Annotated in this window: 83 protein-coding genes, 1 tRNA gene and 1 pseudogene; 39 read left to right on the top strand and 46 right to left on the bottom strand. The window is 54.6% G+C overall.

Going from position 1 to position 94,799, the window contains the following annotated elements; all coding sequences use genetic code 11:
- Window positions 1–198: 198 nt before the first annotated feature.
- Together msrQ and msrP are read right to left on the bottom strand one after the other, a co-directional pair.
- Window positions 199–813, bottom strand: a complete 615-nt coding sequence (gene msrQ / locus GS630_RS21150) for a protein-methionine-sulfoxide reductase heme-binding subunit MsrQ (RefSeq protein ID WP_171181893.1) — start codon at window positions 811–813, stop codon at window positions 199–201.
- Between the two features lie 4 nt (window positions 814–817).
- Entirely contained in the window at window positions 818–1,720 is a 903-nt protein-coding gene (gene msrP, locus GS630_RS21145; protein WP_171181896.1) for a protein-methionine-sulfoxide reductase catalytic subunit MsrP, read from the bottom strand.
- A gap of 300 nt (window positions 1,721–2,020) precedes the next feature.
- Between msrP and GS630_RS21140 the strand changes: the two genes are divergently transcribed.
- Entirely contained in the window at window positions 2,021–2,836 is an 816-nt protein-coding gene (locus GS630_RS21140; protein ID WP_171181897.1) for a cyclase family protein, read from the top strand.
- 129 nt (window positions 2,837–2,965) lie between these two features.
- Window positions 2,966–3,613 (top strand): NAD(P)H-dependent oxidoreductase, encoded by a 648-nt coding sequence (locus GS630_RS21135; protein WP_171237857.1) that lies wholly within the window; start codon window positions 2,966–2,968, stop codon window positions 3,611–3,613.
- Window positions 3,614–3,672: 59 nt separating this feature from the next.
- Here the strand turns inward: GS630_RS21135 and clpB are convergent, their stop codons facing one another.
- Together clpB and GS630_RS21125 are read right to left on the bottom strand one after the other, a co-directional pair.
- The gene (clpB, locus tag GS630_RS21130) at window positions 3,673–6,291 is read right to left on the bottom strand and encodes an ATP-dependent chaperone ClpB (protein ID WP_171181901.1); all 2,619 of its coding nucleotides are present in this window, start codon (window positions 6,289–6,291) and stop codon (window positions 3,673–3,675) included.
- A 126-nt stretch (window positions 6,292–6,417) separates the two neighbouring features.
- Window positions 6,418–6,735: a hypothetical protein gene (locus GS630_RS21125; protein ID WP_171181903.1), complete on the bottom strand. Its 318-nt coding sequence runs from the start codon at window positions 6,733–6,735 to the stop codon at window positions 6,418–6,420.
- Window positions 6,736–6,875: 140 nt separating this feature from the next.
- Here GS630_RS21125 and pyrF point away from each other — a divergent pair, with 140 nt between their 5' ends.
- Both pyrF and GS630_RS21115 read left to right on the top strand, forming a co-directional pair.
- Window positions 6,876–7,580 carry an orotidine-5'-phosphate decarboxylase gene (gene pyrF / locus GS630_RS21120; RefSeq protein WP_171181905.1) on the top strand — a complete coding sequence of 235 codons (705 nt, stop codon included), beginning with the start codon at window positions 6,876–6,878 and terminating at the stop codon, window positions 7,578–7,580.
- A gap of 336 nt (window positions 7,581–7,916) precedes the next feature.
- Window positions 7,917–9,170 (top strand): DNA polymerase IV, encoded by a 1,254-nt coding sequence (locus GS630_RS21115; protein ID WP_171237859.1) that lies wholly within the window; start codon window positions 7,917–7,919, stop codon window positions 9,168–9,170.
- A gap of 2 nt (window positions 9,171–9,172) precedes the next feature.
- Here the strand turns inward: GS630_RS21115 and GS630_RS21110 are convergent, their stop codons facing one another.
- A complete protein-coding gene (locus tag GS630_RS21110; RefSeq protein ID WP_171181907.1) occupies window positions 9,173–10,033 on the bottom strand; it encodes an N-formylglutamate amidohydrolase in 861 nt (286 codons plus the stop codon).
- Between the two features lie 148 nt (window positions 10,034–10,181).
- Here GS630_RS21110 and GS630_RS21105 point away from each other — a divergent pair.
- The 5 genes from GS630_RS21105 (at window position 10,182) to GS630_RS21085 (ending at window position 12,904) form a co-directional block, all read left to right on the top strand.
- Window positions 10,182–10,256, top strand: a tRNA-Val gene (locus tag GS630_RS21105).
- Window positions 10,257–10,346: 90 nt separating this feature from the next.
- The gene (gene ykgO, locus GS630_RS21100) at window positions 10,347–10,472 is read left to right on the top strand and encodes a type B 50S ribosomal protein L36 (RefSeq protein ID WP_008755722.1); all 126 of its coding nucleotides are present in this window, start codon (window positions 10,347–10,349) and stop codon (window positions 10,470–10,472) included.
- Window positions 10,473–10,698: 226 nt separating this feature from the next.
- On the top strand, window positions 10,699–11,715 hold the full coding sequence (locus tag GS630_RS21095; RefSeq protein WP_171181909.1) for a Fe(3+) ABC transporter substrate-binding protein: 1,017 nt from the start codon (window positions 10,699–10,701) through the stop codon (window positions 11,713–11,715).
- Window positions 11,716–11,831: 116 nt separating this feature from the next.
- Window positions 11,832–12,386: a helix-turn-helix domain-containing protein gene (locus GS630_RS21090; RefSeq protein ID WP_171181911.1), complete on the top strand. Its 555-nt coding sequence runs from the start codon at window positions 11,832–11,834 to the stop codon at window positions 12,384–12,386.
- On the top strand, window positions 12,383–12,904 hold the full coding sequence (locus GS630_RS21085; RefSeq protein WP_171181913.1) for a GNAT family N-acetyltransferase: 522 nt from the start codon (window positions 12,383–12,385) through the stop codon (window positions 12,902–12,904). The genes GS630_RS21090 and GS630_RS21085 overlap by 4 nt, the downstream gene beginning before the upstream one ends.
- Window positions 12,905–12,919: 15 nt before the next feature.
- On the opposite strand, the gene GS630_RS21080 is transcribed toward GS630_RS21085, so the two are convergent.
- Entirely contained in the window at window positions 12,920–13,744 is an 825-nt protein-coding gene (locus tag GS630_RS21080; RefSeq protein ID WP_256368709.1) for a phenylalanine 4-monooxygenase, read from the bottom strand.
- A gap of 95 nt (window positions 13,745–13,839) precedes the next feature.
- On the opposite strand from GS630_RS21080, the gene GS630_RS21075 reads away from it, so the two are divergent.
- Window positions 13,840–14,298, top strand: a complete 459-nt coding sequence (locus GS630_RS21075) for an Lrp/AsnC family transcriptional regulator (protein ID WP_171096703.1) — start codon at window positions 13,840–13,842, stop codon at window positions 14,296–14,298.
- Between the two features lie 107 nt (window positions 14,299–14,405).
- Here the strand turns inward: GS630_RS21075 and GS630_RS21070 are convergent, their stop codons facing one another.
- Together GS630_RS21070 and GS630_RS21065 are read right to left on the bottom strand one after the other, a co-directional pair.
- On the bottom strand, window positions 14,406–17,195 hold the full coding sequence (locus GS630_RS21070; RefSeq protein WP_171621187.1) for a bifunctional aconitate hydratase 2/2-methylisocitrate dehydratase: 2,790 nt from the start codon (window positions 17,193–17,195) through the stop codon (window positions 14,406–14,408).
- A 179-nt stretch (window positions 17,196–17,374) separates the two neighbouring features.
- A complete protein-coding gene (locus GS630_RS21065) occupies window positions 17,375–18,721 on the bottom strand; it encodes a serine hydrolase (protein WP_171621188.1) in 1,347 nt (448 codons plus the stop codon).
- Window positions 18,722–18,979: 258 nt separating this feature from the next.
- Here GS630_RS21065 and GS630_RS21060 point away from each other — a divergent pair, with 258 nt between their 5' ends.
- A complete protein-coding gene (locus tag GS630_RS21060; RefSeq protein WP_171181922.1) occupies window positions 18,980–19,966 on the top strand; it encodes a DMT family transporter in 987 nt (328 codons plus the stop codon).
- Between the two features lie 59 nt (window positions 19,967–20,025).
- Here the strand turns inward: GS630_RS21060 and GS630_RS21055 are convergent, their stop codons facing one another.
- A complete protein-coding gene (locus tag GS630_RS21055; RefSeq protein WP_371809116.1) occupies window positions 20,026–20,583 on the bottom strand; it encodes a CHAP domain-containing protein in 558 nt (185 codons plus the stop codon).
- A gap of 571 nt (window positions 20,584–21,154) precedes the next feature.
- Between GS630_RS21055 and GS630_RS21050 the strand changes: the two genes are divergently transcribed.
- The 5 genes from GS630_RS21050 to GS630_RS21030 all read left to right on the top strand — a co-directional run bounded on the left by GS630_RS21050 (window position 21,155) and on the right by GS630_RS21030 (window position 30,968).
- A complete protein-coding gene (locus GS630_RS21050; RefSeq protein WP_171621189.1) occupies window positions 21,155–21,712 on the top strand; it encodes a hypothetical protein in 558 nt (185 codons plus the stop codon).
- Window positions 21,699–22,919 carry a sodium/glutamate symporter gene (gltS, locus tag GS630_RS21045; RefSeq protein ID WP_171181927.1) on the top strand — a complete coding sequence of 407 codons (1,221 nt, stop codon included), beginning with the start codon at window positions 21,699–21,701 and terminating at the stop codon, window positions 22,917–22,919. The genes GS630_RS21050 and gltS overlap by 14 nt, the downstream gene beginning before the upstream one ends.
- 233 nt (window positions 22,920–23,152) lie before the next feature.
- A complete protein-coding gene (locus GS630_RS21040; protein WP_171712229.1) occupies window positions 23,153–29,605 on the top strand; it encodes a GAF domain-containing protein in 6,453 nt (2,150 codons plus the stop codon).
- Between the two features lie 3 nt (window positions 29,606–29,608).
- On the top strand, window positions 29,609–29,950 hold the full coding sequence (locus GS630_RS21035; protein WP_171712227.1) for an Hpt domain-containing protein: 342 nt from the start codon (window positions 29,609–29,611) through the stop codon (window positions 29,948–29,950).
- A complete protein-coding gene (locus tag GS630_RS21030; protein WP_171621192.1) occupies window positions 29,943–30,968 on the top strand; it encodes an adenylate/guanylate cyclase domain-containing response regulator in 1,026 nt (341 codons plus the stop codon). Before GS630_RS21035 ends, GS630_RS21030 begins: the two co-directional genes overlap by 8 nt.
- 160 nt (window positions 30,969–31,128) lie before the next feature.
- Here GS630_RS21030 and GS630_RS21025 read toward each other — a convergent pair whose 3' ends face one another.
- The 3 genes from GS630_RS21025 to GS630_RS21015 all read right to left on the bottom strand — a co-directional run bounded on the left by GS630_RS21025 (window position 31,129) and on the right by GS630_RS21015 (window position 35,512).
- Window positions 31,129–33,630: a cation:proton antiporter gene (locus GS630_RS21025; protein WP_171712226.1), complete on the bottom strand. Its 2,502-nt coding sequence runs from the start codon at window positions 33,628–33,630 to the stop codon at window positions 31,129–31,131.
- A complete protein-coding gene (locus GS630_RS21020) occupies window positions 33,630–33,908 on the bottom strand; it encodes a cupin (protein ID WP_171181937.1) in 279 nt (92 codons plus the stop codon). Before GS630_RS21020 ends, GS630_RS21025 begins: the two co-directional genes overlap by 1 nt.
- A 71-nt stretch (window positions 33,909–33,979) precedes the next feature.
- A complete protein-coding gene (locus GS630_RS21015) occupies window positions 33,980–35,512 on the bottom strand; it encodes a phospholipase D family protein (protein ID WP_171621193.1) in 1,533 nt (510 codons plus the stop codon).
- A 367-nt stretch (window positions 35,513–35,879) separates the two neighbouring features.
- Here GS630_RS21015 and GS630_RS21010 point away from each other — a divergent pair, with 367 nt between their 5' ends.
- Window positions 35,880–36,029 (top strand): hypothetical protein, encoded by a 150-nt coding sequence (locus GS630_RS21010; RefSeq protein ID WP_171181941.1) that lies wholly within the window; start codon window positions 35,880–35,882, stop codon window positions 36,027–36,029.
- A gap of 393 nt (window positions 36,030–36,422) precedes the next feature.
- Here the strand turns inward: GS630_RS21010 and GS630_RS21005 are convergent, their stop codons facing one another.
- The gene (locus tag GS630_RS21005) at window positions 36,423–38,051 is read right to left on the bottom strand and encodes a N,N-dimethylformamidase beta subunit family domain-containing protein (protein WP_171181943.1); all 1,629 of its coding nucleotides are present in this window, start codon (window positions 38,049–38,051) and stop codon (window positions 36,423–36,425) included.
- Between the two features lie 9 nt (window positions 38,052–38,060).
- Window positions 38,061–40,535: a CoA transferase gene (locus tag GS630_RS21000; RefSeq protein WP_171621194.1), complete on the bottom strand. Its 2,475-nt coding sequence runs from the start codon at window positions 40,533–40,535 to the stop codon at window positions 38,061–38,063.
- Window positions 40,536–40,640: 105 nt separating this feature from the next.
- Here GS630_RS21000 and GS630_RS20995 point away from each other — a divergent pair, with 105 nt between their 5' ends.
- The gene (locus GS630_RS20995; protein ID WP_171621195.1) at window positions 40,641–41,669 is read left to right on the top strand and encodes a GlxA family transcriptional regulator; all 1,029 of its coding nucleotides are present in this window, start codon (window positions 40,641–40,643) and stop codon (window positions 41,667–41,669) included.
- Window positions 41,670–41,793: 124 nt separating this feature from the next.
- On the opposite strand, the gene GS630_RS20990 is transcribed toward GS630_RS20995, so the two are convergent.
- From GS630_RS20990 to GS630_RS20980, 3 genes are all read right to left on the bottom strand, one after another.
- The gene (locus GS630_RS20990; protein WP_253286413.1) at window positions 41,794–42,294 is read right to left on the bottom strand and encodes a CIA30 family protein; all 501 of its coding nucleotides are present in this window, start codon (window positions 42,292–42,294) and stop codon (window positions 41,794–41,796) included.
- 65 nt (window positions 42,295–42,359) lie between these two features.
- On the bottom strand, window positions 42,360–42,812 hold the full coding sequence (locus GS630_RS20985; protein WP_171181952.1) for a TspO/MBR family protein: 453 nt from the start codon (window positions 42,810–42,812) through the stop codon (window positions 42,360–42,362).
- A 13-nt stretch (window positions 42,813–42,825) separates the two neighbouring features.
- Window positions 42,826–43,329: an aggregation factor core gene (locus tag GS630_RS20980; protein ID WP_171181954.1), complete on the bottom strand. Its 504-nt coding sequence runs from the start codon at window positions 43,327–43,329 to the stop codon at window positions 42,826–42,828.
- Window positions 43,330–43,631: 302 nt separating this feature from the next.
- Between GS630_RS20980 and GS630_RS20975 the strand changes: the two genes are divergently transcribed.
- A complete protein-coding gene (locus tag GS630_RS20975) occupies window positions 43,632–44,219 on the top strand; it encodes a substrate binding domain-containing protein (protein ID WP_245223324.1) in 588 nt (195 codons plus the stop codon).
- Window positions 44,220–44,417: 198 nt separating this feature from the next.
- On the opposite strand, the gene GS630_RS20970 is transcribed toward GS630_RS20975, so the two are convergent.
- The 7 genes from GS630_RS20970 to GS630_RS20940 form a co-directional block, all read right to left on the bottom strand.
- Entirely contained in the window at window positions 44,418–45,323 is a 906-nt protein-coding gene (locus GS630_RS20970) for a haloalkane dehalogenase (RefSeq protein WP_171621196.1), read from the bottom strand.
- Window positions 45,324–45,579: 256 nt separating this feature from the next.
- On the bottom strand, window positions 45,580–47,469 hold the full coding sequence (locus GS630_RS20965) for an SLC13 family permease (protein WP_171621197.1): 1,890 nt from the start codon (window positions 47,467–47,469) through the stop codon (window positions 45,580–45,582).
- Window positions 47,470–48,066: 597 nt separating this feature from the next.
- Complete coding sequence (locus GS630_RS22690) at window positions 48,067–48,327, bottom strand: YdeI/OmpD-associated family protein (RefSeq protein ID WP_171712224.1); 261 nt, start codon at window positions 48,325–48,327, stop codon at window positions 48,067–48,069.
- 306 nt (window positions 48,328–48,633) lie between these two features.
- Complete coding sequence (locus GS630_RS20955; RefSeq protein WP_171621198.1) at window positions 48,634–50,127, bottom strand: cryptochrome/photolyase family protein; 1,494 nt, start codon at window positions 50,125–50,127, stop codon at window positions 48,634–48,636.
- Between the two features lie 3 nt (window positions 50,128–50,130).
- Entirely contained in the window at window positions 50,131–51,375 is a 1,245-nt protein-coding gene (locus tag GS630_RS20950) for an FAD-binding domain-containing protein (protein ID WP_171621199.1), read from the bottom strand.
- Complete coding sequence (locus GS630_RS20945; RefSeq protein WP_371811588.1) at window positions 51,372–51,503, bottom strand: DUF2256 domain-containing protein; 132 nt, start codon at window positions 51,501–51,503, stop codon at window positions 51,372–51,374. Before GS630_RS20945 ends, GS630_RS20950 begins: the two co-directional genes overlap by 4 nt.
- 5 nt (window positions 51,504–51,508) lie before the next feature.
- The gene (locus tag GS630_RS20940) at window positions 51,509–53,020 is read right to left on the bottom strand and encodes an FAD-binding domain-containing protein (RefSeq protein ID WP_371809119.1); all 1,512 of its coding nucleotides are present in this window, start codon (window positions 53,018–53,020) and stop codon (window positions 51,509–51,511) included.
- A gap of 534 nt (window positions 53,021–53,554) precedes the next feature.
- On the opposite strand from GS630_RS20940, the gene GS630_RS20935 reads away from it, so the two are divergent.
- Entirely contained in the window at window positions 53,555–54,034 is a 480-nt protein-coding gene (locus tag GS630_RS20935; RefSeq protein WP_371810083.1) for a thiol-disulfide oxidoreductase DCC family protein, read from the top strand.
- Window positions 54,035–54,208: 174 nt separating this feature from the next.
- Here the strand turns inward: GS630_RS20935 and GS630_RS20930 are convergent, their stop codons facing one another.
- The 3 genes from GS630_RS20930 to GS630_RS20920 all read right to left on the bottom strand — a co-directional run bounded on the left by GS630_RS20930 (window position 54,209) and on the right by GS630_RS20920 (window position 57,315).
- Window positions 54,209–55,528: an AarF/ABC1/UbiB kinase family protein gene (locus GS630_RS20930; RefSeq protein ID WP_171621201.1), complete on the bottom strand. Its 1,320-nt coding sequence runs from the start codon at window positions 55,526–55,528 to the stop codon at window positions 54,209–54,211.
- A 6-nt stretch (window positions 55,529–55,534) separates the two neighbouring features.
- Window positions 55,535–56,008: a DUF427 domain-containing protein gene (locus GS630_RS20925; RefSeq protein ID WP_171621202.1), complete on the bottom strand. Its 474-nt coding sequence runs from the start codon at window positions 56,006–56,008 to the stop codon at window positions 55,535–55,537.
- Window positions 56,009–56,196: 188 nt separating this feature from the next.
- Window positions 56,197–57,315: a pyridoxal phosphate-dependent aminotransferase gene (locus GS630_RS20920; protein ID WP_171181823.1), complete on the bottom strand. Its 1,119-nt coding sequence runs from the start codon at window positions 57,313–57,315 to the stop codon at window positions 56,197–56,199.
- Between the two features lie 41 nt (window positions 57,316–57,356).
- Between GS630_RS20920 and GS630_RS20915 the strand changes: the two genes are divergently transcribed.
- Window positions 57,357–58,112: an MBL fold metallo-hydrolase gene (locus tag GS630_RS20915; RefSeq protein WP_171621203.1), complete on the top strand. Its 756-nt coding sequence runs from the start codon at window positions 57,357–57,359 to the stop codon at window positions 58,110–58,112.
- A 48-nt stretch (window positions 58,113–58,160) separates the two neighbouring features.
- On the opposite strand, the gene GS630_RS20910 is transcribed toward GS630_RS20915, so the two are convergent.
- Entirely contained in the window at window positions 58,161–58,889 is a 729-nt protein-coding gene (locus GS630_RS20910) for an SDR family NAD(P)-dependent oxidoreductase (protein WP_171712222.1), read from the bottom strand.
- 722 nt (window positions 58,890–59,611) lie between these two features.
- Here GS630_RS20910 and GS630_RS20905 point away from each other — a divergent pair.
- Window positions 59,612–60,418, top strand: coding sequence for an MBL fold metallo-hydrolase (locus GS630_RS20905; RefSeq protein WP_245223326.1), 807 nt, complete (start codon window positions 59,612–59,614; stop codon window positions 60,416–60,418).
- Between the two features lie 2 nt (window positions 60,419–60,420).
- On the top strand, window positions 60,421–61,362 hold the full coding sequence (locus GS630_RS20900; protein WP_171621204.1) for an MBL fold metallo-hydrolase: 942 nt from the start codon (window positions 60,421–60,423) through the stop codon (window positions 61,360–61,362).
- A 1-nt stretch (window position 61,363) separates the two neighbouring features.
- On the opposite strand, the gene GS630_RS20895 is transcribed toward GS630_RS20900, so the two are convergent.
- The 14 genes from GS630_RS20895 to GS630_RS20830 form a co-directional block, all read right to left on the bottom strand.
- Window positions 61,364–62,422 carry a YeeE/YedE family protein gene (locus GS630_RS20895; protein WP_371809122.1) on the bottom strand — a complete coding sequence of 353 codons (1,059 nt, stop codon included), beginning with the start codon at window positions 62,420–62,422 and terminating at the stop codon, window positions 61,364–61,366.
- Between the two features lie 58 nt (window positions 62,423–62,480).
- Window positions 62,481–63,704 (bottom strand): 5-aminolevulinate synthase, encoded by a 1,224-nt coding sequence (gene hemA / locus GS630_RS20890; RefSeq protein WP_171621206.1) that lies wholly within the window; start codon window positions 63,702–63,704, stop codon window positions 62,481–62,483.
- A 1-nt stretch (window position 63,705) separates the two neighbouring features.
- On the bottom strand, window positions 63,706–64,140 hold the full coding sequence (locus GS630_RS20885; protein WP_171181837.1) for a DUF302 domain-containing protein: 435 nt from the start codon (window positions 64,138–64,140) through the stop codon (window positions 63,706–63,708).
- An 80-nt stretch (window positions 64,141–64,220) separates the two neighbouring features.
- Complete coding sequence (locus tag GS630_RS20880) at window positions 64,221–65,483, bottom strand: NAD(P)/FAD-dependent oxidoreductase (RefSeq protein WP_171621207.1); 1,263 nt, start codon at window positions 65,481–65,483, stop codon at window positions 64,221–64,223.
- 24 nt (window positions 65,484–65,507) lie between these two features.
- A complete protein-coding gene (locus tag GS630_RS20875; RefSeq protein ID WP_171181841.1) occupies window positions 65,508–66,215 on the bottom strand; it encodes a c-type cytochrome in 708 nt (235 codons plus the stop codon).
- Between the two features lie 2 nt (window positions 66,216–66,217).
- Window positions 66,218–67,543 carry a c-type cytochrome gene (locus GS630_RS20870; RefSeq protein ID WP_171181843.1) on the bottom strand — a complete coding sequence of 442 codons (1,326 nt, stop codon included), beginning with the start codon at window positions 67,541–67,543 and terminating at the stop codon, window positions 66,218–66,220.
- The gene (gene soxC / locus GS630_RS20865) at window positions 67,527–68,789 is read right to left on the bottom strand and encodes a sulfite dehydrogenase (protein ID WP_171181845.1); all 1,263 of its coding nucleotides are present in this window, start codon (window positions 68,787–68,789) and stop codon (window positions 67,527–67,529) included. The genes GS630_RS20870 and soxC overlap by 17 nt, the downstream gene beginning before the upstream one ends.
- 24 nt (window positions 68,790–68,813) lie before the next feature.
- On the bottom strand, window positions 68,814–70,511 hold the full coding sequence (gene soxB / locus GS630_RS20860; RefSeq protein ID WP_171181847.1) for a thiosulfohydrolase SoxB: 1,698 nt from the start codon (window positions 70,509–70,511) through the stop codon (window positions 68,814–68,816).
- A gap of 87 nt (window positions 70,512–70,598) precedes the next feature.
- Window positions 70,599–71,444, bottom strand: coding sequence for a sulfur oxidation c-type cytochrome SoxA (soxA, locus tag GS630_RS20855; protein WP_171181849.1), 846 nt, complete (start codon window positions 71,442–71,444; stop codon window positions 70,599–70,601).
- A gap of 70 nt (window positions 71,445–71,514) precedes the next feature.
- Window positions 71,515–71,844 carry a thiosulfate oxidation carrier complex protein SoxZ gene (soxZ, locus tag GS630_RS20850; RefSeq protein WP_170380046.1) on the bottom strand — a complete coding sequence of 110 codons (330 nt, stop codon included), beginning with the start codon at window positions 71,842–71,844 and terminating at the stop codon, window positions 71,515–71,517.
- A 36-nt stretch (window positions 71,845–71,880) separates the two neighbouring features.
- Entirely contained in the window at window positions 71,881–72,297 is a 417-nt protein-coding gene (soxY, locus tag GS630_RS20845) for a thiosulfate oxidation carrier protein SoxY (protein ID WP_058275041.1), read from the bottom strand.
- A gap of 46 nt (window positions 72,298–72,343) precedes the next feature.
- Complete coding sequence (gene soxX, locus GS630_RS20840; RefSeq protein ID WP_171181851.1) at window positions 72,344–72,820, bottom strand: sulfur oxidation c-type cytochrome SoxX; 477 nt, start codon at window positions 72,818–72,820, stop codon at window positions 72,344–72,346.
- 130 nt (window positions 72,821–72,950) lie between these two features.
- Window positions 72,951–73,529 (bottom strand): thioredoxin family protein, encoded by a 579-nt coding sequence (locus GS630_RS20835; RefSeq protein WP_171181886.1) that lies wholly within the window; start codon window positions 73,527–73,529, stop codon window positions 72,951–72,953.
- A gap of 14 nt (window positions 73,530–73,543) precedes the next feature.
- Window positions 73,544–74,284 (bottom strand): cytochrome c biogenesis CcdA family protein, encoded by a 741-nt coding sequence (locus GS630_RS20830; RefSeq protein ID WP_171181853.1) that lies wholly within the window; start codon window positions 74,282–74,284, stop codon window positions 73,544–73,546.
- 80 nt (window positions 74,285–74,364) lie between these two features.
- Here GS630_RS20830 and GS630_RS20825 point away from each other — a divergent pair, with 80 nt between their 5' ends.
- The 4 genes from GS630_RS20825 (at window position 74,365) to mgrA (ending at window position 77,509) form a co-directional block, all read left to right on the top strand.
- Window positions 74,365–74,739 carry a hypothetical protein gene (locus GS630_RS20825; protein WP_171181856.1) on the top strand — a complete coding sequence of 125 codons (375 nt, stop codon included), beginning with the start codon at window positions 74,365–74,367 and terminating at the stop codon, window positions 74,737–74,739.
- Between the two features lie 100 nt (window positions 74,740–74,839).
- Window positions 74,840–75,148 (top strand): metalloregulator ArsR/SmtB family transcription factor, encoded by a 309-nt coding sequence (locus tag GS630_RS20820; RefSeq protein ID WP_170514663.1) that lies wholly within the window; start codon window positions 74,840–74,842, stop codon window positions 75,146–75,148.
- Window positions 75,149–75,189: 41 nt separating this feature from the next.
- Entirely contained in the window at window positions 75,190–76,251 is a 1,062-nt protein-coding gene (locus GS630_RS20815; protein ID WP_171181858.1) for a YeeE/YedE family protein, read from the top strand.
- Between the two features lie 226 nt (window positions 76,252–76,477).
- Complete coding sequence (gene mgrA / locus GS630_RS20810; protein WP_371809127.1) at window positions 76,478–77,509, top strand: L-glyceraldehyde 3-phosphate reductase; 1,032 nt, start codon at window positions 76,478–76,480, stop codon at window positions 77,507–77,509.
- Between the two features lie 499 nt (window positions 77,510–78,008).
- On the opposite strand, the pseudogene GS630_RS20805 reads toward mgrA, so the two are convergent.
- Window positions 78,009–78,384, bottom strand: a pseudogene (locus GS630_RS20805) (transposase); the annotation flags it as partial.
- Between the two features lie 327 nt (window positions 78,385–78,711).
- On the opposite strand from GS630_RS20805, the gene GS630_RS20800 reads away from it, so the two are divergent.
- From GS630_RS20800 to GS630_RS20750, 11 genes are all read left to right on the top strand, one after another.
- Window positions 78,712–78,885: a Flp family type IVb pilin gene (locus tag GS630_RS20800; protein ID WP_171180515.1), complete on the top strand. Its 174-nt coding sequence runs from the start codon at window positions 78,712–78,714 to the stop codon at window positions 78,883–78,885.
- Between the two features lie 134 nt (window positions 78,886–79,019).
- A complete protein-coding gene (gene cpaB, locus GS630_RS20795) occupies window positions 79,020–79,835 on the top strand; it encodes a Flp pilus assembly protein CpaB (RefSeq protein ID WP_171235430.1) in 816 nt (271 codons plus the stop codon).
- Between the two features lie 23 nt (window positions 79,836–79,858).
- Window positions 79,859–81,427 carry a Tad domain-containing protein gene (locus GS630_RS20790; protein ID WP_171621209.1) on the top strand — a complete coding sequence of 523 codons (1,569 nt, stop codon included), beginning with the start codon at window positions 79,859–79,861 and terminating at the stop codon, window positions 81,425–81,427.
- Between the two features lie 5 nt (window positions 81,428–81,432).
- Complete coding sequence (locus GS630_RS20785; RefSeq protein WP_171180509.1) at window positions 81,433–81,939, top strand: TadE/TadG family type IV pilus assembly protein; 507 nt, start codon at window positions 81,433–81,435, stop codon at window positions 81,937–81,939.
- A 29-nt stretch (window positions 81,940–81,968) separates the two neighbouring features.
- Window positions 81,969–82,631 (top strand): TadE/TadG family type IV pilus assembly protein, encoded by a 663-nt coding sequence (locus GS630_RS20780; RefSeq protein WP_171180507.1) that lies wholly within the window; start codon window positions 81,969–81,971, stop codon window positions 82,629–82,631.
- Window positions 82,632–82,655: 24 nt separating this feature from the next.
- Window positions 82,656–83,864 carry an AAA family ATPase gene (locus GS630_RS20775; RefSeq protein ID WP_171235429.1) on the top strand — a complete coding sequence of 403 codons (1,209 nt, stop codon included), beginning with the start codon at window positions 82,656–82,658 and terminating at the stop codon, window positions 83,862–83,864.
- A gap of 14 nt (window positions 83,865–83,878) precedes the next feature.
- Complete coding sequence (locus GS630_RS20770) at window positions 83,879–85,267, top strand: CpaF family protein (protein ID WP_171621210.1); 1,389 nt, start codon at window positions 83,879–83,881, stop codon at window positions 85,265–85,267.
- 3 nt (window positions 85,268–85,270) lie between these two features.
- Window positions 85,271–86,242, top strand: a complete 972-nt coding sequence (locus tag GS630_RS20765) for a type II secretion system F family protein (protein WP_171180501.1) — start codon at window positions 85,271–85,273, stop codon at window positions 86,240–86,242.
- 10 nt (window positions 86,243–86,252) lie between these two features.
- Complete coding sequence (locus tag GS630_RS20760) at window positions 86,253–87,254, top strand: type II secretion system F family protein (protein ID WP_171621211.1); 1,002 nt, start codon at window positions 86,253–86,255, stop codon at window positions 87,252–87,254.
- 225 nt (window positions 87,255–87,479) lie between these two features.
- Entirely contained in the window at window positions 87,480–88,334 is an 855-nt protein-coding gene (locus GS630_RS20755) for a LuxR family transcriptional regulator (RefSeq protein WP_171621212.1), read from the top strand.
- Complete coding sequence (locus GS630_RS20750) at window positions 88,324–88,809, top strand: prepilin peptidase (RefSeq protein WP_171180488.1); 486 nt, start codon at window positions 88,324–88,326, stop codon at window positions 88,807–88,809. The genes GS630_RS20755 and GS630_RS20750 overlap by 11 nt, the downstream gene beginning before the upstream one ends.
- A gap of 2,000 nt (window positions 88,810–90,809) precedes the next feature.
- On the opposite strand, the gene GS630_RS20745 is transcribed toward GS630_RS20750, so the two are convergent.
- Together GS630_RS20745 and GS630_RS20740 are read right to left on the bottom strand one after the other, a co-directional pair.
- On the bottom strand, window positions 90,810–92,354 hold the full coding sequence (locus tag GS630_RS20745) for a ShlB/FhaC/HecB family hemolysin secretion/activation protein (protein WP_171712220.1): 1,545 nt from the start codon (window positions 92,352–92,354) through the stop codon (window positions 90,810–90,812).
- 219 nt (window positions 92,355–92,573) lie between these two features.
- Window positions 92,574–93,506, bottom strand: coding sequence for an SdiA-regulated domain-containing protein (locus GS630_RS20740; protein ID WP_171712218.1), 933 nt, complete (start codon window positions 93,504–93,506; stop codon window positions 92,574–92,576).
- A 182-nt stretch (window positions 93,507–93,688) separates the two neighbouring features.
- Between GS630_RS20740 and GS630_RS20735 the strand changes: the two genes are divergently transcribed.
- Window positions 93,689–94,447: a hypothetical protein gene (locus GS630_RS20735; protein WP_171712216.1), complete on the top strand. Its 759-nt coding sequence runs from the start codon at window positions 93,689–93,691 to the stop codon at window positions 94,445–94,447.
- Here the strand turns inward: GS630_RS20735 and GS630_RS22295 are convergent.
- Window positions 94,448–94,799 (bottom strand): hypothetical protein (locus GS630_RS22295; RefSeq protein ID WP_216604516.1); only part of this gene is annotated, 352 nt, incomplete at its 5' end.

Raw genomic sequence — 94,799 nt, 5'->3', positions numbered from 1 at the left:
CTAAGGTTTACTCCCAAAACCCGCAACCCAAAAAAACAAAAAATCAAAAGTTTTTCTCTGATGCAGATTTTTATACTTAAAATCAATTAGATATGATGGAATTCTCTCGCCCAAAACCGCCTAAACCAGCCAAGAACACTCGAAACTTCAGAGCCCTGCCCCCTTATGCACACGGTTACCCACAGACTCGGCGTCGATTCAGGCGGAGTCTGCAGTTTTGCTTCCGGAAACGAGTCTTGGAGTCGGCAAACGCAAGGCAAGAAGTGTGAGAATGATCGTCAGATAGACAAGCGGCTCGATCTGGAACCCTTTGGCCAGCATCACGAAGTGTAAGGCACCCAACAGAGCGACTGGGTACACCAAACGGTGGAGCTTGCGCCAACGCGTCCCTAACCTGCGCACCGACCAATTGTTGGAAGTCACCGCCAGCGGCACCATAAGAAGGAAGGCCGCCATGCCGACCGTGATATAAGGACGCTTGAGAATATCCGCCCAAATCTGACTGGGAAGCTGTACATCCAAGATCAGCCAAACAAGAAGATGCAGACTGACATATGAAAATGTCAGCACTCCAATCGCGCGCCGGAACTTCATCAGGTTCAGACCCGCAATCCGGCGCAGGGGCGTGATTGCCAGACCAGCGATCAAAAGTTGCAGGGCCAGTTCGCCATAGCGATGCTCCAGCGCTTCGATCGGGTCGATACCCAGCCCCCCGGACAGGCCGAGGTAAAACAGCCAGGGCGCAGGTAGCGCGCCAAGCAGGTAAATGGCCCATACCGGAATACGGCGGAATATCTGGTTCACGGCCTGCATGGGCTTAGTAGTTTTTGGCCAGATCCAAGCCTTCATACAGGCTGGCGACCTCTTCCTCGTAGCCGTTGAACATGAGAGTGGGGATTCGTTTGGCAAACAGACCGCCGCCAATGCGACGCTCGGACGCCTGAGACCAACGCGGATGATCAACCTTCGGATTCACATTGCTGTAAAACCCGTATTCGCGGGGGTTCGACATGTTCCAGCTTGTGGGCGGCTCTACATCGGTCAGCGTGATGCGCACGATCGATTTGATCGACTTGAACCCGTATTTCCACGGAACCACCAAACGCAAAGGCGCGCCATTCTGGTTCGGAATCGTTTTCCCGTAAATTCCGGTGGCTATGAACGTCAGAGGGTGCATCGCCTCATCCAGACGCAAGCCTTCACGATACGGCCATTCAAGAATGGGGAAGCGTGTTCCGGGCATCTCATCCGGGCGGTACGCGGTTTCAAAGGCCACATATTTCGCACTCTCCTGAACTCCGGCCATATTCAGCAGGTCGGCGAGTTCGAAACCGTTCCACGGAATGACCATTGACCACGCTTCAACACAACGGAAACGATAGATCCGCTCTTCGATGGTCATCTCAGACAGAATATCCTTAAAGTCATACTCACCCGGGCGATCCACCAAGCCGTCGATCTTGACGCTCCAGGGTTCGGTCACAAGAGAACCGGCATACTTAGCAGGGTCATCTTTTCCGGTCCCGAACTCATAATAGTTGTTGTAGCTCGTGATCTCTTCCCATGTATTCGGTTCCAACGCGTCTTGCGCTGCAGCCGGGCGCGCCATCGCGGTTAGCCCAACACCTGCCAGACCGGCCATCACCTGCCGCCGGTTCAGGAACGCCGCCTTTGGCGTGACGTCGGCTTGTGTCAAAGTATTGGTCCAGCGATGCGCCATGTATGTCTCCGTCGTGTCCACGTGTCAGTCTTGACTTAATGCGCTGATAGCACAGCGCCAGCGAAACAGGCGTAACGATTGAGCGAAGTGACTGTAACGTTCTCAAATCGGACGCCTCGAAAAGACCGGAGCATTCTGCCTGTTCAGCTCTTCTTTTCGACTGCTTTGGCCGAGCTATTTATCGGAAACCTTTACAAAAGCGCCTACCGGACTGCACTCTGTCACGCAGGCATCGCACGCGTTCCTGCGCGTTGCTTGTCTGTTATTGTAGCCGTTTCGCCGCAAAAGGGAGGAAGAACTATGTGTGACATCTGTGTAATGAATGCCGTCAAGGACAGGATGCTGTCTCGGCGCGGGTTCTTCAAAGCTGCAGCTGCGACAGGCGTTGCCGCCGTCGCAACCGGTGGTACGGCCCCCGCATCGCTGGCCGCAGGACATGGCGGCATCGAGGATATGACCCACACGCTCAGCCCGGAATTTCCGACATGGGGCGGTGACCCTGGCATTTCGGCAGAACAGGCTTTCAACTTTGCAGATCACGGTTTCAACCTGTTCAATTTGTCGATCAATGAACACACAGGCACCCATATCGACGCCCCGCTGCACTTTTCCGCGGATGGCACATCGGTCGATGAGATCCCGGTCAACGACCTGGTCGCGCCATTATGTGTAGTCGATATCGCCGCCCGCGCGGCTGAGGACGCAGACACACGAGTCACGCCAGACGATCTGAAGGCATGGATATCGGCGAACGGAGACATCCCTGACGGTGCCTGCGTGGCGATGCATTCCGGCTGGGGCGGAAAAACAGCCACAGATGAATTCCGCAACTTCGATGGCGAAGCGCAGCACTATCCCGGCTTTCATGTCGAAGCGGCGCAGATGCTGATGGAAGATACCGGCGCGCGGTCGATTGCTGTGGATACGCTGTCGCTGGATCACGGCATGTCGGCAGATTTTGCCACCCATTATGCGTGGCTGCCTTCAGGCCGGTTTGGGATTGAATGCCTGGCCAATCTGGATCGGGTGCCGCCATCCGGCGCGACGCTGGTCATAGGCGCGCCAAAACACGCAGGCGGTACTGGCGGCCCAGCGCGGATTTTTGCGCTAGTGTAAAAAACTGCACAAAATAAAATTAAGGCTCACCCTGATGGTGAGCCTGTTTTGAACTGATCCCCAGCTGTCAGGATGTTCTGCTTGACCTAAAGGTACCTTGAGCAATCAAGGTGCCTCGGGAAAGCCAGATTGAATCAGAAAGTCCCGATCATGCACATCCTGACCGTCCTTGACCATCCAGACCCAAACTCATTTACCGCCGCCGCAGCGCGGATGTTCATGGATGGTGCGAAGGCAGCCGGTCACACGACAGAATTTGCTGACTTGCATGCCGAGGAATTCGATCCGCGTTGGACTGTGGCGGACATAGAGGGGGATTCGGCGTCCGCACCACTTGCAGACATACGATACGAGCAAGAACGTATCTCTCGCTCGGATGCTATCTGTCTCGCGTTTCCGCTTTTCTGGTGGGGAATGCCGTCAATGATGAAAGGTTGGGTTGACCGCGTCTGGTCATGGGGTTGGGCATATGATCAGTTGGATGATCGCGAAAAATCGCTGCAACGGCCCAGATCCGGGGTCTTGCTGATACCCGCTGGCGCGCGATCCGACGAAATGGAGGACGCCGGATATCTGAATGCAATGGAAACCCTCTGGACACAGGGCACATTCGGATATTTTGGGTTCTCGCCCCGCAAGCTGGAAATCCTCTGTGGATCCACAGGGTCAGAAGAACGTCGCGAAGCCCTTCTGGAGCAAAGCTACAACGCAGGTCTGACCATACCGCCACCTCGGCAGCCCAGAGGTTTATGGGCGCAATGGAACATCAGGCATTGATATATGGTAGATGCTGAAAAAAGACCCGCTGAAACAGCGGGTCTCTCTTTCCGTTTTGATCAATGCACCACGGCATCATCCGGGCGAGGTCGGTCTGACGTGCCCAAACGGTCGCCTATGATCAGACCATCGGTTCCGGCGGTCACCGGAACGGTCTCTCCATCCTTGATCTCGCCGGCCAGCAGCGCTTCGGCCAGCGGGTTCTGCAAGGCGCGCTGAATCACACGCTTCAAGGGACGCGCGCCAAAGACCGGATCATAGCCTTCATTGGCCAGCCACTCCTTGGCACCGTCGTCCAGCACCAGCTCGATCTTGCGAGCAGCCAGTCGTTTCTGCAGACGCGCCATCTGGATATCAACGATGCCATCCATATCGGCCCGCTTGAGCCGGTCAAAGATGATGGTCTCGTCCAGACGGTTCAGGAACTCGGGCCGGAAATGCGCCCGGACCGCATCCATCACGTCACGCCGCGCTTGCGCGCTGTCCGCACCTTCGGGCAACTGGCTCAGCGCCTGAGAGCCGAGGTTCGAGGTCAGGATGATCAGCGTCTGCTTGAAGTCCACGGTGCGGCCCTGACCATCGGTCAGAACGCCATCATCCAGAACCTGCAACAGCACGTTGAACACATCAGGGTGCGCTTTTTCGACCTCGTCAAACAACACAACCTGATAGGGCCTGCGCCGTACGGCTTCGGTCAGCACACCGCCTTCGTCATAGCCGACATAGCCCGGAGGGGCACCTATCAGACGGGCAACCGCATGTTTTTCCATGAACTCGGACATATCGATGCGGACCATCGCATTGTCGTCGTCGAACAGGAAATTCGCCACGGCTTTGGTCAGCTCTGTCTTACCCACACCGGTCGGGCCAAGGAACAAGAACGAGCCCAGCGGACGACCTTCGTCGTTCAGCCCCGCACGCGCACGACGTACGGCGTTGGCGACAGCGGTCACCGCTGCATCCTGACCGATCACGCGAGAATGCAGATCATCTTCCATCCGCAGCAACTTCTCGCGCTCACCTTCCAGCATTTTCGAGGTCGGAATACCCGTCCAGCGTTCGACCACAGCAGCGATCTGCGTCGGGCGCACCGTTTCCTCGGCCATCATGGCGTTGCTTTCGGCGTTTTCGGCCTCGGTCAGCTTTTTCTCAAGCTCTGGGATGACGCCATAGGACAGCTCACCGGCCTTGGCCAGGTTACCTTCGCGCTTGGCGATTTCCAGATCAGCCCGCGCTTTGTCGAGCTGCTCTTTCAGATCACGGGCACCAGCCAGCTTGTCGCGTTCGGCCTGCCATTGGGCCGTCATCTCGGCAGATTTCTCCTGCAGGTCGGCCAGATCCTTTTGCAAGGTTTCCAGACGGTCCTTCGAGGCCGCGTCGTCTTCAAGCTTCAGCGCCTCTTCCTCGATCTGCATCTGCAGGATCTGGCGATCCAGCTGGTCGAGCTCTTCCGGCTTACTATCCACCTCCATCCGCAGGCGCGACGCTGCCTCATCAACAAGGTCGATGGCTTTATCTGGCAGGAACCTGTCAGTGATATAGCGATGCGAGAGCGTCGCCGCCGACACCAATGCCGAATCCGAGATGCGCACGCCATGGTGCAGCTCGTACTTTTCCTTGATGCCCCGCAGGATGCTGATCGTATCCTCGACGGTTGGCTCGGTCACCATCACGGGCTGGAACCGGCGCGCAAGGGCCGCGTCTTTTTCAACATATTTACGGTACTCATCCAGCGTGGTCGCGCCGATACAATGCAGCTCACCCCGGGCAAGCGCGGGCTTGATCAGGTTGGCGGCGTCCATCGCGCCGTCGGACTTCCCGGCCCCAACCAGCGTATGCATCTCATCGATGAACAGAATGATCTCACCAGCGGCCTCGGTCACTTCGGTCAGAACGGCCTTCAGTCGTTCTTCGAACTCACCACGGTACTTCGCACCAGCAATCAGCGCGCCCATGTCGAGCGCGAGCAGCTTCTTGTCCTTCAGCGATTCCGGCACGTCGCCGTTGACGATGCGCAGGGCCATTCCCTCGGCAATCGCGGTTTTACCCACGCCAGGTTCCCCGATCAGAACCGGGTTGTTCTTGGTGCGGCGCGACAGAACCTGCATCGAGCGGCGGATTTCCTCATCCCGCCCGATGATCGGGTCAATCTTACCTTCAGCCGCAGCTTCAGTCAGATCGCGCGCATATTTCTTGAGCGCGTCATAGCCCTCTTCCGCCGATGCGGTATCAGCGGTGCGACCCTTGCGGATGTCATTGATCGCCTCATTGAGTTTCTGGGCAGACACCGCACCAGCCTCCAAAGCGTCCTTAGCTTTGGATTTCACCATGCACAGCGCCATCAGCACCCGTTCAACCGGCACAAAGCTATCGCCCGCTTTGGTGGCGATCTTCTCAGCCTCGTCCAGAACTTTGGCGGTCTGTCCGTCCATGTAAATCTGGCTCGCGTCGCCGCTGACCTTCGGGATTTTGCCCATCGCGACGTCCAGCGCCTCGACCACGCGGTTGGGCGCGCCGCCAGCACGTGTGATCAGGTTGCTCGCCAGCCCCTGATCGTCATCCATCAATGCTTTGAGTATATGTGTTGGCTCCAGCCTCTGGTGCCCCTCGCGCAGCGCAATGGTCTGCGCAGCCTGCACGAATCCCCGTGCCCGCTCGGTGAACTTGTTCAAGTCCATGATATTCTCCTTTTCCAAGCGCCCCGTTTTGACATGCCCGCTTGGCGGCACATATCGGTCGAAGCCTCACATTCAATCTGGGAAATATCTTTGCCGGTTCAAGAGGCTAAGACGCAGAAATCGCCGTTATTCGCGCTGTATGGTGTAGACGGTGTAACCTCCGGTCTCGGCGACCTGAACCGCACCCAGATCATCCACGAGGGACTGTGCCGCCGCGCTTCCTGTCGGGCATGACACCAGATCAGCCGTATGGTCCAGGAATTCCACGGTAAAACCCGTTTCGCCCGTAAGCTGGCACCAATCATCCTCGGACCTGTAGCCACCCACAAGACGCAGATCATCATTTGTGGGTGCAGGAGCAGCCCCGGTTTCCGGTGTTTCGGGCGGGGTTTCGTCACATGCAGCCAGCGCAACCAATACGCCCAGCACAACCAGCTTTTTCATTTTCTGTCCCTTGCTGTGAAATCAAATACTCAATACCCGGCACGATAGCACAAAATGAACGTGCCCGCGCCCGGCTTCGAAGATGGACAGAACCGCCCGAACCCGCTAGGAGGCAGACGTTTGCCAAAAAGGAGCGCCCCATGTCCGATGATCGCCTTATCGTCGCCCTCGATGTCCCTAACGCCCTGCAGGGTCTGGCCATGGCTGAACGGCTGGGCGACAGCGTGTCCTTCTACAAGATCGGCTTGGGCATGTTGACGGGTGGCGGGCTGGCTTTGGCCAATGAGCTGAAACAGGACCACGACAAACGTATCTTTCTGGACATGAAACTGTTCGACATTGGCAATACGGTTGAAAACGCAGTGCGGGGGCTGGCGCAGTTCGATCTGGATTTCCTGACTGTACATGGCGACCCACATGTTGTGCGCGCCGCCAAAGAAGGTGCATCGGGCAAGGATTTGAAAATCCTTGCTGTGACCATCCTGACTTCGCTGAACCGCGACGATCTGGACGCCAGCCTGATCAAAGCTGGCGACGTGCAGGACTTGGTGGTCGAACGCGCAGCCAAAGCGCTGGAGGCCGGGGCTGATGGCGTTATCGCCAGCCCGCAGGAGGCTGCCCTGATCCGCGCACTGCCTCAGGCCGACGGTCGCCTGATTGTCACCCCCGGTGTGCGTCCAGCAGGTGCAGCACTTGGTGATCAGAAACGAGTAGCAACACCGGCCAACGCGATTCGGAATGGTGCGGATCACATCGTCGTGGGCCGTCCGATTTATCAGGCAGAAGATCCAAAAACCGCCGCCGAGGCTGTTCTGGCCGAGTTAAATTCTCTGAAAGTGCACTGACCATTTCAAGTGTTTCGGACGGTTTTCGTGTTCGAGTTTCACCGCAACAAGTTGACGTTGCGTCAATTTTTTGCAGAACCGCGCCAAATCGTCCCTGTGCCAGAAAACACACATTCAAAAGGTGAGTTTTGGCGACACGGCCTTCCACCTATCGAAAACCGAAAAACTTAGCGATTCTTTGGGGAAGTTACTCCCCAACGGACCATTTCTTCCTGAGGTTCGTTACTTCCCCCCGCCACATTGCGGGGGGTTTTCTTTTCCTCAATGACCTATGATCGAAGTTGAGGAATGTTCTAGAGAAACCCCAAGCCAACTGCGGAGCGCATGAGGACGCAGATGCCCGGTCTTTGCCGAGATTGCCTGACACCTTCAAGGAACGAACGTCGCTGTGCAGCCTGCGGCAGCCCAAGGGTCAAGTCGCACCCTGAACTGTTTGACCTGTCCATCGCGCATATGGATTGCGACGCCTTCTACGCATCAGTGGAAAAGCGTGACAATCCCGAGCTTGCGGACAAGCCCGTCATCATAGGTGGCGGGAAGCGGGGAGTTGTATCGACGGCGTGTTATGTGGCGCGCATACGCGGCGTCCGATCGGCGATGCCCATGTTCAAGGCTATCCAACTCTGCCCCGAAGCCGTCGTGATCAAACCACGCATGTCTGTGTATGCCGAAGTATCGCGCGAGATACGCGCCATGATGGATGAATTGACGCCGGTCGTGGAACCGCTGTCTCTGGACGAGGCATTCATGGATCTTTCCGGCACCGAGCGATTGCACGGGGTACCCCCCGCGATCATGCTGGCGCGGCTGGTCAAACGAATGAAGGAAGAGTTGGGCGTGACCGGCTCTATCGGGCTGAGCCACAACAAATTCCTCGCCAAGGTCGCGTCTGATCTCGACAAGCCGCGCGGCTTCTCTGTGATCGGCAAAGCCGAGACGGCAGATTTTCTGAACGACAAACCTGTGCGGCTGATCTGGGGTATTGGCCCCGCAGCGCAAGAGTCGCTGGAACGGGCCGGGATTCGAAGCTTCAACGATTTGCTGCGGTGGGATCAGGAGGCGCTCACCGCGCGCTTTGGAGCGATGGGGTATCGCCTGTGGCATCTGGCCCGGGGACAGGACAAACGGCGTGTCTCGGCCCATGAGCCTATGAAATCCATCAGCAACGAGACCACATTTTTCGAAGACACAGCTAACCCTGAAATTTTAGACGGACATCTGTGGCGCATGGCCCTGAAAGTCTCGGACCGGGCCAAGGCCAAGGATCTTGCAGGGCGGGTTGTCACGCTCAAGCTCAAGAAGGCCAATCACAAAACCCTGACAAGACGCGTGTCCCTTCGGGATGCGACGCAGATTGCCGACCGGATCTATCGCACGGCAAAGGGGCTGTTCGATCAGGTGGGTGATCAGGGACCCTATCGGCTTTTGGGATGCGGCCTGTCTGATCTGTGCCCGGCTGATCAAGCTGATATGTCGGGTGATCTGCTTGATCCTGGTGCATCCCGCAGATCGCAGGCTGAACGTGCAACTGACGAGATCCGCCAAAGGTTCGGCTCAGACGCCATTGTGAAAGGTCGCGCGCTGCGCTGAGGTTATTCGGCCGCCAGACGAACCGAGTCCGCTCCGATGTTGGCAATCTCGCGCACCACCTGCCGCAGAAGTTTCGCAAACGCCATGAAATTGGAGTTTGGTGCGATCCTCTCTTCGTCCATATAGAGTGCGCGGTCGATCTCGATCTGGATTGCATGCTGATGGCGACCGGGACGTCCGTAAGTCTGAGTGACATAAGCCCCGGCAAACGGTGCATTGCGCGCCACGTTCAGACCTGCCGAAACAAAGGCCGATTCAACCAGATCCACAATTTCCGAAGACGCCGACGCGCCAAACCGATCCCCCAGCACGATTTCGGGCCGCTTGCTGCGGGCTGTACCGGCCATCGAAACCGCCTCATGCGGCATAGAATGGCAATCCACCAAAATCGCCTGACCGAACTTTTCATGCGATTCGTTCAGCAAAGACTTCAATCTCGCGTGATAAGGGCGCCAGTAGGTGTCGATACGCAGCCGCGCCTCATCCATGGTCAGCTTTCCGCTGTAGATCGCCCGACCATTGGCCACGACGCGGGGAATCACCCCCAGCCCCGAAGCGACCCGCGGATTATGTCCATGCCGGCGCGCGCCGCTGATCAGGGCGGGGTCAAGTTCATCCAGGCTGCGATTCAAATCCAGATATGCGCGGGGCATGGCCGCTTTGATCAATGGCGCACCGCATTCAGCAGCAGGCGCAAATAGTTGATCCACAAAGGCATCTTCGGATGAACGAATCACGTTTTGATTCAGAACCGAACGCTTCAGAAAGGCCGCCGGATACTCTCGCCCGCTATGAGGGGACGAAAAAACCACGCATGAACTGCGGTTTTCGGGCATATCCAATACAAAGGCTGCGTTCTGCATGATTTCTCCATGTTCGTAATCAACATAGACTGGAAAATTGTTCTTCCAAACCCCTTGAACCCCTGAACGACTCCTTTTATAGACCCCGCTACCGGCGCGGTGATCCGCGCCCCATTTCGTTATGGGGCTGGGCACGCAAAGGGAAAGTGGGCGGTTAGCTCAGCGGTAGAGCACTTCGTTGACATCGAAGGGGTCACAAGTTCGATCCTTGTACCGCCCACCATCGTTTCACTGTTCCGGGTTTCCGGGGCACCCGCTAACCCAGGCGCTGGCCACGTCCTTGATGAAGGCGCCGCAGATTGGAGACAGACCCATGAAGGTCAAGAACTCGCTCCGCTCGCTCAAGAACCGGCACCGTGACTGCCGTATTGTGCGTCGCAAAGGCCGCGTCTACGTGATCAACAAGACGCAGCGCAAGTTCAAAGCCCGCCAAGGCTAAGAACTGCGAAAAATCGTTTTCAGAAACCGCGCCTTCGAGCGCGGTTTTTTTTGTTTTTTTGGCACCTTTATCGTGAAAAGAATCCTGAAAATTAGAGAAAAGCAGACTTGCGACCATTTTGACCAAGTAAAACTGTCGGAATTTCTTGCATCCAATGTGAAATAGTATAATTGAGCAAAACAGTCGGGTTAATCTCCGACACGAAATTCAATTGTTGGAGTACACTATGCTGAAATCCACAACCTGCCTGGCTGCCGCCCTGTCGGCATTGGTTGCCACCACCGCTGTCGCTGAAGGTGAACTGAACCTGTATTCATCGCGCCACTATGACACTGACGAGCGCCTCTACACCGATTTCGAAGAGGCCACTGGCATCACCATCAACCGAATCGAAGGCAAGGCCGACGAGCTGATCGCGCGGATGGAAGCAGAAGGCGCCAACTCGCCCGCAGACGTCATGCTGACCGTTGACACCTCACGTCTGGCGCGCGCCAAGGACGCTGGTATCCTGCAGTCGATCGAAAGCGCAACTCTGGAAGAGCGTATTCCTGGTAACCTGCAAGACAGTGACAATCAGTGGTTCGGCTTTTCGCAGCGTGGTCGGATTATTTTCTACAACAAGGAAAACGTCACCAACCCACCGGCCACCTATGCCGATCTGGCCAAGCCGGAATACAAGGGTCTGATCTGCATCCGGTCTTCGACCAACACGTACAACCAAACCCTGTTGGCATCGATCATTACCCATGAAGGCGCGGATGCGGCCAAAGCCTGGGCAGAAGGTATCGTCGCCAACATGGCACGTGATCCACAGGGGGGTGACACCGACCAGCTACGCGGCATCGTTTCGGGTGAATGTGACATCGCTGTATCGAACACGTATTACTTTGCGCGCGCGGTCCGCAAAGATGTCAAAGGTCTTTCGGCGGATCGCGACATGATCGGCTGGGCTTTCCCCAACCAGGACAGCTATGGCGCGCACATGAACCTGTCGGGCGGCGGCGTTGCGGCGCATGCACCGAACAAGGAAAACGCGGTCCTGTTCCTTGAATATTTGGCAAGCGATCAGGCGCAGCAGTACTTCTCTGCGGGGAACGATGAATACCCGGCCGTTTCAAGCGTCGAATTGGCCGAGTCTGTTGCCACCCTTGGTGAGTTCAAGGCTGACGAAGTGAACCTGTCCGAGGTTGCCAAGAACATCCCCGAAGCGCAAAAGATCTTTAACGAGGTTGGCTGGAAGTAACCCCCCAAATCGTTAATACCCATGAAGGGCGCGAGATTCTCGCGCTCTTTTTTGTTTACTTTTTGTTTATTTCGTATAACTTTTCTCTTATATGAGAAATTTTCTACTAGAAGCCTATGCTCGACACCCTTTCAAATCGCCTTGCCAATCGACTGAATGAGCTGCGTCGCGGGCGCGGGTGGTCTCTGGACCAGTTGTCTGAACACAGCGGCATAAGCCGCGCCACCCTATCTCGTATGGAAAAAGGTGATGTAAGCCCAACGGCAGAAAACCTTGGCCGTCTCTGCGCGGCTTACGACTTGCCGATGTCACGTCTGCTTATGATGGTCGAGGACAGTTTTGACCCCAAGATCCCGTTTGAACGCCAAGCCGAATGGAGCGACCCTGAAACAGGCTACACCCGCCGTGCAGTGTCCCCCCCCGCGAATGGTCTGAACGCCGAAGTGGTGGAAGGCCACCTGCCTCGGAACACGGTCATCACCTATGATACGCCCCCCAAATCCGGGCAAGAGCATCACCTCATTCTGGTCGACGGCGCGCTTACGCTGACGGTCGACGGAACACCACACACCCTGAACGCAGGGGATTGTATGCGTTATCACCTGTCTGGCCCGACCCGGTTCGAAACAGGCACAACGCGGGGCGCCCGGTATCTTCTGGTGCTGGTATGATCACACGTTTAACCGGATCCGAATTTGATGCGGCACTGGATGACCTGACCGAGATTCTGCACACCTGTGTTCATGACGGGGCCAGTATTGGCTTTATCCTGCCGTTCACCCAAGAAGACGCGCGCTACTATTGGCAACAAAACGTGCGGCCCGGCGTGAACGCAGGTGCATTGGAAATCTTTGCAGCGTATGACGGTCCACGCGTTGTGGGCACCGCGCAATTGATACCAGCGGCAATGCCCAACCAACCCCACCGTGCCGATGTGGCCAAGCTTTTGGTTCATCCGAACGCCAGGCGCCGCGGATATGGCCGCGCTTTGATGGAGACCCTATTTCAACGCGCGCGCGACTTGCACCGCTCGACTTTGGTGCTGGACACACGCAGCACCGATCCCTCTCGGTTGCTGTACGAAAGCCTTGGGTTTCAGATTGTGGGGGAAATACCAAAATATTGCCAAAACCCGTTCGAACCCAGGTTGGAGCCGACGACATACATGTACAAAGACCTGTCCGCCTGACGGTGGACTGCGTGATTACTCGGCTGCCGCGACCTTTGCGGGAAACTTGTTGGGCAGCAGCCCCAAACCACGCGCGTTCCGAATATCGGCCAGAAGGTCGCGCTCGGCCGCTTCGAACAAATCCTCGGGATCATCCAGAATAAAATAGCCCATCTGATGCATGTCGATACGGTACGGTGTTCGCAAGATGGTTAGGATATCGAACGGGTCCCGATCTGGAATGTCACTGCTCACGGCATAAACCAGCTCGGTCGGAGAAGACGCTAAGCCCGATCCCAGTGCTTTGATCTGGCCATCCTGGCGGCGTAAACCAAACTCGATGGAAAACCAGTACAACCTGATCAGCCAAGCGTAATCCGCATCTGTCGCCTGCTGGCCTGCCTGCCCGATGGCGTGGCTAAACGCGGCAAAACGCGGGTCGCTCAGCAATGGGGTGTGACCGAAGATCTCGTGAAAGATATCCGGTTCTTCGATATAGTCGAAATCCTCGCGCGACCGGATAAACGAAGCTGCGGGAAAAACGCGATCCGCCAGCATACCGAAAAAAGTCTTGAAACCGATCAGCGCCGGTACTGGCTGCACCCGCCACCCCGTCAGGTCCAGCAACCGATCCGAGATATCCGCGCAGCACGGCACCTTGGTTTTGGGCAAGTCCAGCCGGGCAAGCCCGTCCAGGTATTCGCGCGCCATATAGCGCTGCACATTATCCGCCTGCGCTGCGTAAAGATCGGCCCAGACAGCGTTTTCTTCGTCGGTATAGGCTATGCGGCCGCGCGCGTCAGCGACCTTGGCAACGTACTTGGTCGATTTGGGCATCCGTTTCCTCCTGCTTAAATACAGGATACCGCGCCCGGCGCGGTGGATTTGTTTTGATAACTGAATTTATTTCACTAAAATGAAACAATTAATCCGGTTGGTGACAATAAGTGAAACAAATGCTTCATCCTGCTGATATAGATATTCTCCGAGAGCTTCAGATCAGTGGACGTCTGTCGATGCAGGAACTGGCAGATCGGACTGGTTTGTCAGCCTCGCAATGCTGGCGACGAGTACGCGATCTTGAAGCAAGCGGAGTGGTCACGGGTTATCGCGCGCAGGTACCAGCTAAGGCCGTTGGCCTGAATGCCATCGCCTATGTCCATGTCGCGCTCAAAGATCACCAGGAAAAGAGCATCGCGGATTTTCTGCGTCTGGTCGAAACAGAGCCGCAGATCGTCGAATGCGCCTCGATCACCGGGGATCATGATTTCATCCTAAAGGTCTACGCCAAGACGCCCGAGGATCTGGAGGTGTTTATCATGCAACGTTTGTTGAAATCTGGTCTTGTTCGCGACACCCGAAGCAACTTTGTTCTTCGGCAAACCAAGACCCGAGGACCCTTACCGATACTATAGGGGCGACGGGCGTCCGTTTGAAATCGGTCATGGCCGTCACTACAAAAAACGCCCGGTCACCTGAAGTGGCGCCCGGGCGATCCATGCTAGGTTTCAAAAAACCGTGTTTAGAAGTGCGCCGACTTCGTGCCAGCTGGTTTTTCAACCGAAGGCGCGAACTTAGTCAGGTCGATGCCTTCAACAGCGGTCTTGTATTCGTCGATATTGGGCGTCCGACCCAAAATGGCAGACAACACCACAACCGGGGTCGAGGCCAGCAGGCTTTCGCCTTTCTTGTCGGGTGCATCGGCCACGACGCGGCCCTGGAACAGACGGGTCGAGGTGGCCAGAACAGTGTCACCCTTGGCGGCTTTTTCCTGGTTGCCCATGCAAAGGTTACAGCCGGGGCGTTCGAGATACAGGATATTCTCGTACTCGGTGCGCGCCTTCTGTTTTGGGAACAGGTCGTCAAACTCGAAGCCCGAGTATTTTTCAAGCACTTCCCAGTCGCCTTCTTCCTTCAGCTCATCGATGATGTTGTAAGTCGGGGCCGCGACCACCAGCGGTGCCTTGAATTCGACTTTACCGGTTTCCTTTTCTAGGTTCTTCAACATCTGGGCAACGATCTTGATGTCACCCTTATGCACCATGCAAGAGCCGACAAAGCCCAGATCCACATGCTTTTCAGCGTTGTAGTATGAAATCGGGCGGATCGTATCGTGGGTGTACCGCTTAGAGACATCGGCGTTATTCACGTCGGGGTCAGCGATCATTGGTTCGTTGATCTGGTCCAGATCCACAACAACCTCGGCAAAGTATTTTGCGTTATCATCGGGTTGCAGCGCCGGTTTTTCACCAGACTTGATCTGAGCAATACGCGCATCAGCAATGTTGATCAGCTTTTGCAGCATGCCGTTTTCATGCTCCATGCCTTTGTCGATCATGATCTGGATGCGTGACTTGGCCAATTCCAGCGAACCGATCAGGGTCTCGTCATTCGAGATACAGACCGAAGCCTTGGCCTTCATCTCGGCCGTCCAGTCGGTGAAGGTGAACGCTTGGTCCGCCAACAGCGTACCGATATGAACCTCGATCACTCGGCCCTGGAAGACGTTATCTCCGTGCTGTTCTAACATCTGCGCCTGTGTGGCGTGAACCACGTCGCGGAAATCCATGTGATCCGCCATTTGGCCCTTGAAGGTCACCTTGACCGATTCTGGGACTGGCATCGATGCTTCACCCGTTGCCAGTGCCAGCGCCACGGTGCCCGAGTCGGCCCCAAAGGCCACACCTTTGGACATACGCGTGTGGCTGTCACCGCCGATAATGACCGACCAGTCGTCCACGGTGATGTCGTTCAGCACCTTGTGGATCACGTCGGTCATCGAATGATAGACGCCTTTCGGATCACGACCGGTGACAAGGCCGAAGTCATTCATGAACTTCATCAGACGCGGCGTGTTGGCTTGCGCCTTGGCGTCCCAGACCGACGCAGTGTGGCAGCCGGACTGATAAGCCCCATCAACAATCGGTGACACCACGGTGGCGGCCATCGCCTCAAGTTCTTGCATGGTCATCAGGCCAGTGGTGTCCTGCGACCCAACGATGTTGACCTTCACGCGCACGTCCGATCCGGCGTGCAGGGTCTTGCCCGGCGTTGTGCCGACCGCGTTCTTGTTAAAGATCTTCTCGACAGCGGTCAGGCCCTGACCTTCATGGCTGATTTCTTTGGACGGAGCAAAGACCAAAGGTGCTTCGACGCCCAGCGTTTCGGCCGCAAATGTTTGCAGCTTCTTTCCAAAAACAATGGCGTAAGAGCCACCAGCCTTCATGAATTCCACTTTTTGCGGGGTAAAGGACGAGGACACGTCAACCAGCTCATCGCCATCCTCGCTCAGCAGCTTGTGGTTTTTGGTGTTGATCTTCAGAACTGTGCCTGTGGCAACCGAGTACTTTTCTTCCAGAATCGGGTTGCCGTCGTTGTTCAGGATCGCATTGCCGTCTTCGTCCACCTTCTTGACCCAGTTTTTCAGGTCAAGACCGATACCGCCGGTCACACCGACGGTGGTCAGGAAGATCGGAGAGATGCCGTTTGTACCCGCAACAATTGGGGCAAAATTGACAAAGGGCACATATGGGCTGGCCTGCTTACCCGTCCACAACGCCACATTGTTCACGCCGGACATACGCGAAGAACCAACGCCCATGGTCCCCTTTTCAGCGATCAGCATGACACGTTTACCGGGGTGCTGAAGCTTTAGATCCTGGATTTCCTGCTGCGCCTTTTCCGAGATCAGGCACTTGCCGTGCAGTTCGCGGTCAGCACGCGAATGCGCCTGGTTGCCTGGTGACAGAAGGTCCGTAGAAATGTCACCCTCGGCAGCCACATATGTGACGATTTCAATTTCTTCGTCGATGTCAGGCAGCTTGGTAAAAAACTCAGCCTTGGCGTAGCTTTCCAGAATGTCCCGCGCGATTGTGTTGCCGGCCTCAAGCGCGGCCTTCAGACGGTTTGTGTCCGCATCATAAAGGAAGACCTGCGTTTTCAATACCTCGGCTGCCTTGCCTGCGATTGCAGCATCATCACCCAGCGCAAGATCCAGAAGAACCTCGACCGAGGGGCCACCTTTCATGTGCGACAGCAGTTCGAACGCAAAGTCCTGCGAGATTTCTTCGACGTCAGCTTGGCCCAGAATGATCTCTTTCAGAAAGCTAGCCTTTTCGCCGGCCGCGCTGGTTGTGCCGGGCAGCGTGTTGTAGATGAAATAGTTCAGCGAGTCTGCGCGATGGTCGTTCTGGGGATCACGGATCTGATCAATGATTTCCTTCGCCAAAGCCCCGTCATCGATGGGTTTAGGGCTCAGGCCCTGCTCTTTGCGGGTTTCGATTTCATTCAGGTAATCAGTATAGAGGCTCATGACGGGTCCGACCATTTAGCTGGGTGTACCGGCAGTCAAAAGGCCGGTACTTTCAATTTGTATGCGGCGGTATACTAAAACTGCGCCACATGCAAGCCCCAGACCTGCGACCCGGTGTCCTGAGCCGGTTGCAGCCTGCCAAGGTCGTTACCATCGCAAGCGCGGGATGAAGAGGTCTGTTAAGACGAATCGTCCCCAAAGGCTGTAGTCAACGCCTGCGCCAACGGCAAGGAAGAGTAGCCAAACCGGGATGGCGTCAGCCCCATCCGTAGAACAACCATGTCATGCGACGGGAAAACGCCGATGAACTGACCATCGTGCCCCTGCAGCCAATAGGCATCTTCGAACGGTGGAAAATCTCCGGGGGCTTCCAACCAAAGGTGCCCTTTGGCATAGCGCCCGTCCGAGGCATCAACAGGCTCGACCATCCAGTCCACAAAACCTTCGGGCAAGATCCGGGCGCCGTCCCAAACTCCCTTTTGCAACAAAAGCTGACCAAACCGGGCCCAGTCACGGGCCGTGGCATACATATAGCTGGACCCGATAAACGTATCGTTGGCATCTGTCTCAAGGATCGCCGAGGCCATACCCAGTGGCGCAAACAGAGCCGTTTGCGGATATGTCAGCCCACCGTCAGGCAGCTTATCTTGCCACACCCGCGAAAGAACCGTGGTTGTTCCCGAGGAATAATTGAAGTCTGTGCCGGGTTTGGCTTCGGGCACTCGTTCCGCTGCAAAGGCAGCCATATCATTACCGAGATACAGCATCCGCGTGACGTCCGAAACGTCGCCATATTCCTCGTCCCATTGCAAGCCGCCAGTCATGGACAACATATCGGCCACAGTAATGCCCCGGCGCGAATCCTCGGCCCAATCCGGAAAACTGTCGACCAGATTGTCCGCAAGGCTCATCCGACCGGTTTCAACTAAAGTGCCGATCAATCCAGCCGTTATCGTTTTGGTCATGGACCAACCCAGCAGTGGGGTTTGCGCATCGAACCCATCGGCATACGCCTCGGTCACAATGCGCCCATTTCGAACTACCACGACAGCGCGGTATCCTTCGCCAAGCAAAGCCTCATCAGACATGATGCTTTGAATCTGCGGGTCCTGCGACAGCGCAACTTCATCGCCTGCTGGCCAAAGGCCTTGTGCGGGGCGATTGGGGGGAACCAACGACTGATCACTCAGGGCCGCATCATGAACATTGGTGCAGCCCAGCCCTTCGCGGAACTGCGATGTCGCCGGGGCAAAGAACCGAAACAGCCGCGCTTGCACCGATTGCGCCTCTTGATCAACGTCGATCGAGACCTGCTTGAGCAGCGGATGCCCCGGTGCCTGCACATCAACGGCCAGCACCTCATCAGGGTCTCGTCCGGCAATGAAAACGTTCGAACAGACGATTTTGGCAGAGTAATTTGTGCCAACCTTCAACAGATCCGGTGGCGCGACAAGCAGGTACCCAATCAAGCCTGCTCCACCCACAAACGTCAAAACGCCAAGTGTTTTCACTATTTTCCCGAACATCCGACAGTGCCGCCCATATTGTCTTCCTGCCACGCGACGTTAGAGGCAACCGAGCAACGGTTTCTAGACTTCCGTTACGTATAAACCTGATGTCATCGGGCCAGGCTTGAAACGAAATACCTGTTTTGATCTGGCGCACTCTCCCAAACCCAAACTGGCACCAACACTGCATGGAATGCGAGCTACGACCACAGAGGGTCGCAAAGTGACGTGACCCGTTAGATGGCCCGTGTTAGTGGCCATTTGAAAGGACGCTCCATGACCGAAGGCCAAAAGTTGCAAAACCCGACAGCTGGTATTGTTTTCATTCTGATCGGAATTTTGGCAATTTCTGTCAACGACATGGTGATCAAGTTTCTGTCGGGTGGTTACCCTTTGCATCAAATGGTCTTCACGAGATCGCTGATCGGAATCGGGTTCAGTTTGGCCCTGGTGCAGATGGAAGGCGGTTGGAAAATCTTGAAAACAGATCAGCCGGGGCTCCACCTTTTGCGAGGAGCGCTCATCGTCGTTGCCAATCTGACGTTCTTTACAGCCTTGGCTGTTATGCCTCTGGCCGAAGCGACTGCGGTGTTCTTTGTCGCGCCCTTGATGATAACGCTGCTCAGCATCCCATTACTCGGGGAAAAAGTTGGCCCCATGCGAATTGGTGCCGTAATTGTAGGTTTCGTAGGCGTTATAATAATGACTCGCCCGTGGGAGGCCGGTGGCACACGTGACGTTGGCCTGGTGATGTACGCCCTTCCGGTTGTCGCGGCTTTTACCTACGCGCTTAACAACGTGCTTACCCGCTTACTTGGCGCAAAATCCAAAGCCTCGGCTATGGCTGTCTACATTCAAACGTGTTTCATCGTCGTCAGCTTGTTATTCTGGTCGGTGGCGGGAGATGGACGTTTCGCCTCAGCGTTCGAGAACGAAAGCCTGGTTTTTCTACTTCGAGCCTGGGTCTGGCCAGAAGGTACCGATCGGTGGTTGTTTGTCGGGCTTGGGTTTAATTCCGCGATCATCGGCTATTGCCTGGGCCAGGCTTACCGTTTGGCAGATGCTGCCACGGTGGCTCCATTTGAATATGTCGGCCTTCCAATGGCGATTTTTTGGGGATGGGCAATCTGGGGCGAATTGCCAAACCTGCCGGTCGCAATTGGTATCACGCTGATCTTGGGATCGGGATTGTTTGTCTTCTTGCGTGAGCGCCAAAAGAAAAGAAACGTGGTTTCACAAAAGCGCGTGCACCGCCGCTATTAACGGCCCAAGCTGGTTGATCGGCCGGGTCGCACATGGCCGCGACGCGAAATCGGATTGGCTTACTCGGCCCCGCCAGGATAAATAAACCCATTCACCGGGTAGAAACTACCGTACTGGCCCGGCTGGCTTTCGACCCGGACCATCGTCCAGTCGTTGTTTTTTGACACATCCCTGACGCCCATTTTCAAGGATACCTTGTTACGGTGCCAATTGGCGTGATTCACGATGACTTCCCGTTCGGTGACAATGTCAGACACCACGGCCACATGGCCAAGTGGCATACCGCGCGTTGCTCGAAAGGACATAACCGCACCAACAACCGGCTCATTGCCTCGTGCAAAACTATTGCGTGCTTTCCCCCACCAATCCTTTGCATTACCTCGGATTTCGATTCCGCTCAGGGTACGTGCGTAGGGCACACACCAAACTCTTTGCCCCCGAGCGTGTTTTTTCGAGACCTCTTGAAGCGCCACTAGCTGACGTTCCGGATCGAGATCCGCGTCGCTCGGGCTTTGCGCGCAGGCCGAGACAAACGTAAACAACCCCATCGCAATCACAGCGCGGGATGTGCCGGTCAGCAGCGGCCAAGTCGTCGTTTTGCTGGTCCTGTTTAGCAAGAAACTTCGGTGTAGGTTTGAGTGGTGAAGAAGTTTTAAGGCGATAATGCGCCTTATGAAAAGAGCCCTGTTAAGCTCCGGCAGAAATTCGCCGGTTTCCCATTACACTTTTGCACTGGAGTTACACATATGTCCGACTGTTGGCGGCTCACCCCGGACGTCGCCGTTCTGTGGGTATGTGCAAAACACATCGCAAATCTACAACCCAATGCAGGTATGCTCATAACGCTGTATGGCACCACTGACTTCCTTGCAGAAAGCCTTTGAATCTGGCCCACAAGTTTGAGCATTCACCATTTCGGTGTCGATTTACGCGTGATCAACCCCACACGAGGGGTCCAATTTGATTGCTAGTGAACAACCGGCCTTTAGTGCAGCTGGACAATGTTTTCCGGGGCCGACGAACGAATGACCTTAAAACATTTAGACATCAGAATATTAGCAATGCATGATAGTTTCGGTCACCGAGTTGCGTCTTTTGGCGTAAATTTTCAGATCCCGGAATCCTGTTTTGGTTCCAAAAAATAGCTACGAGGTGAATAATGAACCTTGCACATTCTGAGGGTCGAACATGAGTGGCCCTGCGCAGCCCTTGATCCGGTTGTCGTCAGCGCGACCGTTCTTGAGCACGTTGAATACTGCCTGTCCGGACGCCGATGAATTGCTAACACGCTTGGGAATTTCTCGATCCTCGTGCGATGAGCCCGAAGCACATAGCCTCCCAATAGTTACGTATCATCTGTTTGAAGAGGTGGAAGCCGCCACAAACGACATTGATCTACCGGGGAAGCTTGGCGCTTTTCTAACGCCATTCGAAATTGCCGCGACTGAGCATTCCGGTTCAACTGAGCACCACCTGAACATCTATGGCAGACCCGCCGTTATGTCTGAGAAACGGTGTTTCGAGACACCTTTCGTTCCGGTGCAATTAGTGGCGTTTTTTGCCTGCTTGTTTTCAGAGATTGCTGCAAGAGTTGCCGGGAGTAGTTGGTCTGCCGACAATACGTTGGTAAACGTAAGCGATCCCAACGCATTACTAGATGACTTCAAAGGTTCCAAACCAATCCTGACACAACTGACCAAATTGACTTGCGTGGACGAGGGCACAAAACACAATGGAATTGCTTGATCCTATAGAAATCGACAGCTTTGGCGCCGTTACAATTGGGATATTGGTCTATTTCCTCGGTGCACGGCTGACCCGTCGCTATGCCGTCCTGTCCAAGTACAGCATCCCAGAACCCGTCAGCGGAGGCCTCTTGGCCGCCGTTCTGGCTCTGCTTGTAGTTTTGGCCACGGGCCGGGCGATAAGTTACGAACTAAGCGCCAGAGATTTCTTGCTGGTCTACTTTTTCACAACAGTTGGTCTCAACGCCCGTTTCGCTGACCTGCTCAAAGGTGGGCCCCTTCTTGTGCTCATGCTAGGGCTCACGATTGCCTTTATGCTCGTGCAGAATGTGGTTGGCATGGTTGGTGCGCTCGTGTTCGGTTTGCCGTCACAAGCAGGTGTGCTGTTGGGCACCGCATCTTTGATTGGTGGTCACGGCACAGCCATTGCCTGGGGCCCAACCATAGAAAACAGCTATCAAGTCACTGGCGCTTCAGAACTGGGAATAGCCACTGCCACAGTTGGTCTGATTTTAGCCAGCGTTCTGGGCGGTCCCATCGCCCGATTTCTCATCCAAAAGAACGATCTGACAAGTGCCCCGGACGTTGAAGAGGAGGTCGCGACGGTTGCGGAACCAGCCACCGACCAACCATCGACCCTGACCCATGTTGACCTGATGAATTGCGTGCTCTGGATTCACGTCGCCATTGGAATTGGATATTCAGCCTTCGAAGCACTTGAGGCGGCGGGGATCAAACTGCCTTTATTCGTACCCTGCCTTTTAACTGGTATCCTGCTATCGAACTTGTTGCCGCCGCTGCTTCCAAAGCTCTCATGGCCGGCGCGAACCCCTGCGATGAACGTGATTTCCGAATTCAGCCTGTCCGTGTTCTTGGCAATGTCGCTGATGAGCATGGAGTTATGGACCCTTGCCAGCAGCGCTGGCGTGCTGATCACAACCATGCTCTTGCAATCCATTGCGGCTGTAGCGTTCATCATTTTCATCGTCTTCCGTCTGATGGGGAAAAACTATTTCGCAGCTGTGATATCGGCAGGGTTCGCTGGTTTCTCTTTGGGCGCAACGCCAACCGCCATCGCAAACATGACTGCGGTCACACAACGCTATGGTCCTTCGCCAGTCGCGTTCATAGTGTTGCCGTTAGTCTCAGCGTTTTTTGTGGATTTGGCCAACGCGTTCATCATTCAGTGGTTCCTTGGATTTGGGTAGAGCACTGTGTTGCGCCAACGGGCTTGAAGTAAGCTCTGCAAACAAATGCCTGTTTTCCTCTCAGAACGTCCAGCCAGTTACCCCAGACCAGAGCTGCTTGGATTGCCAGATGACCAACCATCGGCTTAAGCGCGTTGAATTCTGTCCACAAAGAAACTCTGTGACTTCTATCGTATGCCCTTTAAACTGCGATCTTGTGTGTTTCATTGGTTTGCGCGGGAGCTCGAACGCAGGTGGATGGGAAGAGGACATCGGAAGAAGCCGGAAGTTCAGCGTCGTCATCTGCGCACAGTGTGGGGCTCAGCGCGGATGATCAGCAGGCGCGGTTCGAAGCAACCGCACGGGTTATGCAAGCGATCTCCGAGACCAAGGATGATGTACAGCCGGTATGCGACCTGATTGTAACACTGGCAAAAGATCTCTGTGATGCCTTTTTTGCTGGTCTGGTTCTTGGACGCGAAGGGGATGCGCGTCAGAAACTGGTTGCCAGCGTCAATCTACACCCGGATATCCAACAGCTCTGGCGCGACGGCAAGTATACGATGGAGCCGGGCAACTCGATCGTAACTGACACTATTCTCAGCGGTGAGACCAGACGCGTTGTCGACATGGGCGACACCGATTTCCATAGATCAGGAGATGAGCGCTTTAAGCTCATTGTCGACACGCATGGGTGCCGGAGCAATCTGTTTGTCCCGTTAAAGGTAGGTGGCAGCGCAATCGGTTGCCTGATGCTGGCACGGAACGAAGTGAGACCATACTCTGACGATCAGGTGCAGCTGGTTGAAACTTTCGCCGCTCAGGCGGTCATCGCGATAGAAAATGTTCGCCAGTTCAGCGAGTTGCAGGCCCAATTGGCTCGCGAAGGTGCCACGCGCGACGTTTTGGAGACGATCACCCGGTCTCGGGATGATGAAGCACCGGTATTTCAGACGATCTTGGAAAATACGGCCCGGCTTTGCGAAACGGACGTAGCTACATTGAGCCTCGTAAATGAGGCGGGAACCCATCTGGAATATGCGGCCCATTTTGGCGATCAATTGGCCACATATAAAGTCGGCGTGGATCGTTGGTCTTTGGATTCGAATTTACAGATTGCCGAAGCCGTGCGGGAAGCGCGGGTCATTCACAATGTCGATTTGCGCCAGACAGACCACTACATCAACGGGGATCGTTGGCGCCGCCAATTGGTTGATGAAGAAGGCGTCCGATCGTTTCTGACGGTTCCTTTGATGTCTGCGGATGGTGATCCTGTAGGCGTCATCGGGATTTACCGTCGGGAAGTGCGGCCCTTTACAGACAGCGAGATTTCTTTGGTCGAGGGCTTTGCGGCGCAGGCTGTGATCGCAATCGACAATACCCGCCAAATGAAGGAGCTGCGCTCACAATTAGAACGGCAAACGGCGACGCAGGAGGTACTGAGTGTCATCAGCAAAAGCCGTGACAATGACGCACGAGTTTTTGAAGCCGTGCTTCAGCAGGCCACGGAAATCTGTGACGCGGATCAGGCGGCGCTAGTTTTGGTCAACGCTGCGGGAACCCATATTCAATTGGCCGGTGCATGGGGGCACGATAGAACCGACGTTGAATTAGGAGAGGAGTGGCCTCTTGATGGTTCGGTCACGGCAGCGGCGGCGATACGAAATTGCAAGGTTGTACGTGTCGAGGACATCGCCGACACCGAGTTCTACCGCTCGGGTGATCCTACGGCTGTTACAATGGTCGAAATCGAAGGCATCAGGTCACGGGTTGTTGTGCCCTTGATGCAGGGGGAACAGGCGATCGGTGCTATTGCGGTTAGCCGCCGCGAGGTCCGCCCGTTTTCTGATCCCGACGTGCAATTCATCGAAGAGTTCGCCAAACACGCAGTCATAGCGATAGAAAATACGCGCCAATTTCGAGAGGTTCAGGAACGGCTAGAGCGCGAAAAAGCATCGCGAGAAATCCTCGAAGTCATAAGCCGCAGCCGCGATGACGAAAGACCTGTATTCCAAAGCATTCTCGAAAACTCCAGCCGTTTGTGCAAAGCGCCGTTGGCCTTTTTATGTGTCGCTGATCACGAACGCGGTCTCGCAACGATCCCGGCCAATATTGGCGCAAGAACCGATTTTGACGAAGCGCTCAAAAACTTTGTAGAGCCGCTAACGCGCACTGAATTAATTGCGATCAAACCAATGATCGATGGCGAGGTCATTCGCCAGGACGACATCGCGGACGATCCTCTTTACTTTAGGGATCGTGACCCAAAACGGGTTCAGATGGTTGAGATTGAAGGAGCCCGCTCGGTTCTGGCGGTTCCGTTGATGAAGAATGGTACCGGTCTCGGGGTGATCGTGCTCTATCGTCGTGAAGTTGCGCCTTTCTCAGACGACGATGTGGCTCTGGTCCAAACCTTTGCAGCTCAAGCCGTAATCGCAATGGAAAACGTCCGCCAGTTCCGGGAAGTGCAGGATCGGACAGCCGAAGTAACGCAAGCCTTGGAATACCAGACCGCCACCTCTGACGTGTTGTCGGTCATCTCGCGATCTCCAGACGAGCTGAGACCGGTGCTCGAAGAAATCCTGAGGGTCGCAAGCCGAATCTGCGAACCAAAATATGCCGCTATTTCGTTCCTGAATCCCGAAGACGGCCTTTATCACACTGACATCATGCTCGATTTTGACAGCGAATTCATGAAATTCATGAAAGCTAACCCGGTGCCAGCAGGACACGGGAGCGGCATTGGTCAAACAGCTGCACGAGGCGAAACAGTCTATTACAAGGATACCGAGGCGGACGAGTACAAATGGAAAGAGGCCGCGCGCATCGGGAATTACCGTTCGCTCCTGGGCGTACCGCTGATCAAGGGCAAAGCTGTGGTCGGAGTGATAGTCCTGTGCCACGACAAAGTCGCACCGTTTGATGCAAAGCAAATCGCCCTTTTAGAAACTTTTGCGGCTCAGGCCGTAATCGCGATCAACAATACTCAGCTGTTCGAAGAAGTTCAGGCCCGTACAGCCGAAGTTGAAGAGACACTGAAGTACCAGACAGCCACATCTGAGGTGCTTGATGTCATCTCCCGGTCACCCAACGATCTACCGCCTGTGTTGGATGCAATCCTGGAGGTATCGTCGCGCATCTGCTCGCCAGAGTATGCGTTCTTTGCCATGCGAGATGCCGACGATGGGCTTTATCGCGTGGTTGTGTCCCATAATGTAAGCGACGCGTTCCTGGATTTCTTGTCAAACAACCCAATAGCTCCTGACGAAGGTTCATGTATAGGGCGAACCGCGTTGCATGGAGAAACGGTCTATATCGAGGATACTCGGAACGATGCCTCTTACACGTGGAAAGAAGCCGCGGAGATAGGAGATTACCTTACTACATTGGGGGTCCCACTTGTCAAAAATGGTCGCACGCTTGGTGTTATTGTTATGGCACACAGGCAGGCGTCGGCATTTAGCGGCAAACAGATCAACCTTCTGGAAACATTCGCGTCCCAGGCCCTGATTGCTATCAACAACACGCAGCTCTTCGAGGAAGTGCAAAGGCGCACGGCAGAAGTTGAAGAATCGCTGGAGTATCAAAAGGCCACGAGTGAAGTACTCGAAGTTATTTCCCGATCTCCGGACGCCTTAGAGCCGGTATTGGAAGCGTTGCTTGCCGTTTCGTCCCGTATTTGCCGCCTTCAAGATGCTTTTGTGGCGCTGAAGAAACCTGAAGATGGCAAGTACCATTTCTTTGCTGGCCACAACGTGTCAGACGCATTCACCGACTTTATCAAAATGCACCCATTTGAACCGGGGGAAACATCTGCAACTGCACGGGCGCTGTTGTATGGGCATGCCGATTACGTCGAAGATACTCAGGCCGATCCCAATTATGATCCAGTTCTGAAGTCGAACCTCGACGGTTATCGATCCGTTCTTTCGGTACCGTTGATACGTGACGGCGACACAATTGGTGTCATCAGCATGGGGAGCAGAACCCCCGCAGCTTTTGACGAGAAGCAAATCAAGCAGATGGAAACTTTTGCTTCGCAAGCGATTATCGCCATTCGGAACTCGCAGCTTTTCAATGACACACAAACTGCACTTGCCCGCCAAACAGCAAGTGCGGACGTTCTCAGAGCTATTTCTGAATCCCCAACCGATACCAAACCAGTATTCGAGAAGATTGTCGGACTGGCAACGACGCTGATAGACTGCGACCTGGCTATTGCCATTCAAGCCAATAGAACTGAGATTTGGCAAGTCGCTGTCGCAACTCCTCAAGGTGTGGAAGAAGTCAAGTGGACGGATCGGCTTCCGATTGATCCCGAGGACAATTTACCTTCCTGGTCGATCAAAAGTGGTAAGACGCTACACATGCCAAAGTGGCGCTACGACGAATTACCGCGGCGCGACAAAAAAATCTTTCGCGAAAAGGGATTTAAATCGTCTTTGATGGTGCCCTTGATGCGCGGGAAAGACTGTTTCGGCAACTTGGTATTTATTCGAAAGACGTCAAAGGTTTTTACGGACGACGAAGTGTCGATTGCCGAGTCTTTTGCAGATCAGGCCATCATCGCGCTGGAAAACGTGCGCTTGTTTAACGAGACTCAAGCTTCTTTGGCGCGTCAGACTGCGAGTGCGGACATTCTACGGGTGATCAGCCAATCTCCTGACGACATCAAACCTGTCTTCGAGGCCATTGCAGAGGCGGGCGTACGGCTGGTTTCCTGTGACATGGTAGCCGCCATGACAGCGCAAGATAATACGTTCGAAGTTCTCGCAAGGGTCAGTGCAGAAGGAGTTGCCACCCTTGAAGGCAACCAAAGTTTTCCGATCGACCCGGATCCGATGTCCAGCTTTCCTGCTCAGGTTCTTCATCACAAGAAGATGCTTCATCTGCCCGATTGGGACACGATCGAGCTCTCGCCATTCGAACAGATTACGTATGATCGGCATGGCGTTCGCGCCGCTTTGTTGCTGCCCCTGATGAAAGGCAAAGCGTGTCTGGGCGTGTTGGTGTTCGCTCGGAAAACAGCCGGGGCTTTCACCAAAGATGAAATCGACCTCGCGTACTCGTTTGCGGATCAGGCGGTAATTGCCATCGAGAACGTGCGCCTATTCCGTGAGGCCGAAGAGGCGCGAAAGGCCGCAGAGGAAGCAAACGAAGCAAAAAGTGCTTTCTTGGCGACAATGTCCCACGAAATTCGAACTCCCATGAATGCCGTAATCGGGATGAGCGGGCTGTTGATGGACACAGAGCTGGATGCCGAGCAAAGTGACTATGCGAATACGATCCGCGATAGTGGCGATGCGCTTTTGGGTATCATTAACGAAATCCTCGATTTTTCGAAAATTGAAGCTGGACAGATGGATATCGAGAACCATCCGTTCGACCTGCGCGAATGTATAGAAAGCGCGCTCGATTTAGTCAGCGGCAAGGCTGCCGAGAAACAACTCGATTTGGCCTATGAGTTCGATGACTCACTCCCCCAGGCGATCAGCGCGGACCTGACCAGATTGCGGCAAATTTTGCTGAATCTTCTCTCTAACGCTGTGAAATTCACCGAAAGCGGAGAAGTGGTTCTGTCAGTTGAGCAATCTGCCGAGGTAAACGGATCACTGGAGCTGACGTTTAGAGTCCGAGACACAGGTATCGGCCTATCTAAAAAGGGTATGAGCCGCCTATTTCAGTCTTTCAGCCAGGCAGACAGTTCAACGACCCGCAAATATGGCGGCACTGGTCTGGGTCTTGCGATCTCGAAACGCCTCGCCGAACTTATGGGAGGGGCCATGTGGGCTGAAAGCGAAGGAGAGGGAAACGGTTCCACCTTTGTTTTCAAGATTCAGGCAAAACCTGCAAAACCAGTTAAGCCGTCCTCCCGCAATCTTGTCGGCCCTCAGCCTGAACTTGAAGGCAAACGCATTTTGATGGTCGACGATAATGCCACCAATCGCAAAATCCTGTCTCTTCAAACCGAGAAATGGGGCACCCGGACCACGACGAGTGAAACTCCGTCAGAAGCGCTGAGTATACTTGGAGAAGGCATCGAGTTCGATTTAGCAGTTCTAGACATGCATATGCCTGAAATGGATGGGGTAGAGCTTGCCAAACATATACGCGCCAAGAAGCCTGGGTTGCCACTAATCCTTTTCAGTTCACTTGGCCCGCGCGAAATAGATTTGGAGGATGGGCTCTTTGCTGCCAACCTTGCCAAACCTTTGCGCCAATCCCACCTGTTCGATACCCTGGTCACACTGTTCGCGACTGAAAAGCTGCGCGTAAAGCCGTCAAAACCACAGGACAAACCCCAAACCGATCCGGACATGGCAACGCGCCATCCACTGCGAATTTTGCTGGCAGAGGATAATTTGGTGAACCAGAAACTTGCACTCCGCCTGCTGGAACAGATGGGCTATCGCGCTGATTTGGCCAGCAACGGTGCCGAGGCTGTCGAAAGCGTCAACCGGCAGACATACGATGTCGTTTTCATGGATGTGCAAATGCCCGAGATGGATGGGCTTGAAGCGTCTCGCCGTATCAACAAAGCGCATCCGGATGGAAGCCGTCCTCGCATAGTCGCGATGACCGCCAACGCCATGCAGGGCGACCGTGAGATGTGTCTGGAAGCAGGGATGGACGACTATATCACCAAACCGATCCGCGTGCCTGTCCTCATCGAAGCCCTATTAAATTGCCCCAGAACAAGAAGGTGATCCATGACAGACAGCCCGATTGATCATGAAATCTTCATGGAGCTAAAGGACGCCACAGGCGAAGAGTTTGCAGCAGAGCTTGTGAACACCTTTCTCGACGAAGCGCCAAGTATGATTGGCGAATTGAAAGCGGCCGCGAACGAAGCCGATGCCGACCGATACCGCCGTGCTGCACATTCTATCAAGTCGAACGCCAACACGTTCGGTGCGACGGCTCTTGCCGAACTGGCCCGGAAAGTCGAACAGGGAGAATTGCCCGAAGCCGGAGACTTAACAGACGCTGCCGCTTTAGAGACCGCCCTCGCCACTGCAGCTACTGCCTTACGGAGCCTGATTGATGTCTGACGCCCCCGGTCATTTGCTCATCGTCGACGACAACAAGGTCAATCGCTTGCTTTTATCTCGCAGCGTAGAGCTCTTGGGCCACCAAGCATCGGTCGCGGAAAACGGCCGAGTGGCTATGGAGATGTTGTCTGGTCAGCCATTTGACTTGCTTTTGCTGGATATCGAGATGCCGGAAATGGACGGTTTCCAGGTTCTTGAAGCTGTCAAATCGGACACCGAACTGCGGGATTTGCCAGTGATCGTGACGTCGTCTGTTGAGGGACTCGACAATGTCGTACGCTGCATTGAATTGGGTGCCGAAGACTACCTGCCGAAACCAGTCAACAAGACACTTCTCAGTGCGCGCGTCTCCAGCGGCCTAGAAAAGAAAAGACTCAGGGACGAACAAAAGCGACTGCTAGAGCGTTTTGCAACAACTGAGGTGGCCCAAGACCTACAGGAATCTGGCTTTGCCATAGGTGGTAAGCGCGCCAATGCTTCGGTTCTATTTTGTGATATTCGCGGCTTTACGACCTTGTCGGAAAACCTCGCTCCTGAGGATACGATTGACCTGCTCAACACCTTTTACACCTTGATGTTCGAGGCAGTTACCAGCAATGGCGGGATTGTCAGCCTGATGCTGGGTGACGGGTTGATGGCTCTTTTCGGAGTTCCGCAGCCCCTGACCAACTCGGCGCAAAGTGCAGTGGCGGCAGGACATGAAATGCACAACATGATCGAGATGTTAAATCTCGAACGGCGCGCAGAAGAGAAAAGCGACCTAAAGATCGGTATCGGAATAGCGACCGGCGAAGTCGTCGCTGGCTATGCCGGGACAGACAACCGGGCGACGTATACTTGTATCGGATCGACCGTAAACCTTGCTGCGCGCCTGGAAGCAGAAACGCAGAAAACCGGAAGCCGGATGTTGATTGATCAAGAAACCTTCGATCTGTTGGAAGGGGCTGACGTGTTGCAGACATTTGGTGGCACCAGGATCAAAGGTTTCTCTGATCCGATCGATATTCATGCGCTTTGACCATTCGCGCAGCGCAGTGGGTGAACTCCGTTATTCAATGAACTCAAAATTTATGAAGCAACGCCATGAGCACACCGGCACGGGTTTAGCAGACAGGTAACTATCGAGACCTGTCCAAGCGTCATCAGCTAGGACTTCGTGCAATTCGAAAACTTGGGCGTTACTTCGGCTCAAGAAGCTTTTCCAGTTCGACACCTTGGTTTGCGGCGCTCGAAAGTACGGCTTCGCGCAACGCCTTACTGCGCTTAACAAGCCTCCGGAATTTTTCTTCATCCAAAACCAATAAGGTCGTGGGTACAATCGCTTGGACGGAGGCGCGGCGTTTTTGGCGGAGCAATAATTCAGCTTGCCCAAAAATTTCACCCCTACCCAACCGCCAACTCTGGCCGCCCATCTCCAATTCAACTGCTCCTGACGCAATGAAGTACACGCTTCGCGCCGGAGCGTTTTTTTGGATGACAACTTCGCCTGCCTCAACATAGCGCGTCTTCAAAGCGCGGACGAGCTTTCTAAGCCTCGCGGGATCCACGTCTGAGAATACGGGCAATTGTTTTACAAGCTCGGTGGCCCGCGGTGCAATGTCGATCCTTGGGCGTTCTTCTTCCTTTGCACGTTTCGCGGAAACATCATTCAAGAGTACGGAGTAGAGTTCTGCACCTATGAGCCCTTCATCGAACATTTCGGTGTACTCTCGTTCTTCCAGCCGCAGAGCAATTCGGCGAATGAAACGACGCTGAACTTCTTCTGCAAAACCCGGGTACTGAAGCTGAAGGCCGTCAAGAGCTGTATCGACATATTCTGCGCGCCGATCAACAAGCTCCCTTAGAATGTCCGTCACCCTTCGCCCATGTATTCGGCGAATGCGTCGTTCTAAAAACCGATAAACGTCCCGCAGAACGAGGCGTTGTGCAAGCAAGACTTCAAAACGGTGCGCGGTCACACGGGCAAGTGGTGTTTGCAGCCGGAGCTTGTTGTTTAAAAAAGCGGCAATGCGAAACAAACGTCCGTAGTCCACAGTGCGACGTGCCGCTCGCAAGTATCCCGTGCGGCCCTGCGAGCGTGTTGCTTCAATAAGCCGGTCAATATCCAGAAGCGCCTTTTCGGCCAGTCGAATAGAAAGTGATCTGTCGCGCATGTGGCTAAGAACAAAATTTCGTTCCGCTCCTGCCAGGGCAAGGAGGCCCAGGGTTACGCGGTCCCGGTCAAGAATGTCTTTGCGCTCTTCGGCCGAGCGAACCTCTGTTTCCAGTCTTTGCCCGAACTGAACAGCTTCAGACCTGATGATTTCCGGATTCAGTTCGTAGCTCGCAGTTGTTTTTTCCACATCTTCCCGAACTGTCTGGAGCGACACAGCAACAACCTGGCGGGACAAGGCTTCGTCTACTGATGAAAGCTTATCGAGCCCAAGGCGACGTATGAAGGGCCTGAGAGTCGGCCCTTGAACGATCAGGGTAAATAGGGTGAAACCCGTCGCGAGGATACCAACGGCGCGTTGCGTCTCGGCGGCGACTTGATTGTTCTCGGTGACAGCAAGCGCCAATGCCAGCGTCACCGCACCTCGCATACCGCCCCAGAGTATTGCGTAACGAAACGGACGTTCCACAAGTGGTGAAACACGTACGAGTGACAAAAATGGCAGAAAACCAAACAGAATGAAGACCCGCGCGGCAACTGCGGCAACAATCACAACCAAGATCAGCACAAAGTCTGTCCACTGAACACCGCTTAACAGTTTGGGGATTAAAAGCGCCGCTAAAATGAAGATCAAAGCTCCGGCCCAATGCGCAAGAACGTCCCATACATCTGTGAGGCTTGTCCAAGCTTGGGGGGTCAGTCGGCCGGGCGCAGATAGGTTCAATGTGATCCCAGACACAACAACCGCGATTACACCCGACGCGCCGACACTCTGCTCTGCAATGACATATGTCAGATAAGGTAAGGCAATGGAGATCGAGATTTGAGCGAGCTCGAAACCTTCAATCAAGTTCATCAACCATAAGCTGGAACGCGCGAGAACCCATCCTGTCACAGCCCCCCCAACCAAAAGTAACGGAAACTGAACCAAAGCATCTTGCGGTCGCGGGTCGGGCGCGCCGACCATGACGAATCCTATGAACAGTCCAAATAGGGCGATTGCGGCTGCATCGTTCAAAAGGCTCTCGCCTTCGATTATTCGCGCCAGTCTTTGCGGGGCGGCAATCGAGCGAAAGATGCTAACAACCGCCGATGGGTCCGTCGTTGAAATGATGGCGCCCAGCAGCAGGCAAGCAACGGTAGGAAGGGAACTAACTGCCGCAAGAGCAAACCCAACGGTGAATGTCGCCACAAATACCGCGACAATAGCCAGAACGAGTATCGGCACCCAGTCGTCCAGCATACGTCGCAAGTTCATACCCAACGTCGCCTGAAAGAGTAGCGTGGGCAAAAAAATGTAAAGAAACACATTCGCGCGGATTGGAAACCCGAGGATTGCTTCCGCCACCGGGTTCATCACTTCCGTCAGATCAGTCTGAAGGAAAAAGGTCGCGGCAACACCAATTATGATGCCTAGAACCGCAAGAACGACGCTGTATGGAATTTGAAGGCGTGCCGCAACTGGCTCGGCAAGGCCGATAACCACGAAAAGCGAAGCAACCACTGTTGTTACAAGAACAATGTCCATCAAACGTCGCCTGTTATGATGTCACGAGGCACGCTTTCATTCGCGCTCACGCGGATCACCCCCGTAAGATTCATCAGTCCTTGGGGAGCTGGCATTACGTGGAATGTTTCATTCCATACAGACTTTATCCTTAAGAACATGGGGTTCTTGTAGGATACAGGTTCTGAAAATTCGATTGCCTGAGCGGATAGAGCAAAGCGCCACCTTTCGTTTTTGGCTTCGACATCTTGCCGATGACTCTCGCCAGCTTCACCAGCATAGTGGTTGAAATCCTTCACGGTAAAACCTTTTCAAGTGCAGCCGCTTCCCCAATTACGTCGGCAAGCCGTCAGAGTATCTATCAAAAAAACTAAAGCTGAGACCCGATTGGTAAAATACTTAGAAATCCGGCGACTATATGATCCCAGGCCGACCCCGTCGGCTCTGATCGATATTCGAGAACGTTGCCATCCTCTCCTCTTGTCGTCCATTTTAGTTGACCAGCTTGCTCTAGCGTCACGTTATAAGTGTATGCGGGTAGCGCCTCGTCCAAAACACCCATGGTTTGCGTGGTCAAGGTCGGCGAATCTATCAGAATTCCCATTTCCGTGTTTATGTTGACAGAACGCGGATCCCAGTTGAACGATCCCACAAACAAGTAACGGTCATCAACTGCGAATGCCTTGGAATGTAAGCCCGACCTGGACTGAGCCCAGTTGATACCGCGGCGTTGGACCTGATAGGCGTCAGGCCGTAGCTCGTAGAGTTCTACTCCACCGCGTAATAGTGCTCGGCGTTTTTTGGCATAGTGCGCATAAACGGGTGCGACATCGTTAGATGCCAGGGAATTGGTTACAACCTTTACGTCGACACCGCGGCTTTCTAGTTCGGTCAGCCATTTCACACCATTGTTGCGCGGCACGAAATAGGCGGACACGATATTCACTTCACTGCTGGCATTCTCGAAATACGGAAGCAATTGAGACGCAAGAATTGGATCTGAGTTCTCGAGACCTGCGGCTTTTGAAGGCGGATCAGCATACAGTTTTGCGGGCAACCAATCCAATGATAGGGCTCCGTCCGCAAAATTCTCTTTTGCTGACTTTCTGAGGGCCGCGCCGTACTGCGTTTGCTTCGCTTTCTCGACCAGTTCATTCAACATGCGGCGCGCATCACCAAGATCAAATTCTTCAGGTTCACCAACGACCACACGCGCAGGAACGGCGAACTCGCTGTTCCAATACGCATCGAAACTGCGGGAGACCTCACTTACAACAGGACCTGCTGCCAATACGTCCAAATCTGCGTAGTTCATTTCCTTCCGTGCCAGAAAATACTCGGCACCGATGTTTCTGCCACCCACTATTGTAAACACGTTGTCAGCCGTCATGGACTTGTTGTGCATTCTGCGATTGATGCGTTTGAAATCTGTCAGCCCTGCAATCAGCAGGCTTTGATCCCTCCAAAACGGGTTGAACAGCCTGATCTCTATGTTCTTGTGGTTGTCCAAAGCGGCGGTCATCGCGTCATAGCTGGACGTATCCATGTCATCCAGCAGAAGCCGGACACGAACACCCCGATCTGCTGCCTGCAACAGACTGGCTGCGAATAGGTGGCCCGTGGGGTCGTCGTGCAGAAGGTAATATTGTGCGTCAATTGTTCGCTCGGCTGCAGCGGCCATCAACAGCCGAGAGACAAGCGCTTCTTCCCCATCACTGATTAGCTTGACACCCGACCGACCGTCTTTGGTGTCGCCAAGCCGGTTGGCTGCCTGTCCCAAAGTTGTATTTGCACTCGCTGGCAGCGAAGCCGTCACTGTCTTTTCATATGTACGTGTTTTGGGGGCACAAGCGACCAGTGCAACCGTGCAGAATAGATAAACCACGAATTTCCACGGCGCCATCGACATCCTCCAAAACCCATGCCCTAGGTGACTACGACGGGGCACGCGATTGCAAGTTTGTTCTTTGAAGCCATTGGTTGTTTCTTTTGCCGGTGTTGTATTCGCAGGAGTTTTGTCGCTGACCTCTGGAGTCGCGATTTTGACTCTATCCCATTTCAAACGCACTCTGACATCAGCCAAGTGGGGACGGGAGCAATGCCTCACCAAGAGAACAGAAATGACCCCACCCCGGATTCTGCGCCGCAAGCCGCGGTATGTGGCTCTGTTCCCTGTGGGTTTCCTGCCCACCACAAGGTCCCGTTCGAATTTGTTTGATAAATTCTAATTCAACACAGGTGGTTGAGCCAAGCTCACCTATGGAGCGCACGTGCTGCCCGATCTAAAAGGCCTCTCTTATCTGGGCGCGCTGGTCTATTTCCACGACGCCGCTGAAAGCCTGAGCTTTTTGCGCGCCACCCAGGCGCTGAACGCGGCGCCATCGGATAACCGCGCTGGAAGACGCCAAGCCGCTGTTTGACACCAAGGCCAACCCGGTCGCTGCGCTTGGCGCCCAGATCGGCGAGGCGTTCTGGAAAGAGGCGCTTCCGCACATCCATTAACGCGACCGCTCGACCTGGCGTCACTGGCTGAACGCGGTCGGCGCTCCGACCGACTTTGCCGAGCGAGGCTAAGTGCTGACAAACCCCATATGGTTCGGGAGGCGGCGGGTTACAGACGGGGCATCGCCATCGGCTTTTTCCCTTTATTGACAAGTTCCTTGACCAGTGGCGGCTTGACGGCGTCGGAACGCAATCGATCAGTTCGAACCGGGGCTATTTCTGCAGGTGAATTCTGGCGCCAGACTGCAGGCCGAGGCCTTCGTCGACTGAGTTGCGGGTCAGGCGGAAGAGTTGATGGTTCGGCCTTAGGCTCAGGACCTGAACCGCTCCAACACGTTCCGGGTGATCTGTTCGACCTGCCAGTCCCGCCGGGTGAGGCCCATGACCCATTCACAGGTGGCGGCGTTGAAAATCTCTCCCTCGCCGCGCGCCCAATGCAGGATCACGCCGTTACCGCGGGTGCTACGGTCCAACGAGTCCTGTGTGATCTCGCCAAAAACGGTCTGCGCTTTGAACTGCGCGTCGTCGTCGCCGATATAGACTGTTTCGCCCCACACCCCATGCGCGGGTTCCACATTGGTGGCGAGCCCAAGGGCCAGTATCTGGATTGCCGGGTCCGCCCCGTCGCTGCCGGTGGGAAAGGGCAAGCCGTCCTCCATCCGGTAGTCCACCCCGTCGACTTCGTAGCCAAAGATGCGAGAGGCCGCGCCCAGCTGATCGCCATAACCCAACTGCGTGTCCTGGAACGCCCAATGTTCGGGCCGGTAGACCGTGAAACCACCACTGCCCTGGCCGACGCAGCGGCCCAGGCCGGCATAGACGCCTTTCAGCCCGTTTGCGCCGAAAGTCTGGGCTCCCGGCCAGTTCACCGGGTCCACCTCCCACGCCGCCGTGACCAGATGCGCCTGATCGGTTCCGATCAGAGGATCGCGTTCGGCGTTGTATTTGTAGCAAATCTGGGTGCGGCCTTCGTCCTCGATCCGGGTTTGCCACAGGAAGTTGCCACCAAACCGCGCGACCCGCCCGCCTGCATCAACATAGGCGTCGACCGCATGACGCATATTGGCGGACCAGTATTCGTCGTGACCCACGAAAATCACGCATTTGTAGCGGCTGAGTAGCTCTGGATCAGCGTCGAGGTCATGTTGGGTCGCATAGTCCAGTTCGAAACCCTGCGCCTCGGCCCAGCGCGCGAAATGGCGTTCGTAACTGGCCCAGCCGGCGGAAGCGTATTTCTTGGAATAGCCATAGGCATAGGCCCATTCCATGTAGGGATATCGCACCATGCCGCCGGGCACATGCGGAGCCTCGGGCACCGCGCGGGGGGCGCCTTCGGGCAGTTTGCAGAACCCCCGCGTCCACGGGCGCTGGGTGGAAACGACCGGTGAGAATTCATTGCCTTCGGGTCCGTGGATTCCTTCGTAATGGTTCGAGCCACCCCAGCAGTTATAGGCCAGCCAAGTGCCTGTTGCGCAGACCAGCAGGTACGGCGCCGGGGGTCTTTCGGCCGCGCGGCGCAGCAGGAACAGGTGATGTTCTTCAACCCGGTCTCCATCGCGTTCTGCGCTGAGTGTGACCAGATAGCCGCCCTCGCGCCAGCCTTCCGGAATGGTGAAGTAATAGGAACCTTTCCACCCGCAACCGCTGACGGAACACTCGACGGGCGTGTCCTGATGCACGCCGGTTAGCCCGGTTTCGGACAGCAGCGGTTCATAACGCAGTCCGTCGCGTCCCATCTCCACGTTCCACTGCGCTGCGGTGGTCGACACCCGCAACGTCACTGTGTCACCTGGGGCATAGGTCATCCGGTCGGTATACCCCCAGATCTCAAGCACTGCGTCATCGCGCGCCGGACCGATATAATAGTTGTCCAGGATATGCCGCGCCTTGGCCCGCGTGCGGGGCGTCGTGGCAGGGCCTGGCCTTTCCGAGCGTGTCATCTCACCATCCTATTCCGGCAGATATTTTTCGGACCAGCTTTCGCTTACTGTTCCAGCAGTGATCATTGCCTTGATCTGGTCGCCAGAGAAGCCGATTTCGTTCAGAATCCGACGTGTGTCGGATCCGTATTTGGGCATTGGCCCAGGGATCGCGATCGCCGCGCGCGCAGGACGAACCGCATTTGGCGCCACCAGATCACACCAGCGGCCCATCGGATGCTGGTTGTGTCGGATCACGCTAAAGGTATTCCCCGCCAGGTCGATTTGCCCCTCACTCTCAGGCTGCAAAACCGCATCGCGGGTTTCATGCAGCGATCGCAACGGCATTGCTGTGGCAGAACTTCCGGCAAAAGCCTGCGCCCAGTGAGCCGCGTCGTGAATTGCGAACCGGTCTGAAAGTGCTGCAACCATTTCTTCTTCAGGTATCTTGGCCAGGTCAGCCAGTTCCGGCACGCGCATCAGCGCGCCTCGTTCCTCGGTGGGGGCCGCAAAAAACATCCAATCATCTGCAGCCCGGTAGCAGTGATAAAACGGACCCCAGCCCAAGGCCTCGCGTCCTGAAGGTTCATCAAAAGGGGCACGGCCGTCAAAATCGTACATCAATTGCGCCTGTATTAGATTTCCCGCACCGGCCAGCGCAGCACGGGCAATGCCGCCTTTGCCGGTCTTTTCAAGCCGCAGAAGTGCCGCCCCCAGAGCTACGCAGGCACAGAACCCGGTCAATACGTCGATGGTTCCGAAGTGCGCGTGTTCTTCAGGCGTTTGCATACCACCGCCAAAACGCACCATGACCCCGGTCGCGGCCTGAGCCAGGTCATCGTAGCCCAGGTGATCAGATTTCGGACCGCGTGCTGGACCGCCAAAGGCGTCAAGCTGTACCAGAATCAGGCGCGGGTTGATGGCTGCAAGCTGCGTTTCACCCAAACCCAAGGCATCGCGCTGTTCGTCAGTGCCGTTCATGGTGATCACGTCTGATCTCTTGATCAGTTTGCGCAAGGCCACCTGCCCATCCTCTGAGCGCAGGTTCAACAGGACACTTTCCTTGCCGCGATGCGCATGCAAACCGAAAACGACAGTGTTCCAGGGATCAACCGAAGGTTCCACCGGCTGCACGGACGTCACTTGCGCTCCGAAGCGGGCCAGGGTCGATCCGATGGTCGGACCGGCGATTACGTTGGTCAGGTCCAGCACCTTCAACCCGTCGAGCCAGCCTCCCGCGCTGTCGCCGCCTTTTCCCGTCCGGGGAGCCTCAGCCAGGATGTCGGTCAAAGGGGCGCTATCTGAATCCGGCCCCGGACGTTTGACCAAGGCACCCTCATCTCCGGCCAACCACGCTACGTTCCCCATCTGCCGCATGGCACCATGGCGCGGGTCGTCGACCTCCAGCACCAAACCTGAGGCCAGCGCATGAGGATCCGCCAGCCATTCCCTGGTAAATCGTTGCGCCGTGGCTGGCGCCTTGGCCGCGCCAAACAGGACCTCCCATTCTTGCGAGGGCTTGGTCAGAAACGCAGCCTTCATGGCTGCTGACACGCGCGCCCGGTCCCGGTCGCCAACGGGGTAGTTGCGCAGGGACCAGTCATCCGGCCAGTCCACCGTATCCAGATAAGCATCGAAATCAGGCAACTCATCCGCCAGTTCTTTCAGGCCCAGCGTCTCCAACACCCGACGTGGATGTGTTTTGACGCTGCCCGCCACGACATAGAACCCACGCCCGTCCGCGCAGGTATAAGTGCGGTAGAACGGATCCAGGAACTCTTCCAGCTCACCAAAGCTGAGGTCCATGGACAGACCTTCGGCCGCACGCCGGTCAAGCTCTAACTCACGCGGGGATTTGTAACGTTCGGGGTAATCCTCGATCTGTTCACAGTTGTAGACCAACCCCTCCAGCAGCGAAGAGGCCAGCGGAACCTCAATGTGCTCTCCTCCATTGCGGTTCCGGGCAAGCAGCGCAAATTGAACCGCCATTGCGCCGAATGCCGCCCCATAAGCCGAAGCAAGCGTCAGCGGAGTAAAGGACGGGTTGATCCCCATCAATCGCCGGTTCAGGCCCATATCAGTGAACTGCCCAGTACGCGCAGCGATTACGGCCTCCCAGGCTGGCAGATCTGCCAGAGCCGGGTCTGTCGAGGCGAAGCCTGGCAAGGACAGCGACACGATGCGCGGGTTGATTTCGCGCAGTGCCTCAGGCTCCAGACCCAACCGCTCCATCACACCGGGTCGGAAGTTTTCGATCACCACATCAGCGCGCGCGACCAGTTCGCGTGCCGTCCTCAGGTCCGCCTCGGTTTTCAGATCCAAAGTCACCGCAGTTTTCCCCCGCGACAGCATGTCGGTGGCGGGGTCCTTCAGCCGCGGCCCACCGGGCGGGTCGATGCGGATCACGTCAGCCCCCATATCGGCCAACATCATGCCGACCAAGGGACCAGCCAGATATTGGCCAAAATCAAGCACACGGATGTGGTCAAGGGGCCGTGTCGTCATATCAACCTATCTCCTTGTCGGGCTTCTAGCACTGAACTGACGTTACGATTGCGTTTCCGAAGCCGCCGAACCAATATTGCCAAAAAACGCGCGGATTCTGCCAAGATGGCTCCACTCACCATCACAGTTCTTTTGTCGGAGCGGTTCTCCAACATCGTCCTCGCCTGCCTGCTGGAACCTCTGCGTGTTGTGCGCGACAGCGGTGGGGCAGACATCCGGTGGACAATTCTGACGGTGAATGACGCGCCTGTGACCAGCTCAAGCGGCATTCGGGTTGCGCCAGACGACTGCCTTAAACACATGGAAGCGGCCAACCTGACGCTAATCGTAGGCGGGGATGACTTCCGCAAAGAGGCCGCAGAAAAACAACTCTCACGGCAGCTGCGCCCTCTGCTGCGGTCAGGAGTGGTGATCGGAGCAGACACTGGCGCATGGCTGATGGCAACCTTGGGGTTGCTTAACGGTCGACGGGCAACCATTCACTGGCAGCTCTTTGACGAGTTTTCTGAAAGCTTTCTGGCCACTGCGGTATCACCTGACCGGTTTGTGCAAGATGGGCGGTTTTGGACCTGTGGCAGTGCGGCAACCGCGCTTGATCTGATTCTGGAATTTATTACTGGCCACTTCGGGGCCGCCGCTGCGCAAGAGGCGGCGGCCATGTTCCTGCAGGACAACACAACTGCGCAACTTTCCGGCTCCGCGCTGCATGGGCTCCGCGCCTTCGGCTCCGAGAAGCTGCGTATGCTGTCCGCCAGGATGGCTGACACGCTGGAAAAACCCCTGCCTCTGGCCGAGCTTGCGGCCTGCGCCAACATGTCTGAACGCAGTCTGGCGCGCCTGTTCCACCAAGAACTCGGAGTGTCCCCTGGACGGCACTACCAGGCCATGCGCCTGACACGTGCGCGTGATCTGAGCACACACACCCGGCTGAGCATCGAGGAAATCGCCCTGCGCTGCGGCTTTTCTTCAGGCTCGGGGCTGCGCAGGGCATTTCAAAAGCAATATGGCCAGCCGATCCGAAGGAGAACCGGCAGCCCCCCCGTAGCGGGCGTCCACGGCAGAGTCATTTCTGTGTTCAGGATCAGACATGGTCCTCGTTTGCGCTTGGCTGCTGGTAGAGTACGTTTGAATTGAGGTTGCGTCAAAACCACCAGCCTTGATTGGATGGCCGAGGTTTTCGCGAAATCAACGTCCTGAGACAAGACAACCTCAAGTTTCACAATGGCTGGCATCCGAGGTGAAACTAGGAACCTGACCTTCAGTAGAAACCAATCTCGCTGACATCTACGCGGGCCTCGTGATCGTGCCCGTAGGCTACAACTCCAACTGAAGTGATTTCGTCAGCAATGGGAGTAGCACGCAACATGGCACCTGAAGCCTTGAAACCTGACAGAGGTAAATAAACTTCGGTCCAATCGTCAGAAGTTGCGAACTCGGCCTGATAGTATTGCCACGGTAGCACTGTGCCACGCGTTCTGAGGTGAACAAAGTAATGTTCGCCGTTCCCCCGCACCAATAACCTGACACCTGATACACCATCATCCGGTCGATCAGACAACTTGCGTCGGAACTGGATGAAGCCCCCGTTATTTTCTGTACTCACGGTTCCGGTCAACCGTGCGAATGCAACATCACCTTCCGAACGAAACTGCACGTGCCCTGAAGAAACTCCTCCCATCACCGTGTCGGCAACGTAGTCCCAACGCGTCTCCGGAGACTTGGAGAAGTCTTCAGTCAGTTTTCCATCAGCCTGAGCCATTGTGCATCCGATGATAACAAGACCTGAAACAAGTCCAATGAAGTTGGCTCGCATATTGTTCCTTCTCAGTTCAGTAGCGCAATTGAAAGGTTCAGCGCCGTGGCAAATGCAACCCATGCGAAGTACGGCAGGAAGGCCAGCGCGGAGACACGATCAGAGTGCCTGACCCGAGCAATGAACGTGGCGATGACAGCCAACAACGCAACAATAACCACAAGGGCAAACCACGGCAGCTGCAGAACGAAAAAGGTTGGAGACCACAAAAAGTTAAGACCCATCTGCGCCCACCAAAGATTCATTGCGGTCGAGCTTCGGTCTGTTTCGAACTGACGCCAACCGACCATGGCAATCAATACATAAAGCACAGTCCAGACCAGGCCAAATATCCAATTTGGTGGATTGAAAGCCGGTTTAGAAAGCTGCGCGTACCATTCGTCAGGTGCAGTCAGTGTCCCAATCAGGATGCCGCCGCCCACCACAAGCGCAAGGAATGCTATGCGGATCAACCAGTTCGACATTGTAGGATAGCTTTCAGCAGTCCTTGGTCGTCACTTTAACAAATGCTTCGGAAGAGAAGATCGCAGTACTGGTCTCACCCTCATCGGTAAATGACACCGTGGCGCCTTCGATCTCTGACCCTGTTACGGTGATTTCGCGTTGCCCGATAGTGTCATCGACATCAATGGTAAAGGAGAGTTTGTCCCCGGCTGCGAGGGAGGCGATCTCAAGTTCAATTGCATCTTGCCCGTCCACGACCGCTGGAATTTGTCGCAAGGCATCCGCACCCTCAACGAATTCAAGCGGTTGGAAGACCTCTACACCCGCACCCTTTTCGGTAACGTCGAAAATCAAACGTCCGGCAGATTGCGACAAGTCAATTTTGACGGTCGAGGCTTCTACTTCGCAAGCTCCGACGTTTGTCAGAACAAAACGGTCTTTGGGTGCGCCTTCTATAAAGCGAATTTGTACACCAGCCTGAAGCGAAGTGGCTGCAAATAATCCAAAGGTCGCCGCAAGAATACTCTTCGGGAGCATATTTATCTCCTTGCTTAAAGGTTCTTGATAGATACGCTTCGACGGGTTTCTTGGATCAGACTTATGCCCTTAAGCTTTCGTGGTTCAGCCGACAAGACCTTTCGAAGTTCCATGCACCGCTGTCCTAAGGATTACGTCAAAACATGCCATTGTCATTCTCACTGTTTGCTGGAACTTCCTGAAGAACATCCCAGTGCTCGACAACCTTTCCTTCAGCATCCAGGCGAATGATATCGATCCCTGCGTACTCGAGACCATCGGGCCAGATTCGATGGCAATGCAGAATAAGCGCGCCGATTGACTTGGGACGGAGCATTGTTTCCAAGGTTATTGCCGAATTCACCCAAGAGAACCCTGCCATCTCAATCGAACTGTCCCTCTCAGACGGCTACGTCGACCTTGTAGGCCAGGGTTTTGACCTCGCCGTTCGCTTCGGCAACATCACAGACAGCTCGTTCAGATTGCGAAATCTAGGAAGCTACCAACGGTTCGTATGTGCATCCCCTAGTTACCTAACCTCATTTGGAACGCCTGAAAAACCAGAAGATCTATTAAACTACAACTGCTTGGTCATGAGGTTTGGCGACATGATCGACAACGTTTGGGAGTTTGGATCAGGACCAAATGCCCAGCGCGTATCAGTAAAAGGAAATCGAATAGTCAATGATGGTTCACTCATCCGCGATTGGGCGATTGCAGGCCATGGGGTCGTATTGAAGTCGGAGCTGGATGTCGGCGACGATGTTCGATCTGGCAGACTTGTTTCTGTCTTGCGCGACTTCCTCCCGCCGCCGAAACCTTTGCAAATGATGTTCCCGCCTAGCCGAGCCCAACCACGTCGCGTAACGGCCTTAGCTGAGCATATGCGCCGCAAATTTGGTGTGAGTTGAGGCCGCAAGGGAAGACATAAAATCGCTTCTGCGATTGGCTGCGCCGTTCAAGCCTGTCCTATCAAATTATTCGAAGAGGAACCTCTAAGGCGTGGTTCAGAAGAACCATCAGCAGCAGCCTTTTTGGACGGGAACTGTTGCAAAGTCGAACATCTTTCAAAGGCGACCATTCCGACGGATTGCAGCAACTGATAGCCGCTAGGTTTGCTCAATGAATCTCAAGGTCGCGTGTGCTAGCTCTGTGCCAGCATCTTCTTGAATGAAATGCCCCGCTTTAGGCACAACGATATGATTTTGACCAGATGCCCCAGGGATCGACTTTTGGAACATTTTGTCTACTCCTGCCATGACCCTATCGTCTTCTCCAAAAACAGTCAGAAACGGAGTGTTCAGAGTCTTGAGGGTTTCCCATGCGGCTCGGTTGGCTTCAGAAGCTGGGTTGTCGGGTTTGTCGGGCACCAACATTGGAAACTGCCGAGCGCCTGCCAAATAGCGTGAATCCGGGAACGGTGCGTTGTAGGCTGCAACCTCTTCGTCGGAAATCTTGGATGTTGTGCCGCCGAATACGATCCGGCCCGAATTAAATTCAGGCACAGATTGTGAGTATTCCCGCCATGAAAGAAATGCCTCGCCCAAGGGTGTGTCACCAGTGGGCAAGGCCGTGTTCGCCACAACCACACGTGAGAACCGCTCGGGCATACGCGCAACCAACCGCAAGCCTATGAGGCCGCCCCAGTCCTGGCAAACCAATGTGATGCCCGTCAGGTCAACTTTCCGCAACCACTCGGACATCCAGTCTACGTGGCGTTGGTAGGTGTAATCGGATCGCTCAGTTGGCTTGTCCGACCGTCCAAACCCAATCAAATCAGGAGCCAGAACTCGATGGCCCGCATCTTTGAATAACGGAATCATGCGCCGATACAAGAAGCACCAGGTTGGCTCTCCATGCATCAACAATACTGGCGGTGCCTGTGTCGGCCCCTCGTCCAAATAGTGCATTCGGAGACGACCGTCTTCGGTATCATCCACATCAAGATAGTGTGGGCCAAATGTGAAATCTGGCAACCCGTCAAACCGATGGTCCGGTGTACGAAGGAACTTCATAGTGAACTCTCCAAGAATGTCGACGGTCTTGGCAAAGTAACAATGATCGATAAAACAAAATCGGTCCAGTTCCCGCGTATATCGACTTCATGATTGTATGAGTTCGACGCTTTTCTTCGCTCCATCGCAGCAAACGTACTCATTGCGAAGGTCTCGTATCTTCTGCTCCAACACTAAAGTTTGGTCTCAAAAACCTCATTTATGAGTTCGCCTGAGTTGAAGCAGAGCAGATCTGTTCGGACCGCCGAGAGGCGGCTCAGAAGAAAAGGGCAAGCCCGGTCATTGAGACAACCAAGAAAAGGAGGGTCATGATTCCACCTGAGCGAACGAAATCGACCACCCGGTAGCCTGCTGGACCCATGATCAACGCGTTCACTTGGTGTGTTGGGATCAAAAACGAGTTGGACGTTGAAATTGCCACGGTGAGAGCAAATACAGCCGGGTTACCACCCGCCGATACGGCAATAGAAACTGCTAGCGGCACCAGCAGAACAGTTGCACCTACGTTGGACATGACCAGCGTAAACGCCGTTGCCAAAACGGCGATTCCTGCTTGCAGCGACCATATCGGCCACCCTTGAAGGAGGGCCAACACATGCGCTGCAATCCAATCCGCTGTGCCGGTGTTTTGAACTGCCTGGCCCAACGGGATCAGCGAAGCGAGTAGAAAAACTGTACTCCAACTAATCGACTCGTAGGCTTCGTCAATCGAGAGCACCCGGCTCAATACCATCCCAATAGCGCCGATCAACAGGCACAATGACAAGCGCAGATCAGAGAACAGAATTAAGCTTAACGCTATTAGGAAGAAGGCGAGCGCCCATCCGACCTTGTGTGGCCGTAGCTCTTCCTGGGGAAAATCCGAAGTTACAACGACAAAATCCCTGTCCGACTTCAACCGTGTCAGGCGGTCCCACTGCACGTGAACCACACACGTATCACCGGACTGCAAAGGGACTTGCCCGATATGCGTTGCAGCATGATCTTCGGTTTCAACGTGGCTCAGTGTTTCTTCACCACGCTGAATGGCTAACAAAGACAAACCGTGTGTCTGACGCAGGCGCAGATCAATCGGAGTTTGGCCAATAACCGATGAACCGGGCGGGATAACAACCTCAGCCACGCCCGATTGGGTCGCGGCGAAATCATCCGCAAAGACATCTAGTTGGGGAAGTATCTCTAAGCCGTAAGGCTCAGCGAACTGTTGCGCAACCACCCGGCGCAGGCCAAGTACTGCAAGCCGCGCTGGCGCTTCGATCTTGGTATCAGCCATCGGCGCGATGACCTTGTGGCCGCGATAGGATGTGCCAAGAATGTACATGTTATGGGCGACCATTAAATCCGCAAGCGTTTGCCCGATGATGATCGAGCCTTCAGGGACACGTATTTCGAACATATCGGCCCTAAGCCCGTAGGTGTTTTCGACATAGGTCTGCATGGACCGAGCCGAGCTTGCGTCTTCTCCACGCTCCCGCTGCGCTGGAAGGACCCAACGACCAAAAAGCACAAAGTAAAGCACCCCCGTCAGCACCAGCATCAAACCGATAGGCGTGACTGAAAACAACCCAAATGTCTCCATTTGTTGGTCAGCCGGAAGGGATGAATTTGCCGATACAATCAGGTCATTCAACAGGATAAGAGGCGACGACCCGACTAAGGTGATCGTACCACCCAGTATTGCGCAAAACCCCATGGGCATCAGCAACCTACTCATCGGGATTTCCGTACGTGCCGAGATGCGGCTAACAACAGGCAGAAAAAGCGCAGCAGCTCCAACGTTCTGCATGAAGGAGCTTATGAAACCAACCGTTGTTGATATTATGGGAATTATCCGAGCCTCAGTCGTGCCACCATTCTTGAGGATCAAGGCCGCGACCTTTGACATCAGTCCAGTCTTATCAAGCCCAGCCCCAATTACCATTACTGCGATGATGGACATCACGGCGTTCGAGGAAAAACCTTCAAAGAGCTTGGAGATATCGGCTAGATTACCTAGCCCCGGCAGATAGCTCAGTGCGCCAAGCAGTACCATTACAAGAATTGCTGCAACATCGATCCGTATAATCTCGGTAACAAAAAGAAAGACCGTAAAAGACAATAGACTCAGTACGGCTATCATTTCGTAGGTCAGTGTTGGTAATTCCATGTCGTACCCTCCAACCTGAAATTACCTGACTAGCAGTGAATACGAAGGACCAGCTCCGCGCAGCAGATAAGGCCAAAATCCATCAGGCCGGCTCACGCAGCTCGTTTTTTCGGACGTGGTATCTGGTGAAACCTGGATTTCGCCAACCAAAAGAGACGCTGATGACAAACTCATAAGCCTCTCTTAGACGTCGCAATGCGAAATGAACTTTCACTATTGCTCGATTGTAAACACATAAATTTGCCGTGTCGTCATCATTCATTTTCAATCAATTTTCTTGCTAAATCGGGTAGGCTTTGTGAAAGCCGCCACGAAAACGGGTGCTAGAACAAACGCTGCCAAGACTCAGAAAACATGACGCAAGCCGACGAACGCATCATCGCGACCAACGTCCACTTCTATGATTGACATCTCCGCCAAGCCTCCAGGTGAGTAGGCTTCGAACTTGGACTGTGGTTCTGCAAATACGAAAGTACATTGCGTAAGCAAACGGCGACTTCCGAGGCGGCTGATCTAAACCATAATTTTGGCTGCATTGCTCCGTTTCGATACGAAAGCTCAAGCTCCGATTGGGAACCCAGAACAGACCTGACGGCGCTACATTTGCTGCATTCTTTCACCAGCGTGCGTGGTTGCGACCGTCTTATTGATCCGCCTTTGGCGCGTTGTTGGGTTCTTTGCGACCTTAATCCACCGCAGGACGTTGCGTCGGTAAGACGGGGGCAATTGCTCCCATTTATCTAGGTCCAATTCAACTGATAAATCATCTGGAACGATCAGGGCATCGACGTCGTCAAAAAAATTCCAAAGCCCGAACGCTTTACTGGCTTGTATAGAAGCCTCTCCTGCGGGGTGCATTAAGCCGTTTTGCCTGAGGCGCTCTGCTCTGTCCTTGTAACTTTTAGACCACGCTTGTTGTTTTCGCGGGCTGATAAGTTGCGCCGTCCGGTCTTTGTCGACTGTAAATCGTCTTCCATCAATCCAACCATGCGCAATAAGCGCATCCAGTACCTCGTCCCGACTGACATATTTCTGTGGATGTGCGGCCTTCCACGTGATCAGTCGGACGCTCTCACGCTGGGCAAAATGCGTGCTTAGCCAGTCTCAAAGCTGATCACTGGATGCGACCTCAATATCCGTCATGCGCCACTATAGAGTTCATGCTCATTCCATCCGTCCCAGAAAGGCTTCAGCCGTCGATACATGCTTGGTTTTGACCTCTGGCGACATGCGCTCAGCCGTACGGCACATCATCGCCCAGCGGGGATTGCCAGCCAGTATATCGCTGTGTTTCAGGATAAAGCGCCAATATAGACCGTCCCATATATCGGCCCAGGGCCCCTTGCCCCAATGGCTCATTTTGCGAACATAGTTTGAACCCGAAAAGTACGGTTTGGTGGTGATCAACCCGCCATCGGCATGCTGGCTCATCGCGTAGGCATTGGGAACCATAACCCAATCATAGCTGTCGACGAACATTTCCATAAACCAGCGATAGACATCGTCCGGATCAATCTCGCACAGAAACATGAAACCGCCCAGAACCATGAGACGTTCAATATGGTGGCAATACCCTGTCTCAAGCACCCTTTTGATTGTGTCGTCTAGCGGATCAATGCCAGTGGTTCCGTCGTAGAATGCGCGGGGTATGGCGCGGTGATGACCCCAATGATTTGTCGTACGCATCGGCACACCCAGGCTTTCATAGGTCGCGCGCATAAACTCACGCCAGCCAATGATCTGGCGGATAAAACCTTCTACCGAATTCAGGGGAATGCCCTTGCGATCCGCATGCGCCAAGGCAGCATCCAAAACTTGTCTTGGTGTCAGCAACCCAATGTTCAAAGCAGGTGTGAGAACGGCATGCCACAGCCAGTTTTCGCCCTCAACAATGGCATCTTCATAGTCGCCAAAGTGATTGAACCGCCGTTCCAGAAACTGTGCCAGCCAATCGGACGCAGCTTTGTGCGATGTCGGATAATACAACCTATCCAAGCTGCCCAGTGCATCTGGAAACTCAGCAAGAACACTTGCTTTTGCGGCTTCATCAACGGCGTCATGGGCGGGCCAATCGATCCAAGGCAGGCTGCCCAACAGCGCCTTGGGCACTTTTTTGCGGTTTTCCTCGTCAAAGCTCCATTGTCCGCCAGTTGGTTGATCGCCGTCCATCAAAACATTCAAGCGGCGGCGTTGACTTTTGTAGAACTCTGCCATGAACCAGCGTTTGCGACTGGCAGACCAATCCAGATTGTCGGCTTGAGTGTTCAAAAAGCCGGGCGATGGCAGGATATCGAGCGTGATATTGGTTTTGCCAGCCGCTGCCCGTAAGCGTTTTTCTGCAATGAAGTCTACCGGATCAGCCATGACTATTCTGCTGACACTGCGGTCACGCAGACTTTGAAACAGGCGCAGGCATGCTCCCGATTGCCGCTCAAAGGGCCAAATCGCTGCATCAAATCCTCTGGCGACCAAGCTATCGCGATAGCGCGCCATAGAGGCACGGTGCAACCACAGCTTTTGCTTGTGCATCTTGGCCGGATAACACGCATCGCCAAAAAACAGCGGGTCTTCAAAAAGAACAACAGTGTCTGGGCGGGCGACCAGACCCGGGTGTTGCGCAAACAATTGATTGGGAAGCAGAAGAGCGGCAGTGGACACGGGCTATGGCCTTAATTGGCTGGCCAGGTTCAATTGGCCCAGAATCGACGGGATCTTCTTTCGAAGACCAAAGAATCCGGCCTTTGCATGAGTCCATGTCACAGCGTCGTAAGGTCGTATTATCCGGTTCAAAGACAGACCAGCGTCCCTCAATAGGGGTTCCGCACGATCCAATCGTGACCGAGTGGGACCGACAGGCGCATAGGCTGTCGCAATGGTTTTGACACCGGCATTCCGTGCTGCCTCGATCAACCGACCACTCCAATCCTCGGCGGATTGCAGGCGCTTTCCGTGAGGTTCCAGGGCGCTGTTCATCGCGCCTTCGGCAAAATCCGTTACGGCGCCTGCAATCGGGTTCGGAGACCGGCCATGCGTCGCCAAAAGTCCAATCGCGGCAGCAGGCGATGCCGGCATTACGCATTCACCTGTCAGATCATCCTCGGTCAAAAGCATAAGGTAAGGGCCCTCTGGGGGCTTTTGCGGCATCAGAAGCGGAATGAACGGGTGTTCTGCTGTCTCGGTCAGAGGTTCCGCGAATTTGGCGAGGCCTTTTGGTTGAAACTGTCCGTCGGTGTATTTGGCAATATTGTCCGGACGCGCGAGGTAGGTTTTGCCTTTCGTGTGCAATCCGCCAACCCATCGCCAACTCAGCGTGTTCGACGCGGGATCGCCATCCAGCAAATGCCGCAAAAAGAAATCCGCGCCAAGCTGCCAGGGTATGCGGAGTGTAAAAATCCAGATGGATGCAAACCACATTCGCGCATGGTTATGAAGGTAGCCGGTCGTCACCAGTTCCCGTGCCCAATGATCGAAACAGTCGATGCCGGTATTGCCATTCACTGCATCGTTGAAACGGTTGTCCAGACCCGCATCATTTGCCAGCCTCTCACAAGCGTTCAACAGATCCCGCTGATACTGTGCCCAGACGCTGGGCCGCTGTTCCAGCCAGCCCTTGAAGTATGTGCGCCAGAACACTTCTTGTACGAACTTCTCCGCCGCGTCGGAATTACGGGACGCTAGTACAGTTGCCAGTAGCTCTTGTTCCGTTATCAAACGGTGGCGCAGCCAAGGTGACAAACCCGATACATTGCTGCGCTGATCGGTCCCAAAATCGTAGTTCCGCTTACCCGCATAATGGCGACCGGCGCGTCCCACGAACTGCTTCAACCTTTTAAGGCCATGGGTTCGTGTGGGCTTGAAACTGAACGTCTCTTTCGCTTCTGCAAGTTCGGGAAAAATCTCGGTCATGCGGCCGACCTGCATTTCTTCGAGCAGTATTTCACTTGATCCCAAACGTTTTCCCATTTCTTGCGCCAGGTGAAAGGGCGCTGGCAGACCGGGCAGATTTTCTGGGGCAAATCGGCTTTCTTCCGCATCCTCATCATTTGTCCCCCAAAGGCAGGCCGAGTTGCTCTTGATCTTGAGACGACCGCGCATCTTTGCGCGCAGTCCGTCTGGTCTTTCGGCTCGCGTGTTTTGTCGCGATGTCGCGCGCTTCCGAGCGAAACACCGCACTCCGGCGGACGCCCCACACCCGCTCGCGCGCGGCTTTGGCTGCTGCGAGATGGTCAAAAATACGCTCTGGATAATGCGCTCCGATGACGTGTTTCCCGTCCGGGGCTTTCCAGGGTTCGTGGATGTGCCGATCCGAAATATCGGCCAGTTCCGGCACCCATGTCCGAATGAACACCCCTTCTGGATCCTGATCATATCCCTGCTTAACTGGATTATAGATGCGCACGGTATTGATGCCGGTGGTGCCTGATTGCATTTGCACCTGGTTCCAGTGAATGCCCGGCTCATAGTCGGTAAACATGCGCGCCAAATGCTGACCAGGGGCTCTCCAATCCAGCCAAAGATGATAGCTCGCAGTCGCCATCACCATTGCGCGCATCCGAAAATTGAGCCACCCCGTTGCTTGCAACGACCGCATGCATGCGTCCAAAAACGGATATCCCGTTTCGCCTTTGGACCAAGCAGCCAAAAGCGCGCCATCTGGCGCTTTTGGTCGAAGCCCGTCGTAGAGCCGATGCAGATTTTCAAACTCAATTCGAGGCTCATCCTCGAGTTTCTGAATGAAATGGCAATGCCAATGCAATCGGCCCGAGAACGAGCGAAGCGATTTGCGCCAGTCCTTTGCTTGCGGCGGCAATCTGCGTCTTTGCCTTTCAGTCGCTTGCGATACCTCGCGCATCGAAAGCGCGCCCCAAGCCAAGTGGGGCGACAGCCGCGAACACGCGACGGCCCCCGCCAAGGGGCTGGACATTTGGCGTTGGTATCTTTTGCCACGGCGGGTCAGAAAACTGTTCAGCCGTTCCAAACCCGCAGCTCGTCCCCCGACCTGACGACCAACGCACAGATCATCCCGCAAGCCGAGATCGCGCGCCGTGGGAATATACCCCGGTTCTATGTCGATAGGCTCTAGCGCAACTGGTGACGAAACGGGCAATGCCATAAACTTGTCCCAACCTTCCGCCCAGCCGTCGCGAGACTTGAGCCTGCGAAAAACGCCGTGGTTCTGCACTTCGTGCCACTGCACACCATGATCCCTGCACCATGCCGCGACCTGACGGTCCCGCTGATACGTCCAGTTATTTCCTGTTTCCTCGTGTGACCAAAGTACGTCGACTAGACCACGATCCTTCAACTCGGATAGGACCGACACAATTTGCCCGGTGCGCACAACAAGAGGCTGGCCAAGTTCCCCAAGGTCTTTTCGCAGTCCCGCGATTGTCTCAGCAACAAAGTTCCAATGCCGTGTTGACGCGTCGGGTTGCTGCCAAAGCTCAGGCTCAACCACATAGAGTGGCAGAACTGTTCCGACCTCGGACGCTTGCGCCAGTGCCGGGTGATCAATTACCCGTAAATCCCGTTTGAACCAAACGACCTGCACGATACCTCCGTTTTTCAAATATTGTACGCATGGCCGCAAACAATGGATCTTTGTTCCAATCTCCTCCGCATTTCGCTGTTGACGTGGCATTTGCACAGACGCAATTGGCCTTAGGCACTTGAAGGTCGGAAGTTGCCGCGAACTCACTGATGAGAGCTTGGCCAGGAGTACGGGACCTAGGCAAACGTGAAATCGAATAGTGACGGCTCCGAGCTCTAAAACACCAAGCAAAGAAACGGGTTAGCCAAACTCTACTTTGTTCGAACGTCTGATTTCTGAGCACACGTTAAAGAGACCACCCCGACGAACTTTACGCTGCAAAGCAGCGTCGGCATTCTTGGCAGTGCACCCCAAACCATTCACCCCCAGATCACTGCAAACGAGAGAAAGCAATATTCAAACAGAACCATCTTGTTTGCGCGTCCAAAGCGTTAAGTTTGGCTGACAGCATCCTTAGTTGCGGCTTCATAACGCACCTGAGTGCAGCTGGTGACCCCTCGTTTCTTCGGTTTTTGCGCTAGCTCTTGCGAACGTATGGGCGAAACCCAAGAGACAAGGCCAAACAAAATGTACAATTCGGATAATGATGAGGTTGCGCTCACATCTGATGATGCCGGTCAATCTCTTACTACGGTGTACTACGACGGATCTTGCCCACTTTGCTCCGTTGAGATCAGGCACTATGCTTCTTGCGAGGGCGCTGAACGTGTGCGGTTCGTTGACGTTTCAAAATCCAATGCTCTTATTGATGCAAATCTAACGCGGCAAGAAGCAATGGATCGATTCACTGTGCGTCGACCAGATGGAGAACTTGTATCCGGTGCGCGCGGGTTCACGGAACTCTGGGGCACTTTACCCAAATGGCGTTGGCTAGCACGTGTGGCAAGCATTCCGGGGGTAACGCCTCTGCTAGAGCTTGCATACCGGATTTTCCTGCCCCTAAGGCCGACGTTTTCGAGGATCGCGTATCGGGTCGGAGCGGAGCCGGTTAACAGGACGGGTTCGTCGACGTGATCAACTTACACGATGGTCATTTCTAAAGCCGGGTTTGGTTCGTCAAAGGGGTTCTCGAACCCGAGCCTGGCAACATTCGCATCGCACTTGCGCATTGTTTTGGGTTGGTCGCGCATATCGGTGACACTGGTTTGTAATTGTTCGGCTTGCTGGTTTGGAGTAAATTGTGGTCGTTCAGATGACGTACTTTTCAAGAAGCGTCTTCACGGGAAGCGAGGCGTTTAATCGCGTGGCTAATAAGAACATACCCCCAATCTTTCGCTGAAGGTAAAGAATGTCCATTGGCAGCTGGGGCGGGATATACCCGGCCGCGGCCAGGGCCATACTTTCTTTGTTCAGGTGGTTGGAGAGCGTTCGATCAGAAAAATCAAATTCATTCGCGGATAGGATTGCGTCAAAAACGCTGCGGATCATTCCAAGGATTCGGTCGTCAAATGGGCCATCACCTTCAATAAGCTTCAGTTGTATGGCAGCCTTACGAAGCGCCGCACCGTCTTCAAGCAAACCGGCGCGCAACAGATCCACATATCCATCTATTGCAGATGGTTGCAGTGCGCGTGCCGCGCCAAAATCCAAGAGACTGATTTTTCCATTGGATGGGTTGTATCGGTAGTTGGCAAAATTCGGATCGCTTTGCATGATCCCGAACTCGAAAACCTCGCGCAGCGTGAGCTGGACCAAGGCTTCTGAGACTCGATTGCGGTCCTCGCTGGTCGCATCACCCACGGCTTCGATAGGGCGACCTTCCAGAAAGGACATCGTTAGAACTTCTGGCGTGCTCCAATCTGGATAGAACTCCGGGATTTCAAACGCTTCATCATTCTGCAAGAGGTCAGCAAAGTGGCGCAGGTGCTGTCCCTCGCGTTCATAATCGGTTTCTTCATGCAGTTGACTTCGCGCCTCTTGGATATACGGATCCAGATCAAAGCTCTTGGGAAGCAAACCTGACATGCGAACCAGAGTCGCGACATTGGCCACATCGCTGTCGATACTACGAGCTATTCCCGGATACTGCACTTTGATCGCCACATCGCGCCCGTCTTTCAATGTCGCACGATGTACTTGCCCGATACTCGCTGCCGCTATGGGCCTTACATCGAAGGCTTGGAAGGATTTTCGCCAATCTGGACCCCAGGCTCGGTTCAGGACGTCACGCAATTGTTTCGGCGGCATGAAATGCGCCTGATCTCGCAGTCGCGCCATGATGTCAGCCAGTTCAGACGGCAAGACCTCACCTGCATCCATCGAAATCAACTGACCCACCTTCATCGCGGCCCCACGCATACGCGCAAGCTGATCCGCAACGCGTGTCACGTTGCCGGGTGTCATCAGCAAACCACGCATATCGGGTCGCGCACCGCGACCGATCTCTCTTAGCGCGCGGACTGCCACGTTCCCCGCAATGCCTGCCGTCATGCCGCTCAAACCGGCAACACGGACCAAACGGCTTGTAGGAACAGCCAAAGGGGAAGGCGAGGTTTTAGGGTCGGTCATCAATACTCACCAAAATTCCGTTCCCGGAGCACCTTTGATGCGACCCTTCAAGTTTTCGGTGACCCAGCCTCCATAGAAGTCCCCGGGTTGCGGGATCACCCGGTACTCACCAACAAAACAAGCGTCCATAAGTCCGGCGTAAAAGGCGAGATAGCCCTTAATCTGTTCAAATCTGGTGGTTGGTGCAGCATAACTCCACGCAGCTTTCTTTGCCGCGGCCGCCCCGCTCTGAACGTCCCAGTAGCTCGCAACACCCTTCCACTCGCAGTACGATTTACCCGAGGTCTTTGTCAGAACGGCATCAATGTCTTGCGGCGGGATATAATACGTAGGGGCGTGATGGGTTTCGAGAACCTGAAACGCCTGATCGGTCTCCACGATGGTTTGACCGCCGAGTTCGATCCGCACCCGATGGGGTACAGCCCGTAGCGCAGGTGGTCGCGGATAGTCTTGGACGTTTTCAGTTGTCCAACCTGTCATTTCGAACCTTGGTTATGAATCGGTTGTTCCATCTTCGAACTAGCGCGCGACCAACGCTATTCTAGCAGAAAAGCTGTCAGCACATGGCGGGTGAACTTGCACCACAATTGAGCTTAGTATCAGCTTTGAGCGGACGGCATTTTTTGACCGGCGTTGCAGACCGAGAAACCGAAATGTGTGTCTTATGTCTACCAGTTCGCCAACAGTTCGCCCATGCGCTCTAGGCCAAGGTCAAGGTTGGCAGCAGCCCCTCCCCCCACACCCAGTCGGATGTGGTTTTGCATCCCGTAAGACGAGCCCGGCAAAAGAAATGTCCGATAGGGATCGGCGAGCAAGCGTTTGGCAAAAACATCGCCATCAATCCCGTCGAGCCGTGCCAATCCAATCAATCCAGCCTGAGGTTTGACCCAATTCAGGCGGGGCTGATCGGCAACATACCGATCAAGGCTTTCCAGTGTCTCAATCCCTGCTGCCCGCGCAGTTTTTATAGCCTGATTGTATCGGTCAGGCCGCAGGGCAATTTCGGCAATAACTTCGCCGAGAATATTCATAATCTCGCTAGAGTTTTCCCGCAGAACAATAGCGTCCCAAATCAGATCAGGATCACGGCATATCATCCAGCCGGTGCGCAGCCCTTGAAGACCCAATGCCTTGGAAACGCTGCCCGTCGTGATACCCCTAGGATACAAACCGGCGATCGAAGGGGCGCGAGACCCGTCCCACTCCAATCCCGCGTAAACCTCGTCAACAACCAGCCAAGCGCCGACGCGATCTGCAATTTGGACAAGCCTTTCCAGCTCTGCTTGTGTCATCAACTGCCCGGTGGGGTTATTGGGGTTGGTTATAAAGATGAGCCGCGTGCGCGCTGTTACTGCGGACTCAACTTCGTCTAGCGGCAATACCCAACCAGAGCTTTCTTCTCGGTCGACAACTTTTAGCGTCGCGCCAACTGCCTCTGCCAATACGCCCGCTTGTGGCCAGCCCGGGCGTTCCGTTACGACTTCGTCGCCCGGTTGGACCAATTGCATGAATGCAAGATAATTGGCTTCTGCTGCGCCAGCGGTGATCAGGACGTCGTCTGGCTTGCAAACATCAGACAAGCCAGCGCGGTCCAAGACATGTCGTCGTAAAGCAGGCAGACCCCGAAAGCTCTTTTGGTTCCAATCCAACGGCAGCGCTGGATCCAGCGCATCCATGAACTCACCCAAAAGCGGCGACGCGGACAAGGAAAACCCAATGAAGGCATCTGGATCCGCTTCTGTGGTATCCAGTAGGTATTGAAAAAGTGTGTGTATCTTGACTTTCATGCTCTACTCAAAATCCTTTTAGTTAATCCGGGAGAGAGTCTGTGCAAGCAAAGGGATTTGTCAAAGGGCGACCGATTGACCTAGCAGTTTTGGACTACGGTCTGTTCAAGGTCCATTCCACTGGCCGTATCATAGGGATCTGCGGGTTTCTCGTTCGGACAGATTTGGGAGAAGCTATACTCATCGACACTGGATTTCCCGAAAAATACGCGACCGATACCGACGCCGCAGTCAAAGAAGATCGATTGTACGAGTTCGGCGAGGTCTTGAATTGTGAACCAGACAACCTGCCAAGCGCACAACTGGCAAAACTCGGGCTTACTCCGTCAGACATTACACTACAGATTTGTACGCACACCCACATCGACCACATCGGCGCTTTGGGCGACTTTCCAAGCAGTCCAATTCTTATCTCTGCTGCGGAGCGAGCCTTACCCCGCCCGTTGTACTGGGGCGATATGCGGCCTTTGGAATGGCCCGATCAGGATTACCTGGTTGTTGATGACGACGTAGAGATTGCGCCAGGTATCTTCGTTTTGATGGCACCCGGTCATGCGCCTGGCCAGATCGCGGTAATGGTCGATCTTCCGTCAGGGACGGTTTTACTAACCAGTGATGCGATTTCCCGACCAACAGAAATCGACGAGAAGTTTGCCGGGTCTTGGGACGAGGATTCAGCGATTGCCAGCGCAGACAGGTTGATGCGTCTGGCATCCGAGCGAGATGCCTTTGTAATTTACGGGCATTGTCCAAAGCAGTGGCCCGTTCTGAAGAAAGCTCCAGAAGTCTACCGTTGATCCCAAGCTGTGGACCATTTTCCCAAAAAGTGATGTCGCACCTCAGAGTTATCTGACGTCGCGCCCTTGGTTCAGAACAATCACATTTCCACTGGAAACGTCACCAGCCGGCGAAATGAGAAAACCAACCCAAGAGGCGATTTGCTCAGGTAGCATCGCGCGACCATGCGGCATGGCACTAACGGCTTTCTCCAAGACGTCCTTGGTTAAGACATTGAACAACGGTGTCTCAGTCATGGCAGGAGCCAGCGAATTTACGCAGATTTTTTCATGTGCATATCGACGGGCGAGGTCTTTCGTTAGGGTATCCATCGCAGCCTTTGACGCCCGGTAATGGGGAGGGTCGAACACATCGAAATTGTAAGCTCCATTCGATGAGATGTTTACAATCTTCTTGACGCCTTCGCGTTCCAACATCAACTGAACCGCCTGCTGGCAACAATTGAATGCAGAGTTAAAGTTGATTGCCATCTGCTGTTCGAGTTCTTCGGGCAGAATGTGCGGGAACTCAGACATGAAGCAGGTGCCCGCGTTGTTTACCAAAGCATCTAGACCGCCATACTCTGACCTAATTCCATCAAACGTATGAGCGATAGCAATGGGATCCGTTAAGTCAACGCAGATAGGCGTGAAATCCGAACCTAACTCCGCTGCCATTTCACCTAGGCCCTCCTCGTTGAGGTCCAGTCCAAACACGTGGAACCCATCTGCCCGCAGTTGGCGGCAGATGGCCTGACCCATCCCTCCTGCAGCGCCGGTCACAACCGCTGTTTTCATAGTCAGCACTCCCACATTGGCATGATTTTGGGTACTTCGAATTAAAGAAGGAAACTCACAACCCTTTTATCCGAAAGCCGCAAAAGTCAATTGTACTTGAATTCAGTGCATTTCCGTTTTGGGCTCAAGCTAGACTTCGCAAAGTCCGCTTTCTACGCATCGCAGACCTTCGCGAGAATCCAAGGTTCCTTAAGGAGGCCCTTTGCGGCATCGAGCAACGCACAGGACCATAACCGCAACGACTACGCCAAAACTGATTCAATTCACCGCTAATGCACACAATCACGCAGCGCAAAACTATGGACAAACTACGCAAATTTTTGCGGTGCACGAAATGTTATGTGCAAACCCACAAGCGTGTAGGATGCCGCGTAGGTGTTCGCGTCGCTTCTCAAAATCATTTAGAAATTTTACGCGCAGCAGCCCAAAGAAATTCGCACCGATTGCCCAAAACAATTCGCGATCCAATCTCGCTTGTGAGCTCCTAAGGGAGAGACCAAAAGCTGATCTGCAAATCGCCCCCGCCCGCAGATAGCTTGGCGGAATTCCATCCATCTGCATCTTTACTCATTTACAAATCAAAACATTCATTTTATTGATTGTGTATGAATGGAGATGCATTTTCACGACGCAGATTCTTGTGTAGCGCCGCTTGTATCGCAGCGCTTGGAGTACAATCCAGGTTCGTGAGGGCAGAGTTACAACTCGGTGCTTCGGCTCGCATGACAACCATATCAGACGGGTACCTGTCCTTGCCTCCGGATATGGTCTTTGGCGCCATGCCGCAGGCAGAACTCAGGCAGCTTTTGGACAACTACAAGGTGGACGCGACCAAATACGAGCCAGAGTGCAACGTGGCGCTTTATCGAGATGATCAAAACACGGTGCTGTTCGATGTGGGAGCTGGGCCAGATTTCATGCCCACTTCTGGTAAGCTTCTGGAAGCTCTTGAAACAACCAACCTGTCGCCCGAAGACATCTCGCACGTGATCTTCACCCATGCGCACCCGGATCACATTTGGGGCGTTTTGGATGATTTCGACGACCTTCTGTTCCCGAACGCTACGCATCACTTTGGCCGTAATGAGTGGGATTATTGGTGGAACCCCTCAACAGTGGATACCATTGGAGAAGATCGCGCTGCGTTCGCAGTAGGCGCAAAGCGGCGTATGGCAGCAATTGAGGATCAGGTCGCGTTCTTTGACGACGGGCAAGAGATCCTTCCCGGTATCGCCGCGCGCGCAAGCTATGGACACACGCCCGGTCACATGGCGTTTGAAATTCGCAGCAGCAGTGAATCCGTGATGGTTGTCGGCGACGCGTTGGGAAATCCACACGTAGCTTTTGAACGCCCCGACTGGCCCAGCGGGACGGATCAGGATCCACAGGCGGCCGCAGCAACTCGGAATTCGTTGCTGGATCAGATTTCCCACGGGCAAATGAAAACAATTGGTTTCCACCTGCCGAATGGTGGAATCGGCCGGGTCGAGAAGACTGGGTCTGCCTATAAGTACATTGGAGAGCCATAAAGATGCGATCGCTGGCGATTGTCTTGGCCCTGGGCACACAAGCTTGGGCAAGCGAGGATATTGCAGACCAATACCCTCAAAGTGTGCTGTATTCCAAACCGGTCGAATACATCCCCGGCGTCTATTCCGCCATTGGTGCAACCGCACCGCCGACCTACGAGAACTCTGGTCATAACAACAATCTCAGTTTTATCGTAACCGGGGAGGGCGTGGTCGTTATAAACGGCGGCGCGGCCTATGGGCTTGCTGAAGCGCTTCACCAAGAAATTCAGGCAATCACGGATCAGCCGGTTAAGCTTGTCTTCAACGAGAATGGTCAGGGGCACGCGATGCTTGGCAACGCATACTGGTCAGAGCTCGGTATTCCGATCATCGCCCATTCGGATGCTGCGGCTGAATTCGAGGAATATGGCTCTCAGATCCTTGAAGGAATGCAACGGTACAATCAGGACAAGGCGGAAGGAACCGTCCTGGCAGGCCCAACCGAGACATTCGAGGATGAATACGTTGTTGAAATGGGTGATTTCCGGATTGAGGCCAAATATCTCGGGCCGGCCCATAGCCCCGGTGATATATCGGTTTGGCTGCCGAACCAAAGCCTTGTCATCGCGGGTGACATGGCGTTTCACGAGCGAATGCTACCGATCTTTCAAGAGACCTATACTGCGGATTGGCTTGAGACCTGGGACAACGAGTTCGAAGCTTTGGGAGCCACATACGTCATCCCCGGACATGGTCATCCGACGAACATGGATCAGGTGCGCCGTTATACACGCGACTACCTGATCTATCTGCGCGGCAAGATCAAAGAGCATATGGATGCCGGCGGCGATCTGACCGAGGCTTACTATGTCGATCAATCACCTTTCGCCCATTTGGACACGTTTGAGGAACTGGCGACAAAAAATGCCGGGCGAGTATTTGAACAAATGGAATTCGAATGACTCAGGACGTTTGAGGAACAGGTATTCGCCTCAATAACTTATGCGTGCTGATCGCTCCTACCCACATGAAGAAAACGGCAAGCCACGCCGTCAATGACAGGGCGGACCCTCCCGAAAGCCCTGCGCCCACAGCGCAACCCCCGGCCAGCATGGCTCCAAACCCCATGAGGACAGCTCCAACAAGGTAGCGTTCCATCGGAGTATCCGGGCCAAACCGTTCGATCTTCCACTCCCCTGCAGTTAGGGCTGAGCCTGCGGCACCAATTGCTACGCCTGGAACAAGGCCGATACCAAAAGACAAAACAACGTTCCTCTCCGCAACCAAGCTCATTAGTGTATCCGTGGCCGGTCCGGTAAATGTGACTGACGACACGGGCACGACGTCAAAAGATGCTTGCGCGATCGCAAATGTCATCAACCAGCCAAGCGCCACCGCCAAACCAACGCCGGCGGCTGTTATGATCCTGATAGGCGCAACTCGCCGGTGGAACGCAAATGCAATTGCCGAAACCAACCCCAAAGCTGCAACGGCTGTATAAGCCACTGGTGAAAATCCAAGTATTTCTGAAAGATCTCTCGAGGCGCCTCCTGAGACAGTCCAGATCCCGGAAAGCAATTCGCGGGCAGGACTAAGAACGCCCGTGTAAGCAGCCTGAGCCACTAAGGTTAAAACCAATCCAGTAATCAAGGCGCGCAGATTACCGCAGGAGGCCAATACCAACAGGCGAGATGCACACCCGCGCGCCAGAACCATTCCAACGCCGAACATCGCCCCACCAATTATTGCTCCGCTAAGGCTGCCCGTCGACGCGATCGCGCGTGTCTCGGAAAGGTTCAACCACTTAAACGCGACAAAGGCCTGTACTAAGGTGAGCGCTGCGGTGAAGGCGATCAGCCAAACCGCCAGGCGAGGACCAAGCTCGCCTTCGGCGACTTCGATGGTCGACGCTCGCAAACAAAAGTGAGACTTCTGGGCCATCACGCCGAACAGGATACCAATAAGCGCACCGGCAAATGCCAAAGCGCCAGGGTCTCCCAACAAATCGATGAGCCTTTCCATCAACAGAAACTCTCACTTCGTTGCTTGCGCGTCCTTGTCTTCGGTCAAGCTGTCATTGTCATTGCGCGGCCATTGGCCTGCGGGCCAATTGACATTGCGTCCATAATTCACCCAAAGCAGATACCAGTCGATCCACGTCTTCGGTGGAATGCACTGGGGAAGGTGTAATCCGTAGACGTTCCGTTCCCTTGGGGACGGTTGGATAGTTGATCGGCTGGATGTAGATTCCATAGTCACGCATCAGCACGTCAGAGATGAAGCGGCACTTGACCGGATCGCCGACCATGACCGGAATGATGTGACTTGGGTTCGGTGTATGCGGAATGCCCAAATCGTCCAGCCTGTCTCGTACCTCGCGCACGCGCTGCTGGTGCAAATGTCGTTCCGAATTGCTTTGCTTCAGGTGCCGAACCGAAGCGGCAGCTCCTGCGGCCACGGCGGGAGGCAATGCAGTGGTGAAGATAAAACCACTGGCAAAGGATCGGACAAAATCCACCAGCTCTTTCGACGCCGCGATGTATCCACCAACTACGCCGAACGCCTTGCCCAATGTCCCCTCAATGACGGTTAGCCGATCCATCAGGCCTTCGCGTTCGGCAATGCCTCCGCCGCGCGGTCCATAAAGCCCTACGGCGTGAACCTCATCCAAATAGGTCATCGCGCCATAGCGATCCGCCAGATCACAGATCTCGGCAATTGGTGCAATGTCGCCATCCATGGAATAGACGCTTTCGAACGCAATGAGCTTCGGTGCATTGGCAGGCAATTCAGCAAGGTGCCTTTCAAGGTCCGCCACGTCGTTGTGTTTCCAGATACGCTTCTGGCACCGACTGTGGCGAATGCCCTCGATCATCGAGGCATGGTTCAACTCGTCAGACAGGACTGTGATGCCAGGAATGCGAGACGCCAAGGTTCCCAAAGCAGCCCAGTTCGAGACGTACCCGGAGGTGAACAGCAATGCAGCGTCCTTGCCGTGTAAGTCAGCAAGCTCCTGCTCGAGCAAAACATGCTGGTGGGTGGTTCCAGAGATATTCCGCGTTCCGCCTGCCCCGGCACCACACTCATCGATCACCTTGTGCATTGCTGCAATAACACTGGGGTGCTGACCCATCCCCAGATAATCATTAGAGCACCACACAGTGACTTTCTCGGGACCATTTTCCGCGTAGCTAAGCGCTGTCGGGAACGCGCCACACTGCCTTTCGAGATCCGCAAAGACCCGGTAGTTCCCTTCCTCTTGAAGCTGGTCGAGTTGACCACGAAAAAACTGCTGGTAGTTCATTTCAGTTCCCAACGGCTTCTTCTACGATCCCGGACAACAGGGTCTGAACCTTTTGCATTGGTCCATCAGGATAGCTTCGGTATCCAACCATCACACCATTGTCGTCTTCGGCTACAAAAATCCCATAGGGGCAGAAGCCAATATTCATTGGGTCGGCTTCCATGACCTCGCGCGAGATTTTTGCCGAGCAGAAAATGAAGATATCCGCGGCCGCAAATATTTGCTTGTCGCTGCCAACATCTGCGCCTGTTCGATTCAGCATTTCCCCAACATGGCTCACATAGTCGATGACCAGTCCCTGTCCCACAATCGCGGACTCGACTGCAAATGTCGCGTCATCAAAACTACCGTCGAAGGGGGTAGTGATGATCTCTTCTGCAAGCCCTTGGCTCGCCAGAACAGTGGAAAACGCGGCCGCGGCGATAAAGTGTTTCATGGTTTTAGTCCTCCTCCTGAACCGCATTTTCTCAGATTGATCATCGGGGTCTTTGACACCGGTCAAAGCCCCCGATTGCCTCAACCAAACATGTCCGACGTGATACCGGCGTACCAACCAAGAGACTCTTCGTAAGTTGCTTTCCTGAGGTCGGCATCTTCTCCGGTCTGGCTAATAAAGCCGTCAACTTTGGCAATCTTCTCAGGTGTCGCCTCGTAGGTTGCGCCAACCTTAACGCCATCATTGGTATCGATCAGCGACCAACATGTGTTCGAGAACTTGGCCGGGAATACTTTAGACCCGGTCAACGCACTTCGCACGGCGTTCGCGCAAACTTTCGCCTGACTGTTTGCCGAAAACCCGGATTTCGGCATGTCACCCTGCTGGCTGGCATCACCAAGAACATATATGTCCGGATCGGCTTTGGAGGACATGTCCGCAGCGTTTACTGGTGCCCAGTTGCCGTCGGTTACTCCTGCCATTTCCGCAATGCGGCCGGCTTTCATCGCTGGGATTACATTGCAGACATCAACCTTTGTCTCTTCGCCGTCGATGGTCACCGTCATTGCATCCGGATTCACGGATACATTGCCACCGCCGAAATCTTCGCCGATCCAGTCAACCATTCCTTCATAGTTGTTTCCCCAGCCTTCTTGGAACAACGCCATTTTCGAGAACTTTGGCTTCGGGTCGGCCACAATGATCTTTGCTGTCGGATTATTCTTCTTCAAAACATGCGCAACCATCGAAATCCGCTCATATGGCCCAGGCGGGCAACGGAAGGGGTTAGGAGGAGCGACCATCGCGAAGGTACCACCTTCGGGCATTGCCATGATTTGCGCTTTCAAAAGCTCTGTCTGTGAACCAGCTTTATAAGCATGCGGCATCTTATTCTGGGCCGAGACGTCCCAGCCCTCGACCGCTCCATCTACAAAGTCGATACCCGGGCTTAGAATCAGCTTGTCATAGGGAATTGACCCGCCACCCGCCAAGGAAACCGTCTTGGCATCGCGGTCGACCCCAGTGGCCCAATCATGCACGACGTTGATACCGTAATTCGCGGCAAGCGTGCCATAGCTGTGAGCGATGTCCGATAGCTCCTGAAAACCTCCTAAATAAAGGTTTGAGAAGAAACAGGTGTAATAGGTCCGAGACGGCTCGATCAGCGTCACGTCGACCTCTCCTTTGCTGTCCTTTGCGATGTACCGCGCGGCAGTTGCACCGCCCGCACCGCCACCAACAACCACTACTCGGGGCTTGCCTTGAGCCAGCACCATCGGAGCAGATAGCCCGGCGGCCACGACCCCGGCGGCTCCAAGAAATACTCGTCTATTGAGTGTCATCGCGTTTCCTCCCCTTAGGCACTTTCACTCTGGATTATTGAAGTATGCGGCCAATGCCGCGATCTCGTCATTGCTCAGCCGCCCGGCGATCATTTGCATGACTGGATGTGGCCGCTGTTTGTCCTTGTAAGCGTGCATAGCGACTACGAAGTCTTCGTCAGGCCAATACACAATCGAAGGAATGCCCTCATCGCCTCCTTCGATCTGGTGGCATGTTGTACATTCGCTGCTGAGATATGCGCCGTACTCAGGATCTCCTTGTATCGCCAGAATCGCGGGATCGATCGAATGATCCGTTCCTTTCGCCGTTGGGTCCGCTTCTGGGATGTCCTGAGGATTGTCAGAAAACGCCCGCAAATAGGCGACCACGTTGGCTCGGTCTTCCGGGTCCTTCAAACCGCGAAAACTCATCCTCGTGCCTGACGCAAATGCGCGTGGATTTTCGATGTAGGCGGACAGTGTGTCAGCGTGCCATTCCAGACCCGAGTTGCCCGCGCGCACAAGGCTCTTGGAGTAGTTGAAACCCTCCAGTCCTGCGGCCTTACGCCCAAAAACACCGTTCAAGTGCGGCCCGATTTTGTTTTCGGCTCCTTCGCCGACCTGATGGCAGCCTTGGCATTGGGCGAACACCACTTTCCCTGCTTCCGCGTCGCCAAGGTCTTCTGTTGCGTGGGTCGATGGAGCGATCGAAACCAATACCGTTGCGCAGGTTAAAAGGAACGACCACCGCATGATCAGCTTCCGAACGACTTTAGGTAGACGATCACAGCTTCAATATCGTCCGGTTTCTTAAGCCCGGCGAAAGACATGCGCGTGCCTTTCATGTAGTCTTTGGGTTTTGTCAGGAAGGCCGCCATTTCTTCATCAGTCCAAATGAGACCTGTCTCGGCCGCAGCGTTCATAGCTTTGGAGTATTTGAAACCTTCTACCGACCCTGCGTTGGACCCAATAATTCCGTTCAACGCTGGTCCCGTGCTATGCTTTGCACCTTCACCGACCTGATGGCAGGACTTACACTTCTTGAAGACCTTTTCTCCGGCGGCGAGAAGGTCCGCTGATTGGTCAGACTCTTCGATTTCCTGAACAGCCAGTGTTGCGGCGGCCTCTTCCTCAGGCTTTGGCGCTGCGGCTGGAATGAACGAGGGCCCTTCCGCCGTGAACGTCGGCAACCCGTCCGCGCTGGCTTCATTCATGACCGAATTCGAACCGCCTTCTGGTGGCGTCTCAACCAGAAAGACAGAACGCATAGTAACCGATGCCTCTGTTTTGCAGTTCTCCATGCAAGGCTCTTCTCGCCATTCCGCGTATTCCGTCTCGGGTCGAACATCGACAACAAAACCGTCCATATTGTACATCTCGAAATCGGCGAAGTTTTCGTTGCTGAGAACGAAATCGTCATCCACCAGATCATTGGAATAAAGGATGTAGGCGACAATTGCGTATGTCTCGTCCGCTGTCAGCGTGCCCGCTTCACCAAACGGCATCGACCGAGAAATGTAATCCCAGGCGGTGGACAAATGCGGCCAATAGGACCCAACGGTTTTTACAGGATCTTCATCTGCAAGTGTATCGAAACCACCTGCCAGAACAGGCCAATTGTCGGCACCTTCGGCAAACTCGCCGTGACAAGACGCGCAACGGTCGACAAACACTTCTTCTCCGGTCCAGACATCGCCTGATCCAACCGGCAAGCCACGCCCGTCGGGCAAGACGTCAACGTCCCATGCCGCGATCTCTTCCTCCAGAGCAGGACGTCCAAGCCCATAAGTGCCATCCTGGCTGGGCGCGGGTGCGGTCAGGTTCATCCCGGTTGCGACCCGCTCGGCCGCCGCTGTCTGGATTTCTTCAACCTTGGCCACCAGTTCGGCAGCCCGGCTGGCCTCTGCTTGCGCGTTTTCCTGGGCTTTCGCTGCGTGCGCCTCAACCTGGCTGATCCGGGTTTCCAGGGTTTCTATCTGCGATTGGCCGTAATTCCGGTTCGCAATAGCCACAGCCGCCGCAAGCACCAACGCTGTGCCGCCAAATACGGGCAGGAAAACATGACTAAGAGACTTCGACATTCTCAGCGATCCCTTCTGCGCTCACGTACCAAGTCTGGATACAGTTGTTGTGGTAGACCGAGTTCTCTCCGCGCTTTTCGCGCAGTTGGTCTTTGGTCGGCTGAACATAGCCGGTTTCGTCTATCGCCCGGGCCTGCAAAAGCATTGGTGCTCCGTCCCAGTTCGTGTCGAGATAGAAGCGCGTCAAAGCCTTGCTGTCGCCCTGCTTGCCAAGACGCGCTGTCTCCCAGGTAATCCCACCGTCCTTGGACACATCAACCCGCGAAATTTGCCCGTGGCCTGACCAGGCAAGCCCGGAAATGACCAAGGGTCCCGGTCCGTGTTTGATGGGCATTTGCGGGCTGGGTGAAGTAATGACGGATTTTGCATCCATCACCCAAGTCCATTTCTGGGCTGTGCCATCGGCGTAGACATCGGTGTACTTTGATGTTTCTTCACGGCTTTCGACCGCCATATCGACGACTTCGATCCGGCGCAGCCACTTGACCCACATGTTGCCTTCCCAGCCAGGAACAACCAGTCGCACAGGATATCCGTGCTCCATGCGCAGCGCTTCACCATTTGCCTTGAAAGCCACCAACACGTCATCCAGTGCTTTTTCCATCGGGATGGAGCGGCCATTGGATGACGCGTCTGCGCCTTCAACATAGACCCATTTGTCGGGTGAGATATCAGCGCCTGCTTCCTGCAACAGCGTCCGCAGCGGAACGCCGGTGTATTCCATGTTGTGAATCATGCCGTGGGTGAACTGGACGCCATTGAGTTGAGCACCAGCCCACTCCATACCGGTGTTCGCCGCACATTCGCAGAAATACACATGGTTTTCGCGCGGGAACCGCTCGATGTCGTCGTAAGTAAATACAAGCGGGCGATCGACCAGCCCGTTGATCATCAGACGATAATCCTCCTTGCGCAACTCGATCGCGCCCGAGTGATGACGCTCAAATGCGCAACCTTGCGGAGTGATCGTGCCATCAAGCGCGTGGATTGGTGTAAAGTTGATCGACGAAATCGGAGAGGCGGTCAGCCATTCCACGTTGCGGCGCACAACATGGGATTCAAAACTGATCGGCATGCCATAAGGTGACTCATCGACACCGGCACCTGTGTAAGACGCCCAATCCTGCAGCTCTGTTATCAGAGGATCGGGCGTGTCTGCCACTGCCGCACCCGCAACTGATCCTGCGGCGACCGCTGCACTGCCTTTCAGGAAGGCCCGGCGGGACGGTTTGAACGCGTCATCCATATCTCTTAGGTCTCCATCTGTTTCTTAAGCACCGACAACATCGACACTGGTGTTCTCTTGCACCGTTACGGTGCCAAGGTTGCGAATGTGGCTTTCGACGACATCCCAGATCGGCGGGCCTTCAGTGCCTTCGTTGACACTGGCCCAACCAGCCACGACGTAGGTTTTCGACGGATCAATCGCTTCACCCGTTTTGAGCAGGGTCATTTCGCTGATCCGCTGCCCTTGTGGTTTGGTCACATCGATGCGGTAGCCAAGCCCACCGACACGGACCATATCGCCGCCCTGCTGATAGTAGGGATCGGGATTGAACAGGTTGTCACCGACATCCTCAAGGATCACATGGATGAATTCGCCCGTCATTTCTGTGCGATAGGCATTGGGATACGACATCGATGTGACGTTCCAGACGTCTTCACGCGTGATGTCCTGCCCCGGCAGGATTGAGGGTCCCCAACGGACGCCAGGCGACATCGCGATGTCTGCCTCACGCTCTTTGATCAGGGCATCGCAAATCAGGTCATCCCAGGTGCCGTTGAAATTGCCGCGGCGGTAGAGCAACGAATCCGTTTTGCCAATCACCTCACTCAGCGCAGCCTCGTGAGGCGCGCGCTGATCATTTATCAGAGCAGTGATCGCAGGATCAGGAGCGATGACGTCCGAGAAGATCGGGATCAGCTTGTGCTTCAGCCCCATCATCTGCCCGTCCCTCACGTCGAGATCCACGCGGCTGACGAACTTGCCGTTCGAGCCAGACGCGATGATATGCGTTTTACCGACCAGAACCGGCTCGGGCAGGGCGTCATGCGTGTGACCGCTGAGGATCACGTCGATCCCTTGCACGCGGCCTGCCATCTTCTTATCCACGTCAAAACCATTGTGGCTGAGGACGACAACGACATCGGCACCGGCATCGCGAACCTCGTCCACCATGGCCTGCATGTTTTCATCCCGGATACCGAATGAATATTCTGGGAACATCCAGCCTGGGTTCGCGATTGGCATGTAAGGAAACGCTTGCCCGATCACGGCGACCTTTGCACCGCCCCGATCAAAAAACTTATAGGGTTGGAACAATTCTGCAGGTTCGTCCCACTCGGCATCAAAGATGTTCTGACCCAAGGCCGCGAAGGGCAAACCTTCGACGATTTCGTTAACCCTGTCGCTGCCCAACGTGAACTCCCAATGGAAGGTCATAGCATCGGGTTTCAGAGCGTTCATGACATTGACCATGTCCTGACCGGCCGTCTGATAGCAGGTGTAAGAACCGTGCCAGGTATCGCCCCCATCCAATAAAAGGGCATCAGGACGGTCGGCACGAATGGCGTTGATGACAGTTGAGACCCGGTCCAATCCACCGACCCGACCGTAGGTCTTGGCCAGCGCAGAGAAATCATTGTAGGTCAGCGCATAGGCCGACGGGCTTCCATCTTCGATCCCGTAGGCCTTGCGGAACGCCGCCCCTGTGACATGCGGCATCTGCCCTCGCGCATCGCCAATACCCAAGTTTATCTCAGGTTCACGGAAATAGATCGGCTTGAGTTGCGCGTGGATGTCGGTGACATGGATCAGGCTGATATTGCCGAAGGTCTCGAACTCCAGCAGTTGATCCTGCGTGAGGCTTTGCTGCGCAGCAACCTTGGCCCAGTTGCCAAACCCGGACGCCCCATAAAGAGCCGAGGCTGCCATTGAAACCTGCAAGAAGTCACGTCGAGAAATCATCTATCCGCTTTCCTGTAACACATATAAATATGTGAATGTTATTTTCCTGAAAATCCCGCGCAGGACATTGCCCACGCGGGTCGTTCGTTATTGACGTACTGCTGGAGTTTCGACTGAAAGCCCGTTGCCACGCGAGGCCACATAGAGCTCAAGCGCACGGAACTCGTCCGATCCTTCGGCAAAAGTTTCCGCCCGCGTATCGCGAATACAGCCGCGGAAACGATTGTGGCGCGAGATCAGCTTGGCTTGTTTCAGACGATATGTCGGGAACCCATTGATCATGCCCTGGCTCAGGTGGTCGGCACGGATCATGTTGCCCCAGTTGTCTTCATGACAATTGGCGCAGCTAAGCTCCAGCTGACCATAGCGGGTGTAATACATCTCTTTGCCCTGTTCCCAATACGGGGCGGCATCGCCATCAATCGCGACATTCATTGGCATCCCGCGTGATTGCAGACCGATCAAAGCGACCATGCCCTGCATATCGCCCCCGGACCATTTCCAGGCATCGGCTTCCATGCGGTCCGTGCGGCACTTGTTGATCAGATCTTCCATGACGACCAGCTTACCAGTTTCGGCATCCACTTTCGGCATGGACGCCTGCAATCCCTTGAAGCTTTCCGCCCCATCGTGGCATGAGGCACAGCTCTCGCCAGCGGCGCCATCAACGGTCTCGAAGAGATCGGCGGCCTGATCGACGAAGATCATTGCAGGATTGTCGAAGTCATCAATTTGAAGCGCTTGCGTTTCATCCGTGCGAAAATGCCAACCCGAATAGATCGTGTCCAAATTTTCCAGATGTGCCGGAGCTTCGGTAACCGAAGTCATGTCCAACTCATCATTGATCACCAAATTGTCTTCGTCCGGTCCAGCCATCGCTGCAGCCGGGAAAACCAGAATTGCCGCGATCGCCGTAAGTGCCTTGGTATTCATTGCGTTCCTCCCTTGGTGGATCAGCGCCAGTTCCTCCTACCAGCGCTGATCTGCCTTAGTGGTCGAGCCGTCAGGCGATCTCGATCGTTTTCTTCTCATCGTAGACAGAGCCGTCATCATCGTACCAAGTGAAGACAAACTCACCGGCCTCGGGCACAGTCGCTTCGAACTGGAAATACGGGTTGGTCGAAATCGCCGGCTCCATCGTCACATCAACCACCATTTCTCCATTAAACTCGCAAGTGAAACGGTTGATGATCGAACGCGGGATGACGTTGCCTTCTTTGTCTTTACGCTGGCCGCTTTCCATCTTGTGGCTGATCAATGTCTTGATCGTAACGGTTTCGCCAGCAGCGGCTGTCTTTGGAACCTTGACGCGGGGTTTTACACCGGAAGCCATTGATTAATCTCCTGTTCTTCGAGGCGCGCGTGGCGATCAGCCGCCGCAGCCGCCGATTGTCACTTTTACGGTCGCAGACGCTTTGGCAAAGCTGCCATCTGCCATCTTCGCCACGGCAATGACATCCTGCGTTCCGGCAAGACGGATGCGGGTTGATGCGGCTTGCTCAGCAGCCAACGGACCGAAATTGAAGGTTGCAACGCCCGGTTCGGGGTTACCTGCAGCCACGATGAGAATTGCAGCTGCGCCCGGAGCACTGACTTCGATAGGTACAGTATTACCGTTTTCTGCGATTTCCGGTGCAGTCAATGTAACACCGCCGTCGGCCACATCTGCCCCGCCTGTAAATGCCGCAATGGCATCTTCAGCAGCTGCATTTGCCCGAAGCGGCATAATTGTCAGGAACGCGGCGCCCAGCCCAAGGGCCAGTGTCTCGCGGCGAGAGAGTTCCATTTTCAATCTCCTTTGATTCTTCGAAAATCCGCGCCTGAAAGCGCAGCTATTCTTCTTTCAGGGTCGCTAGAAACGCGACCACATCCTCGATTTCTTGTGCTGTCAGGATCGACGTCAAAGGCGCGGTTGGGGCTTTTCCGGTATAGGCGTCGCCCGGGCGGATATAGCCGTCATCCTTGTAGAACGCAGGCATCACCGTGCCTTCGAACGTCATCTTGGCATTTGCGACCAATCCGCGAAGTTCTGCTTCGGTCCAACGATCACCGGCGCCATCCAGCATTGGACCAACTTCGCCATGGAACGGGATGTCGGCCAAAGCCGAAACCGCGTGGCACGCGACGCAGTTGCCTTTTGACTTGTCCCCAACGATGAGCGCGCCATTAGCCGCGTCGCCAGCAGCACCGGTCAACGAAGCCTCAATGGCACCATAGTCGTCATAGGTTACGTCTTGCGGGTCTGTTTCTGCCGCAAATGCGGCAACGCCTGTCATTGCGCAGACCAATGTTAAGAGTCTCAGCTTCATGATCCCTCCCATTTGCTAACACGCCGACGGCGCCTTGCGACCCAAAGCCTTTGTGTACCGTAGTCGACGAGTACCGGTTGTCGCAACATTAAATTCATAATAATGAATTTTTTATTTATAACGGCAGCACTCAATCCTGAGAAACATTGTTTCGCTCTTGAATGCGCCGCGCATGATAACGTTGGAAATCTTCACCATTATCAAGCTCATATCGTTTTTCCTCGACCCAGGTGAAAAGGTCTAAGGTTGTTCCCTTTGAGAACGCTCCGGGCATAACAGCGACCGCAGCATCGATGGCTGTAGCGTCTTCTGGCACCTCTTCCGGCAGAAATACGAGCGTCGGGGTGAACAGAATCCCCCATTTTCGCATCAGCGCTCTTTGCTCATTTTCTTCCCCGTCAAAGTCGATGGCTGCGGTGCTGCCATGCAAATCCAGTTGGACGACAAAGAAATTCTCTTCGATGAACGCTGCAAGGTCAGGCTGGGGGAACACTTCTTCATGCATTTTCTTGCAATAGATGCAGCCTTGTTGCTCAATGAATAAAACCAACCGCTTGTCTTCGCTTGACGCCTCTTCAAGATCCTCACGAAGGTCTTTGAACGTGTCGCGCATCCACGGCGTTTTATGCAAACCGTCGTCGCCCAGTTCAGCGGCGAAAACTGCCCCGCCGATCAGACAAGCGATCAATACTGACAAAACTCGTTTCATGTCTTCCTCCCGAATTAACCAATGGCTGCCAGCCAAGGCATATGGTCGAGCATCCATTGTGCGACGTGATTGATGGAGTTGGTTGCGATGAGGATGCCGAAGAGCACCAGAAAGCCACCCATTGCCTTTTCGATGAGGGGCAAGTGCTTTCTGAACCGTGCCATCCATTGCATGAAGGGGCGGACCAGGAAGGCTGCCAGAACAAACGGTGCGGTCATTCCAACCCCGTAGACGAATAAAAGCACCGCTCCACGCCAGGCCGTTTCGGTTCCGGCCGCTGTAAACAGGATCGCGGCGAGCACCGGCCCAACACAGGGTGTCCAGCCAAAAGCAAACGCCAATCCAAGAACATATGCCCCAACAAGGCTTACATTTGATGTATCACCAACATCCGCTCGAAATTGGCGATAAAGGAAGCCGATGCGGATAATCCCCAAGAAATGCATGCCCATCACAATGATGATGGCCGCGGCGATCCAACGCAGGATGTCAAAATACTCTCGTACCAATTGCCCGAATATCGAAGCCGTCGCACCCAGCGCCATGAAGATCGTAATGATCCCGGCTGCAAATGCTATCGCAGAAAGCGTTGCCTTGCGACGAACGCCGCTGGGAATTGTAGAACCCGCAGATATCTGATCAATCCCGACGCCGGCCAGATAGCTAAGATAAAACGGCACGATAGGTAGGATGCAGGGCGACAGGAAAGACAACAGTCCTGCGACCAAAGCTCCTGCAAATGTAATGTCGAGCATGGTCAAATCTGTCCTGGCACGCTATCATTCACACATTCAAAATAATAAAAATATGTCGCTGCGGTCAATCGGAGCTTGAGATGCGTCACCTACTTCTGCTTTTGCTTGCAATCACGTTGCTTGTTTCTCCTGTGGTTTTACGGGCAGAAATAACGCTTTTGATGGCCGAGGAAGATGGGTGTATGTGGTGCGCACGTTGGGACGCCGAAATCTCGGAGATTTACCCCAAGACACCAGAAGGACATGCCGCTCCACTTCAGCGCATCGATCTCCACGCGGCTATGCCTGACGGCGTCGCATTGGAGCGCCCTCTCTACTACTCGCCAACCTTTGTTCTGCTGGACAATGGCCAAGAGGTCGGCCGGATCGAAGGCTATCCCGGCGAAGATTTTTTCTGGGGGTTGCTGGGCGTTTTGCTGCGTGACGCGGGGATATCGATTGAGACCTCTGGATAATCTGCGGCGCATTACATAAACTGTTATGAATGCGTGAAGCCAAGAAAGCGAGGCAATCTTGTTGGACAAACCATCGAAACTGCCAGTGTTCACAAAGGACATGTGCGCAGAAGACCTGGACAGAATGATGGAGAATGCTCAGACGGCGTCGAGTTTCCTCAAGGCAATTAGCCATGAAGGGCGCCTTATGATCTTATGCTACCTGTCCTCGGGTGAAAAATCTGTCACGCAGATGGAAGAAATGCTCTCGGCACGCCAGGCCGCCGTTTCTCAGCAACTTTCTCGCTTACGCTTTGAGGGCTTGGTCAAAACACGACGCGAGGGGAAAACGATCTACTACAGATTGGCGGATGATCGATCGACACAGATCCTGGAAGTCGTTTACGATCTATTCTGCAGGGAGAAGTAGAAGCCGCCAAAATACCCGCCAGCTTTGGGAGGAGACTGGCAATGTTTGAAGCATTGGGAGACGCCAACACCGTCGCCCTGATCGGTTTGATCGGTGGTATTGTGTTGGGCTTGGCCGCACGCATTGGCCGTTTTTGCACGTTGGGTGCAATCGAGGACTACCTTTACGCAGATGATGACCGGCGGCTGCGCATGTGGGCAATTGCGATCGGCGTAGCAATTGTCGGCAGCCACTCAGCCATGGCTTTAGGGTGGCTGGACCCTGTTGGAACAAGGTATCTTGCACAGACCTGGAACCCACTTGGGTCGATCGTGGGTGGTCTCATGTTCGGTTACGGAATGGCCATCAGCGGAAACTGTGGCTATGGCGCGCTGGCAAGGCTTGGAGGCGGCGACCTTCGATCATTCGTCATCGTTTTGATTATGGGTCTGTCTGCTTACGTTGTCATGTCCGGGCCCCTTGCATATTTGCGCGTTTGGGTCTTCCCCGAGGAAATGGATCTTGAAGGCCCCCAGAGCATTAGCTTCCTTGCCGAACAACTGACCTCTATCCCAGCTTGGCTCATTGGCGTGGTCATTGGCGTTGCGTTGATGATTTTCGCCTTGGCAAACCAGCGCTTCCGCCGCAATCCCGCACAGGTGTTTTGGGGATCTGTGGTTGGGCTGGCGATCGTATCTGGGTGGCTCGGCACGAATTGGGTTGCGACGCATGGTTTCGATGGTGAGCCAGTTCAAACCCACACCTTCGCTGCGCCCCTTGGCGACACAATATTCTACCTTATGACAGCCTCCGGAAACACTTTGTCCTTTGCGGTCGGATCAGTCTCCGGCGTTCTCATTGGTGCATTTTTGGGGTCCTGGTCCAAAGGTCATTTCCGATGGGAAGCATGCGAGGATCCACGTGAACTCAAGCGCCAGATGCTCGGCGCGGCGATTATGGGGCCAGGCGCGATCATCGCGGTCGGTTGCAGCGTCGGACAAGGTATATCTGCCTTCTCACTTTTGGCTTACAGCGCGCCTGTAACATTCGCTGCCATCTTCGCCGGTGCGGCGCTTGGCTTGAAACAACTCGTGTCTGGACTGTCCTTCATAACCGAGCGTTGAATTCACAGTTCAAATCAGAATTCACGTTTGGAGGACGGTTTCGGCGGTTCTCTATCGTTCAGAATCCGATCACCTTTGAAGGCACATAGTCGGTCAGCCAAGGCTATCCACCAGGACGGCTGGAAACTCACGTCGATATTGCAGGAGGTGATCCGTTTGACAGGCTCAACAATCCATTGATTATGTGCGCATGACCAAAGCTCAACGACCGCCAAAACCAAAACCCATTCCTTACACCCCGGAGCCGAACCGCTATGAGCGGATGGTGTATCGGCGATGTGGGCGGTCTGGTGTGAAGCTTCCTATTGTCAGCCTGGGCCTTTGGCATAATTTTGGCGCAGACTCCACACACGAAATCAAGCGCGCCATGTGTCGGACCGCGTTTGATCATGGGATCACGCACTTTGATCTGGCGAACAACTACGGTCCACCACCCGGTTCAGCCGAAGAGGCATTTGGCGAGATCCTCAAAACGGATTTCGCGGGTTACAGGGATGAGCTGATCATTTCCTCCAAAGCCGGCTACGACATGTGGCCGGGACCCTACGGAGAATGGGGGTCGCGCAAGTACATGATCGCGTCCTGTGACCAATCACTCGCGCGCATGGGGCTTGATTACGTCGACATCTTTTATTCCCACCGCTTTGACCCTGACACCCCGCTCGAAGAGACGATGGGCGCGTTGGATCATATCGTACGGTCGGGTCGCGCGCTGTACGCAGGTATCTCGAGCTACAACTCCCAACGCACGCGCGAGGCGGTAAAAATTCTCAACGACCTTGGGACACCTTGTCTGATTCACCAACCTTCTTACAATCTGCTCAACCGTTGGGTGGAGCGTGACGGTTTACTCGATACTCTGGACGATCTTGGGGTGGGATCGATTGCTTTCACGCCACTGGCACAAGGCATTCTAACGTCAAAATACCTACGCGATATTCCGGATGGCAGCCGTGCTACACAAGGAAAGTCACTGCTTGATGGAATGATCAACGAGCGGTCTCTGGCAAGTGTCCGTGCTCTGAACGAAATGGCTTTGGCACGCGGGCAGACCCTGGCGCAAATGGCCCTGGCCTGGGTGCTCAGAAGTGGGCGCGTGACGACCGCCCTTATTGGTGCGTCCCGCCCGGAACAAATCGTAGATTGCGCAGGCGTTGTTGATAATCTCGACTTCAGCGCTGACGAGTTGAAAAAGATCGATGAAATCAGTTCGGAAGAAGATATCAATTTGTGGGCGCGGTCTTCAGAAACAGAATGATCGTCCTTAGAACGTACGCAATGCCACGGCCTACAGAGCTTTAGACTAACGGCGGGTCCAACTTCTTCAGTTTACCCAAACAACTATCAAGAGCGATCGGCCCAAAGCGGCCATCTGCGACAGCCGCATCGAAGGTCCGCTTCGAGCCCATTTTGGCCAATGCTGCGCGATGCCCCAATGACCGCAACGCAGGAGCAAGCAGTCTTTGGAAAAACCGACTGCAGACCCAATGCGTCCGTATAGAAAGAGTCATGAATCCGCGTCAGCTCCAGCGATTAATGACATTCGCATCTCGCGTGGCTTTAGAAGCTTGAAACTCCCGTAGGCTCGAGAGATGAAACCTGCTTCTTGGAGTTGACCCAGATGCTATGCGACCGTAGACCGCGCAAGATTCCCGAGGTGAGCGAGATCGGACCGTGTCGCATCAACTTCGGGCTGCCGATCAAAAGGATTGTCGTTCATACGCACATCTGCGAGCCGCACGAGAAGAATAGTGAAGCGTCGAGTCGATCAGAAGATGCAGCGGGCCGCTTCCCGCCGCGATACGGAAGACTCACCTTCAGCGTTCTTTGACGGCGGCACAGGGTACTGAAATCAGGCACTGCACAGTCCGCCAGTCAGCCGCAGGCAACTACCCACGAAGCCCGTGGCTTGCCTCAGCTGCAGCCCGACAAAACCTTCAGGGTCAGACACGCTTGGAATGCGGATTCGCTGAAACTGTGGTGACGACCGCGCTTGCCTTAAGGTAGCGGTGTCCAATCTATCTCAGGATCAAACCAGATCGAAAGCGATCCTCGTTCTTTCAATGCGTGATTGTACGAAGGCCAGTTCCCGGTCTTGTACTTCGTTCGGGCCCAACTGGTCGTATCTCTCAGCTATCATGCTGGATTTATGAGGTGAATCCTTCAACCCATTTGGCAGCAAAGCAGCTTGGCTCCAGAATTGGCGACCCGTCAGTTGGGAAAGAATCACGAATCTAGCCATTCGGATTCCGGTAAGGGATCAGGCAATTTTCCGACACAGAATCGACCAAAATGCCAAATCTTACAATCCTGGCGTGTATTTCTCCGTGGTTTGGAGGATGCGGCGCCCTGACGGCGGGACCTAACCTTGTGGAAGGCTCCGTCGATATGGAGGGGGTTAGAACGCCGCGAATTTGGGCGGCATCCATCAGTAACTAGTGAGTTAACTAGGAGAGTAAAATGTTGAAGCTTTACGTAACGATGAAAACCATGGCACGCGACGAAAGCGGCGCGACCATCGTGGAATATGGTGTTGCTCTGACAATCGTCACTGCGATTGCAGTTGCCACTCTGACAGCTTTGGGCGCTGACGTTAACGGTCAGTTCACCAGCGCGGAAACCCTGATTCCTTAAGGAATACAAAGCACGCGGTGCGCTCAGCCCCGCGTGCTTATCGCCCCGGAAAATTTTCTTGATCCATTGGCAAAGTGCAACCGTTCCGATCGGTTCATTCAATAAACGCCAGGAAATAGCTGAAGGAGCACCAGATGAGACTCTCTGCCATTTTCACTGCATTGACGGGCCTAGTCGTAGCCGGAGGGTCGGTTTACGTCGCTCGGGATTACATTCAATTCGATACTCAGTCCGCAAATGTCGAGGCCGAGAGCGAGATGGTGAGCGTGGTCGTTGCATCGCGCGATATTTCGTTCGGCGAAGAAATCGAGCCCGGCGCGCTGACAACCATTGACTGGCCCCGTGGTGCCGTACCCGTGGGCGTCTTTACAGATTACGACGACCTGATTGCGGCGGCCAACATGCCGTCCCGTCGCGCCCGTCGCGCAATTACTCAGGGTGAACTGATACTGAACAGCAAGGTTTCCGACTTTGGTGAGAAGGTCACCATCGTTCAGACGTTGGGCGCAGATCATCGCGCCATGGCCATCGAGGTTGACGCCGAAACCGCCGTGGGGGGCTTTGTAACCCCGGGCGATCGGGTCGATGTGGTGATGACCACTGGTGAAAAAAGAGACATGCACGCCGTCACCATTTTGCAAAACATCAGGGTCATCGGTGTCGATCAGGAATCTGACGAACAGACCGACCAACCCGTTGTTGCGCGCACGGTTACTGTTGCCGTTACGCCTGATCAGGTCCAGCGCCTTGCCCTGGCGCAGCGTGCCGGTCGGCTGAGCCTGACCTTGCGGTCCATTGATGACACCGAGGACAAGACGCTGACTATGACGCGGTTGAACGATCTGCTGATTGATGAACCGGTTATTGCGCAGGACATCAAAGAACCGGTGCGCAAAACGATAATCCGGGTCCGCCGCGGCACCGAAGTGACTGAATCCATCATTAACTGAATCGACCAAGGAAGGTTTCGACCGTGTCCCTCGCTCAATTCATACGTCAATTCCGCAGCTCCGAAGACGGCGCGATCCTGGTCTTTGTTGCGGTGGCCCTGTCGGTCATGGTCGGTATGGCCGCCCTTGCATTCGACATTGGCCGCGTGACCACCACCCAGTCGGAATTGCAGAGCTTTGCGGACAATGTCGCCCTTGCGGCTGCGGGGGAACTGGATGGGCGCCCGGATTCAATCACGCGTGCCACCAATGCGGCTGCAAACATGATCCGCGACCGTCAAAGCTTTGGCGTGCGCAACAAGGATCAGCTGTTGTCCGGTGCAACGGATTACCAGCTACGGTTTTACGAAAACCCGCCGACAACTGCGACCGATCCCGCTCAACCCGCGCAACTGCTGGATTCGACCGATCCAGCCAGCGGACCGATTGCTGCATTTGTTCGGGTGACCGTCGACACGCACGAGGTTGCCACTCCGCTGGCGGCGGCAGCGGCGGCTCTTTTGGGCAATGCGCAGCCTTTCTCCAGCGTCAACGCCGAAGCCGTAGCAGGGTTCACCCTGATGGCCTGCGACATCACCCCGATGTTCATCTGCCTGCCGCAGCCCAGCCTCGATCTGACCGAAGGCCAGTTGATTAGAATGGTTAGCCAAGGCGGCAATGGACAATGGGGGCCCGGCAACTTCGGTTTTCTGTCTTCCAATCAGAATCTGGCCATCGATGCCTCCGGTGCCTGCGATCCTGCACCAAACGGTCAGGAAGATTCATGTGCTCTGGCGGCATCGCGCGCTGTTTCCATGTGCTTCAGCCAAAGAGGCGTTGAAACCAGACCGGGTCTGAGCGTGGGCAACATGGTGGCTGGCTTCAACACGCGTTTCGACCGGTTTGAATCTAGCGCCAAGCAGTTCAGCAACGGCTCGCGCTACGACGTCGACAATTTCGCCTCTTCTCCGCATGTCCTGGACGGCTGGATCACTGCAGGTAACGGAAACAGCTGCACCAGCCAGCTGTCGCCCACCTATGACGCGAACGGGGTCCTTGATCCGGCCGCGACCGTGGGTCTGCCGCTTGACGACTGTTTTGCCAGCGGCACTTGCCCATCGCCTCGTATCGGCAATGGCGTCTTTACCACTGGCCTAACCGAGTATCTGACTATCAACTATGGCGCTGATTTCAGCGGCCCTCTCCCGACCGGTATTCCGCCTTGGTTCCCGACTGGTGGCACCCGCTATGACATCTACAATGCAGAGGTCACCAACCAGGCCGCTTTGGAGGCTATCCTGACCGCCGGTGGCAAAGCTGAAAGCAGCATGCCTTCGTGCCAACCCCCGTCAGCTGGTCGCGCCGATCCTACGCGCCGTGTCATCACCGTTGCCGGTATCGATTGTGCGACGTTTGAGGACGAGCTTAACGGTGGGTCGGGCACCATTCCGGTCACCAGTTTCATCGAGATGTTCCTGATCCGCCCTTCGGAATCCGGCAGCACCGGTGCCAACGCGGTCATCTATGGTGAGGTCATTCAGACCGTATCGGATGGCATCGGCGGCGCCGGAGTTGGCGGCATCGTTCACGATCTGGTTCAGCTTTACGAGTAATGATCATGTTTGGTGCATCCCGTCATATCAGCAAAACCCTTGGCCGGTTCCGCAATGACCAGTCCGGCGCGGCGTTGGTCGAGTTTGCGATCCTTTTGCCAATCCTGTTGGTGACATTTGCCCTGATCGTCGAGGGGGGCCGGATATTCTGGTCTTATCAAAATGCAATCACGGGGGTTCGGGACACTGCCCGTTATGTTGGCCGGATCGCCCCGTCCGATATGTGCACTGCCTCGCCAAGCGCTGCAATCGGCGATTTCCAGGCCGCTGTCTCAAACACTCTGACATCGCTTTCGACCACTGACATTGCCGTCGGCCTGGATTCTCTGTCCCTCGAATGCGTCGGGCTTACAGGTGAATACCGTGTTTCGCCCACGCCAGTCGCCGTCCTGACCGCGTCACTGACAATTTCTAATCTGCCGTTCACGCCCCTGTTCCAACTGGTAGGAGGCTCGGCAACGGCGCAGATCCAAACCACGATCACAGATCGCAGCCGGGTGTTTGGACCATGACCCACTGCATTCGCAAAATAACCCGCGGAATGTCGCGATTTGTCCGTCAGGAAGATGGGTCGACGGTCACCGAGCTTGCCTTTGTCCTGCCGTTGTTCCTTTTGATTTTCCTGGGTCTGATTGATTTCGGCAGATTGGCCTTCCACTATGTGGCGGCTGAAAAAACAGCACAGGTCGCCGCTCGGATGGCGGCCGTGATGCCACCCGCATGTGGCGGTGTGCCGACAACCAACGCCCGGGGAACCTATACCGATATCACCGGCCCGCGGTTCGGAACCAATTGCAGTTTCGCCGCTGGCGTCTGCGTCGAACCGGCAGCCACCGTATGCACCGGTGCGGCCCCCGCGAATGCAGCTGCCCAGACCACCGTGACCGACATCTGGAACATGCTTCAGTTTGCCGTTCCCAACGATCCCACCGCAACTTTCGACGAAAGCAACATCACGTTCACCTACGATTTCGACCCGGAAATGAATTTCCTGGGTGGCCCTTATGTGCCGATGGTCACAGTGACGATCGAAGAACTTCCGTTCCGGTTCGTCTCTCCGTTGGGTTCGATCGCAGCGCTGGTTTTGGGCGGCTCAACGCCAGAAACCGATGCGCTGACCACCGCGACAACGGGTTTCAAAATATTTTCCGACTTTAGCGCAACCCTTCCTGGCGAAGACCTCGCCAGCGGAGTCAACGGTTAAATTTCTAATCATGGGAGCTGAAGAATGACGCAAAAATCATTAGCCCTAATCTCTGACAATGAGGCGATTAAGAATTCAGTCGCCCAGGCCGTCGACCGGTTCGATGATCTTTCGCTAGAGACACATTCCGGGACCTTGTCTTCGGTAAATGGTCGCGCCTGTGATCTGATGGGTAAAAATGACCTGCTGGTGTTCAGCTTTTCAGGCGAATTGGAACTGGAAACTGTCAGCGATCTTCGTCGTGGCTCCGGTTCGCGCGGCACCTTGCTGGCACTTAGCGACCGGGACATCTCATTGACCGAAGCGCGTGCGCTGAGCAAATCGGGTGTGGATGAGATTCTGCCCTATCCCATCGGGCAGGACGAACTGGCCGACCAGATTCAACGTCTGACGGTTGACAAGTCCTTGCTGCCGACAATTTACTCGCCGCAACCGCAGCGGCTGGGACAGATCATTAGCGTATGCCCGGCCCGTGGTGGCATAGGCGCGTCGACGCTGTCCATCAACCTGGCCGACCAGTTGCAGGGTTATTCCGGCATCTTCCGGAAAAAGACGCAAAACAAGGTCGCCGTCGTAGATCTAGATTTGCAATTCGGCACGGTCGCGACGTCCTTGGACTTGCAGCCTTCTTCCGGGCTTTTGAGAATGGCCCAGGATGGGGTCATGCCGGACCGGACGTTCCTTCAGCAATCTCTGGTGCAACATGCGTCCGGTTTAGAAGTCCTGAGCGCGCCCGAGGAATTCATTCCTCTGGATGTTCTGACACGCGAACAGGTCAGCGCGTTGATCGAGACTCTGCGACTGGAATTCGACTTTGTCGTCATTGATCTGCCACGTGTACTGGTCGATTGGCTGGGCGCAGTTGTGACCGCGTCCGACCGGATGCTGATGGTGGGCGACAGCTCGGTCTCTTCGGTGCGTCAAGCCTGCCGTTTGATCGAATTCTTCACAAAAGAGCGGCTCGAACCTCCGGTTGAGATCGTCATCAGCCAGGAAACGAAACCGACATTCCGGTCAAGCCAACATGTCGAAGCCCAAAAGGCGCTGGAACGCGAATTGCGCTTTTGGCTGCCTAGCGACGCGCGCCACGCAAAGCAGGCGCTGGATCGGGGTCAGCTCTTGTCGCAGGCCTCAGGCAACTGTGCCTTGTCCAAGGCGATCCGCACAATGGGCCGGAAAATCATGAATGAAACCATGGTCGGCAAAACCGACCTGAGAAACAACGCAGCCTAATTGGAGTCAAAGGGATGTTTGAAAAGTTTACACGCGCTGGGCGAACCAATGAGGCCGAAGTTATCCATCTGAACCAGCATGCTGATCGACTGGCCGAGGACATTCAGCCAGACACCACAGCAGAAGATACCGAACTCGCGGACTGGCTTGAGCTAAAAAGCACTTTGCACGAGGCTTTGCTGGAACGGCTGAACCTTTCGGTGATCGAAAAGGTTGAAAAGGACGTGCTGCGGCGCGAAGTCGCCGGGGTTGTTGGTGGCGCTCTGTCACAAACCGGCAGGCCGCTGAATACCGAAGACTTCAACCGCATCGTCGAAGAACTCTTGGACGAAATTCTGGGTTTTGGCCCATTGGAGCCATTGCTGGCCGATCCAACGATCAACGACATTCTGGTTAATGGTTATCAGACGGTCTATGTCGAACGCTCTGGTCTGCTGGAGCGCGTGCCGGTGCGGTTCCGCGATGAAAAACACCTGCTGCGGGTTATCGACAAGATCGTCAGCAAGATCGGGCGGCGCGTCGATGAACGCCAACCTTGGGTGGATGCCCGGCTGGAAGATGGCAGCCGTGTCAACGCAATCATCCGCCCCTGTTCTATTGATGGCCCCAGCGTTTCAATCCGTAAATTCGCGCAGTCGAAGCTGACGATGGAAAAGCTGGTCGCAAATGGCGCTCTGAATGATGCCGCCGCGCGGTTCCTGCAATCGCTGGTCTATGCGCGCTTGAACGTTCTGATCGCCGGCGGGACGGGGTCGGGTAAGACAACGATGTTGAACGCCCTGTCTTCGTATATCGACCATGGCGAACGTGTCGTCACCATCGAAGACGCCGCAGAACTGCAACTCCAGCAGGAGCATGTCGTCCGCCTGGAAACACGCCCGCCGTCCCCGTCCGGCGACGGCCAGGTTATTCAGCGCGATCTGGTGCGCAACGCGCTGCGTATGCGTCCTGACAGGATCATTGTCGGCGAGGTTCGCGGAGCGGAAACATTCGACATGCTTCAGGCCATGAATACGGGCCATGATGGCTCGATGACAACTGTACATGCGAACTCGGCGCGCGATTCATTGGGTCGCCTAGAACAGATGGTCACGATGACGGGTATCGAATTTCCCGCCGCAGCCATTCGATCCCAGATTGCGTCGGGGCTGCACTTCATTGTGCATCTGTCGCGGTTGGCGGATGGTTCGCGCCGCGTCACCAGCATCTCGGAAATTACCGGGATGGAAGGTGAGATCATCACCATGCAGGACATCTTCGTATTCCAGAAAAAGGGGCGCGCGGAAAACGGCGAAGTGCTTGGTCAGTTTGTTCCCACCGGGATTCGCCCGAAATGCTATGATTTGCTGACAGCTGCTGGTGTCGATCTCGAACCCGAGATTTTCCGAGTATCAGGAGGCTGAGGCATGACCAGTATCAACACCGCAGAACTTCTTAACTATCTGACGCTGGCTTGCGTCTTCGTCGGAATTTTCATGCTGATTACCGGGGTGTTCCACTTTGCCCGTCGCGGTGAAAACCATGCAGAGGCCCGCAATCGCCGGATGCGCATGGTCCGGCAAGGCGTGTCCGATGAAGAACGGCTGGCCTTGCTGCTTCCTGAGACCCAGACAGGCTTTTTTGCGAAAATTCCGTTTTTTGGGAATTTGCCGGATACATTGATTCAGGCGGGACTGCATGTTTCAGCAAAGAATTTCGTGCTGCTTTGCCTGTTTGGTACTCTGGCGATCGCTACCGCCGGTATGATTTTCCTACCGCCTTGGCAAGCGGCTCCGATTGCGCTCATCCTGGGTGTAGTTTTGCCTGCTTTGATCGTGAAATCTCGGCAGGCTGAACGCCAAAAAGCTTTGACTAGTCAGTTGCCCGATGCGCTAGAGCTGATGGCGCGCGGCCTGAGAATTGGCCATCCGGTCAACACCTCGATCAAAGCCGTCGCGGACGAGATGCAAGATCCGATAGGGTCCGAGTTTGGTATCATCTTCGACCAGATCAGCTTTGGTGATGAGCTTCCCGACGCGGTTCAGGACTTTGCAGACCGGGTCGGCTCGGAAGATGCACAATACCTGGCGGCGAGCATGGCGATCCAACACGGTACCGGTGGCGATCTGGAGCGGATCGTGTCCGTTCTGGCCACTGTTGTCAGACGGCGCATCGCGTTGCGCGCGCGGATCAAGGCCATTTCCGCAGAAGGACGGCTGTCCGGGTTTCTTCTGTCGATCATTCCGCTGGTGATCATGGGGTTAATGTCGATCAACGCGCCGGGATATTACACCGATGTCAGCGACGATCCCGCATTCATTAAACTTGCAGTGCTGGTTGTCGTTCTGATGGTCTCGAACGTCATCATCCTGCACAAACTCGTTAATTTCCGTATCTGAGGACAGTTTCATGGAAAATATTCTGGAAATCATTTCGCTTCGTTTCGGTTGGCCAGCCGAAACAATTCTGCTGACCGTCTTTGGCCTTGGCGTTTTGCTGGTGTTTGTTGCCGTAACCTCGGCGTTGAGCCGCCGCCATCCAGCGGCCGTCCGCATCGCCAATCTGCGCGCCCAAAGGTATGAAGCCCGCAATGACCGTGGACTGTTGCGGGAGACTCTCGTCACCCCTAAAGGTCTTTTTAAGGCCGCACTGCCCAGTAGGGAGGCTGAGCGGCGCAAGATCGAGGATCAGCTGATTCAGGCCGGGCTGACTGGTCGGAATGCCTTGCGTATCTACACACTAACGCGGGTTTGGCTTGGAATTTTCGTGCCTATGATTGTGGGTCTGCTCATCGTTGCCTCAAGAACGCCTGGCATCCCCGTTCCCAGCGCGATTACTGGCATTTTTGAATCCATCAGCAAAGCCAACGCTATTCAGCTTATTGGTTTGCTGACGGCGGTCGGATATTTTGTTCCCGCAGCCTGGTTGAAGCATCGCCGCAAAGAGCGTCAGCAACGTATCCGTGACGCATTTCCGAACGCCCTCGACCTGTTGCAGATATCACTTCATGCCGGTCTGGGCTTTGATGCCGCCATGACCCGGGTCGGGAACGAGCTGGCGCTGGCCTCCCCTGATCTGGCGTTTGAGTTTCTGAACACCCAGCACGAGATTCAGGCCGGGCGTCCCCGCGCAACTGCGCTGTCTGACATGGCGCGGCGTACAGGGGTTGATGAAATCCAGTCTTTTGCCACTGTTGTCCAGCAATCCATACGCTACGGGACCAGTATGTCCGAAGCTCTGACCACCTATGCGTCTGAAATGCGGGACTCACGCGAAACACGGGCACAGGAACTGGCAAACCAGCTACCGGTAAAGATGTCCGCTGTTCTGGCCGCGCTGATGCTGCCGACGCTGATCATCATTACCGCCGCACCTTCGATGATTCGATACTTCCGGGGCTTTGGGGCGTAGAATTCCCGGCCGTATCCGCCGTAATCGCGTGTTCGGGCAGGTCATGTTTCCAAAACGAGGACAAAACGGGCGTCTAGTTTCGGCAGATTTTGCCCAGTTTAGAGAGAAAAGAGTAAGCTTTTAGGTAGTTAAGTGGAGTCCGGCCACACAAAAAATCGCGACGCAATCGACGGGTGGGGGTGTTTGTCGAAAGGAGTGATCGGGTTTCGGTCAATGTTAAACGGTATGAATAGTTTGTTTTCGGCGCATCGTTTCGCGCCCGGTGCAATGGCACCAACGTCAGAACTTCTTAAAGTCGTAGCTGTCCTTTGCCAGGCGACTCAGGGGAAAGTCCCACTGCTAAATGCACTGCGCGAAACAGCTCGCGCAATTGATGCGGAAGTCGTTTCAATCAGCCGGGTGGACCTGCAAGGCAATCAGAATTCGGCAAAAGTGCTGAGCTACGACGCCAATCACAAGACGCCGGACAGTTTCAGCGGTTTCGACTTCTGCATCGCGCCTGCCATCTACGGCAACAACATGAGCCGGGCCAAACTGGGGTCGGCTTGGTTCGGCAAGCTCGATGACCTTTCTGAATACGAATATCTATCAGAGTTCTATGAGTTCCGCAGATTTTACGAGTCCGTATCCATTTTGCTGGAAAGGCAAAATGGTGTCGCCGACTTTCTGGAATTGCATTTTAGCCACCCCATCTCTTCGGCTGTGGTTGATATACTGAGCGTTCTGGGCCCTGTTCTGTCGGATTGCTGGAAGAAAAGATCTCTTGGTCGGTTTTCCGAAGCGAAGCAGAAAAACACGCGCCGAAAGCTTATCAAGAAAGAACCAAAAAGCATTTTGTCTATGGACAACCCTTGTCGGCTGAGCCGCTCGGAATATCGGGTTTGCGTTTTATTGGCGCGGGGATTGAACAACAACGCCTTGTTGTCCGAGTTGTCGATTTCAATTTCGACACTGCGTACGCATCTTCGCAATATCTACGTCAAAACAGAAACGTCCTCTCAACCCGAATTGATCCATGATTTGTTGACCCCGATGGTCAAGCGCCAATCGCTGACTGCGAGTAGCGAAAATGTCGCCTGAAGTCGCGCAGTTCGTCCCCTTGATCGTCATTACTCCGCTTTTGGCTGCAATGGCATGGAATGACCTGAAGAACCTCAGGATATCCAATAGGCTGGTGCTGATTATGCTCGCCGCTTTTGTCCTCTCCACGCCCGTGTTTCTATCCTTCCACGAGACGTTATACCGCGCGATCTTCGGCGTCGGCGTATTTGTCGTTGGTTTTCTTGGTTTCATGCTGCGCCTGTGGGGTGGAGGGGACGTAAAGGCAATCGCCGCGCTGACAATGTTTGTGCCCAGCTACTTTCTTTTGCTGTTCTTCTACACTTTCACCCTGTCCATGGTCGTGGGCATGCTGTTTGTGATCACAACCCGCTCGATAATTGGATTTCCGGAATGCCGCTGGCTCGCAATGCGACCAAAAGCCAGCTATCCGATGGGTGTATCGATAGCCATGTCGGGTGTGTTATTGCCCTTGGTTGCGATGGGTTTGGGGTAGAAATTTTAGGGTGGTCTTAGGCCTCGTAGCAAACAAAAATCGGTTGCTGGACTGCTATGGCAGAAAGGAAGCCCTTTAGGTTTTTGTCGTAGCAGGTGGCAACGCGTCTTCAGGCTTTCAACCAGCCAAACATGATCTGGTGTGGTGAGCACTACATCGCCTTATGAGCTGTGAGGAAAGTTCAATTTTTGCGGTTTTCAGGTTTTTGGCGACAACGCTTAGGCCAAATGGGTTTTGGGGTAAAACCGACAAACAGCACCGCGTTGGAGCCGAATGATCGCTTAGCAATTGGAAGGCTCTCCAATTTGCGTCTGCAAAGAATGTCCGGTTGACGCCATTGCTCCGGATGCTGGGCATCGATTCAATGGCTGCAAAGAGGCTAAATGTCGTCATTAGGTGCTTGAGTGCGAACAGCAGCTTTGTCCGCAAGGCAGACATTGGGCGTTATTAACTGAATGCCCGCATCGAGCCCAAAGTAACCGATGCTGCCTTCTGCCCGAACGTCATTACTGCGCAGAAAGCTGACTTTGCAAAGTTGCCGTTCAACGTTTCGCTTGCCCGACCTGACCGTCCCAGATGGTCGGAGGCTCTTCTTGGAAGTGCGGCACTTTAGATTGTTGTCCTAATTGAGGCAAATTTAGGTACAGAGCATTTTTGGGCTACGTCAGCCAACGTAAACGCCAGGGAATATGGGCAATACGAAATCCAATTATCCAGATGACAATTGACGAACTATTGGTCGACTAATCTCATTGTCCGAGCAAAACCTACCATGCGAGCTTCAGCGCTGCTTTCGTTTGACCGAAATAATGCATCCAGAATGTTTTGGATGCCTTGCAGGCACATCCCGTGCCATTGCGTCCACGTTTCCCAGGTGCCGTAACGCTCCGTTGTTCAGCAACACGCCTCGCCCAGCATCATAACGGCGCTGTCCAAATCCGCTGGCAACGCATTCCCAGTCTTCCTTGGCCGCCGCGTTGCGGAATCTCGGTAGGTCGTGCGGGTCATGTCGTCCAGGTGTTGCTGCGACGTGATCGTGTTTCTTCGCATTGCTTTGGTGCGTTAGATGGTGGGTCACTTGTGTTGTGCCAGGTTGCTGGACAGTACCGGTTGTCGGCCTCGGCTTAGGGCGCATGATTGTCACGACGCCTTGTGGCTTCGGATGCCCTGGGACTGCCACGTGAGTTGCCGTCGGTTTTGGTGTCAACTGTGGAACCTGGCCAGGAACCGCCGTGGGAACCTGATTGGGGGTTGCGGTTGGGACAAGCGGTGGTGTCGCCGTAGTACCGCTGGGTTGCGGAACACGGCCGGGCACTGCGACCGGAATCTGGTTTGGTGTTGCAGTTGGGACGAGCGGTGGCACAGCAGTTTGTCCAGTGGGCTGAGGTGGGACCTGACCAGGAACTGCGACTGGTATTTGGTTTGGTGTTGCGGTGGGCACAAGTGGCGGCACCGCTGTTGGGCCGGTGGGTTGAGGCGGAACCTGGCCAGGGGTAGCGACCGGAACTTGATTGGGAGTTGCAGTCGGAACTTGCGACGGCACCGCGGTAGGACCGGCGACCAATGGTGGAACCTGATTGGGAACGGCTGTCGGAACCCGGTTTGGTGTCGCGTTTGGTGCCAAAGGCGGAGCTAGAGTTGGCGCTACTACCGGCGTGGGAACCTGACCAGGAACCGCTATCGGTGTCGCAATAGGAACCTGACCGGGAATTGCGTTCGGGACCGCGCCCGGCGCAAGGACTGGAACAGTAACGGACGTGGGCGTTTGCTGCGTTCCCTTAGGCGGCAACTGATTTGCCACCGGCTGAGTTGGGCCAGTAACTTGATTACCTGCCCCTTGCCCACCAGCCTGCCCGCACCCTTGGCTCGACTGGTGTGGGTTCCCTACACCTCGGCACCACCCGTAGTGATTTCCGCGGGCAAAGACCTGAGTAACGGCCAGTTCTGTAATTAGACAAGTTGCGGTAAGTACAGCAATTCGGTTCAGTTTCATAACATTCTCACCAACTTGTTGTCAGAGCAAGATACGCGCCAGGATCGCCAGAGTCGGTCAAAGGGCCGTCTCTCAAAGGGACACCGACATATCCGGACAGAAATAGATTTTTCTTAAACTCAATGTCCAAACCCAGACCTGTCGACGCCAGTGTAGCATTATCAACTTCGAAACTCGCAGGGTCATTGTTCGAGATGTAACCCACGTCGAAAAAGGCAAAGGGCGTTAAGCGATGTATGCTCTGGGAACTGGGGAAGTAGGAATGAGACACTTCGAAAATCGCGGAAATCCCGGAATCGCCATCCACTTCGTCAAAACGATATCCGCGCAAAGCATAACGATCACCAAGGAAGTACTCTTCGACCGAGGGCAGCCGGTCTGTTGTGTACTGCCCCCAGATCTCGGTTCGCCAAGCTGTGTTGGGAGACAAGCCCGTTAGCGGGCTTTCGTATCCGACGCCGCCTCGTAGATGCCAGAACGAAGAGTCCCCGTCGTCAAAATTCGCGTCTGTCGTGTCGTTGTCATTGTCACCAAAAGATAAGGTTAGCCCCGCTTCCAGAGCTTGTCCCTTTGGATAGTTTTGCCCGTAAAGATATGTAAGGCCAACGACACTCGCGTCACTGGATAGTGGAACGCCACCACTGACTGAGTCCGCTTTTGAAAGGCGATAGTCCAACAGAAGATACCCATAACGGGCCACATCGCGGATCACGGGGTAACCCATCGCGACTGTGAAGTTCTCGCCGTCAATATCTGTTCTCGCAAAGTCCCCCGAGAGGTCACGTTTTGCGTTTATGTTCCCGTAGAAGATCTCACCGTACAGACCATTGCTGTTCAGCGGCGTGCGATAGGTAAGAGCGCCCCATAAAGAGTGTTCATCGTCTTTGTCCCAATTGTAATTGCCTGATCCCTCAAATCGCAGCAAATCCCCGACGGTCAGCGTTGAATAAAACTCTTGTACGACATAGAAGCTGAGCGCTTCTCCAAGCTCACGCGGAGGGTTGTCGAGTGTCGCACTACCGGCTTGTTTGCGCAGAGGTTCTCCCAATACCCTCAGCCGAGCACCAGCCTGATCCGGGTAATCAAGTTCGGTCGACACGTCCAAATCGGGTATGTCCTCGGCTAGCATAACCGCCCGCTCAAATCGTTTGAGAGTTATTGGATATGCGGTGGTGAGGGGCTGAAAAATCTTCTCTAGTGTTTTGAACGTGCGAGTATCTACGCCTTCAATTTCGATGGTTTGAATGCGCCCTTCATCAACAACTATGCTCTGCCCATCGGGACCAGGCCACGCCTCAGCTAAGAAGTAGCCGTCTTCTCGGTAGATCTGAGTGATCGTTGATGCGACCTCCACCGCTGTAATGCGCCCTGATCGATCAAAGGCCAACTGACCGGCAAAAGTTAACAGCTCATCCGCATCATACACCGTTACGCCGCTGACCGAGTGCTGGGATGCGATGTCCCAGGTTTGGGCAATGCTACTTCTTGGAACTGATGCAGTGGCCACAAGAGTGCAAATGATCGCAAAAACAACTGATCTGAATACGCGCATTTTTGACAACCTTAAAGTGACTGAGCATGTTGAAGTCCAATGTTATTATGTGGTTCGCATGTGTGAACCTGACGCTACTCGAATGTATTGATGGGTGATGTTTTTAAGAAACACATTGAACAGAACGCAGATTTACTTATTACGCCGCACATACGACGGCGCTGAATTACACAAACCGGCTTTTCAACAAGTTAGAGTAGAGAACTAGTAGGACAGTCCTCACAATTCCGGTTGCTCAAAAACATAAAGCCGCGATTTCTTGGCATCGTCTGTTAGGACATAGAGAAGCCCTTTGGTCTCATCGATAGCGATTCCTTCGGGATGTTTAACTTCCTTTTGTTTGCCATCTTCTGTGAACGTCAAACTGATAGACTTTACGGACTTGGACTCTGGATTGTAGACGAAGATTTGACGGCCTTTGTCACTTACAATCCAAAGAGAACGTGAGGACGGGGACCATGCTAGGCCGCTCAAATCCAGTTCATCATCATCTACACGCTCGGAGATAAAACCTGCATCGCGGGCTAAAGGAATGATCTCAACAATTTCGTCTAGCGCTGGTGATACGACCATTAACAACCTTGGTTGTCCTTCAATGCCAATGAAGACCCGCCCCGATTCCGGGTCAACAGCGATACCTTCGGGTCCCTTGTTTAATGGGTTGCCAACGAGTAATTCAGCGGCGGCCGAGTAACCTTTAAGAGATGTGAGAGGTATTGTTGTCAATTGAATGGGTTCGGTTGGGTGAACGACTAGAATTGATCGGTCAGTTTCCTGAAGCACCAAAACAGACCCATCCTTTCGAGGTGCAACACCCTCCAAATCTGATCCTGCCAATGCTGGCAACTTGAAAGAGTTTCCTAATACCCCGTCGACTCTGAGTAGGTGCAGTTTAGGTTCGGCATCACTTACAGACCACAAGAAGCCTTCAGCGTTAGACATTGCCAAACCGGAAGGCTCTGAAAATCCCTCTGATTTGTCTGCCACCTTGAATTTATCGACCAGAACCAAACCAGCACTTTCGGCGTAGGCAAAATTGGTCCAAGGCAAGAAGGCTGCCGCAACCGAGCTGGCCGTAAAAGCGAGTCGTCTAAGTTTGCAGAAACACCGTGAAATTTCAGCTTTTGACGAAAACACTCTGTTTTCTGTCATTGGATTCTCTCGCGCTTGGACCACATCCCTGTATCAGCGTTCGTATCACAGTCCGGATACGATGTCCGAAGAATGCACTGTAATCTCTTTACCTGATCCCGCCTGTTGCGATTGAATTGAATAGGGCACGATGTGCCTTTGGTTAAGCGTAAGCCTTTGGCGTGAGCAGGGAGGAAGACAAGTTGAATACGACCCTCACATTTGTGACCGTGTTGTTGATGCTGCTGTTGCCAGGTGCTGCGGTGTCACAAGTCGACCCTGCGACGATGCTGGCCGGGGCTTCGGGGTCGGAAATCGTTATCGAACGCCGGTGGACGCAGTTTCGTGGCAAACAGGAACTGTATTTCTTTACTCTCGATGTGATCGTCACGATCATTCTGGCTGGCTTGATCGTATATCATCCGGTGAGACGTAAAGCCCGTAGAAGCGTCCGCGACATAGTTATGCCAAGGCTTTTCTTCCTGTATGCGCTTATCGGCATGGCGGTTGGTTTCCTGGTGGTTCAGCACGGATCGATGATCGGGTTCGTGATTTTTGGAATAGGAGCTCTGTTAAGGTTCCGATCAAATATGGATGACCCGGTCGACACGGTGGAAATGATTATAGTCACCGTGCTTGGGCTGGCGGTAGGGCTGGGCTTACCCTTGATGGCCACACTGGTGGCGGTTGTATGTTGGTGTTTCATTTGGTTGGGTGGCCGAAACAAAGGTGTGGAAATCTTACTAAAGGGTTCTGACGAAGAGCACTCATTGAAAGTCAGCGGGGACATTGAAGCTATGGCCGCAGACGCTGGCTGGAAGTTGGTCAGAAAACACCACGTCCCCGGAAAATCTCGCGTTTCTTTGCTTTTCATCACCTCGGGTGGACTTTCGGAAGCCCGGATAGAAGAGATGATAAATGATCTGGTCCCTGAAAAAGTCGAACTGAAACTCAACCTCTAGTCATTTCACAAGGTCTAAGCGTTTCAACACCGCATTCGGGGATCTGATCTCTTTCGGGAGCGACTTGAAGTTTACCGACCTTTCGAAGTCAGGGCCTCGATATACGGCTATCTCAAACTCTCCGTTCGGCTGGAACGTAACATGAGTGAAGCTGTGAGGTGATCTGGCGCTATCGCCAATAAGCCGCCGCGGACCACCTCCCAAACAAGCTTGAGAGACATAAGCCACACCGTCTTTCCAACCGGGGTAGAAGGCATGATGGTGGCCTGAAAGATGCAGAACAACACCGCTTTCCAGATAGATTTTTTCAAGTGTTGGGTCACCGATGATTTCGCGTTCGCGCTGGATCGCG

Origin of the sequence: Ruegeria sp. HKCCD7303 (assembly GCF_013111185.1) — a bacterium.
GTDB lineage: Bacteria > Pseudomonadota > Alphaproteobacteria > Rhodobacterales > Rhodobacteraceae > Ruegeria.
Note: the sequence above shows the minus strand (reverse complement) of the source record. Positions and strands in the feature narration are given on the sequence as shown.

Bases quoted from the DNA above. Each gene is read 5' to 3' on its own strand.
- GS630_RS21065 (WP_171621188.1), bottom strand. From the start codon at position 18,721: ATGTTCGGGAAAATAGTGAAAACACTTGGCGTTTTGACGTTTGTGGGT.
- soxC (WP_171181845.1), bottom strand. From the start codon at position 68,789: ATGGATGACGCGTTCAAACCGTCCCGCCGGGCCTTCCTGAAAGGCAGT.
- GS630_RS20895 (WP_371809122.1), bottom strand. From the start codon at position 62,422: ATGGAAAGGCTCATCGATTTGTTGGGAGACCCTGGCGCTTTGGCATTT.
- GS630_RS20980 (WP_171181954.1), bottom strand. From the start codon at position 43,329: ATGCTCCCGAAGAGTATTCTTGCGGCGACCTTTGGATTATTTGCAGCC.
- pyrF (WP_171181905.1), top strand. From the start codon at position 6,876: ATGTCCGATGATCGCCTTATCGTCGCCCTCGATGTCCCTAACGCCCTG.
- GS630_RS20740 (WP_171712218.1), bottom strand. From the start codon at position 93,506: ATGACAGAAAACAGAGTGTTTTCGTCAAAAGCTGAAATTTCACGGTGT.
- GS630_RS21095 (WP_171181909.1), top strand. From the start codon at position 10,699: ATGCTGAAATCCACAACCTGCCTGGCTGCCGCCCTGTCGGCATTGGTT.
- soxZ (WP_170380046.1), bottom strand. From the start codon at position 71,844: ATGGCTTCCGGTGTAAAACCCCGCGTCAAGGTTCCAAAGACAGCCGCT.
- GS630_RS20935 (WP_371810083.1), top strand. From the start codon at position 53,555: ATGGGCGAAACCCAAGAGACAAGGCCAAACAAAATGTACAATTCGGAT.
- gltS (WP_171181927.1), top strand. From the start codon at position 21,699: ATGGAATTGCTTGATCCTATAGAAATCGACAGCTTTGGCGCCGTTACA.
- GS630_RS20800 (WP_171180515.1), top strand. From the start codon at position 78,712: ATGTTGAAGCTTTACGTAACGATGAAAACCATGGCACGCGACGAAAGC.
- cpaB (WP_171235430.1), top strand. From the start codon at position 79,020: ATGAGACTCTCTGCCATTTTCACTGCATTGACGGGCCTAGTCGTAGCC.
- GS630_RS21110 (WP_171181907.1), bottom strand. From the start codon at position 10,033: ATGCAGAACGCAGCCTTTGTATTGGATATGCCCGAAAACCGCAGTTCA.
- GS630_RS20815 (WP_171181858.1), top strand. From the start codon at position 75,190: ATGTTTGAAGCATTGGGAGACGCCAACACCGTCGCCCTGATCGGTTTG.
- GS630_RS20870 (WP_171181843.1), bottom strand. From the start codon at position 67,543: ATGTCGAAGTCTCTTAGTCATGTTTTCCTGCCCGTATTTGGCGGCACA.
- GS630_RS20880 (WP_171621207.1), bottom strand. From the start codon at position 65,483: ATGACACTCAATAGACGAGTATTTCTTGGAGCCGCCGGGGTCGTGGCC.
- GS630_RS20875 (WP_171181841.1), bottom strand. From the start codon at position 66,215: ATGCGGTGGTCGTTCCTTTTAACCTGCGCAACGGTATTGGTTTCGATC.
- GS630_RS20950 (WP_171621199.1), bottom strand. From the start codon at position 51,375: ATGACCGAGATTTTTCCCGAACTTGCAGAAGCGAAAGAGACGTTCAGT.
- GS630_RS20770 (WP_171621210.1), top strand. From the start codon at position 83,879: ATGTTTGAAAAGTTTACACGCGCTGGGCGAACCAATGAGGCCGAAGTT.
- GS630_RS20835 (WP_171181886.1), bottom strand. From the start codon at position 73,529: ATGAAACGAGTTTTGTCAGTATTGATCGCTTGTCTGATCGGCGGGGCA.
- GS630_RS20965 (WP_171621197.1), bottom strand. From the start codon at position 47,469: ATGGAATTACCAACACTGACCTACGAAATGATAGCCGTACTGAGTCTA.
- GS630_RS21125 (WP_171181903.1), bottom strand. From the start codon at position 6,735: ATGAAAAAGCTGGTTGTGCTGGGCGTATTGGTTGCGCTGGCTGCATGT.
- GS630_RS21070 (WP_171621187.1), bottom strand. From the start codon at position 17,195: ATGAGCCTCTATACTGATTACCTGAATGAAATCGAAACCCGCAAAGAG.
- GS630_RS21000 (WP_171621194.1), bottom strand. From the start codon at position 40,535: ATGACGACACGGCCCCTTGACCACATCCGTGTGCTTGATTTTGGCCAA.
- GS630_RS21140 (WP_171181897.1), top strand. From the start codon at position 2,021: ATGTGTGACATCTGTGTAATGAATGCCGTCAAGGACAGGATGCTGTCT.
- GS630_RS21025 (WP_171712226.1), bottom strand. From the start codon at position 33,630: ATGGACATTGTTCTTGTAACAACAGTGGTTGCTTCGCTTTTCGTGGTT.
- GS630_RS20990 (WP_253286413.1), bottom strand. From the start codon at position 42,294: ATGGCTCAGGCTGATGGAAAACTGACTGAAGACTTCTCCAAGTCTCCG.
- GS630_RS20930 (WP_171621201.1), bottom strand. From the start codon at position 55,528: ATGACCGACCCTAAAACCTCGCCTTCCCCTTTGGCTGTTCCTACAAGC.
- GS630_RS20970 (WP_171621196.1), bottom strand. From the start codon at position 45,323: ATGAAGTTCCTTCGTACACCGGACCATCGGTTTGACGGGTTGCCAGAT.
- GS630_RS20985 (WP_171181952.1), bottom strand. From the start codon at position 42,812: ATGTCGAACTGGTTGATCCGCATAGCATTCCTTGCGCTTGTGGTGGGC.
- GS630_RS20905 (WP_245223326.1), top strand. From the start codon at position 59,612: ATGACAACCATATCAGACGGGTACCTGTCCTTGCCTCCGGATATGGTC.
- GS630_RS21075 (WP_171096703.1), top strand. From the start codon at position 13,840: ATGCTTCATCCTGCTGATATAGATATTCTCCGAGAGCTTCAGATCAGT.
- GS630_RS20780 (WP_171180507.1), top strand. From the start codon at position 81,969: ATGTCGCGATTTGTCCGTCAGGAAGATGGGTCGACGGTCACCGAGCTT.
- clpB (WP_171181901.1), bottom strand. From the start codon at position 6,291: ATGGACTTGAACAAGTTCACCGAGCGGGCACGGGGATTCGTGCAGGCT.
- GS630_RS20920 (WP_171181823.1), bottom strand. From the start codon at position 57,315: ATGAAAGTCAAGATACACACACTTTTTCAATACCTACTGGATACCACA.
- soxX (WP_171181851.1), bottom strand. From the start codon at position 72,820: ATGAAGCTGAGACTCTTAACATTGGTCTGCGCAATGACAGGCGTTGCC.
- soxB (WP_171181847.1), bottom strand. From the start codon at position 70,511: ATGATTTCTCGACGTGACTTCTTGCAGGTTTCAATGGCAGCCTCGGCT.
- ykgO (WP_008755722.1), top strand. From the start codon at position 10,347: ATGAAGGTCAAGAACTCGCTCCGCTCGCTCAAGAACCGGCACCGTGAC.
- GS630_RS20925 (WP_171621202.1), bottom strand. From the start codon at position 56,008: ATGACAGGTTGGACAACTGAAAACGTCCAAGACTATCCGCGACCACCT.
- GS630_RS20910 (WP_171712222.1), bottom strand. From the start codon at position 58,889: ATGAAAACAGCGGTTGTGACCGGCGCTGCAGGAGGGATGGGTCAGGCC.
- GS630_RS20820 (WP_170514663.1), top strand. From the start codon at position 74,840: ATGTGCGCAGAAGACCTGGACAGAATGATGGAGAATGCTCAGACGGCG.
- GS630_RS20945 (WP_371811588.1), bottom strand. From the start codon at position 51,503: ATGCGGAAGAAAGCCGATTTGCCCCAGAAAATCTGCCCGGTCTGCCAG.
- hemA (WP_171621206.1), bottom strand. From the start codon at position 63,704: ATGAACTACCAGCAGTTTTTTCGTGGTCAACTCGACCAGCTTCAAGAG.
- GS630_RS22690 (WP_171712224.1), bottom strand. From the start codon at position 48,327: ATGCACCCCGCAGGAGAGGCTTCTATACAAGCCAGTAAAGCGTTCGGG.
- GS630_RS21115 (WP_171237859.1), top strand. From the start codon at position 7,917: ATGCCCGGTCTTTGCCGAGATTGCCTGACACCTTCAAGGAACGAACGT.
- GS630_RS20825 (WP_171181856.1), top strand. From the start codon at position 74,365: ATGCGTCACCTACTTCTGCTTTTGCTTGCAATCACGTTGCTTGTTTCT.
- msrQ (WP_171181893.1), bottom strand. From the start codon at position 813: ATGCAGGCCGTGAACCAGATATTCCGCCGTATTCCGGTATGGGCCATT.
- GS630_RS20785 (WP_171180509.1), top strand. From the start codon at position 81,433: ATGTTTGGTGCATCCCGTCATATCAGCAAAACCCTTGGCCGGTTCCGC.
- GS630_RS20765 (WP_171180501.1), top strand. From the start codon at position 85,271: ATGACCAGTATCAACACCGCAGAACTTCTTAACTATCTGACGCTGGCT.
- GS630_RS20830 (WP_171181853.1), bottom strand. From the start codon at position 74,284: ATGCTCGACATTACATTTGCAGGAGCTTTGGTCGCAGGACTGTTGTCT.
- GS630_RS20750 (WP_171180488.1), top strand. From the start codon at position 88,324: ATGTCGCCTGAAGTCGCGCAGTTCGTCCCCTTGATCGTCATTACTCCG.
- GS630_RS21030 (WP_171621192.1), top strand. From the start codon at position 29,943: ATGTCTGACGCCCCCGGTCATTTGCTCATCGTCGACGACAACAAGGTC.
- GS630_RS20900 (WP_171621204.1), top strand. From the start codon at position 60,421: ATGCGATCGCTGGCGATTGTCTTGGCCCTGGGCACACAAGCTTGGGCA.
- GS630_RS20775 (WP_171235429.1), top strand. From the start codon at position 82,656: ATGACGCAAAAATCATTAGCCCTAATCTCTGACAATGAGGCGATTAAG.
- GS630_RS21005 (WP_171181943.1), bottom strand. From the start codon at position 38,051: ATGACACGCTCGGAAAGGCCAGGCCCTGCCACGACGCCCCGCACGCGG.
- GS630_RS21085 (WP_171181913.1), top strand. From the start codon at position 12,383: ATGATCACACGTTTAACCGGATCCGAATTTGATGCGGCACTGGATGAC.
- GS630_RS20745 (WP_171712220.1), bottom strand. From the start codon at position 92,354: ATGCGCGTATTCAGATCAGTTGTTTTTGCGATCATTTGCACTCTTGTG.
- GS630_RS20995 (WP_171621195.1), top strand. From the start codon at position 40,641: ATGGCTCCACTCACCATCACAGTTCTTTTGTCGGAGCGGTTCTCCAAC.
- GS630_RS20755 (WP_171621212.1), top strand. From the start codon at position 87,480: ATGAATAGTTTGTTTTCGGCGCATCGTTTCGCGCCCGGTGCAATGGCA.
- GS630_RS21060 (WP_171181922.1), top strand. From the start codon at position 18,980: ATGACCGAAGGCCAAAAGTTGCAAAACCCGACAGCTGGTATTGTTTTC.
- GS630_RS21090 (WP_171181911.1), top strand. From the start codon at position 11,832: ATGCTCGACACCCTTTCAAATCGCCTTGCCAATCGACTGAATGAGCTG.
- GS630_RS20885 (WP_171181837.1), bottom strand. From the start codon at position 64,140: ATGAAACACTTTATCGCCGCGGCCGCGTTTTCCACTGTTCTGGCGAGC.
- GS630_RS20760 (WP_171621211.1), top strand. From the start codon at position 86,253: ATGGAAAATATTCTGGAAATCATTTCGCTTCGTTTCGGTTGGCCAGCC.
- GS630_RS21050 (WP_171621189.1), top strand. From the start codon at position 21,155: ATGAGTGGCCCTGCGCAGCCCTTGATCCGGTTGTCGTCAGCGCGACCG.
- soxY (WP_058275041.1), bottom strand. From the start codon at position 72,297: ATGGAACTCTCTCGCCGCGAGACACTGGCCCTTGGGCTGGGCGCCGCG.
- GS630_RS21015 (WP_171621193.1), bottom strand. From the start codon at position 35,512: ATGGCGCCGTGGAAATTCGTGGTTTATCTATTCTGCACGGTTGCACTG.
- soxA (WP_171181849.1), bottom strand. From the start codon at position 71,444: ATGAATACCAAGGCACTTACGGCGATCGCGGCAATTCTGGTTTTCCCG.
- msrP (WP_171181896.1), bottom strand. From the start codon at position 1,720: ATGGCGCATCGCTGGACCAATACTTTGACACAAGCCGACGTCACGCCA.
- GS630_RS21035 (WP_171712227.1), top strand. From the start codon at position 29,609: ATGACAGACAGCCCGATTGATCATGAAATCTTCATGGAGCTAAAGGAC.